General features: G+C 72.9%; 95 protein-coding genes, 1 tRNA gene and 1 pseudogene. 42 read left to right on the top strand and 55 right to left on the bottom strand.

Annotated features, from left to right (window positions below):
• Positions 1–13: 13 nt before the first annotated feature.
• Entirely contained in the window at positions 14–127 is a 114-nt protein-coding gene (locus ACI789_RS18595; RefSeq protein ID WP_457006925.1) for a sugar transferase, read from the top strand.
• A 557-nt stretch (positions 128–684) separates the two neighbouring features.
• Here ACI789_RS18595 and ACI789_RS18590 read toward each other — a convergent pair.
• The gene (locus ACI789_RS18590; protein ID WP_457010848.1) at positions 685–1,503 is read right to left on the bottom strand and encodes a hypothetical protein; all 819 of its coding nucleotides are present in this window, start codon (positions 1,501–1,503) and stop codon (positions 685–687) included.
• Positions 1,504–2,709: 1,206 nt separating this feature from the next.
• On the opposite strand from ACI789_RS18590, the gene ACI789_RS18585 reads away from it, so the two are divergent.
• Positions 2,710–2,889 carry a hypothetical protein gene (locus tag ACI789_RS18585; protein ID WP_457010847.1) on the top strand — a complete coding sequence of 60 codons (180 nt, stop codon included), beginning with the start codon at positions 2,710–2,712 and terminating at the stop codon, positions 2,887–2,889.
• A 246-nt stretch (positions 2,890–3,135) separates the two neighbouring features.
• Here the strand turns inward: ACI789_RS18585 and ACI789_RS18580 are convergent, their stop codons facing one another.
• From ACI789_RS18580 to ACI789_RS18570, 3 genes are read right to left on the bottom strand one after another with little or no spacing between them, the layout of a single operon-like run.
• Positions 3,136–3,879: a hypothetical protein gene (locus ACI789_RS18580; RefSeq protein ID WP_457010846.1), complete on the bottom strand. Its 744-nt coding sequence runs from the start codon at positions 3,877–3,879 to the stop codon at positions 3,136–3,138.
• Positions 3,880–3,909: 30 nt separating this feature from the next.
• Positions 3,910–5,424 (bottom strand): hypothetical protein, encoded by a 1,515-nt coding sequence (locus ACI789_RS18575; protein ID WP_457010845.1) that lies wholly within the window; start codon positions 5,422–5,424, stop codon positions 3,910–3,912.
• Between the two features lie 6 nt (positions 5,425–5,430).
• Entirely contained in the window at positions 5,431–5,616 is a 186-nt protein-coding gene (locus tag ACI789_RS18570; RefSeq protein WP_457010844.1) for a hypothetical protein, read from the bottom strand.
• Positions 5,617–6,091: 475 nt separating this feature from the next.
• On the opposite strand from ACI789_RS18570, the gene ACI789_RS18565 reads away from it, so the two are divergent.
• Genes ACI789_RS18565 through ACI789_RS18550 form a run of 4 tightly spaced genes read left to right on the top strand, consistent with a single transcriptional unit; the run spans position 6,092 to position 10,308 of the window.
• Positions 6,092–7,282 (top strand): Gfo/Idh/MocA family protein, encoded by a 1,191-nt coding sequence (locus tag ACI789_RS18565; protein ID WP_457010843.1) that lies wholly within the window; start codon positions 6,092–6,094, stop codon positions 7,280–7,282.
• A gap of 4 nt (positions 7,283–7,286) precedes the next feature.
• The gene (locus ACI789_RS18560) at positions 7,287–8,399 is read left to right on the top strand and encodes a DegT/DnrJ/EryC1/StrS family aminotransferase (RefSeq protein ID WP_457010842.1); all 1,113 of its coding nucleotides are present in this window, start codon (positions 7,287–7,289) and stop codon (positions 8,397–8,399) included.
• Positions 8,396–9,217: a sugar transferase gene (locus ACI789_RS18555; protein ID WP_457010841.1), complete on the top strand. Its 822-nt coding sequence runs from the start codon at positions 8,396–8,398 to the stop codon at positions 9,215–9,217. The genes ACI789_RS18560 and ACI789_RS18555 overlap by 4 nt, the downstream gene beginning before the upstream one ends.
• A gap of 50 nt (positions 9,218–9,267) precedes the next feature.
• A complete protein-coding gene (locus tag ACI789_RS18550; protein WP_457010840.1) occupies positions 9,268–10,308 on the top strand; it encodes a lipid II:glycine glycyltransferase FemX in 1,041 nt (346 codons plus the stop codon).
• 20 nt (positions 10,309–10,328) lie between these two features.
• Here the strand turns inward: ACI789_RS18550 and ACI789_RS18545 are convergent, their stop codons facing one another.
• Positions 10,329–11,648 (bottom strand): UDP-glucose dehydrogenase family protein, encoded by a 1,320-nt coding sequence (locus ACI789_RS18545; RefSeq protein ID WP_457010839.1) that lies wholly within the window; start codon positions 11,646–11,648, stop codon positions 10,329–10,331.
• Positions 11,649–12,075: 427 nt separating this feature from the next.
• On the opposite strand from ACI789_RS18545, the gene ACI789_RS18540 reads away from it, so the two are divergent.
• Positions 12,076–12,828, top strand: a complete 753-nt coding sequence (locus ACI789_RS18540) for a hypothetical protein (protein ID WP_457010838.1) — start codon at positions 12,076–12,078, stop codon at positions 12,826–12,828.
• A 129-nt stretch (positions 12,829–12,957) separates the two neighbouring features.
• Entirely contained in the window at positions 12,958–14,094 is a 1,137-nt protein-coding gene (locus tag ACI789_RS18535; RefSeq protein WP_457010837.1) for an LCP family protein, read from the top strand.
• Here ACI789_RS18535 and ACI789_RS18530 read toward each other — a convergent pair.
• The gene (locus ACI789_RS18530; RefSeq protein ID WP_457010836.1) at positions 14,067–14,786 is read right to left on the bottom strand and encodes an arsenate reductase/protein-tyrosine-phosphatase family protein; all 720 of its coding nucleotides are present in this window, start codon (positions 14,784–14,786) and stop codon (positions 14,067–14,069) included. The two genes, ACI789_RS18535 and ACI789_RS18530, sit on opposite strands and share 28 nt — an antisense overlap.
• Positions 14,787–15,029: 243 nt before the next feature.
• On the opposite strand from ACI789_RS18530, the gene ACI789_RS18525 reads away from it, so the two are divergent.
• The 4 genes from ACI789_RS18525 to ACI789_RS18510 all read left to right on the top strand — a co-directional run bounded on the left by ACI789_RS18525 (position 15,030) and on the right by ACI789_RS18510 (position 18,184).
• Positions 15,030–15,689, top strand: a complete 660-nt coding sequence (locus ACI789_RS18525) for an arsenate reductase/protein-tyrosine-phosphatase family protein (protein WP_457010835.1) — start codon at positions 15,030–15,032, stop codon at positions 15,687–15,689.
• A 114-nt stretch (positions 15,690–15,803) separates the two neighbouring features.
• A complete protein-coding gene (locus ACI789_RS18520; protein WP_457010834.1) occupies positions 15,804–16,559 on the top strand; it encodes an SGNH/GDSL hydrolase family protein in 756 nt (251 codons plus the stop codon).
• 188 nt (positions 16,560–16,747) lie between these two features.
• Positions 16,748–17,350: a hypothetical protein gene (locus tag ACI789_RS18515; RefSeq protein ID WP_457010833.1), complete on the top strand. Its 603-nt coding sequence runs from the start codon at positions 16,748–16,750 to the stop codon at positions 17,348–17,350.
• Positions 17,351–17,989: 639 nt separating this feature from the next.
• Positions 17,990–18,184, top strand: a complete 195-nt coding sequence (locus ACI789_RS18510) for a hypothetical protein (protein ID WP_457010832.1) — start codon at positions 17,990–17,992, stop codon at positions 18,182–18,184.
• 975 nt (positions 18,185–19,159) lie between these two features.
• Here ACI789_RS18510 and ACI789_RS18505 read toward each other — a convergent pair.
• From ACI789_RS18505 to ACI789_RS18475, 7 genes are all read right to left on the bottom strand, one after another.
• Positions 19,160–20,641, bottom strand: a complete 1,482-nt coding sequence (locus ACI789_RS18505; protein WP_457010831.1) for a polysaccharide biosynthesis tyrosine autokinase — start codon at positions 20,639–20,641, stop codon at positions 19,160–19,162.
• Positions 20,642–20,736: 95 nt separating this feature from the next.
• Positions 20,737–22,185, bottom strand: coding sequence for a sugar transferase (locus ACI789_RS18500; protein ID WP_457010830.1), 1,449 nt, complete (start codon positions 22,183–22,185; stop codon positions 20,737–20,739).
• A 1,337-nt stretch (positions 22,186–23,522) separates the two neighbouring features.
• Positions 23,523–24,293: a glycosyltransferase gene (locus ACI789_RS18495; protein WP_457010853.1), complete on the bottom strand. Its 771-nt coding sequence runs from the start codon at positions 24,291–24,293 to the stop codon at positions 23,523–23,525.
• 296 nt (positions 24,294–24,589) lie between these two features.
• The gene (locus ACI789_RS18490) at positions 24,590–25,747 is read right to left on the bottom strand and encodes a glycosyltransferase family 4 protein (protein ID WP_457010829.1); all 1,158 of its coding nucleotides are present in this window, start codon (positions 25,745–25,747) and stop codon (positions 24,590–24,592) included.
• Positions 25,737–26,618 carry a nitroreductase family protein gene (locus ACI789_RS18485; RefSeq protein ID WP_457010828.1) on the bottom strand — a complete coding sequence of 294 codons (882 nt, stop codon included), beginning with the start codon at positions 26,616–26,618 and terminating at the stop codon, positions 25,737–25,739. Before ACI789_RS18485 ends, ACI789_RS18490 begins: the two co-directional genes overlap by 11 nt.
• Positions 26,619–26,761: 143 nt before the next feature.
• Positions 26,762–28,120, bottom strand: coding sequence for a flippase (locus ACI789_RS18480; RefSeq protein ID WP_457010827.1), 1,359 nt, complete (start codon positions 28,118–28,120; stop codon positions 26,762–26,764).
• Positions 28,117–29,541 carry a polysaccharide pyruvyl transferase family protein gene (locus tag ACI789_RS18475; protein ID WP_457010826.1) on the bottom strand — a complete coding sequence of 475 codons (1,425 nt, stop codon included), beginning with the start codon at positions 29,539–29,541 and terminating at the stop codon, positions 28,117–28,119. The genes ACI789_RS18480 and ACI789_RS18475 overlap by 4 nt, the downstream gene beginning before the upstream one ends.
• 163 nt (positions 29,542–29,704) lie before the next feature.
• Here ACI789_RS18475 and ACI789_RS18470 point away from each other — a divergent pair, with 163 nt between their 5' ends.
• Complete coding sequence (locus ACI789_RS18470; RefSeq protein WP_457010825.1) at positions 29,705–31,171, top strand: O-antigen ligase family protein; 1,467 nt, start codon at positions 29,705–29,707, stop codon at positions 31,169–31,171.
• A gap of 174 nt (positions 31,172–31,345) precedes the next feature.
• On the opposite strand, the gene ACI789_RS18465 is transcribed toward ACI789_RS18470, so the two are convergent.
• From ACI789_RS18465 to ACI789_RS18455, 3 genes are all read right to left on the bottom strand, one after another.
• Positions 31,346–33,337, bottom strand: coding sequence for an acyltransferase family protein (locus ACI789_RS18465; protein WP_457010851.1), 1,992 nt, complete (start codon positions 33,335–33,337; stop codon positions 31,346–31,348).
• A gap of 175 nt (positions 33,338–33,512) precedes the next feature.
• Entirely contained in the window at positions 33,513–34,604 is a 1,092-nt protein-coding gene (locus ACI789_RS18460) for a glycosyltransferase (RefSeq protein WP_457010824.1), read from the bottom strand.
• A gap of 315 nt (positions 34,605–34,919) precedes the next feature.
• Positions 34,920–35,645, bottom strand: a complete 726-nt coding sequence (locus ACI789_RS18455) for a PP2C family protein-serine/threonine phosphatase (protein WP_457010823.1) — start codon at positions 35,643–35,645, stop codon at positions 34,920–34,922.
• A 134-nt stretch (positions 35,646–35,779) separates the two neighbouring features.
• Here ACI789_RS18455 and ACI789_RS18450 point away from each other — a divergent pair, with 134 nt between their 5' ends.
• Positions 35,780–36,973 (top strand): glycoside hydrolase family 3 N-terminal domain-containing protein, encoded by a 1,194-nt coding sequence (locus tag ACI789_RS18450; protein WP_457010822.1) that lies wholly within the window; start codon positions 35,780–35,782, stop codon positions 36,971–36,973.
• 10 nt (positions 36,974–36,983) lie between these two features.
• Here ACI789_RS18450 and ACI789_RS18445 read toward each other — a convergent pair whose 3' ends face one another.
• Positions 36,984–37,166 carry a hypothetical protein gene (locus ACI789_RS18445; RefSeq protein ID WP_457010821.1) on the bottom strand — a complete coding sequence of 61 codons (183 nt, stop codon included), beginning with the start codon at positions 37,164–37,166 and terminating at the stop codon, positions 36,984–36,986.
• Positions 37,167–37,243: 77 nt separating this feature from the next.
• On the opposite strand from ACI789_RS18445, the gene ACI789_RS18440 reads away from it, so the two are divergent.
• Together ACI789_RS18440 and ACI789_RS18435 are read left to right on the top strand one after the other, a co-directional pair.
• Positions 37,244–37,921 (top strand): TetR/AcrR family transcriptional regulator, encoded by a 678-nt coding sequence (locus ACI789_RS18440; RefSeq protein ID WP_457010820.1) that lies wholly within the window; start codon positions 37,244–37,246, stop codon positions 37,919–37,921.
• 85 nt (positions 37,922–38,006) lie between these two features.
• Entirely contained in the window at positions 38,007–38,222 is a 216-nt protein-coding gene (locus tag ACI789_RS18435; protein WP_457010819.1) for a hypothetical protein, read from the top strand.
• Between the two features lie 1,246 nt (positions 38,223–39,468).
• Here the strand turns inward: ACI789_RS18435 and ACI789_RS18430 are convergent.
• The 6 genes from ACI789_RS18430 to ACI789_RS18405 form a co-directional block, all read right to left on the bottom strand.
• Positions 39,469–39,810 carry a hypothetical protein gene (locus ACI789_RS18430; protein ID WP_457010818.1) on the bottom strand — a complete coding sequence of 114 codons (342 nt, stop codon included), beginning with the start codon at positions 39,808–39,810 and terminating at the stop codon, positions 39,469–39,471.
• Positions 39,811–40,158: 348 nt separating this feature from the next.
• A complete protein-coding gene (locus ACI789_RS18425; RefSeq protein WP_457010817.1) occupies positions 40,159–40,389 on the bottom strand; it encodes a hypothetical protein in 231 nt (76 codons plus the stop codon).
• 5 nt (positions 40,390–40,394) lie between these two features.
• Positions 40,395–41,417, bottom strand: a complete 1,023-nt coding sequence (locus tag ACI789_RS18420) for an LCP family protein (RefSeq protein WP_457010816.1) — start codon at positions 41,415–41,417, stop codon at positions 40,395–40,397.
• A gap of 44 nt (positions 41,418–41,461) precedes the next feature.
• The gene (locus tag ACI789_RS18415) at positions 41,462–41,656 is read right to left on the bottom strand and encodes a hypothetical protein (protein WP_457010815.1); all 195 of its coding nucleotides are present in this window, start codon (positions 41,654–41,656) and stop codon (positions 41,462–41,464) included.
• Between the two features lie 45 nt (positions 41,657–41,701).
• Complete coding sequence (locus ACI789_RS18410) at positions 41,702–42,778, bottom strand: NAD-dependent epimerase/dehydratase family protein (protein WP_457010814.1); 1,077 nt, start codon at positions 42,776–42,778, stop codon at positions 41,702–41,704.
• Between the two features lie 217 nt (positions 42,779–42,995).
• Positions 42,996–43,475 carry a hypothetical protein gene (locus tag ACI789_RS18405; protein WP_457010813.1) on the bottom strand — a complete coding sequence of 160 codons (480 nt, stop codon included), beginning with the start codon at positions 43,473–43,475 and terminating at the stop codon, positions 42,996–42,998.
• A 177-nt stretch (positions 43,476–43,652) separates the two neighbouring features.
• Between ACI789_RS18405 and ACI789_RS18400 the strand changes: the two genes are divergently transcribed.
• Positions 43,653–44,153 carry a hypothetical protein gene (locus tag ACI789_RS18400; RefSeq protein WP_457010812.1) on the top strand — a complete coding sequence of 167 codons (501 nt, stop codon included), beginning with the start codon at positions 43,653–43,655 and terminating at the stop codon, positions 44,151–44,153.
• 5 nt (positions 44,154–44,158) lie between these two features.
• On the opposite strand, the gene ACI789_RS18395 is transcribed toward ACI789_RS18400, so the two are convergent.
• Positions 44,159–44,347, bottom strand: a complete 189-nt coding sequence (locus ACI789_RS18395) for a hypothetical protein (protein WP_457010811.1) — start codon at positions 44,345–44,347, stop codon at positions 44,159–44,161.
• Between the two features lie 538 nt (positions 44,348–44,885).
• On the opposite strand from ACI789_RS18395, the gene ACI789_RS18390 reads away from it, so the two are divergent.
• The 3 genes from ACI789_RS18390 to ACI789_RS18380 all read left to right on the top strand — a co-directional run bounded on the left by ACI789_RS18390 (position 44,886) and on the right by ACI789_RS18380 (position 48,538).
• On the top strand, positions 44,886–46,499 hold the full coding sequence (locus ACI789_RS18390) for a lipid II flippase MurJ (RefSeq protein WP_457010810.1): 1,614 nt from the start codon (positions 44,886–44,888) through the stop codon (positions 46,497–46,499).
• Positions 46,496–47,761 carry a lipid II:glycine glycyltransferase FemX gene (locus ACI789_RS18385; protein ID WP_457010809.1) on the top strand — a complete coding sequence of 422 codons (1,266 nt, stop codon included), beginning with the start codon at positions 46,496–46,498 and terminating at the stop codon, positions 47,759–47,761. Before ACI789_RS18390 ends, ACI789_RS18385 begins: the two co-directional genes overlap by 4 nt.
• Positions 47,762–47,869: 108 nt before the next feature.
• A complete protein-coding gene (locus ACI789_RS18380; RefSeq protein WP_457010808.1) occupies positions 47,870–48,538 on the top strand; it encodes a methyltransferase domain-containing protein in 669 nt (222 codons plus the stop codon).
• Between the two features lie 25 nt (positions 48,539–48,563).
• Here ACI789_RS18380 and nrfD read toward each other — a convergent pair whose 3' ends face one another.
• Positions 48,564–49,604 carry an NrfD/PsrC family molybdoenzyme membrane anchor subunit gene (gene nrfD, locus ACI789_RS18375; protein ID WP_457010807.1) on the bottom strand — a complete coding sequence of 347 codons (1,041 nt, stop codon included), beginning with the start codon at positions 49,602–49,604 and terminating at the stop codon, positions 48,564–48,566.
• Between the two features lie 40 nt (positions 49,605–49,644).
• The gene (locus ACI789_RS18370) at positions 49,645–50,709 is read right to left on the bottom strand and encodes a 4Fe-4S dicluster domain-containing protein (protein WP_457010806.1); all 1,065 of its coding nucleotides are present in this window, start codon (positions 50,707–50,709) and stop codon (positions 49,645–49,647) included.
• A gap of 185 nt (positions 50,710–50,894) precedes the next feature.
• On the opposite strand from ACI789_RS18370, the gene ACI789_RS18365 reads away from it, so the two are divergent.
• Complete coding sequence (locus tag ACI789_RS18365) at positions 50,895–51,110, top strand: hypothetical protein (protein WP_457010805.1); 216 nt, start codon at positions 50,895–50,897, stop codon at positions 51,108–51,110.
• 47 nt (positions 51,111–51,157) lie between these two features.
• Here ACI789_RS18365 and fdh read toward each other — a convergent pair.
• Positions 51,158–54,448 (bottom strand): annotated as a pseudogene (gene fdh, locus ACI789_RS18360) (formate dehydrogenase).
• A gap of 688 nt (positions 54,449–55,136) precedes the next feature.
• Here fdh and ACI789_RS18355 point away from each other — a divergent pair.
• From ACI789_RS18355 to ACI789_RS18330, 6 genes are all read left to right on the top strand, one after another.
• A complete protein-coding gene (locus tag ACI789_RS18355; RefSeq protein ID WP_457010804.1) occupies positions 55,137–55,958 on the top strand; it encodes an MBL fold metallo-hydrolase in 822 nt (273 codons plus the stop codon).
• Positions 55,955–56,587 carry a DedA family protein gene (locus tag ACI789_RS18350; protein WP_457010803.1) on the top strand — a complete coding sequence of 211 codons (633 nt, stop codon included), beginning with the start codon at positions 55,955–55,957 and terminating at the stop codon, positions 56,585–56,587. Before ACI789_RS18355 ends, ACI789_RS18350 begins: the two co-directional genes overlap by 4 nt.
• On the top strand, positions 56,584–58,731 hold the full coding sequence (locus ACI789_RS18345; protein WP_457010802.1) for a phage holin family protein: 2,148 nt from the start codon (positions 56,584–56,586) through the stop codon (positions 58,729–58,731). The genes ACI789_RS18350 and ACI789_RS18345 overlap by 4 nt, the downstream gene beginning before the upstream one ends.
• Before the next feature lie 85 nt (positions 58,732–58,816).
• Positions 58,817–59,809: a glucosyl-3-phosphoglycerate synthase gene (locus tag ACI789_RS18340; RefSeq protein ID WP_457010801.1), complete on the top strand. Its 993-nt coding sequence runs from the start codon at positions 58,817–58,819 to the stop codon at positions 59,807–59,809.
• Between the two features lie 123 nt (positions 59,810–59,932).
• Positions 59,933–60,895: a glucosyl-3-phosphoglycerate synthase gene (locus tag ACI789_RS18335; protein WP_457010800.1), complete on the top strand. Its 963-nt coding sequence runs from the start codon at positions 59,933–59,935 to the stop codon at positions 60,893–60,895.
• Complete coding sequence (locus ACI789_RS18330) at positions 60,892–62,103, top strand: glycosyltransferase (protein WP_457010799.1); 1,212 nt, start codon at positions 60,892–60,894, stop codon at positions 62,101–62,103. The genes ACI789_RS18335 and ACI789_RS18330 overlap by 4 nt, the downstream gene beginning before the upstream one ends.
• Here ACI789_RS18330 and ACI789_RS18325 read toward each other — a convergent pair.
• Complete coding sequence (locus ACI789_RS18325) at positions 62,100–63,080, bottom strand: Gfo/Idh/MocA family protein (RefSeq protein WP_457010798.1); 981 nt, start codon at positions 63,078–63,080, stop codon at positions 62,100–62,102. The genes ACI789_RS18330 and ACI789_RS18325 overlap by 4 nt on opposite strands.
• A 41-nt stretch (positions 63,081–63,121) precedes the next feature.
• Here ACI789_RS18325 and ACI789_RS18320 point away from each other — a divergent pair, with 41 nt between their 5' ends.
• Complete coding sequence (locus ACI789_RS18320; RefSeq protein WP_457010797.1) at positions 63,122–63,568, top strand: DUF5946 family protein; 447 nt, start codon at positions 63,122–63,124, stop codon at positions 63,566–63,568.
• Between the two features lie 45 nt (positions 63,569–63,613).
• A complete protein-coding gene (locus ACI789_RS18315; RefSeq protein ID WP_457010796.1) occupies positions 63,614–64,258 on the top strand; it encodes a TetR/AcrR family transcriptional regulator in 645 nt (214 codons plus the stop codon).
• 15 nt (positions 64,259–64,273) lie between these two features.
• On the opposite strand, the gene ACI789_RS18310 is transcribed toward ACI789_RS18315, so the two are convergent.
• From ACI789_RS18310 to ACI789_RS18290, 5 genes are all read right to left on the bottom strand, one after another.
• Positions 64,274–64,810 carry a TetR-like C-terminal domain-containing protein gene (locus ACI789_RS18310; RefSeq protein WP_457010795.1) on the bottom strand — a complete coding sequence of 179 codons (537 nt, stop codon included), beginning with the start codon at positions 64,808–64,810 and terminating at the stop codon, positions 64,274–64,276.
• Between the two features lie 213 nt (positions 64,811–65,023).
• Complete coding sequence (locus ACI789_RS18305; protein WP_457010794.1) at positions 65,024–65,356, bottom strand: hypothetical protein; 333 nt, start codon at positions 65,354–65,356, stop codon at positions 65,024–65,026.
• Positions 65,357–65,442: 86 nt separating this feature from the next.
• Positions 65,443–66,333 carry a 1,4-dihydroxy-2-naphthoyl-CoA synthase gene (locus ACI789_RS18300; RefSeq protein WP_457010793.1) on the bottom strand — a complete coding sequence of 297 codons (891 nt, stop codon included), beginning with the start codon at positions 66,331–66,333 and terminating at the stop codon, positions 65,443–65,445.
• A gap of 34 nt (positions 66,334–66,367) precedes the next feature.
• On the bottom strand, positions 66,368–67,051 hold the full coding sequence (locus tag ACI789_RS18295) for a hypothetical protein (protein WP_457010792.1): 684 nt from the start codon (positions 67,049–67,051) through the stop codon (positions 66,368–66,370).
• Between the two features lie 157 nt (positions 67,052–67,208).
• Positions 67,209–68,078 carry a hypothetical protein gene (locus ACI789_RS18290; protein ID WP_457010791.1) on the bottom strand — a complete coding sequence of 290 codons (870 nt, stop codon included), beginning with the start codon at positions 68,076–68,078 and terminating at the stop codon, positions 67,209–67,211.
• Positions 68,079–68,211: 133 nt separating this feature from the next.
• Here ACI789_RS18290 and ACI789_RS18285 point away from each other — a divergent pair, with 133 nt between their 5' ends.
• Entirely contained in the window at positions 68,212–69,003 is a 792-nt protein-coding gene (locus tag ACI789_RS18285; RefSeq protein ID WP_457010790.1) for an endonuclease/exonuclease/phosphatase family protein, read from the top strand.
• 36 nt (positions 69,004–69,039) lie between these two features.
• Here ACI789_RS18285 and ACI789_RS18280 read toward each other — a convergent pair whose 3' ends face one another.
• Entirely contained in the window at positions 69,040–69,504 is a 465-nt protein-coding gene (locus tag ACI789_RS18280) for an NUDIX domain-containing protein (RefSeq protein WP_457010789.1), read from the bottom strand.
• Positions 69,505–69,591: 87 nt separating this feature from the next.
• On the opposite strand from ACI789_RS18280, the gene ACI789_RS18275 reads away from it, so the two are divergent.
• Positions 69,592–70,161, top strand: a complete 570-nt coding sequence (locus ACI789_RS18275; RefSeq protein WP_457010788.1) for an LOG family protein — start codon at positions 69,592–69,594, stop codon at positions 70,159–70,161.
• A gap of 60 nt (positions 70,162–70,221) precedes the next feature.
• Positions 70,222–71,334 carry an NAD(P)/FAD-dependent oxidoreductase gene (locus tag ACI789_RS18270; RefSeq protein WP_457010787.1) on the top strand — a complete coding sequence of 371 codons (1,113 nt, stop codon included), beginning with the start codon at positions 70,222–70,224 and terminating at the stop codon, positions 71,332–71,334.
• Positions 71,335–71,545: 211 nt separating this feature from the next.
• Here the strand turns inward: ACI789_RS18270 and ACI789_RS18265 are convergent, their stop codons facing one another.
• The 3 genes from ACI789_RS18265 to ACI789_RS18255 all read right to left on the bottom strand — a co-directional run bounded on the left by ACI789_RS18265 (position 71,546) and on the right by ACI789_RS18255 (position 74,320).
• Complete coding sequence (locus ACI789_RS18265) at positions 71,546–72,151, bottom strand: GerMN domain-containing protein (RefSeq protein ID WP_457010786.1); 606 nt, start codon at positions 72,149–72,151, stop codon at positions 71,546–71,548.
• Positions 72,148–73,521 (bottom strand): sensor histidine kinase, encoded by a 1,374-nt coding sequence (locus tag ACI789_RS18260; RefSeq protein ID WP_457010785.1) that lies wholly within the window; start codon positions 73,519–73,521, stop codon positions 72,148–72,150. The genes ACI789_RS18265 and ACI789_RS18260 overlap by 4 nt, the downstream gene beginning before the upstream one ends.
• Before the next feature lie 79 nt (positions 73,522–73,600).
• On the bottom strand, positions 73,601–74,320 hold the full coding sequence (locus ACI789_RS18255; protein ID WP_457010784.1) for a response regulator: 720 nt from the start codon (positions 74,318–74,320) through the stop codon (positions 73,601–73,603).
• A gap of 137 nt (positions 74,321–74,457) precedes the next feature.
• Between ACI789_RS18255 and ACI789_RS18250 the strand changes: the two genes are divergently transcribed.
• The 3 genes from ACI789_RS18250 (at position 74,458) to ACI789_RS18240 (ending at position 76,404) form a co-directional block, all read left to right on the top strand.
• Positions 74,458–74,802: an STAS domain-containing protein gene (locus ACI789_RS18250; protein ID WP_457010783.1), complete on the top strand. Its 345-nt coding sequence runs from the start codon at positions 74,458–74,460 to the stop codon at positions 74,800–74,802.
• Positions 74,799–75,047, top strand: a complete 249-nt coding sequence (locus tag ACI789_RS18245) for an STAS domain-containing protein (RefSeq protein ID WP_457010782.1) — start codon at positions 74,799–74,801, stop codon at positions 75,045–75,047. Before ACI789_RS18250 ends, ACI789_RS18245 begins: the two co-directional genes overlap by 4 nt.
• A 70-nt stretch (positions 75,048–75,117) precedes the next feature.
• A complete protein-coding gene (locus tag ACI789_RS18240; RefSeq protein ID WP_457010781.1) occupies positions 75,118–76,404 on the top strand; it encodes an Nramp family divalent metal transporter in 1,287 nt (428 codons plus the stop codon).
• A 9-nt stretch (positions 76,405–76,413) separates the two neighbouring features.
• On the opposite strand, the gene ACI789_RS18235 is transcribed toward ACI789_RS18240, so the two are convergent.
• Positions 76,414–76,647: a hypothetical protein gene (locus ACI789_RS18235; RefSeq protein WP_457010780.1), complete on the bottom strand. Its 234-nt coding sequence runs from the start codon at positions 76,645–76,647 to the stop codon at positions 76,414–76,416.
• Between the two features lie 165 nt (positions 76,648–76,812).
• On the opposite strand from ACI789_RS18235, the gene ACI789_RS18230 reads away from it, so the two are divergent.
• On the top strand, positions 76,813–77,520 hold the full coding sequence (locus ACI789_RS18230; RefSeq protein ID WP_457010779.1) for a hypothetical protein: 708 nt from the start codon (positions 76,813–76,815) through the stop codon (positions 77,518–77,520).
• Between the two features lie 53 nt (positions 77,521–77,573).
• On the opposite strand, the gene ACI789_RS18225 is transcribed toward ACI789_RS18230, so the two are convergent.
• The 3 genes from ACI789_RS18225 to ACI789_RS18215 all read right to left on the bottom strand — a co-directional run bounded on the left by ACI789_RS18225 (position 77,574) and on the right by ACI789_RS18215 (position 78,941).
• A tRNA-Ser gene (locus ACI789_RS18225) sits at positions 77,574–77,660 on the bottom strand.
• Positions 77,661–77,688: 28 nt separating this feature from the next.
• Complete coding sequence (locus ACI789_RS18220) at positions 77,689–78,198, bottom strand: hemerythrin domain-containing protein (RefSeq protein ID WP_457010778.1); 510 nt, start codon at positions 78,196–78,198, stop codon at positions 77,689–77,691.
• Between the two features lie 53 nt (positions 78,199–78,251).
• Positions 78,252–78,941, bottom strand: a complete 690-nt coding sequence (locus ACI789_RS18215; RefSeq protein WP_457010777.1) for a TetR/AcrR family transcriptional regulator — start codon at positions 78,939–78,941, stop codon at positions 78,252–78,254.
• 93 nt (positions 78,942–79,034) lie between these two features.
• Here ACI789_RS18215 and ACI789_RS18210 point away from each other — a divergent pair, with 93 nt between their 5' ends.
• On the top strand, positions 79,035–79,703 hold the full coding sequence (locus ACI789_RS18210; RefSeq protein ID WP_457010776.1) for a DUF2306 domain-containing protein: 669 nt from the start codon (positions 79,035–79,037) through the stop codon (positions 79,701–79,703).
• Between the two features lie 156 nt (positions 79,704–79,859).
• On the opposite strand, the gene ACI789_RS18205 is transcribed toward ACI789_RS18210, so the two are convergent.
• The 12 genes from ACI789_RS18205 to ACI789_RS18150 all read right to left on the bottom strand — a co-directional run bounded on the left by ACI789_RS18205 (position 79,860) and on the right by ACI789_RS18150 (position 93,112).
• Positions 79,860–80,567 carry a class I SAM-dependent methyltransferase gene (locus ACI789_RS18205; RefSeq protein ID WP_457010775.1) on the bottom strand — a complete coding sequence of 236 codons (708 nt, stop codon included), beginning with the start codon at positions 80,565–80,567 and terminating at the stop codon, positions 79,860–79,862.
• Positions 80,568–80,742: 175 nt separating this feature from the next.
• Positions 80,743–81,603, bottom strand: coding sequence for an LLM class flavin-dependent oxidoreductase (locus tag ACI789_RS18200; protein WP_457010774.1), 861 nt, complete (start codon positions 81,601–81,603; stop codon positions 80,743–80,745).
• A gap of 15 nt (positions 81,604–81,618) precedes the next feature.
• Positions 81,619–82,032, bottom strand: a complete 414-nt coding sequence (locus tag ACI789_RS18195; protein WP_457010773.1) for a TIGR03668 family PPOX class F420-dependent oxidoreductase — start codon at positions 82,030–82,032, stop codon at positions 81,619–81,621.
• 39 nt (positions 82,033–82,071) lie between these two features.
• Positions 82,072–83,094: an ABC transporter ATP-binding protein gene (locus tag ACI789_RS18190; protein ID WP_457010850.1), complete on the bottom strand. Its 1,023-nt coding sequence runs from the start codon at positions 83,092–83,094 to the stop codon at positions 82,072–82,074.
• Between the two features lies 1 nt (position 83,095).
• Entirely contained in the window at positions 83,096–84,193 is a 1,098-nt protein-coding gene (locus ACI789_RS18185) for an ABC transporter ATP-binding protein (protein WP_457010772.1), read from the bottom strand.
• On the bottom strand, positions 84,190–85,089 hold the full coding sequence (locus ACI789_RS18180) for an ABC transporter permease (protein ID WP_457010771.1): 900 nt from the start codon (positions 85,087–85,089) through the stop codon (positions 84,190–84,192). Before ACI789_RS18180 ends, ACI789_RS18185 begins: the two co-directional genes overlap by 4 nt.
• On the bottom strand, positions 85,086–86,015 hold the full coding sequence (locus ACI789_RS18175; RefSeq protein WP_457010849.1) for an ABC transporter permease: 930 nt from the start codon (positions 86,013–86,015) through the stop codon (positions 85,086–85,088). Before ACI789_RS18175 ends, ACI789_RS18180 begins: the two co-directional genes overlap by 4 nt.
• An 8-nt stretch (positions 86,016–86,023) precedes the next feature.
• A complete protein-coding gene (locus ACI789_RS18170; protein WP_457010770.1) occupies positions 86,024–87,550 on the bottom strand; it encodes an ABC transporter substrate-binding protein in 1,527 nt (508 codons plus the stop codon).
• Between the two features lie 217 nt (positions 87,551–87,767).
• Positions 87,768–89,516 carry a glycoside hydrolase family 2 protein gene (locus ACI789_RS18165; protein ID WP_457010769.1) on the bottom strand — a complete coding sequence of 583 codons (1,749 nt, stop codon included), beginning with the start codon at positions 89,514–89,516 and terminating at the stop codon, positions 87,768–87,770.
• 115 nt (positions 89,517–89,631) lie between these two features.
• Positions 89,632–90,480: a MaoC family dehydratase gene (locus tag ACI789_RS18160; protein WP_457010768.1), complete on the bottom strand. Its 849-nt coding sequence runs from the start codon at positions 90,478–90,480 to the stop codon at positions 89,632–89,634.
• A 2-nt stretch (positions 90,481–90,482) separates the two neighbouring features.
• On the bottom strand, positions 90,483–91,820 hold the full coding sequence (locus tag ACI789_RS18155) for a 3-oxoacyl-ACP reductase (RefSeq protein ID WP_457010767.1): 1,338 nt from the start codon (positions 91,818–91,820) through the stop codon (positions 90,483–90,485).
• 11 nt (positions 91,821–91,831) lie between these two features.
• The gene (locus ACI789_RS18150) at positions 91,832–93,112 is read right to left on the bottom strand and encodes an acetyl-CoA C-acetyltransferase (protein WP_457010766.1); all 1,281 of its coding nucleotides are present in this window, start codon (positions 93,110–93,112) and stop codon (positions 91,832–91,834) included.
• A gap of 82 nt (positions 93,113–93,194) precedes the next feature.
• Between ACI789_RS18150 and ACI789_RS18145 the strand changes: the two genes are divergently transcribed.
• Both ACI789_RS18145 and ACI789_RS18140 read left to right on the top strand, forming a co-directional pair.
• Positions 93,195–93,836, top strand: a complete 642-nt coding sequence (locus tag ACI789_RS18145; RefSeq protein ID WP_457010765.1) for a TetR/AcrR family transcriptional regulator — start codon at positions 93,195–93,197, stop codon at positions 93,834–93,836.
• Positions 93,833–95,860, top strand: a complete 2,028-nt coding sequence (locus tag ACI789_RS18140; RefSeq protein ID WP_457010764.1) for an acyl-CoA dehydrogenase family protein — start codon at positions 93,833–93,835, stop codon at positions 95,858–95,860. Before ACI789_RS18145 ends, ACI789_RS18140 begins: the two co-directional genes overlap by 4 nt.
• A gap of 144 nt (positions 95,861–96,004) precedes the next feature.
• On the opposite strand, the gene ACI789_RS18135 is transcribed toward ACI789_RS18140, so the two are convergent.
• Positions 96,005–97,540 (bottom strand): amidase, encoded by a 1,536-nt coding sequence (locus ACI789_RS18135; RefSeq protein ID WP_457010763.1) that lies wholly within the window; start codon positions 97,538–97,540, stop codon positions 96,005–96,007.
• Positions 97,541–97,640: 100 nt separating this feature from the next.
• On the opposite strand from ACI789_RS18135, the gene ACI789_RS18130 reads away from it, so the two are divergent.
• Positions 97,641–98,369, top strand: coding sequence for a trimeric intracellular cation channel family protein (locus tag ACI789_RS18130; protein WP_457010762.1), 729 nt, complete (start codon positions 97,641–97,643; stop codon positions 98,367–98,369).
• Here ACI789_RS18130 and ACI789_RS18125 read toward each other — a convergent pair.
• Positions 98,366–101,206 carry a SpoIIE family protein phosphatase gene (locus tag ACI789_RS18125; protein WP_457010761.1) on the bottom strand — a complete coding sequence of 947 codons (2,841 nt, stop codon included), beginning with the start codon at positions 101,204–101,206 and terminating at the stop codon, positions 98,366–98,368. The genes ACI789_RS18130 and ACI789_RS18125 overlap by 4 nt on opposite strands.
• 188 nt (positions 101,207–101,394) lie before the next feature.
• On the opposite strand from ACI789_RS18125, the gene ACI789_RS18120 reads away from it, so the two are divergent.
• Both ACI789_RS18120 and ACI789_RS18115 read left to right on the top strand, forming a co-directional pair.
• The gene (locus ACI789_RS18120) at positions 101,395–102,489 is read left to right on the top strand and encodes an EAL domain-containing protein (RefSeq protein ID WP_457010760.1); all 1,095 of its coding nucleotides are present in this window, start codon (positions 101,395–101,397) and stop codon (positions 102,487–102,489) included.
• Positions 102,490–102,542: 53 nt separating this feature from the next.
• Positions 102,543–102,716, top strand: coding sequence for a DUF1059 domain-containing protein (locus tag ACI789_RS18115; RefSeq protein ID WP_457010759.1), 174 nt, complete (start codon positions 102,543–102,545; stop codon positions 102,714–102,716).
• The last annotated feature ends 46 nt before the right edge of the window (positions 102,717–102,762 follow it).

The raw sequence follows: 102,762 nt of genomic DNA, 5'->3' as shown, positions 1-102,762 counted from the left end.
CGGGGACACCTCCATCGCCGACCGCGCCCGCTTCGACAACTACTACATCGAGAACTGGTCACTCTGGCTCGACGTCAAGATCGTCCTGCGCACCTTCAGCTCGATGCTCCGCGGAGCCGGCGGCTGAGTCGGCGCGATCCCCCCGGCAGGAGTCGCTCAACGCATCCCCGTCGGGACCGTTCCGTCACGGCCGCCCGGGCGTGTCGCGCCGGGACGGCACAGACTCCCGCGGGCCATCGGAATCCCGGCTCGTGTGAGGTCTACTCCCCCCGGCGGACGGGCGACTTCCGGAACTGCCGCGGCTGTCTCCGACAGCGGCGGCACCTCCCGGCGAGGCCCCATGGATGCGGCGTGGGTGGGGCCATGGACTGGGTGTGGATCGTGGCGACCGGCTGGTTGCTGCTGGCGGTCGCCGTGGCCCCCGTGGCCGTCGCACTGGTGCGGCTCGGCAGACGGGGCACCACGGACGTCGTCCACCCGGTCCGCGACCGGCCCCGCGCCTCCACGCGCCGGCGGCCACGCCGGGCTCCCGGCCGCCGGGTGCACGGGCGCCTGCGGGCGCCTCGCCTCGGACGTCTCCGGCCGCACGCGCAACGACTCCCACCCCGCGAGGATCCCGGGCACGGCCTCCGTTGAGCTCCTGCTGGTGCAGCGCCGTGAGCGCGGCCGAGGGCCCTCGTGCCGTCAGCCGCGGACCGTGCCCTCATCCCCCCTCCGCGGCTCGGGGACCTCGAGGCTGTGGGCGTCGACCTGCCGGCGCAGGGCCCACGCGGCGGGCAGCACGAGGCGAGGCGCCACGCCGACGAGGACGGCGACCAGGAACGCGACGCCGGCGAGCGCCTCGCCGGACTCCTCGACGAAGGTCGCCGCGATGGCCCACCGGCCGTCGAGCACGTCGGAGACCGCGGACAGCCCGACGGAGGCCGCAGCGTAGGCGGCGAGGCAGCCGAGCACGCGGCGCCGGTCACGGCGCTCCGCACGGCTGATGAAGGCGAGGACGGCGAGGACGCCGCCGACGATCAGCACGCTGACCACGACGGCGGCGGTCTGACCGACCGCCGCGTCGAGCCGCTCCACCGCCACCCGGTTCACGGGAGCGCCGGCCTCGACCACGGCGATAGCAGCAGCGACCAGACCGACGGCGAGCCACCAGCCGCGACGGGCGGGGATGCGCGCGGCGGCGGCAACGGCAGCGACCGCGGCGGCGGCGAACAGGACGGCGACGTACATCCGCGGCAGCGAGTACGGAGTGTCCATGGCCAGGGCGCGCGCCGCAGGCCCGGTCGCGCCGGTGAGCCGGCCGACGTAGCCGATCGTCTCCAGGGCGACCGCGCCCGCGGCGAGCCCGACGCCGACCGGCGGGAGCGGGATCCGCCGACGAGCGGGACGCGCGGCGCCGGCACGGCCGCCGGTCCGCTCCGCCCCCCCACGTGCTGGAGCCAGACCCGTCGAGGCCGAGCGGCCATCGGCGATCCGGATGCCGCGACCTATCACGAGGCCCATGAGAAAGGCGACGAGCAACCAGGCGATCAGTCCACCGAGGATCCAGGCCCACACAGAACTGTCATCGGCACGGGGAGGCCGAACCGTTAGCGGATGGTCATGTCGGGGGGATGACACTCCGGCGCACAGCCAGGTGGCGAAGGCCATCGGCTGGGACACGAGCATCCGGCCACACCTCCCCGCAGGAACAGCGCGTCGATACGCACTGTGACCGGAGGGGCACGTTAGATGGTCGTCATGGAATTCTTCGCCGCGTTGGGCATCTGGCTCGTAGCCGCCCTGCCGATCGGCCTCACGGCCGGGCAGGTCCTACGTCACGCGGGTGTGGCAGCCGGCGACCCGACGCCCGCGCCGGGGGTTGTCCCGTCTGCACCGAGCGCGGCCGGCGCAGGCCTGTAGGCCACCGCGGCCTGGGCCGTCTGATGCCGCTCACGGCGTGGGACCTCGTCCCGCGCCGTGAGCGAGGGGTCAGCCGGCGCGGCGGCCGAGGGCGCGGGTAGGTCCAGCCCGCGGCGGTCCAGGCCTCGCGCTCGAGAGCGTTGCGGCCGTCGAGAACCCGCTTCTGCGCGACGACCTTGCCGAACGCGACCGGGTCGAGCTCGCGGTAGGCGCGCCACTCTTTGAGCACCCGCACGGCGTCGGCGCCGGCCGGACGGGCGGGGTCGCCTGGACGGGGAACTCCAGCTCGGTGGCCACCGGGTCGGTGGTCGACGCGACCTTCCGGGACAGCCACTACGGCGCCTTCGCCTCCCAGGGTGAGGACCTCGAGTTCACCCGGACCTCGTTCGTCGACAACACCGTCGACGGCCTGTCCCTGCACCGCAGCACGGCGGAGACGACGATCCGGGCCTCGGCCGCCCCGGGCCAACGGCCGGCACGGCTTCTCCACCGACCACGCGCGACACCGGGCTGCGCAAGCCGCAGTTTCGACCAGGGGGTCTACGTGGGCAGTGCCGAGAGCAACTGGTGCCAGCTCACCGAGTGCGAGCCCGACCGCGGCGACCGCAACGTCGTCGAGGGCAACGACATCGCCGGGACGACGGCCGAGGCGGTCGACATCAAGGAGGGCACGACCGGCGGGGTCCTGCGGAACAACACCTTAGACGGCGCTGCGATGGTGGAGGCCGATTCCTGGGGGACGTCAAGGGCAACGGCTGGACGATCGAGGGCAACGTCGGGACGTCGGCGTCCGAGGACGGCTTCCAGGTGCACGAGGTCGTCGACGGCTGGGGCCGAGACACGGTGTTCGCCGGCGGCGTCCCCGGCTACGCGATCAACCTGGCCGGACCGCGGGCGATCCGGAACGCCACGACGGTGACCTGCGACAACCAGGCCGGGGATGCTGAGGCTGGCCTCAGCAACGTGGAGTGCCGTACCGATCGCTGACCGGGGACCAAGGTCACAGCATTGCGGCACGGCAGCGGCCCGATCCTTCACGCACGGTGAGACCTCGCCGGGGAGGGGTCAGTCAGGACCAACGGGGGGTTGCTGCTCCCCGAAACGACACGAAGGGTTTCCGGTCATCGCACAGCCACCGGGGCGCTCCAACTCAGGGTCACCCCGGGCCGCCGCTCTGTGACCGAGGGGAACGTTCGTGGTGGTCGACGGCGCCGTCGCGCGGTCGTCCGGCAATCAGATGCCGGCAACGACCGCGACGGGCGGCTGCCGGGAGTCCACCGGATGGGCCTGGCGCCGCCGTCTCCTGGTCGCCGCGCTCCTGATCGCCGGGGCATGGCTGCTGCTGGCCTCCCTCACCGGCGTGGCCCGGGCCGGTCCCCCGTCGGCCGGCGACGGATCCTCCGGGCAGGGGTCCTCCTCGAACAGGTCGCAGGACGACGGCGGGTCCCGTGGCGGCGACTCCGACGGGCAGTCCCGCAACGACAACTCCTCGCCAAACGGCGACTCCGACGGGCAGTCCCGCAACGACAACTCCTCGCCAAACGGCGACTCCGACGGGCAGTCCCGCAACGACAACTCCTCGCGAAACGGCGAATCTTCGAGCACGTCGTCGAACGACAGCTCCTCGCGGAACGGCGAATCTTCGAGCACGTCGTCGAACGACAGCTCCTCGCGGAACGGCGAATCTTCGAGCACGTCGTCGAACGACAGCTCCTCGCGGGACAACGCCTCCGACGGGCAGTCCCGCAACGACGACTCCTCACGGAACGGCGACTCCGACGGGCAGTCCCGCAACGACAGCTCCCACCGGGACAGCGACTCTTCGAGCACGTCGTCGAACGACAGCTCCTCGCGGGACAACGCCTCCGCCGGTGGATCCCGTAACGACAGCTCTTCAGGTGACAGCGACTCCGTAGACCAGTCCCGCAACGACAACTCCGCGCGAGACGGCGACACCTCCAGCACGTCGTCGGACAACGACCCCGGCCGGAACGACGACGCCGCGGGTCAGTCCTCGTCGAGCAACAGCTCCGCAAACGACAGCAACCCCGACTCCGCCGACAGCAGCACCGCGCGGGACAACGGCAGTTCCGATCGCAGCACCGCGCCGGGACGGCCCACCGACACCGGCAGTCCCGACACCAGCCCAGCCGGTGAACCGGCCGATCCCGGCAACGCCAGTCCGGCCGACCACCGCGGCCCGCCGGAACGACCCGCCGACGCCGGCAGCACCGACACGACGCCAGCTGGTCGGCCCACCGACCCGGACAACGCCGACACAGACAACGGCAATCCGACCGACCACAGCGCCTCGCGGGGACGCCCCACCGACCCCGGCAACAGCAGCGACAACTCGCCGGGAAACGCCCCCGCCACCCCGCCCGGCCGGCCCACCGATCCGGGCAACGGCAACGGCAACGGCAACGGCAACGGCAACGCCGACACCCCACCGGGCCGGCCCACCGACCCCGGCAACAGCAGCGACAACTCGCCGGGAAACGCCCCCGCCACCCCGCCCGGGCGCCCCACCGATCCGGGCAACGGCAACGGCAACGGCAACGGCAACGGCAACGCCGACACCCCACCCGGACGTCCCACCGACCCCGGCAACAGCAGCGACAACTCGCCGGGAAACGCCCCCGCCACCCCGCCCGGGCGCCCCACCGATCCGGGCAACGGCAACGGCAACGGCAACGGCAACGGCAACGGCAACGGCAACGGCAACGGCAACGGCAACGGCAACGGCAACGCCGACACCCCACCCGGACGTCCCACCGACCCCGGCAACAGCAGCGACAACTCGCCGGGAAACGCCCCCGCCACCCCGCCCGGGCGGCCCACCGATCCGGGCAACGGCAACGGCAACGGCAACGCCGACACCGGCACCCCACCCGGACGTCCCACCGACCCTGGCAACGCCGACACCGGCAACGGCACCCCACCTGGCCGCCCTGCCGACACCACGTCGCCGGGGCAGCCAGCGGAGCCGCCGGGCCGCCCTGCGGACACAGGCACCCCACAGGACCGTGGCCCTGCCACCACCCCGCCCGGACGCCCGGTCGGCACCGGTGACACGCCCGAGACGACCCCACCGTCTACCCGCACCGACGCGCCGGACACCGGAGCCACCGCGAGCCCGGATCGCGAGACCGGGTCCTCCGTCGGGACCACGGGCGAGGCGCCGTCCGGCCGTCCCTCCACCGAGCCGTCGCAGTCCCAGCCGTCGCAGTCCCAGCCGTCGCAATCCGCACCGTCGCAGTCCCAGCCGTCGCAGACCCAGCCGTCGCAGACCGAGCCGTCGCAGACCGACCGGTCACCGGCCACGACGACGCCGGCGCCCCGTACCTCGCCGGAGAGCGGGTCCTCCGCGGATGACCGGTCGCGGAGCACCACGACCGACGCCACCACGACCCACGCCACCACGACCCACGCCACCGCGACCGACGCCACTGGCGCCGGCGGGCGAGAGACCACTCCCACCACGACGAGCGGGGTCGAGGACGTCCAGTCGAGCGACATCACGGCAGCTCAGCCGCCGGTGGAGCCCCGGATCGAGACCCAGGCCGACACGTCCGTCGCCCCGCGGGTGACGCCGGCGTCCACCGAGGCGCCCGCCCCGGCTCCGGTGGGTCCAGCAGCGCCCACGACGCCGGTGCTCGCGATCGGCTCCTGCGGCACCGAGGGGCTGTCGCCCGCGAGCGGTCGCCGAGCCACCGCGACCGCCCTCCTCGTCGTCGACGACCTGCCGGCAGCGGGTGCCACGATCGCGATTGCGTCCGAGGACTGGCCGGCCGACCCGTCGGCTCCGGTCTCCCGCCTGCCGTTCCGAACCCCCGTCCCCCTCGCACCCCCGGCCCCCGCAGGACCGGCCTCCGGCTCGGCCAGCACCGCGTCCGCCTGCGGGTCCGGGCACGGCTCCCACTCCAAGATCGGCCTGGCGGTCCTCCCGACCGATCCCGAGGTCGTCCAGGCACAGGCGCTGGCCCTCGTCGGCTCTCCTGCCGCCGACCGGGCCACCACCAGGGCGTACGACCCGGCTTCCCGCCCGGGTTGAGTCCGGTGCACGGGCGCTGCGCGCCCTGACGCCCTGACGTCCCGCACCGCGACCTGCACCCGGCCGAGCACGCCGCCGGGCACGCCCTCATCTCCCTCCTGTGCGCGAGCGCAGATGTGTTCAAGGACGAACGCCATGCAGCACGACCTGCACCGATCGACCCAGCACGCCAGCCACACCGGATACGTCCCGTCCCCCCAGGGCCCCGCGGTGGAGGACGCCCGTCCCCACCGTGATCGCGTCGCCGTCGTCGGCTACGGCTACTGGGGCTCCAAGCACGTCCGCGTGCTCAGCAGCACGCCGGGCGTCGACGTCACCATCGTCGACGGCCAGCCCGCCCGGCTGGCCGAAGCGGCGATGCACTACCCCTCAGCGCACCTCGCCACCCACCTGGCCGACGTGCTCGACCACGTCGACGCCGTCGTCATCGCGACGCCGCCGAGGACCCACGCGCCGATCGCGCAGCAGGCTCTCGACGCCGGCAAGCACGTCCTCGTCGAGAAGCCGCTCACCACGTCCGTGGAGGACGCGGAACTCCTCGTCAAGACCGCGGCCCGCCAGGGCGTCCACCTGATGGTCGGCCACACGTTCGAGTACAACGCGGCCGTCCGGAAGCTGCGGGAGCTCGTCCGCTCCGGGGCCCTCGGCCGGATCCTCTACGTCGACACGGCCCGGCTCAGCCTGGGGCGCTACCAGAGCGACGTGAACGTGATCTGGGACCTCGCCCCCCACGACATCTCGATCGTGTCCTACGTCCTCGACGAGATGCCCGCGTGCGCGACGGTGTGGGCGCACAGCCACATCAGCAGACAGCACGCCGACGTGGCCTACCTCCGCTTCGACTTCCCCCGGTCGCAGACCCGGGCCTACGTCCACGTCAGCTGGCTGACACCGAACAAGGTGCGCCAGGTCACCGTCGTCGGCGAGAAGAAGATGGCGGTGTACGACGACATGTCGGACACCGATCGGATCCGCGTCTACGACATCGGCGTCGACGTCCAGGACATCGACGACCCCGCAGAGGCCCACGCCCTGCCAGTGAGCTACCGCACCGGCGACATCGTCTCGCCCTACATCCCGTTCTCCGAGCCGCTCCTCCTCCAGGACCAGCACTTCATCGAGTGCATCCGCACAGGAACCCGGCCCGACACCCCGGGGGAACGCGGACTCGAGGTGGTGCGCGTGCTCGCCGCGACCGACCAGTTGGCGGACGTCGCGGGAGAAGACGTGGCGGCGGGGGCGAGCGCGTCCACGGATGCGCCGGATCGTCCATCGATCCCTCTCCCGTCGCCGATGTCGCGGCACCGGCTCTCCCCCACGCGGTGACCCGATGCTGACCACCACGCCTTCCATCCCGTTCCTCGACGTCCGGGGGATCACCGAGGACCTCCGCGCCGGTCTGGACCGGTGCTGGGACAGCGTCGTCGACCAGGGGCGGTTCGTCGGCGGTCCGGAGGTGGAGACCTTCGAGGCCCGGTTCGCGGACTACTGCGGGACCGCCGAGTGCGTCGGCGTCGGCAACGGGACCGACGCGCTCGAACTCATCCTCGCCGGGCTCGGCGTCGGCCGGGGCGACGAGGTGATCATCCCGGCCAACACGTTCGTGGCCAGCGTCGAGGCCGTCTGCGCGGTGGGCGCGCGGCCGCGCTTCGTCGACGTCCTCCCGGACACGCTGGAGATCGACCCCGACGCCGTCGCCGCGGCGATCGGCCCGCGGACGGCAGCGGTCATGGCCGTGCACCTCTTCGGGCAGATGGTGGACGTCGACCGGCTCGTCCCGCTGGTCCGGCGGCACGGGATCGCGCTCATCGAGGACGCCGCCCAGGCGCACGGCGCCCGGTTCGGCGGCCGCCGGGCCGGCAGCGTGGGCGTCGCCGCCGCCTTCAGCTTCTACCCGGGCAAGAACCTGGGCGCGCTGGGGGACGGCGGGGCGGTCGTCTCGGACGACGCGGCCCTGGTGGCCCGGATCCGGCAGATGGCCGACCACGGCCGGGCCAGCAGCCGGTACCTGCACACCGTGCGCGGTCGCAACAGCCGGCTCGACACCCTCCAGGCGGCACTGCTCACCACCAAGTTGAGCCGGCTGGACGAGGACAACGCCCGCCGACGGGCGCTGATGCAGCGATACCGGGAGCGCCTCCCCCGCTGGTGCGTCCCGCTCGCCCGGCACCCGCTGTCCGAGCCGGTGCACCACCTCGCCGTCGTCCAGGTGCCCGACCGGCTCGCGGCCACCTCCGCACTGGACGCCGCCGGCATCGGCTGGGGGCTGCACTACCCGGTGCCCTGCCACCGCCAGCCGGCCTTCGCAGAGTTCGCCGCCGGCCGGCTGCCGGTGACCGAGCGCGCCGCCGGTCGGATCTTGTCGCTGCCGATGTCACCGACGCTGACCGTCGAGCAGGTCGACCGCGTCAGCGCCGTCCTGTCCGCACTGGAGGGCGCATGACCACCATCCGCACGCTCCGCACGGCGTCGTCCCAACGCCTCGTGGCTCCCCCACCCGCGAGCACGCGCCCGTCCGGTGCCGGGACGTCGCCGGAGGCAGACACGGACCGGATCCCGTCTCAGGTGTGTGCTGGCGGCCGGGGGGACCCCTGTGGCCCCGGAACGGTCGCCGCTGCCGGCTCCCCACGCCGGGAACCGGTCGGCGAGCGGATCACCCGCCGGCTCCTGGACGTCGTCGTGTCCGCACTGGTGCTGGGGGTGCTCATGCCGGTGTGGGTCGCGATCGGTCTGTGGGTCAGGCGCGACAGTCCCGGGCCGGCGCTGCTCCGGCAGGAGCGGGTCGGGCTCGGCCGCCGTCCGTTCACCTTCTACAAGTTCCGCACCATGCGCATCGGAGGGGACGATCTCGCCCACCGGCTCCTGATCGAAGCGGAGCTGCGCGGTGAGGACACGGTCCGGAGCGGCAGCACCAAGCTCGACGCTGACGCACGGATCACGCCGTCGGGACGATTCCTGCGCCGGACGAGCCTCGATGAGATCCCGCAGCTCATCAACGTGCTCCGCGGCGACATGTCCCTGGTCGGTCCGCGCCCGTGTCTCCCCTGGGAGGCGGAGATGTTCGGCGTCGAGCACGCCGAACGGTTCACCGTGCGGCCGGGGATCACGGGGCTGTGGCAGGTGAACGGGCGCAGCACCGTCGGGACCCTGGACATGCTGCGGTGGGACGTGGAGTACGTCCGGACCCGAAGCATCGGGCTGGACGTGCGCATCCTCCTCCGCACCGTTCCCACCCTGGTGCGCGGGGACGGTGCCCGGTGACCACGCCCCCCGTCGACGCCCTGCCCCGACGTCCTCGATCCGGTCCGGCGGTGGGCACCGTCCTCCGGGTCGACCCTCGCACCGACCCGCGGTGGGCCGAACTGGTCCGCGGTGCGGCGAGCAACCTGTTCACCTCACCGCCGTGGATCACCGCCGTCAGCGCTGCCTACGGCCTCGAGCCGACCGCACGGGTGGCGCTGCAGTCGGACGGGCGGCCCGTGGGAGGACTGGCCTGGGCCGACGTCCGGGACCTGCGCGGCCAGCGGCGGCTGGCGCTGCCCTTCAGCGACCGGGCCGACCCGCACCTGCCGGACGCGGCTGCGTGGCCGGCGGTGTCGGCCGACGCGCTGGCGGGCGACCTGCCGTTCACGCTGCGGTGCCTCGACACCTCCGTCGCCGCGGGGGATCCGCGGCTCACGACGGTCGCCGAAGCAGCCTGGCACCTGACGCCGCTCGACCGGCCGCTCGAGGACCTGCTCCAGGCGTTCCGGTCGCAGACGCGACGGAACATCGGGACGGCGGAGCGGGCCGGGGTCGAGGTGGTGCTGCGCGCGGACGAGGAGGCGGTGGCCGAGTACCACCGGCTGCACGTGGGGCTCCGCAAGCGCAAGTACCGGCTGCTCGCCCAGCCGCTGGACTTCTTCGAGCGCATCTGGGAGGTCTTCGCACCCCAGGACGGGATCCGGACGGCGCTGGCACTGGTCGACGGGCGGCCGATCGCCGGCGCCGTGTACCTGGTCTGGCAGGACACCGTGTACTACAAGTTCGGCGCGTCAGAGGCCGAGTTCCTGCCCCTGCGCCCGAACGACGCGCTCCACTGGAGCCTCATCCGGTGGGCCCACGAGCGCGGCCTGAAGGCGCTGGACTGGGGCTTGTCCGAACTCGACCAGCCCGGGCTGTGCTCCTACAAGCGCAAGTGGGCCAGCGTCGAGCGACGAATACGCACCCTCAACGCAGGTGGACCGCCGATCGGCAGATCCGCGGACGTCGAGGACACCCTGCGCGCCGCCACCGAACTGCTGACCGACCCGTCCGTGCCCGACCCCGTCACGGCACGAGCAGGGGCGCACCTGTACCGGTTCTTCTGCTGAGCCGCAGGGCCGCCGCCGCGTCAGCCGGCGCGGCGGCCCAGTGCGCGGTAGGTCCAGCCGGCGGCGGTCCAGGCCTCGCGGTCGAGGGCGTTGCGGCCATCCAGCACCCGCTTCTGCTTCACGACCTTGCCGAAGGCCACCGGGTCGAGCTCGCGGTAGGCGCGCCACTCGGTGAGCACCAGCACGGCGTCGGCGCGCTCGGCGGCCTCCTCGGCGGTGGCCGCGTAGTCCAGCTGCGGCCACTGCCGCATGGAGTTCTCCACCGCCGCGGGGTCGGTCACCCGCACCACCGCACCCTGCAGCTGCAGCTGCGCGGCGACATTCAGCGCCGGGGAGTCGCGGATGTCATCGGAGTCGGGCTTGAACGCCGCCCCCAGCACCGCCACCCGCTTGCCCAGCAGCGATCCGTCGCAGACCTCCCGGGCCAGCTCCACCATCCGGATCCGCCGGCGCATGTTGATGTTGTCCACCTCGCGCAGGAACGTCAGCGCCTGATCGGCGCCCAGCTCCCCGGCGCGGGCCATGAACGCCCGGATGTCCTTGGGCAGACACCCCCCGCCAAAACCCAGCCCGGCGTTGAGGAACTTCCGTCCGATCCGGTCGTCGTAACCGATCGCGTCGGCCAGCAGCTTCACGTCCGCGCCGGTGGCCTCGCACAGCTCGGCCATCGCGTTGATGAAACTGATCTTGGTGGCCAGGAAGCTGTTGGCCGCGGTCTTCACCATCTCCGCGGTCGCGTAGTCGGTGGTCACCTTCGGCGTGCCCCGCGCCACGATCGGCGCATACACCTCATCCAGCATCCGCTCGGCGACCGCGCCGTCGGTCCCGTCGGGCAGCCCGTAGACCAACCGGTCCGGATGCAGCGTGTCCTGCACCGCGAACCCCTCGCGGAGGAACTCCGGGTTCCACGCCAGCAACGCACCGGGCACCTTGCCCGCCACCAGCTCGGCGAGGCGGGCCGCGGTGCCGACCGGCACGGTGGACTTGCCCACGACGAGCTCGCCGTCGGCCAGGACGTCGACCAGTGACTCGGCCGCCGCCTCCACGTAGCGCAGGTCCGCGGCGTACTCACCGCGCTTCTGCGGCGTCCCCACGCACACGAAGTGCACCGCACAGCCCGCGGCATCGGCGACGTCGGTGCTGAACCGCAGCCGGCCGGTCGCCAGCGTCTTCGCCAGCAGCTCCTCGAACCCCGGCTCGTAGAACGGCGCCCGCGCCTCACGCAGCGCCGCGATCTTCGGCTCGTCGACGTCGATGCCGACGACCTCGTGACCCAGCTCCGCCATCGACGCGGCGTGCACCGCGCCCAGGTAGCCGCAACCGATCACCGAGATCTTCATGAGCACTCCACACCGGAACGAGTCGCCGACCGGGATCGTCGACGCTTACGAGAACGAAACCGTACGGGGCCGCGTCAAGCACCGGCCCACCCCGCGTGGCCCCTCCCCACGAAGGGGCAGCGGTCAGATTGCGGGACGGATGACGCCGCAGCGGCACGCGTAGAGACTGGAGCCGCTGAACGGATCCGCGCCGGTCCAGCGGAAACGGTGCCGGTGACCGAGGAGGGTGCGGCGGGAACCCCGGGCCGGACGCAGAACGGGCCGGAGCAGTGCGAGCACGGAGCCGAGTCTGCCCTGCGGCACAGCGGACGGAGAAGACGCCGGCCTCCTGTGCATCACAGGTCACATCCTCCCCTGCCCCACCTCTGGGTGAGGCATTCATGACGGAGAGTGTCGGCAGGTGTGCGGCATCGGATAGACAACACAGGTGCCAGCCGTCGAGACCGGAGCCCGCGAGGCCAGGAGACGCATCCCGGTGCCACCGCTGGCCGTCGTCCTGATGGGCTTCGGGCTGGCGCTGGAGGTGGTCGGTTTCGCGGTGCGCGTGGGTGACGTGCCGCGGGCGATCGCCCGACCCCTGTCCATGGAACTGCCCTTCTCCGTACCGCGGTTGTTCATCGCCGCGCTCTTCGCCGCCGCCGCCCTCGCGGCTGCTGCGGGAGCTGGCCGCATCCCCGGACGCCGCACGTGGTGGTCGGTCGTCGCGGTCGTGGCGGCGGGGCTGGCCGCGATCAAGGCCGGCAGCACCGTCCACAAGGCCGTGATGGAGGCGCTGGACGGGTACGCGTACCCCGTCCGGGCTCTCCTGCTCACCGCACCCGTCGCGGTGGCCGGGCTCGGCTGGATCTGGTGGCTGAGTCGGCACGAGCGACGTGACAGGACCCGGACGCTGGCCTCGCTCGGCCTCTACGCCGTCGCGGCCCTGGGCCTGTCCACGATCTCGACGGTGGTCGAGGAGGCACTGGGCCACTCCAGCCCCTGGACGGCGGCGGCGACGCTGGTCGAGGAGACCGGCGAGATGCTGGCCGCGGTCGCCTTCCTCGTGGCCGTGCTCATCGGTGTCGCGCCGCGGGTGGTCCTGCCGGCCGCCTGGGTGCTCCGCCGGACCGCGGACGAGCACACCCTGGACGTCCAGGACGGCGCCGTTCGTCCGGGCGTCGCAATCACACCTCGCGGCTGACGAGCCGCCCCAGTCGACCCTCGAACCCCATCCGCCCCGGATCGGCCAGACCCCCGGCGTGGCACCGGTCGGGGGCGCTCCCGGCCCGGATGGTCGTAACCTCAAGTGGACTGCGACGACGGGGATGCGATGAGCGACGACACGCAGCGGCTCGGCGACGGGTACGTCGACCACGCGGATCTCAGGACTGCGGTCGAGACGCCGTGGGACGACGACGCTCTCTCCCAGGAGGACGACCTCATGCCGACCGAGCAGCCACGTCGTCGTCGCGGACTCCGACGCACGCTGATCGCGCTGGGCGTGCTCGTCGGCGTGCTCGTCCTGGTGGTCGCCGGTGGGGCCTGGTACCTCACGAACCGATACGGCGGGAACATCGACCGGGTCGGGGACGTCTTCGCCGATCTCGACGAGACCTCCCGACCGGCACCGGCCACCCCGGTCGAGGGCGGCGACGCGCCGGTGACGTTCCTGCTGATGGGCTCGGACACCCGCGCCACTGCGGACGAGGGCATCGCGGCCGGCGGCCGCTCGGACGCCATCATGATCGCCCGGTTCACCGGCGACCGGCAGCACGCCCAGGTCATCTCCATCCCGCGCGACAGCTGGGTCGACATCCCCGACCACGGGAAGAGCAAGATCAACGCGGCCTACGCCTACGGCGGTCCCACCCTGCTCATCCAGACCGTCGAGCAGCTGACCGGCATCCGGATCGACCACTTCGCCGCCATCGACTTCGAGGGCCTCGTCCAGGTCACCGACGACCTCGGCGGCGTGGACGTCGTGGTCGCGCAGACCACGAGCAACGGTCCGTACACCTTCACCGCCGGGATCAACCACCTCGACGGGGACCAGGCGCGCTGGTACCTCGGGCAGCGCTACGGTCTGCAGGGTGGGGACTTCGACCGCGTCCGCCGCCAGCAGCAGTACCTGCAGGCGATGTTCGGCAAGCTCTTCAGCTCCGGCACGTTCAGCGACCCCGGGAAGCTGGACTCCGCGCTCCTGACCGTCACCGACGCGGTCGCGGTCGACGACAGCCTGGGCAACGGCACCCTGCTGACCCTGGCCTACTCGCTGCGGGGGGTGACGCCAGAGACGGTCGACTTCTTCACCGCGCCCGTCCTGGGCACGGGGATGGAGGGCGCGGCGAGCGTCGTCTACCTCAACGACGTGGCCTGCGACCGGATGTGGCAGTACCTCCGGTCGGACTCGCTGGGCGCGAACGCCGCCGAGTTCGGCGATCAGGCGCTGCCCGAGATCCCGCGCTGACCCGGGGCTGAGCCCGAGGACGCCGCGTCGGCGGGAGCGGCGGACTCGGGGCCGTCCCGCAGCGCACAGATCCTCGCCAGCAGCGGTACGAGGGCTCCGGCGATCGTCTCGCCGACCTCCTGCTGCACCTCGAGCGGTCGGCCGATGGGGTCGGGGACGTCGTCACCGCTTCCCCGCCGCCGGCGCCCCCGCGCGGCCGCCATGGCGGCAACGAGCGCTCGTGCTCGGTCCGCGAACCCGTCGCCGGGGAGTGGACGGCCCTCCGCGGCGACCTGCTGTTCGAGAGCCGCGGCCTCGAGCAGCGTGAAGGTCCGGTTGAGCGCGCCCGGCGCCTGGTACAGGACGACGTCGCGGTGTCGCCGAGTCATGACCAGCACCAGGTCTGCCTCCGCGGCGAACGACGCCTCGAACTGACGGGCGCGGAAGCCCCCGGGGTCACCGCCGAGACCGGTGAGGACCAGGGCGCTGTCGGGGTGGACGCCGGACCCGACGACGGCGCCCGTTCCCGCGCTGGCGAGCACGACGGCGTCGGAGTCCGTGCCGAGCACTTCGTTGAGGTACGCCCTGGAGAGGCGCTCGGCCAGCGCGGAGCGGCAGACGTTGCCGGTGCAGACGAAGAGGATGCGGAAGGTCGGCGCCGAGCCCCGGCCCACCGGCCTCCGCCTCCCCTGGCCCGGCTCCGCGTCGCCCATGTGCCTCCGCTCCTCACCGCACGTCGCCGGACCGTTCCTGGCACCCTTGCGCGAGCGCCGACCCACGATGACGATCCCTGTCCGGTGCGCAGGCTACGTCCGTGTCACCAGGCCTGACCTGCTGTGGAGTCCACGAACTCGCCCAGGACGCTTCCGTCCCACTCGTCACGATCCGTCACTCCGGTGCGCGACGCGCCGGGCGCTTACTCATGCAGAGGGCGTTGTGTACTTACGGTCACCGACATGCGCCTGCTCTTCGTCTGCACCGGCAACATCTGCCGATCCCCGCTCGCCGAGCGGCTCGCTGTTAGTTGGGCGGAACAGTCGATGGGGGCCGGGGCGGCAACTGTGCACATCCGCAGCGCCGGCACCGACGGCCTGGACGGCAAGCCCATGGACAAGCGAAGCGCGGCGGCGCTGACCGAGCTCGGCGGCGACCCGACGGGGTTCACGGCGCAGACCGTCCACCCGCGGATGGTGGACGAGGCCGACCTGGTGCTCACCATGACACGACGGCACCGGCGGGTCCTGCTGGCCGATGCGCCCCGGGCCATGCGGCGCACCTTCACCCTGCCCGAGGCGGCCGACCTGCTGCGGACGGCGGATCTGCGCGGCCTCGTCGAGCTCCCGCTGCACCTGCGGGCGCGCGAGCTCGCCGCCCGGCTCAACGACGGGCGGGCCCGGCGGCGTGGCCACGAGTCCGACGACGTCTTCGACCCGATCGGCGAGTCCTCGGCCGTGCACAAGCAGGTGGCCGACCGCATCGCCCGCAAGCTGCGCCCCCTGGCGGACGTCCTCTTCGTCGAGGACCGCTCCAGCGGCGGGCCGATGCCGCTGCCGCCGAAGCCGGCGCTGTACACGCGCCCGCCGGTCCGGGAACTCGTCACTCCCCGACCGCGCTAGGTCACAGCACGGGCGCGGCGCCCCGTCGCTGCCCGTGATCACGCCGTCACCGCGGTTACAGTCGACGGCGTGCTCGGCCTGGCGCGCCCCCCGCGATGGGGCATCGTGACGCTCGTGACGCTCGTGATCGTCAACGGCGTCCTCTTGACCTACCTGGCGCTGCGACCTGCCCCGCCCGACCCACTCGCCGGCCGCTCCGCCCTGCCCGCGGCACAGACGGCCGACGCGCCCGCCCCGGCCGAGCCCACGGTCCAGGAGACCGCGGCTGAGGAGGAGCCCACCACGCCGCCGGTCCTCGCCGTCTACGGCGACGGCTACTCGGCCGGATCAGCGCTCGGCGGGCAGGGCGAGACGGGCTGGCCCGCCCTCGTCGCCCGGCAGCTGGGCGCCGACCTGCGGCTCAACGCCGTGGCACGCGCCGGCTACGCCGCCGTGGGCGCGAACGGCCAGGACTTCGCGGGGCTCGTGTCGGCTACCCCTGTACCGGACGCCACGGTGACCGTGGTCTTCGGCAGCCGCAACGACCTGGGCAGCCCGGTCAGCGCCGTCGCCGGGAACGCGACCGAGACCCTGCAACTGATCCGTCGAAGCGCCCCGAACACCGAGCTGGTCGTCGTCGGCCCGGCGTGGAGCACCGCGGATGCACCTGCGGACCTCCTCCCCCTGCGCAACGCGGTCGCGGACGCCGCCCGAGCGGCCGACGCGACCTTCGTTGACCCGCTCGCGGAGGGCTGGTTCGCCCAGCCCGGCGTGCTCATCGCACCCGACGAGGTCTCCCCCACCGATGCCGGGCACGAGTTCCTCGCCTCCCGCATCGCACCGGTCGTCCAGGAGGCCCTGTCGGCAGCAGGGAACCCGACGGAGAACTGAGGGGCCCCGCCGCGCCGGCTCCTGAGGGCCTGTGGAGGCCCTCAGGAGCTCCCTGGGTGGCTTCCCGGTCGGACCCTCGAGGGATCCTTGCGGGTTCCCCGGTGGGAACCCTGCGGCGGGGGCCGCAGAGTCGTCGGCGTCGGCGGGAGCACTCGCCGGTCAACGGCCCGACTCGGAGACGCCCCCTCATGTCCACCACCGCTCGCCGGAACACCGCGAAGAAGATCGTCGGCACCATCAGCGTCGTGGGCGCCACCGCCGCCGTCGCCGGCCTCGGCACCTTCGGCACCTTCACCGACAGCACCACGCCGGTCGACACGAGCGTGGCGACCGGCGTCGTGTCGATCGCGCTGTCGCCCGCGCGTGAGGCCACCGTCCCCGTCGTCTCGGGTGGGTGGGTACCCAGCGACACCTACGCGCGACCGATGGACCTCGTCAACGACGGGACGACGGCGTACGGCTCGGTGAGCCTCCGGTCGGTCGCCACGGCATCGAGCGCGCTGGACACGGACCGGGCCAGTGGCCTCCAGCTGACCGTGCGCTCCTGCTCGCAGGCCTGGGACGTCGCAGGCTCCGGCTACTCCTGCGCCGGCGACGTGACCGACTTCTACTCGGGCCCGATCGTCCTGGACCAGGCCCTGGACGGCGCGGCCAGCCTGGCACCGGGTGGGGTCGACCACCTGCTGGTGACGGCACACCTGCCCGCCGGCGCCGACGACCGCTTCCAGGGCGCCTCGAGCGAGCTGAGCTTCGTCTTCACCGCGGTCCAGCGGGGTGGCACCGCCCGCTGATCCCACCGCCGGAGGCGGCCACAGACTGCCGGGCCTCGCCCGCAGCGGCAACGGGGGACGCCGCCGGGCGGGGTCCGGTCCCTCACCGCCCATCCGGGTTTCGGGGGCCGCGCTGTTCGACCCGGTGAACGCCGAGCCCGCCGGCCAGGCGGCCGCCCGGACGGCAGTCGCTTTCCTGCTGCGCGTCTGGCTCTTCGGCGGCTGAGGCCGTGGACGTCGCCGGCCTTGCCACATCGACGCACCTGACGCCCCTGCCAGAGACGGTCACGGCGCGCCCTCTCGTCACCTGGCGCCATCTCCGGGAGGCTCCGCTGTCAACGTGACGGGAAGGTGCCGATCCCGCTCTCGGCCTGGCGGGTGCGCTCCTGCTGAAGCTGCGTGTGCTCCTCAGTGGGGGTGCAGACGCGTCGGGCGACGCCGGACGAACAGGACTGAGCCCGCCGCGGCCGGCCTGACCGACGTCTCCTGTGGCGTTCCGAGTAGGCGCTGGGAGTACCTCGGCGCCTCACGTGCGCCTCAGTTGCAACACTGCGGCGTGGCGTCTTTCCGGAACTCGTCCTTCCCTCAGGATCGGCGGCGGATCGGGGAAGTCAGCGCCGTCACCGGAGGCGCGAGCCCGACGCGGCGTTGGAGGGTGTCGTGTCCTGGTGGCACTGGTTGCTGATCGTCTGGCTCACCCCGGGCTTCCTCACCCTCGTCGTGCTTGCGATCGGGACGCTGACCCAGCCCCTCCGTGACGTCATCCAGCACAGGCGTGGTCGGCTTGCGGCGCCGATCGCACTCCCCGCCAAGCCGATCGCTGGCGCGAAGTTCAGCCGCGAACTCGCAGCCTGACCGCCCGCGCTGGCGGGGCCTGGTCGCAGGCGCAGAGGGGCGGCACATAGACACGCTGTCTGGCCACGATCTAGCCGAGCGGCAATCGCGGCGAACTGAACGATGCTCGGCTTGAGGATCACCGGGGTCCGCCCCACGTCTTCACTCCCCGAGGCATCACCAGGATCACCATCTACCACGCCGAGCAGCCGGTCGGGACGACGCTCAGGTTCGTCCTTCCCCGCACCTACCGCCGGCCACGAACGCCTCGGAGTGACGTGAGGCCTGTCCGTGGCGTCGCCGCGGGGCATCTATGTTGGCGGCGCGGCGACCACATGTCGGCCGACCAGCCGCCGGTGCGAGAGGTGGTGACGAGTTGGAGCTCGGCGCCGGTGGCCCCGGAACAGGTGGCCACACGGATCAGTTGAGCCAGGCGATGGGCTGCCGATGCGCCGGGGCTCAGGCGGTGTGGTCCTCCGGGTAGGCGGTGACCGGGTCGACGGTGATCCCTGCGGCTCGGGCCCGCCGGATCATCTACACCCCCTTGGCGCGGACAGTAGCGGCCATGCCGAGGGCGGTGTCGTTGTGCGTCCAAGGACACCAGCAGCTCGTCGAGCTCCTAGGAGAGGACGTCACGGTCGAAGCGGACCACCTTCGGCGGTGGTGTGGCTGCTGAGGCCGGCGTTGTGGACCCGGGTTGAGTCGCCCGTCGGAGGCCGGCGCGCCCCAGGTGGCCCGGGACAGTGTGCCGGCCCGCTCCTCGCTGATGACCGGCGCAGGCAAGGACCAGTTGCTGGTCGTGATCACCACAGGGTCGGCCCAGTCGAGAGGCCGCCGGCGAAGGTGGAGTCACCGGGAGTCACGCCTCGGAGCCGAGTGGTAGCCCCTCGAACGGGCTCTGAGGCCGCCCTGTGGAGGCCTCAGAGCCCTGAAGTAATGCACCTCGCGTCAGCCGGTGCGCGGGGTGCGACGGGTCGCTGGTGAACGCGGTGGAGGTCAGCGACCGGCCGCCCGCGGCGAGGGGCGCTCGTCGCGGACGGGCGGGATGGGGGCGGTGTGGTGCGGGAGAACCTTCCGGCCCTGCTTGTTCGTCGGGACGCCGTCCACGCCCTCGGTCTGGGGAACGGCGTCGTACGCATAGCTGTAGCCGTACCCGTACCCCTCCGCCGCCCGCGGCGGGATGCGGTTCAGCACGATCCCCAGGAGTTTCGCGTCGATGCGGTGCAGGTTGAGCGCCGCCTGCTCGAGCTGCGCCCGCGTCGTCTCGCCGTGGCGGGCAATGAGGATGGCTCCGTCCGCGATCTTGGAGAGGACGGCACCGTCGGTGACCGGGAGGAGCGGCGGGGCGTCGATGACCACGTAGTCGCTGTCTTCCCGCGCCTCCGCGAGCAGGGTCTGCATCTGCTTCGAACCGAGCATCTCGCTGGGGTTCGGCGGCATCGGCCCGGCCGCGAGCACGACGAGGCTCCCGTCCCCGTAGGGCTGGGTGAGCTCGTCGAGTCGCGCCGTGCCGGCAAGCACGTTGGAGAGGCCAGCACCGCTGATCATGCTGAGGTAACGGGTGACCCGCGGACGGCGCAGGTCGGCCTCGATCAGGGTGACCCGCGCGCCGGACTGGGCCAGGACGACAGCCAGGTTGACGGCCACCGTGGTCTTACCTTCACCCGGGAGCGAGCTGGTGATGACGATGGTGCGGGCCGGGTGGTCGACGTCGAGGAACTGCAGGTTCGTTCGGATCTGCCGGTAGGCCTCAGCCGTCTCCGAGTAGCCGTCCTCGTCGTCGATGACGTGCTGCTCGTGGAGCGCCGGGTCCTCCATCAGGGCGCCGACCACACCGACGCCGGCCAGCTTGGCCACGTCGTCGGGGGTCTTGACGGTGTTGTCCATCCGCTCGCGCAGGACGGCCGCGCCGGCACCCACGAGCAGTCCCGCCAGGGCACCCAGGGCCAGGTTCCGCACCGGCTGTGGCGTCGTCGGGCTCTCGGCGACCTCGGGCGTCTCAGTGACGGTGACCTTGACCGTGGAACTCGCCGCGCCGTCCGGCGTCTCCAGCTCGGTGACCATGTCGGTGAACTGGTCACCGATCGCGGCGGCGATGTCCCGAGCCTCGGTGGCGGAGGGTCGGGTGACGGTCACCTCCAGCAGGACCGTGTCGGGGATGGCGCTGGCCGATATGTCCTGAGTCAGCTCGCTGGGGTCGTCGGTGAGCTCCAACTGCTCGACGACGCGGCCGGCGAGCCGCTCCCCGGTGAGGAGCTGCACGTAGGAAGTGACGCGCTGCTGGGAGAAGAGGTTTCCCTGGTAGGCGGTCGACGTGTCGTCGGTGCCGGTGGTGGAGACGAACAGCTGGGTGCTCGACGTGTGCTGCGGCGTTGTTTGCCAGGTCACCACCCCTGCGGCCACGAGACCCACGAGGAGACCGACGGCGAGCAGCCACCAGCCGCTGCGGAGCGCCTGGATGACGTCCTTCAATTCCACGGACGGGCCTCACAATCGAGCAGGTCTTGGGGAAGAGCGCCGTCCATGGCCGAACCGAGCGTCCCCGCTTTCTCACCGAGGGTACAGGGCAGAGCTCAGTAGGCCCCGGAACCGCCACGGACGGCGCCGACGGTCTTCCACAGGATGAACAGGTCCATCCAGAACGACCAGTTCTCGACGTAGCGGACGTCCATGCGCACCGAGTCGTCCCAGCTCAGGTCCGACCGCCCACTGATCTGCCACAGCCCGGTCATGCCCGGCTTGACCAGGAAGCGGCGGTGCATGTCGAAGCCGTAGCGCTCGGTCTCGTGCGGCAGCGGCGGGCGCGGGCCGACGAGGGACATGTGCCCGAGGAGGACGTTGAACAGCTGGGGGAGCTCGTCGAGGGAGTACCGGCGCAGCACTCGGCCGACTGCCGTGACGCGAGGGTCGTTCCGCATCTTGAAGAGAACTCCGTTGCCCTCGCTGCGCGCCGCCAGGTCCGCGAGCCGCTTGTCGGCGTCGACATTCATCGAGCGGAACTTGAGCATGGGGAACGTCTTGCCGTCGCGCCCGACGCGATACTGCTTGTAGAAGACAGGGCCCCGGCTACTGAGACCGACCGCGAGAGCGATCGCCAGCAACACCGGCGACAGGAGGAGCACCCCCAAGCAGGCGGCGACGACATCGAAACCGGCCTTCGCCGCCCGCCGCGCACCGGTCAGCTCGGGTCGCTCCATGTGCAGTAGCGGCAGGCCGGCCACCGGACGGATCGCCACACGCGGCCCAGCGATCTCGGTGACCGCGGGGGCGAGCAGCAGGTCGGCGGAGGTCCGCTCAAGCTCCCAGCCGAGCCGCCGCAGGGCCGGGCCCTCCAGTTCGGGGCTGGGCAGAACGGCGACGACGTCGACCTCGTGCTTCCGGACGACGTCGATGACCTCCTCGAGCGACCCGAGCACGGGCAACCCGTCGAAGGCCCCGCCATTGCCGCCTTCCGAGCGAGGCAGGCAACAGCCGATGACGTTGAGTCCCTGGTAGCGAGTGCGGTCGATCTGGCGGTGCAGGGCGGCGACACCGCTGCGATGCCCGACAATGAGAGTCGTCTCCTGACAGCGGCCGCGACCGCGCTGGCGGTGCAGCCGTTGCCGTCGAGCGTAGCGCTGCAGAAGCGTGAAGAGGGTCGCCAGCGGCAGGGCGATGACCACGAAGCCGCGCGCGATGTCCCACTTCAAGGCCCAGCTCGTTGTGCCGAAAGCGGCGAGCACCCAGATGCTCGCGGCGAGCACACGTCGGAACTCCTCGGCGCCGACCCAAAGGAAGCGGTGCTCGTAGGTGCGGGCCATGTACATCGCCGCGGTCCACGCGAATGGCATCGCCGCTGCAACGGCCGCTGCCTGCGCAGGGCCAGACTCGTTGAGCGGGTTGTGGCCGAAGCGAGCGCCGACGCCAATTAGGCCGGCTACCAACGCACACAGCGCGTCCCCAGCGGCGATAGAGGCGACGTACCGCGTCCGCCACTCCAGACGTGCGAAGGTTGCTCCACCGCGGAGCCGCTTGGACGCCACGGGGATGGAGTGGACCGTTTCCACTCCGGCTGCGTACTCATCCACGCTGCCGGCAACCGCCACTGCAAGTCCCCCGCGTGTCGTCCCCATGCTTGTCACAGCCCCCAATCGGAGAACGGCCGCATCAATGCAACCGGCCTCGTGCTCCGGAGCGTCCGGGACCCGCGGCAACGGTACCGATCGGTTCCCCACCGCGGCGTGTGACATCGATCCCTCTCGAGCTATGGGCAGAACGGCGCAAGCCTCCTGCGGGAAGCGCCCGTTCCGAAACTAGGTGCACACCGCATCGAGCCGGCAGTCTTTGATGTCTACGAAATAACTAGCGGCCACTGGCAAGCTCTGCAGCGGACCTGGTGCTGCTGTGACGCGGGAGATATGAGCGTCGCCTGAGGCAGGGCTCGGCGGGACGCTCACTCGTGGGCGTGTCCGCAGCGCTTCGAACAGCCGATGTGAAGTCCTCACGCTGACGTAGTAGTCAAACGGCCCGGGGCACGCCGGACGGCGAGCCGATGACAACTGCGGGGCCTCTGCCTCAACGGTCCAGCCGCCCGCACACCAGCCCGAGCCGAACCGCCGCTGAGGTGGAGGACCGCATCGCCGAGCTACGCCGCCGGGGAGCGTCCGGGCCCAGCCTGAATCGGGCGCCAAGCTGGGGGTCGGCCCGCACCGTATCTCGGGTGCTGATACGTCGCGGGCAGCCTCGGCTGTGCGTTTGAACCGGATGACCGGTGTGGTGACCCCGTCCACGAAGCAAACCGCGGACCCGCTACAAGCGGGTCCGGCCCGGCGAACTGGTGCCCATGGACGTCAAGAAGCTCGGCCCCATCCCGACGGCGGAGGCTGGCGACCACGGCCGCGCCGTCGGAAGCACCAGCCGCACACCGGGCCTCCGGAGTCGGCTACTACTACGTCAACTCCCGCTCAATTGCCTCACCCCGCCTGGCCTACTCCGGAATGCCGCCCGATGACAGGGGCGCCATCTGCCCTGGCTTCCTGGCCCACGAGCCGGGGCCTGCTTCGCCGCCCAGAGCATCTACCGCATCGAGCGAGTGATGGCCGACAACGCCTGGGCCTTCAACTACTCCTCCGCGCGCGCCTCGCTCGGAGCCCTGCCCAAGTTCATCAAGCCGCACTGCCCCTCGCGGAAGGGCAAGGTCGAACGCCTTAACCGCACCTTGGTCACCGAGTCGGCCTACCCCGCGGTCCCCACTAGCAACGACGAGCGCCCCCGCCCGCGTCCCCTGCATCGAGCACTACAACACTCAACGCCACCCACAGCCCGATCGGCGAAATGCCACCGATTAGCCGCCTGACACCGGCCTGATGGCTCGACACACCTAGTGGGTGTGCCCGGGCAGATCCGTACGAATCGCGATGGCGTCGACCGAGGCGGCGATCGTGAGGGCGCGAGCATTGGCTGCGACGTGATCAGAGACGCGTTTCCACAGGGCAGGGTCCCCCAGCAGGGCCTCGACCGCCAGACGCCACACCGCGGGGTCGCGGGTGGGCATGACGAACCGACGGAAGAGTTCGCCATCGCGGTACAGCAGTGGAGCTACACCGAATTGTGCGCTCACGACTACGGGCAAGCCGTTCATGGCCGCCTCTACCGCACTGCGCCCGAAAGCCTCCCGATGGGACGTCCCCACGTAGACGTCCGCGTCCTCCCATAACGAAGACGGGGCCGACCAGCCGGGCAGCGCCACGCCGGCGCGGGCGCGAGCCATGACGTCAGTCCTAAGCGGACCATCCCCGTGCATCACTACGCGCGCATCCACGCCCGCCATGGCATCAACGAAGAGAAAGGGGTCCTTATCTTGGGACATCCGCGCGGCCCAGGCCACCGTAGGGGCAGCGCGCAGTTCGAAATGACTCCGCGGCTGCTCTCTCACGCCAGCGGGTACCAGCGTCGGCGCCGCCAAGCCCGTGTGCTCCGCTAGCACTGGCGTGGTGACCCAGCATCCGTCGGCCCGGCTCCAAGCCGATCGCTCGAACGCCCTCCACAGAAGGCGCTTGGCTGCGCCTGCCTCTGTTCGGTCCGGCCACGGAAGCCCTCGGAGGAACACATACCAGCGGGGTCGTCTCACGCCAGGTGGCCATAAAGCCATGGCCTGGTCACTCTGTGGCAACAGCGTCACCACAGCGTCACTCGCGCGGACGAGTGGGTGGGCCCTCAGGACCCTCGCGAGCCGTGCAACCGCCCGGGGACCTTGCGGCAGATCCGGCAGTTGATGGATCCCGGGCGGGAGTTGACCGTCGTGTGGCGTCACCTGCCCTCGTCTGAACCCCACGAGAGCGTTCCAGTCCCAGCCGCGGCCACGCGCCTCCTCGACGGTCTCCACCGTTGATCGATAGACGCCCCCTCTCGTCATCAATGGGGCGGCCACGAGAAGCAGTCGTTTCGTCATTGCAACCGCCTGAGGAACTCGTTGACCGCGTCCGACACCGCTGGAGCTCGGTACACTTCTGCATCACGGCGCGCAGCCCTCGCCATGGCCCGCGCAGCGCCGGGGTCCGCAATCACCCTCGCTATTGCGCCAGCTATATCCGCGGCCTCTGCAGCGTCCACGAGAAGACCCGTCACGCCATGCCGGACCACCTCTGCGGGGCCGCCGGCGTCGGCCGCGACCACTGGACGAGCGGCTGCCATTGCCTGCACCACCACCTGACCGAAAGGCTCAGGGATTTGACTGCAGTGCACTACTACGTCTGCGTCACTCATCAGACCTGGCACGTCGACCACGTGGCCAGCGAAGTGGACCCGATCGTCGATACGCAACTCCCGAGCCAGACGTTTCAGGGACGCCTCGTAGTCGTGCTCCCCGAACAGGGCTCCACCAGCCACGGTCGCTCGCCAGTCAGTCGTGACCTCATTAAGAAGCGAAAGCGCTTCCAGGAAGCGGTGCTGCCCCTTCCATTGCGCGAGGCGGCCGACCATGACGACGTGAGCGGGGACTCGCGGCGCTGCGAGGGCAGGGACCTCGAAGAAGGCATCCGCCACTGGCGAGGGGATGACGGCGTGGGGAGTGCTCAGAGCGCCGATCGAGGCGAGCGTTGACGAGGAGTTTGCTATCCAGGCGTCGACTCGGCGTCGGAGAAGGGCGCGGATGATCTTGGCTCGCACGCAACCGAGGTACGCCTCCGACAGCTGGTCTCTGACGTGGAACACGAACAGTCGGCCCGAACGCCGCGGAAGCGTCGCGGCCACGAGTGCGCTACGGAGAGTATTCGCATACACAGTGTCCGGACGTTCGTCGTCCAGGACGTCGGCGTACTCCCTTCGCACGAACCAGGCGCGACGAATGAGACTAATCAACCGCCCGCGTCGTCCAATTCTTGGCGATCTCGCCGCCGAGACGCTCACGGACACGTCTGGCAGTTCACGGAGGGCAGCGGTGAAGTCGCCCTCCTCGTCGGAAACGACCCTCGCGCCCGGGAGGGCCCCGCACCTCATTGCCTCCAACAACGCGATTTCACCGCCGGAGAGCACGGCCGTGTGGCTCAGGACGACCACCCGGCCTGGCACCGCGACCTCCACAGAACCCCGCAGGTCAGGTCTCACCGTGGCGACTCCTCAACACCTCGAGGCTCCGCTTGTGCGAACTGGGTATGAGGCCCTCCTGATCCGCATACCCGATCGCGATAAGCATGATTACCTGCTCGTCCCGGCCCAGCGGGACGTACCGCTGGAGATCCCGGTATCGACTACTCTGGTCCGGCCAGTTGATGCAGCATGACGACAACCCTTGCGATTCGAGGGCGAGTAGTAGGCCCATGGACGCCAGGCCCCCGTCGACGAAGATCGCGTGCCTGTCGAAGGCGTGCCTGTAGCCGGCCAGACTCCCGATGACGACAGCTACACACGGCACCTGGTGACTGAATCCCCTGGTTCCACCGGCGGTGGCCAGCACGGGCTCCGTGGCATCGCAGCCGTAGATGAGGTGGAAACGGACGTTCTGTCTATTGCAGGCACTTGGAGCCTCCCGCGCGACATCAAGAGCGGCATCGACCACCGCAGGCTCGACCAGCTGAGGGGAAAACCACCTGACCGACCGACGTCGACGCGCCAGTCCGCGCAACTCGTCCAGCGTCACCGAACTTCTTGCGTAGCTGGATCGTGGGGCCGGGGCCAACTGCACCTGCCCCGTCTGGTCATCGCCGACACGGAAGCACGAGCGGGCCGCGTGGAGCCACGGTTCGTCAACTTCCGCATGGACCTTGAAGTACTCAACCAGAACCCCTATGGCCCACGCCCGGTCCTCTACGGGCAAGACGCCTCCAGCGTCCAGACGGCGGAGCCGGTCGACAACCTCAGGTACGATAGCGCGCCCGAAGGGGATACGACGGGGCTGCATAATGAGCCCCTTCTCGATTCTGTGAATCCCACGACGCAGCTCCGTGACCTGCGCGTGCGCGGCTCCTTCCATCGTCATCGCGCGCCCCCACGCTACGGCCGCCGCCTCCCTCCAGTGGGAGACCATCTGCAGCAGTACAGCAAGCCGATGCCACCCGGGCAGTCGCACGCGACGGATGGCCATGTGCTCGATTGCGTTGAATACCGCTGATATACGGGCTCTCACGCGTCTACCTGCCTTCTAGAGGTGGCCATCTCGTGCGCTAGTCGGCCAGCCAGACCGCCCGACAGTTGCTTCGGCACGCAGGAAATCAGAATCATTTGAAACATCGGTCGGGAGCGCTTCGTGAGGACGAGGAATCCGACCCCGCTCACCGCGTAAGAGAGCACAGACGCCCAGGCGGCCCCGATGATGCCGATCGCGGGTACCAAGGCCAGATTCAGCGCGATGTTCATGAGCGCGCCGGCCCCGTGCGACACGAGCGACAGCTTGTAGAGGCCCTCGACTATGAGCCAACGGGACACCGCCGTACGGACGAAGAGAAATACGCCGCCGAACACGTGCCACCGAAGCACGTCAGCCGCCCGGTCAAATCCACTTCCATATACGAGCCCGACGACGTACGGCGCCACCATTGAAATAAGGACGGCTCCGCAGACGGCGGTCCAGATGAGCCTACGCAACAGACCGGACAGCGCTGCACCATAGGCAACGGCGTCGCCCTTGGACATGCGCACCAGCGTCGGGAATCGCGCCGTGACTATCGCCATGGCGAGAACAGACCACGCCTCTGACAATCGCGTCGCGGCAGAATAGGCGCCCACGCTGCTGACCGATGCCAGCCCTGCAATCAGTAGGGCATCCGCCTTGAGATTCAATTGGGCGAGTCCGCCCGACACCAGAATTGGCCAACTCTTACGCAGCAACCCGTGCAAGAGTCCCATATCAACGCGAATTACCTCATCCGTGCCGCGCCATCCCTCAGCCTGCCGCACTGCGAAGTCGACTACTGGCAAGAGATACAGAAGGCAGTAGTCGAGCGCATATCCAATAGCCACCCAGATGAGCGGCGCGCCGGACACTGCTACGGAGATCTTGAGTCCAGCGGACAAGCATAGTCCGACCAGTCGTAGCACAACGAGGCGATGGAATTCGTTTCTGGCCTGATAGAGAGCGTCTACTGGGTCAAGTGCTGAGAACAAGAAGCCAGTTGCGATGACCATGGCGAGCGAGACCACACCTGGATGCGTGGAGAGGATGGTGAGGCTCGTCATGAGCCCTGCCAGCAACACGGTTCCAGCGATTAGCTTGGCGGTGGCGACAGTCGACACGAGCCGCAGGCCCTCGACACCCGAATCCACCAGCTCACGAACGAGTACGCCGCTCAGCCCAAGCGCGGAAAACCCCATTACGATCGTGACTGCAGCAACGGCCGTCGTGACCAGTCCCAGGCCCTCAGGGCCATAGGTTCTAGCGACCAGGACGGCCACCACGAAGCCGCTGCCCATTCGGAGAATACTCTCTAAGAGCAGCAGCGCCGAGCTACCTCGCCTCTCCGCTCGCGGTGTCTCCCCGCTCACCGGCGCCACTGGTGCTGATCGAGGCGCTCGAGAACGTCTCGCCAGAGAAGATCCTGACCCTTTTCCAGATCCGCTTGCGCGGCTTTGAGCCCTGCGCGCGTGGCCGTTGGGTCAAGCGCATCGACCAAGGCGAGCGTATCTTCGGACTCGTATGGGTCAGCGAGCCCCCGATCCACCTGATAATCAGCCATGAGTGCGGCGTACTTGTGCGACCAGCTGTGTCCAATTGCCGGAACTCCGGCCGAGAAGGAACTGACCAGGGCATGGTACCTGCCCGCGATGACCAGATCGGCACCGGCGATGAAACCTTTGGCCTCGAGCCCGGAATTCGGCGACACGACTTGCAAACCCCCGACTTGTTCGGACACTGCTCGAAGGATCTCGGCATCACGAGGTCCCTCGTGGCACAAGCCGACGACGTGCCGTCGCCGATCGCGTAGCCCCCGCACCTGCTCTACCAGTGAACGGATGTATCGGGCGCGTCCATCGGTTCCGCCCCGAGCGGCCAGGTTCCAGTTCGGAACCAGGACGACGGCGTTGGCGAGGTCCCGTCGAGGTTCAACGTGGAGTGTCACCGTGATGTCGGGAACCCGCGAAACCTGCAGACCTGGGAGGATTGCGTGCGCATAATCAGCCGACCTCTCGTCGCGTGCGTAGACGAACTCCGCTGCTGACAGCACCTGCCGCGCGCCCGAAGCCACGTCCGGCCGGTTGAACGGACCGAGAGCCTGTGGCAGTAGACCCATACCCACGCCGCGACGAGTCCACCTTGATATGCGCCTGAGGCGAGCGACAACAGGCGCCATTCCCCATGAGTCCGTCAGGCTGTAGCCCGACGCATCGAGTACATAGTCGTAATGATCATCCGGCGCGTACCGCAGACCACTGGTGGACCAAGGGGGCAGCAGGTTCAGGCCACCACTCCTAAATTTACCCAGCCTGTCCATGGCCACGAGGCCTACGAGTCCTAGTTCATCCCGCGTGCCCCGGTCAACGTCACGGGCATTGACAACAACGCGGTGCCCGGCCGCCGCCAGTCGTTGACTCGCAGCGGCCAGGAGCAACTGAGCGCCCTTATTGGTCGAGTTCACACCGTAGAGCAATACGCGCAAGATCAGCACCTTCGACGATGGCGGATCGCCCGCCTGGCCAACCCAAGCGCGCCAACACGGCATGATAGGCGGACGCCACCACCGACAGACTTCACTCGTCACAGCCAGCACGGGCATCACATCGGTCACATCAACCGTAGAGCTGCCAACTAGCAGCAGGCGCGAATGTGCGTCGATGGCGCGTCTGCCGGCCAAGGCGCTAGAGGCCAATCCTACGACCGTCGACACGGCGGCGGTGTCCGAACGAGTCGCGCGAAGGCGCAGGAGATGCCCGGGTCCTTCGAGGTTGTCAACCGTCGAGACGCGCACCGGGCCTCCTCGGGCGTGGTCCCTCTGCGGTTCGGATGGACGCCGCAACACCCGCGTTGGGCCGCACCCTGCAGGAGAAGCCACTCGTACTTACGTACGCTGTGGCGAGCCGAGATACGCTACTGGGTCGAGGGGGGCACTGTCGGTGAGGGACTCCCGGATCGTGGTGTGCACCATCGCCTGCGCCACGCTGGCAGCGCTGGCTACAGCGTCTCTCAGCGCCACCGCAGTCGGGGCGGCCTTCGCGGCCCTTGCAGCGCTGTCCGCGGGCTGCTGGGCCGTTCTACGTATCGGCATGGCTGCAACGGCCGCCGTCTCATCACTCCTCCTGACCAGTTTTTCCGGTTTCCTGGAGCGAATAACTCCAGCCGCCGGCGTGGCGGGACAGGTGGGCGTGGTGACCCTGACAGCAACAGCGCTCACCGTCGGCACCCGTCTACGTCTCCCGCGATCCGTCGTTATCCCCGGCGCACTATTCATGCTGCTCAGCACCATCTGGGCGGCGGCCACGGTACTGGTTTCGCCTCAGTTCACGATGCGCGGCTGGCTCGCGCTGGTGTTTCCTGTCGTAGCGACTTTGGCTTTTGCGGGGGTGGTGACTCCACGTAGCCAAGAGGACGTGCCGAGGGCAGACCGCGCGACGCGAGCCATACTCATGAGCCTTGGATTGGTCATTGCTGCAGCAATCGCCTGGGCCGTCCGGCAATCGCTGACCGGACTGACGCCTGCCGAGGTCGCACAAGCGGTGGCCAGCCAGTCGACCTACGAGGCAGGGGAGTTCATCCGCCTCCCGAGCATTTTCGCCACCAACCAGGATTTTGGCCTCTTCTTGGCCGGAACGTCGCCTGCGGCGCTTGCCTTGGGACTCATGTCCACTGGTCGTGCACGTACGGCGTGCTTGGCCGTCTCAGGGACGCTCTACCTCGTCACGTTGTTGACCTTCACTCGCACCGCGTTGATCGCGGGGACGGTTGCTGGCCTGGGGGCGCTGTTGTGGTGGGGGGGACGGAGCGTCATCAGGCGCGTCGGAACGCTCGTCCTCATAGTCAGCTCAACGCTCGCGGCGGTGTTCGGTCTCCTGAGCGTGACACACATCCCGCGTCTCGAGGCAGCGCTGGAGCGCGCCGCGACTCTTGCGAATTTGGCTACTGACGAGTCGTACAACGCCCGCCTCGACGCAACACTCCCTCGGTCCATCGAAGCAGCCGTGCAGCATCCACTCGGCGCGGGATTGGGCGCCAGCGGTCCCATCAGCCAGCAGTTCCCGGCTGAAGCACCACTCGGTGTGCTTACCACCGACAATGGCTACCTGATGGTCGCTGTGCAAATCGGTTTTCTGGGCGCGGCCTTCTTCATTGGCATGCTTCTCGCAACGGTCCTCTTCCTTGGGCGCAGCGCGGATCGAACCAGCAAGGCTGGCGCAGCATGCCTTCTGAGTCTCTTGGTTGCAATGCTGACGGCGCAGTACTGGTCCTTGTCGGCACCGATGACGACTGTTGCAGCGATCGTTGGAGTCGCTGCGAGTCGTCACGCCAAGGCCGCCTTCGGGCATACGAATGAGGCACCCTCACGACTGGAGGCTGATAGCTGCCCCCGGGCGCACGAGAACACACAGGCGTCGCTCCCCTGAGGCAGCGACGTTATCGTTCTGGTAGCGAGCCACACCCTCGATGCGGTTGCCCCCGGGCTCTACGACATCGGTCCAGGCGCACTGTCGTCTTGAGATCGCCTACTCCTCGATGACGTCCGCTGCCCCGGTCGACGTATGTGCGCGCCCAGCTCTTACAGGTACGACCGGATCCGATCAGTGCATGACGCCGACGGCGGTACGCAGGCGCTGCACGAGGAGCTCGGCGATGGTCGCGGTCACGTGGTGCCGATCCCGGTACACCACCACGTCTGCCGCGAGGGGACTGCACACATCACCGCATAGCCACGGAGCGGTCGGCTCGAAGACCGTGCGTGCCCCTGCCGTCGCAGCCACCGCCGATCGCTCTGCTTCGTACATGTGCTCAGAAACAAGCAGCCGGACATCTTGGGAGCAGCGCTGCGCGTCCATTAGGTTGGCAGACAGGCAGTTGACGGGCGGAGCAGGCCAACTGGGAGTGTCGCCGAGTATCACGACTTTCGTACTCTGCGGGAGCTGGTCGACAAACCTGCGAAGGCCGTCAGCCCAATTCCGCAGGAAGGCCCCTCCCGAGACCACGAGGTCTTGGTAGCCCATCGAGTAGTTGCTCAATACAACGAGGTCCGGCTGGTCGCGGGCTATGCGTTGCACGACCGCATCCCGCCACTGTGAACACTCGCTGTACAGGCGGCCCAGGTGGGCACTCTCAACTGGCACCTCCGCCGCTGGGCAGGACGACTTCGTGAGGCTGGTCAAGGCCCAGTGATCTGATCGCGCCAATTCATCCATCGCCGGGAACCACTGAGCTGCGTGAGAGTCACCCACAAGGAACATCGACCGGTCAGCAGACTGGTCCCCGAAGCGACAGTCTGGCGGAACCACCGCCAGGAAGTCGGCATGGCAGCCGTTTGCGTAGGGCAGCGGGAGGTCGTCCAGGACGGCGGGCAGTGACGGGCGGACGTTCGCAGGGACGACGGTCGAGACGGGTAGCGTGGTCGCTGCTACACCAGAGGTGAGTGGTGTTACACGCACGTCTGTGGCGAGCCTTGGGAGAACCCCGACGAGGATGGCGGCAGTCACCCCCGCCGCAGTAAGGATGGCGCCGAGGCTGAAGTTGCGCACGGCGGACGCCTGCAGCGGACGAGCGCGCCGGATCGGGTTCTCCACCAGGCGATACGTCACCCATGCGACAAGCACGGTAAGAGCGACCACGACGGTCCGCTCGCCCGGTTCCAGTTCACCGACGCCAGCTGCCGCCAGGACGAGCAGCGGCCAGTGCCACAGATAAAGCGAGTAGGACAATCTGCCGACCAATTGCACCGGCCGCAAGGTGAGCACCACATCGGCAGATCCGTTGATGCGCCGTCCGCCACCCAGGATGGCGGCCACGGCTCCCATCACGGGGACGATGGCCATCCACCCCGGGAAGGCGAAGTCCTCCGTGAACGTTGCGGCCGCGGTCAAAATGATCGCGAGCCCGAACCAGGACAGAACGCGACCCACGGTATTCGAGAACCGAAGCCCACTGGTCGACAGTAGAGCCACCAAGCCCCCAGCCGCCAACTCCCAGGCCCGCGTCGGCAAGCTGAAGAACGCCCACGGTTGGCTCACTTGCGTGAGGTGCACGCACATGGCCAGAGATGCCAGCACGACGAGACCCACGACCAGACCGAACGCTTTCCTACTTCCCCTGCCTACGCGGTGCACGAACAAGAGCACTACCGGCCAAATCACATAAAACTGCTCCTCGACCGCGAGCGACCAGTAGTGCTGCAATACAGACGGTGCGTCACTGGCCAAGTAGTCGGTTCCAGCGAACGCAAACCACAAGTTTGACGCATAGAGGGCGGTCGCCACAGAGGCATGAGAGAGCTCAGTGAGCTCTAACGGAGCAAGCACCAGCTTTGCCAGCAGGATGGTTGCCAGCAGAACCAGCACGGCGGCTGGCAGGAGTCGCCGGATACGGCGCGCGTAGAAGGATCGCAGATCCACGCGGCCGGTCTGCGTCAGCTCTCTCAGGATGAGCGACGTCATGAGAAAGCCAGAGACTACGAAGAACACGTCTACCCCGACGTAGCCGCCGGAGAGCCAGGGAACACCAGCGTGATAGAGAACGACCAAGCTGACCGCGACAGCCCGCAGCCCTTCGATGTCTGGCCGAAATCGCACGCGCCTGGAGACCGCAGTCTCCGAATAGGCCCCAGCCACTCCCACCCGCTCCGTTCGTGATTTTGACTGGATTAGTGTCCGTCTAGACCCGCCATCGTGCTCGGGGCAATCCGCCTCGCCACTGAGCGAAGGCGTCGCTTACAGACGATCAATAAAGCCTCGACCATGCACGCGTCTAAGCTAGAGCTTGTGCCATCAGGTGAGTGAGACGCTTCATGTGCGACTGCGGACTGAAGGACGCTGCATGCTGCCGCAGAGCGTCCTCATCCCAGCGCATCCTCACAGCACGAGCGATCGTCGCCGCGAGGACGCTTGGGTCCTCGCTACGGAAGTGCAGTCCAGTCTCCCCGTCGACGACCGTCTCAAGAGCGCCGCCATGTCCAAGCGCCACTACGGGCGTCCCCAACCCGTTGGCCTCGATGGGGGTCAACCCAAAGTCTTCGCGTCCAGCCGATACGAACACGGAGGCATTGGCATACAACCACCTCAGCTGCTCGTCGTTGACCCTGTCGAGGTCTGTGAACATGCCACGGCTATTGGCGGTGCGTCGTCGGCCGCCGACGATCACCAACGGCATCCCCAACTGCGCGACCGCCTCCGTGATGAGTTCCACGTTCTTGTAGCCCCGACTGCGAGCAATGGCCAAGACATATCCTGGCGAAACGTGGGGCACGGCCGCGAGGGGCCCGTTCGGCGTCAGACCCACCGGCGGATGTACGACTTCAGCGTCGATTCCGTACGCGCGGTGGATCCTGTCCCGGATGAATCTTGAATTAGCTATGTAGGTGGTGGCACGCGCGGCCGCTCGCTTGTCCCAACCTCGCTGCACCGCCCGTACGGAACTGATCGCCAGACGGGCGCCTCGTCCGGCTCCCTTGGCATAGTCCTCGTGCGCCCACAGCCACCGAGCCGGGCTGTGACAGTACACGACCACAGGCTGCTCTGCTCGGATTCCGTGCGCAAACCCAGAGGAACTGACGAGGACGATGTCCGTGCTGGAGTCGACGGTTAGCGAAGAGAAGGCTGCAGGCATCGCCAGCACCGCCCTTCGGGGATCTCTCCTCGCGGGCGTCCAGTGCTGCAGGAAGCTGGTCGCGGTCACCCGCTCGGCCAAGGCTCGATATGTTTTGGCTGGTTCGACGACGGAAGTCAGGAGCGGAGCATCGGGAAACGCTTCGAGCCACGAGCAGACAACCCTCTCTGCACCCCCCATCTGTGTGGCGTAGTCATGGACGAGCGTTACCCGCACTACAGCGCCTTTCTCCATGCGCCCACGTTCGTCGTGTGCGCTCGAATGTTGACAGACCTAGGTGGTGCGGCGGCCGGCATACTCCGTGCGGGCAGTCAGCCGCGCCACCCGCGGCCCCACCTTCGCCCGGGGGACTGCTTGCCGGTCGCTACCGTGTTCCGGCGCCATCCGCGCGCCACTCCGGCCGCAGACTGGAGAGTCGAGCACTGTCCGCGGGTCCTTGCACCGTTCCATTGTGAGCCCTGAGTCGGTCATTGCGTGGTCCTGCCACCGCAGGAGCCCCGAGGGTCACAGGGGACCCGTCCGTTCGCCTCGGAGAACGGGATCCAGGTCCTATCCCTGCACAGTCACAGCGATAGCCACGACGGTGGCGTTGTCTCGGGCGCCCGTTGCATCTGCGGCCCCGACGAGCGTTGCTGCGAGGTCTGCGGCCAGGTGACTGCTGGCTGACAGTTCAGCGAGACGATCGTCGTCGAGCTCGCCTGTCAGGCCGTCTGAACAGCAGATGAATCGCTCCGCCGGCACAACGGGCAGCAGAGCGATGTCAGGTTCGTTGCGAGGACCAACACCCAAAGCCCGGGTGATGATGTGGCGCTGCGGGTGCGTGGCAGCGCTTTCGTCAGAGATGTAACCGGCATCGATCAGCTCCTGCACCACTGAGTGGTCCGTGGTGAGCAACTCCAGTTCTCCGTTGTGCCAGCGGTAGACGCGGGAGTCGCCGACGTGGAAAACCGCCCACTGCGGGCCGTCCCCCTCATTGACGAGGGCTACGCCGGCGACCGTCGTCCCGGCGCCTTGCTTGTCCGGCCCGCGGAAGGCGCGGATCTCGCCGTCCGCCCGCTGCAGCGCCAGTCGGATCTTCTCGACCGTCGTCGTCTCACTGACGCAGAGCGCGCGGAGCGCCTCGATGACGGCCTCCGCAGCCGCGGCGCCGCCCACGTGGCCGCCCATGCCGTCGGCGACGGCGAAGATCGGCGGCTCGGCGATGTAGCGATCCTGGTTGTCCTCGCGCTGACCGACCGCGGTGACCGCTCCCCAGCTCAACTCGACCGGCGGCATCCACACTCCACGGCTCACATCGACGACAACGACCCGCGGGAAGGCGGGTGCGCTGAGAGTAGAAGGTGTAAACCGAACCGGCAGGTCGCACCGCGGCAACGATCGACCGAGGGGCGGACGCGACAATGGGCCCGATGCGGTCGCCCACCTCCCGCTGCTCCGTCCTGGCCACCCTCGCCACGTTGGTGAGCCTCGTCCTCACCGCCTGCTCCGGCGGCTCGCCGACAAGCAGCACCGACAGCCCGACGAGGGAGGCCACGGTGAGCGCCCCTCCGACACCTGACGCCGCTCAGCATGAGGTCGAGGCCGCGCTGGCCAAGCTGGACCGCCGGCAGCAGGTCGCCCAGCTCCTCGTCATCGGCGTCCCGCTGGGCGACCTCTCCCCCGCCGACGCGCTCGTCGCCGAGACCGGCGTCGGCGGGGTCTTCCTCCAGGGCCGCAGCACCGCCTCCGCCGAGGCCCTCGCCGCCACGACGTCCCGCTGGGCCGAGAGCACCGCGGACGTCGACCCCTGGGTCGCCGCCGACCAGGAGGGCGGTTCCGTACAGACTCTCTCCGGCCCTGGCTTCGCCGCCTTGCCCCCAGCCGTCGAGCAGGGCTGCCTGCCGGCCGACGAGATGAAGAGCCTCGCCGACGGGCTCGGCGCCTCCCTGGCCGCCGCCGGGATCAACCTCGACCTCGCCCCGGTCGTCGACGTCGTCCCTGAGGGCACCGAGGACAGCAACGCACCGATCGGCGCCTACGGCCGCCAGTACGGCAGCACCCCTGAGGCAGTCCAAGCTGCGGCCGGCGCCGTCGTCGACGGCCTGGCCTCCCACGGCGTCACCGCCACGCTCAAGCACTTCCCCGGCCTCGGCCGAGCGCAGGAGAACACCGACCACAGCGCCAACGTCACCGACGACGTCACCACGCGGGACGACGAACAGGTCGCCCTCTTCGGCGAACTGGCCGACTCCGACGCCGCACCGTTCGTGATGATGTCGTCGGCCACCTATCCGCAGCTGGACCCGACTGAGCCGGCCATGTTCTCCCCCACCGTTGTCACCGACGTCCTGCGAGACCAGCTCGGCTTCGACGGGGTGGTCATCTCCGACGACGTCGGCGCGGCGAAGGCCGTCCAGGACGTGCCGGTCGGCGAGCGCGCCGTTCGCTTCCTCGCCGCCGGGGGCACGCTCGTCCTCACCGTGGACGCCGGTCAGGTGCCGGAGATGATCGACGCCGTTCTGGCCCGCGCCGACAGCGACCCGGCCTTCGGCGACCAGGTCGACGCCGCCGTCCGTACCGCACTTTCTGCCAAGGCCCGCGCGGGGTTGCTGGGCTCCGACTGAGCCGCTCGGGTCAGACGCCGGACGCCGGGTCGGGCGGACCCGAGAACGCCTGGACCGACACGAGCTCGCGCTCCCCGCCGAAGTGGCGGTTGTGGTCCTCGTACTCCCCGGACCGGCAGACCCGCAGGAAAGCCTTGGTGGCGAGGAGCGAGAGCACGCCCCACCCCGCGATGATCAGCGTCACGATGAGCACCCTCGCCTCCTCACTGCCGGTTCCCGACGGGGGCCATCAGACCACGGTGAGTAGCGCACAACCGTCTCCGAGACGGCGTGTCCAACAGACGGATCGGTGTCGTTTCGTACAGTCGCGGCGCGCCCGCCCAAGAGGCGCACCACGAGGAGCCGCTGATGACTCCCCCGCTCACCACCTGGGGGGACCCGACCCAACCGTCCCGCCGGGTCGAGAAGGACGACCCGCGCGTGACGCGCACCCGTCAACGCGTTCTCGAGGTGGCCCGCACCCTGCTGGTGGAGCACGGCCCCGCCGGCTTGACCCACAGCGCGATCGCGACCACCGCAGGCGTGTCACGGCAGACCCTGTACCGCTACTGGCCCACGCCCGTCGACCTCGTGGCCGAGATGGTCCGCGGCCGCGTCGGCCGGCCGGGCACTCCGGCGTCCGATGCCAGCAGCGCGCTGCGTGACCACCTCGAGGCACTACGGGCCAGCTACGAGGACCTTGCTGCGCAGGCGGCGTACGCGCTGCTCATCGCCGCCGCGGCGAGCGAACCGGCCGCCGAGGCCGTCCTCCAGGACGTGGTCGAGGACCGTCGCCGCATGCTGAACGGGAGTCTCGAGGGGATCTGCCGACCGGTGACCGCCGGGGAGTACGCCGTCCTCGTCGGGCCGATCACCTACCTCGTCCACATCGCTCGGGCCCCCGTCACGGACACCGTGATCGACGCCATCGTGTGGGGCGCCCTGCACGTCATACGCTCGGAGTCGTGACGCGTCAGGCCGCAGCGTGACCCGAACGGAGGGCATGGACAACGCAGGTGACTGCCGGGCTCACCACGCCCCGTACCGTGGCCCGGTGCTCCGCTGGGTATTCGCCCTCGTCGTGGCAGGAATTCTGTCGGCGTTCGCGTTCCTGCTCCTCACCGGCCGCTACCTCAACGACGGCCCGGTGCTGCTGGCGTTCAGCGAGGACCATGGCATACACCGCGGCGACGTCTTTGTCGTCTGCGGTTGGGCGGCCGCGCTGATTTCGGAAGTCGGCCTGCTCCTGACCGCCGGACGACGCGAGTAGCGTTTGGTTGGTGCCTTTTGCTTCGCCCCCACGTCCCTGAGGGCGACCCTCGGGCTAGCGACCAAGACGGACGACGTCGGGCTCGACATCATTCCGCTGGTATGCCAAGTGAACATGCTCGACCGCGGGCAGGGAGTCAACCTCGACTACCCTCGACGGCAGGACGCGCGGTTGCTGCAGTTCGCCAACCTGTCCAGCCCCTACCCCGTTCAGGTTATGGCCGCCCGCGAGTCGCTCTGTCACCCGAGCGGCTCGGGCCGACCGTTGAGCACGCGCTGACCTTCGCCAAGCTGTACGAGTCCACCATCCCGACGAACCGCCGCGTACTGCTAGTGCCCTGCCCGCACGGCGACACCGCGTTGGGCTCCACCGGCAGCTACACGGCCCGTTGGCCAGACCGGCCCGATCAACCTCTACGCCCTGGCCGTCGCCCAGATCGACAAGGCCCTCGCGCTCCCCGGCAAGAACCAGGTGGTCGCCGCGCCGTGGCGCCAGGGCGAGGCTAATAACACCAGCAACCGAGCCAGCTACGCCACGGACCTCGACGCGCCAATCGTCGCCCTCTGGGGCCGCTACGGCGCCATCCTGCCGTTCGTCCTCGGCCAGACGCGCCCGGCGCGATCGCCGCCGATGCCGGGTACACGGCCATCGACGCCGTCCACCGCGCCACCCCAGCCACAAGACACACGTCGGCATGCGGCTGGCCGTGCCGTACTACGACAACGGCGACGCCACGCCCTCTCCGCTGAGGGTCAGCGGTACAACAACCGCAACACCTGGCCGCCTTCCATCTCGCCCTCAAGTGGCCGGTGTCATCGCCCCGGCCCCGGTCTGTGCGCTCGTCCCATCATCGGGTCCGCCAACGACTTCCAGCGCGCTGACGGGCCGCACCAACGCCGCCGGGCAGGCGTGGCAGGTCACCGTCCACGGGTGGGGGAGCATCACCCTGGTGTGGACCGTCGAGTCCGGCCGGGCACGCGCCGTCGCTGGGTAGGCCACCCTGGACGTTGGCAACGCGGACGGCGTGCTCACCGAGGCCATCGGCTCGGTGGGCGCCGGCCATGTCGGCGGCCTCATTCCGCGATTCCGGGACAACGCCAATTGGCTGGCACTGCTGTGGCGGGCTTCCTCCAGTGGCTACAGCATTCGCTGGTCAAGCGGGACGCCGGCACGTAGAGCGCCATCGCCGCCGCCACCGACTTCGTTGCGGGCACCCGCCACGGGATATACACGGCCAACGCTGGTGTCACCGGCACGGTCCAGCTTCACCGGCACGATTGAGTCCATCAGCTTCGTGTCGGCGCAACGACTCGTCCAGGACGCGCGCCGGGGCGCTGACGACCACTGCTCCCTTGGGGACGTCCTTGGTCACGGTCGTGTTCGCGCCAATCGTTGCCCCCGCACCGATCCGCAGTGTCCGGCCCCGCCTGTTCACTAGCACAGCTCCAGCCCCGATTTCAACATCATCCTCGATGATGACCTTGTCGGCTGTGCCCAGATGCGCGCTGCTGGCGATCGTCACCCCGTGCCAGATCCGCACGTTGCGCCCGATGCTGGTGTTCGGGTGGATGACGACGCCGAGCGCCATGTGAGGCAGTCGAACATCGGCTGCGACGTCGGCCTGCGGAGGAAGAACAGCGCGGAATAGGACAAGGTTTAGAGCCTTGAGCAGCCGAGCAGGCAGTCGCAATCCTCGCCGATGAAGCCTGCAGGACAACAGCCACAGCTCCTTGGGGCCGAACTGCCTGGCGGGTCCGTATGCACGCACAGTTGTGACACTACGAGCCCCCTTAGACCAGATGGCCGAGGGCGTCCCAATCCACGTCGGCTCGCGGGGTCGCTACGAGGGAACGGACGACCCATTTCCTCCGTGGAGCGGGGCCGTTGCGGTGGTTGAGGTCAGTGAGCACGGTGCGCAGGACAGGCCCTGTCCCGGTCAGTCCTCCGGATCCCGCGCCAGCAGCACCTGCCGCCGCATGTCGAAGCCGAGCAGCAGCAGCGCCAGCAGCGCGATGCACCCCGCCGCCCACGCGATCGGCATGCCGAGCGAACCGCCCACCCGGGCCCAGAAGACGACGGCCCGCACGTCGAGGACCACCACCAGCAGCAGCACCGCGTAGACGGGCACGGTGGCCCACAGCGACCGGGGACCGAACGCGCGGGCCACGGCGGTCAGCGGAACTCGCCGAGGTGGCCGGCCAGCGAGTCCTCGCGCAGGTATCCCCACAGGGCCGCCGCGCGGGCCTCGTCGAGGTACTGCACCGGCGTCCCGCCCTCGACGCCCGGCCCGCCCACCGGAGCGGCCACGAACTCGGGGTCCCCGACGCCGCGGAACTCCCAGGCGGTCGCCACGAGGTCCTCGGAAGCCAGCGAGTCGTCGACCTGCAGCGCGCCCGTCACCGAGTCCAGCAGCTCGCCCAGCCGCCCCAGGTCGGAGAAGGCGCCCCGCTCGCCCAGGCGGGCGAACAGCGCCTGCACGACCCGCTGCTGGCGGGCCGGCGCCCCGGCCCGCGTCGCGGCGCTCGCGTCGCGCACGTAGGCCACCGCCGCGGCGCCGTCCATCTGCTGCGGACCGGCCGCGAACGCGTACCCCCGGTTGGCGTAGGGCTCCGGGACGTCGACGGTGATCCCGCCCAGCGCGTCGGTCACCGTGGCGAAGCCGGAGTAGTCCAGCTCGGCGTAGTGGTTGACCCGGACGTCGGTCAGCGTCTCCACCGCCCGCACGGCCCCCTGCGGACCGTCCGCACCGAACGCGCCCTCGAGCGTGCTGCCCGTGCCGGCCACCCAGGTGTCCAGCGGGAAGGTCACCACCTGCGCGTGCTGCCGGTCGCCGGTCAGCCGCACCAGCAGCGCCGCCTCCGCGCGGGTCTCGCGAGTGGCGACGTCGGAGGGGTCCACGCCCACGACGAGGAAGGTCAGCGCGTCCTGCCCGGTCGACGGGTCCGCCTCCGCCGGTGCGGGCCGGTCACCGCTGGGGAAGGCGTCCTCGACGCGGTCGACGTCCGACGCCACGTCGTCCACCTGCCACGTGCCCAGGCCGATTGCCAGCCCGGCGACGACGACCAGCGCGCCGAGCAGGGCCAGCAGGACCTTCTGCAGCCGGGAGCGGCGCGCTCGGTGCCGGGCCCGGTTGCGCGCCATGCGCGACTCGACGACCTCGGGCGAGGAGCCGGCCGGCGCCCCCTCCGACTCCACGGCCCCATCGTCGGCCGAGGCGGCGTCCCCTGCCACCGGCTGCGTCAGGCGACGAGGTCGACGACGTGCTTGGCGCCGCAGCCCTCGCACAGCTCGTACAGGCGCACGTCGCCGTCGAACCGCGGGTGCAGCCGGGACAGCCCCCGGCGCGGCAGGCGCGACTCGGTCAGGACCAGACCCTGGCGACCGCAGAGACTGCAGGCGGTGCCGGTGTGCCCGATGGCCCGTCGCTCTCTCACACCGTCAGTGTCTCATCACTCTCCGGAGTGAGGGCGACAGGTCCGTCACACCGTCGTGTCGACGGCGAGGTCCCGCCAGAGCTCCGGACGCGCGGCGAACCACTCGATCTCCCCGACCAGCCCCTCGTCGAGGTCCACCAGCGGCGCGAAGCCCAGCTGCTCGCGCGCCCGGTCGGTTCGGGTCAGGACGTCGGCCACGTACGGGCCCTCGATGTGCCGCGGCTCGGGCGCCTCGACCCCGCGGACGGCGAGCAGCCGGCGCACCCGCTGCGCGAGGGCGACCGTCCGCTCCGCTGTCCCGCTGCCGCCGTGCACCAGCCGGAAGGCCGACCCGCCCCGGGGCGGCTGGGCCACCGCGCGCATCACCAGCCGCGCCGCGTCGGTGACGTGCAGGTAGTCGCGCCGCTCGAGCCCGTCCCCGGCGATCGTCGCCGGCAGGCCCGCCAGCCCGGCCCGCATGAACCGGGGCACCGCCCGCGGCACCGTCTCCCCCGGCCCGTAGACCGTGCTCATCCGCAGCACCGTCGCCTCGGGCCCGCCCGTCGCGGCGGAGATCCGCAGCTGGTCCTCCAGGGCCAGCTTGGCCGCCCCGTAGGCGTCGGCCGGCTCCGGCCGGACGTCCTCGTCCACCGGGCAGGGCGGCGTCCCGCCGTAGATCTCCAGCGAGCTGGTCAGGACGACGTGCCCGACCTGGTCGCCCAGCGCCAGCAGCAGCTCGAGCGGCCCGCAGACGTTGACCCCGAGCTCGTGCTCCGCCCGCCGCACCGGCGTCCCCTGCCCGGGCGGCACCGGCGCGTAGGCCAGGTGCACCAGGTGCTCGGTCCCGACCGCGCCGCGGGCCACCCGCGCCGCCGCCTCCGGCCGCCACCACTCCGCCTCGGGCAGCAGCCGCACCACGCCGTCCCGCACCGCCTGCCGGACCGGTTCCCGCCAGCCCGGGTCCGGCGCCACGATCGTCACCCGGCAGCCGGCCGCGACCAGCCGTGGGACGACGTACGAGCCCAGGAAGCCGGTGCCGCCGGTGACAAGGACCGGCGTGCCGAACAGGTCGACACCGGGTTCGAGCTGCTCCGAGACCAACCGTTCCTGAACGGTGTTGGTGCCGCGCGCAGCCGGGCTCATGCAGTCACGTCGCGACGGTCTGGACGGCGCTGAGCACGGTGGCCTCCCCCTCTGCCGCGGGCCAAGCGGCCTCGGCGCGATCCGGAACACCCCCGTCCGTGGCGCAGGACGCTATGTGGCGCCTCTCACACCCGAGCAGGGACGTTGTGCCCGGGCACAGCCGACGGACGGCGCGCCATCACGTTACGTGCGACCGGGGCGCCGGGACGGGCGAGTCCTACCGCTCGGTCGGGATGCTGGGGGCCGGCGTGCGGTGCGGCGCGGGGAGCTGGGCCGTCCGGCGCGGCTCGGGCACCGCCTCGACCGACCCGTGCGGCGCGGGCTCGGTCAGCGCCGCCCGCAGGGCGTCGGCGAACCGGCGCGCGGACGGCAGCGCCGGCACCGTCGTCCGGCCGAGCGAGATGCCCAGGAATCGCGGCCGCTCGATCAGGTGGTCGCCGACGGTCAGGTGCACCCGTCGCAGGCCCGGACCGGCGTCCTCCCAGCGGACCTGCAACGCCATCTGTCGGACGAACCCGCCCGGGCCGTGTGCCACGTACCGCACCACCGAGCCCGTCGCCTGCGTCTCGGTGATCGTCGTCTGCATGTACGCGCGGCCGGCCTCCGCGGCCCGCCGTCCGGCCTCGCGGATCTGTGCCGGACCCAGCCTCGTCTCGACCGTGAACGCCACGGCCGCGACGTCGTCCTCGACTGCCACGAGCTCCCCCGTCGCCCCCGCCAGGGCATCCCACCGTGCCCCCGCGGCGCAGCCTACGGGCTGGGAAGGACGGAACCGGGCCGTCTCGTCTCGAAGCGCCTCCCGTGTCGTCACCTGACCGGGTGGTTCCCTCGTTCCCGGCTGCACCCCGGGTCCGGACCGGCCGATCTCCGGGTCATGTCCTTCGCGACCGCCCCGCACGGCGTCCCGCTGCCGGATTCCCTCTGCCTCCCGCCGGAGGACGACGTCACGAGCCTGCTGCCGGGCCCCGGCTCGGTGACCGCGCAGCTCACCGAGCGGCTCGCCACCGGGGCGAAGGTCCCCGGCGCCCTCGTCCTCGTCGGTCTGCTGCGCGCGGACGGCACGGAGGCCGTCACCGCCGGCAGCCTGGCCGCCGCCACGGTGGTCCTGGCCCGCTGCGTGCGTGGAGACGACTGGCTGGGCCGGACCGGGCCGGCGCAGTACGCGCTGCTGCTCGGCGGAGGCCTGCCGGGCGCGATGACCGCCGCGGCCCGCGTCGTCCGCGCCATCAGCGCCCTCCGCACCCCCGGGCTCGGCGTGTGCGCCGGCGTCGCGCTGCTGGAGGCGGGGATGACGCCTCAAGAGGTGCTGCGCCGGGCCGCGGCCGGGCTCGCGTCCGCCACCGCGGTCGGGCCGGGGGCGGTCTGCTCCACCTGACGCGCTCAGCGCCGCTTCCGGCGCCACCGTGACAGCAGCGCCCAGGTCACACCGGCGAGCAGCCCGATCCCGGTGACCCAGCCGGCCACCTCCGGGTTGCCGCCGAGTCCGGCCCCCTCCCACACCGCGTAGCCCACGACGTAGCCCAGGACGACGACCAGCAGCGCGGGCACCGCGACGACGAAGAGGGACACACCCGTCCTTCAACGGCCGCGCCCCGCCCGGACGCACCCCTCACGGGGAACGGCCGACGCGTGACCGTTCTGCGGCGACTGCTCCCCGAGGAGCGAAGCCGACGGCCCCTCGCTGAGCGGGTCGACGAGACCGCTGTGCCGGTCACCCCCTGTGACCACCTCCGGACCGCATGGCCACTTCCGCCACGGAGCCGTTCCGATGGACCGCCCAAGGGCTTGACGCTCCGGCGTCCACGGGACAACGTTCCCTGCGCCGCGGGTGCGGGGGACGGCAGGTGAGCCGAGTCGCCACGCCTCCACGCACCCTGGCCGGACGCAGGACCCGAGCCGAGGGGAACGCATGCCAGGTAGCCGGTTCCTGCGGTCCGACGCCGTGTGACGGGCGGCGATGACCACCACCGCCCGCGAGCCACGAGCAGCCGGAGACGACCGACCACGCCGTCGACGGCGGGGGCGGGCTGCCCGCGCCTCGACCGCGCACCGCTCGGCGACCGTGGCGGTGTGGACCCTCGTCAGCCGCGTCACCGGTCTGTTCCGGGTGGTCGTCGTCGGTGCGGTGCTCGGTCCCACGTTCCTCGCCAACACGTTCATCGCGACGAACAACGTCCCCTACATCACCTACGCAGCCGTCGCGGGGCAGGTGCTCTCCTCCGTCGTCGTGCCAGGCATCGTGCGGACCACGTTGCAGGGCACTCCCGACGCCACCGCGCTCTACGTCCGTCGACTCAGCGGACTGCTGCTCGCCGTCTCCAGCGCGGTCGCTCTCCTGCTGGCACTGCTCTCACCACTGCTGGCCTGGACGCTCGTTGTCGGCGTCCCGATCGAGGACCGCGGCAGGGCCCGCTCCATCGCCGTGGTGCTCCTGCTGGTGGTCGCCATCCAGGTCGTGCTCTACGCGCTGGCGAGTCTGGGGGCTGCGGCACAGCAGGCCCGGGAGCGATACGCGTTGGCGGCGGCCGCTCCGGCGATCGAGAACATCGGGCTGCTCATCACGATGGGGGTCTTCGCCCTGCTCCGGCAGGGTCGTCCCGATGTCGGCACCGTCCCCATGGCGCTGGTGCTGTTGCTGGGCGTCGGCGCCACCCTGTCGGTCGGGCTGCACGCCGGGGTCCAGGCGTACGGCGCGCACCGCGTCGGGCTGTCGATCCGTCCGGACTGGCACTGGCGGACCGACCCGGACGTGCGAGCCACCGCACGCCACATGCGGCGTTCGGTCGTGGTCGCGGCGGTCCCGGGCGGCAGCTTCTACCTGCTGCTCGCTGCGGCGGCGACCGTGCCCGGAGGGACGCTCGTACTCCAGATGGCGTACCTCGTGCACATGGTCCCCGTTGCACTCGGGGCACGGGCCGTGGCCACGGCGGCTCTCCCCAGCATGTCTGCAGACGCCACCGACACCGACCGCGCCCGTTACGCAGCTGCCTGGCGGCAGGCGCTGCTGTTCACGGTGGTCACCGGACTCCCCGCACTCTGCGTTCTGACCGTCCTGGCCGAACCCATCGCCGTCGTGCTGGCGGTGGGTGAACTGCAGGACCAGACGCTCGTCAGCTGGCTCGCCACGTGTCTGGCCGTGCTCGGCATCGCGCAGTTGGCCCGTGGCGTGCAGGAGACCGGCCAGCAGGCCCTCTTCGCGCGACTGGACCTGCGTGGGCCCCGACTGGCCTGCTGGCTGGCTCTCGGCGTGACCCTCGCCGGTGTGGCGACGGCTCTGTTGTTGCCGTCCGGCTCACCGCGCCTGTTCGCGCTGGCAGCGACGGTCCTCCTCGCCGACGTCTCCGCCGCCGCGACGCTGGTGGTCATCGTGCGGCGCGGCATCCGTCCCGAACCCGCCTTCGACCCGCGCGCGCTGGGGTGTGCGTCACTGGCAGCGCTCACCATGGTGCCGGTCCTGTGGGCGGGCACCTTGCTGAGCAATGGGCGGCAGATCCACGACTCCGCCGTCGTGGCTCTCACGGCGCTGCTGGCCATGGCCCCCTTCGCCGCCACCCTCATCGCACTCCAGCGGCACCCGAGGCCCGGTGCGCCGGTCGTTGGGCCGCCACCAGCCGCCGTGGTGGGCGCCGCACCGGCCCAGGGCGCACTCCGACGCGACGAGGCGCTCAACCCCGGCGACGGCGACGCTTCGGGCGCAGGGCGCCGAGAGGAGACCTCGTGACCGCTAACAGGAAGTCGCCCCCGCTGGTGGACGGATCCGACCGCGCCGGAGCGAACCTCGAGACAGGGCGGAGGAGACGCCCGCCGCGCAAGCAGCACCCAATGCCGGGTGCAGGACCGATCGCCACGGTCTCCGCGGAGTCGCCGGATCCGGAGCAGTTGCGTGCATGGGACCGGCTGGTGCGCTCCGTTCCACTGGCCGACGTGGTGCAGCTCTCCGCCTGGGCGCGCCTGCGTGCACGTGCCGGATACCGCCCGACGTACGTGTTCGCGACACAGGAGGACCGTCTGGTGGGCGGGGCGCAGATCCTCGAGCGCCGCATCCCTGGCTTCGGTCGTGTCGGGTACCTGTCGAACGGTCCTCTCGTGTCGCAGGACACCGAAGCCCCGGATGCGGTCAGGCGAGCACTCACGGACGCCGTCACGAGCCTGGGCCGCACCCGCCTGCGGGCCGTCTTCGTGCAACCCCCCGAGGGCGCTCCGCCTGCCTCCACCGAGTGGCTGGACCGTGGCTTCCGGCGCTCAGACGCGGGCATCGCGCCGGTGGCTTCCCTGCGCATCGACCTCTCCGTGGACGTGGAGCAGTTGCGCCGGAACCTGAGCAAGGACGTCCGCAAGGCGGCGAACAGATGGGGCCCCCGCGGGGTGACGGTCCGGTGCAGCACCGTCGAGGACGCCGACGTGCTCGCAGAGCTGCTGGCCTCGACGACCCGGCGTCAGAGTGGGTCGGTCCTCTTCGGCAGCTCGTACCTGGCCGCCATGTACGAGGAACTGAGCGGGGACGGGGAGTTCGTCGGCTTCTTGGGGGAGGTGGCCGGTTCTCCTGTCGCGATGAAGCTCCTCACCGGCTGCGGCGGCGTCCTGAGGAGTCGAATGAAGGGCTTTCGGCCGACCGAGGGTGTGCGCCAGTTCAACGTGCCGGCTGCCGTGGAGTGGGCCGCCATCACGTGGGCCAAGGAGCAGGGCTACCGCTGGTACGACTTCGGCGGCGTGCTACCCGAGTCCCTGCCTGCCCTGGCCGACGGCGAGTACGACGTTGACGCGCTGCCGGGGCCGGACCGGTACAAGGTCCGCTTCGGTGCGCACCTGTGCCGGTATCCCACCCCGGTCGAGTTCATCCGACCGGCAGTGGTGCGCTGGACATACGACCTGAGCCGCCGTACGGGTGCGGGCCGGAAAGCCGTCAACCGGCTGAAGCACATGGCCCAGTCCGGCGCCACGGGCTGGTCGCGGAGAGCGGCCGGACCGCCTCGACGACCGTGACCACCGGTCCGGCCGGCGGTCGCCGATGAGCGGGAGCCCTCGCCTCACCGAGGCGGCGACGCCACCCCCGGTCCTCTCGTCGGCTCGATGCCACAACCAGGAGGCCACGTGATCCGCGTCCTGTTCGACCGGGCGATCCGGCCGCCCTACGTCTGGGCCCGGGAATCGGTCACGAGAGCAGTCTTCGAGCGGCACTACCAGGTCGACACAGCCGGTGTCGTGAACGGACAGGAGCTCGGGCTGCCGGACCCTCGGTTCATCCGGTACAAGCCGTCGGCGCTGCTCACACTGCGCCGGATCCTGCCTCCGCGCGAGGTCAGCCGGGACGACGTCTTCGCGGACTTCGGTTCTGGCAAGGGTCGGGTGGTTCTCCAGGCGGCGATGCGCTACCCGTTCCGGACGGTGTACGGCATCGAGTTCGCCGAGCAACTGCACCGAACGGCCCAACGGAACGTCGAAGCCAACCGTGACAGGTTGGGAGACACCGACGTCCGACTCGTGCACGCGGACGCGCGGTCGTTCGACATCCCCGACGACCTGTCGGTGGCCTACTTCAACAACCCCTTCGTCGGCGAGGTGTTCACCGCCGTCATCGATCGGCTCCTGGCGTCGGTGGACCGCTGCCCACGTCGGATGAGGATCGTGTACAGCAACCCGGTCATGGAGCCCGCCCTCCTCGCCACCGGCCGGGTACGCCTTCAGCGCACACTGCGCGGCCGACGGCCGACGCCCGACTGGTCTCGCTCCGCGTCCACCCGGCTGTACGAGGTCGTGTGACGGCGGCAGCCCCACATCGAGGACGTCAGCGGGTGACGGTCGACGCGTGGCCGTTCTGCCCGGCGTTGAGCCGCTCCCGCTGCGGGACCACGACGTACTTCGGGTCCCGGGTGCTCTCCAGGCCCGCCTCGAACACCCCGAACCGGGTCAGCAGCGACCCCGCGGCCAGCAGCACGCCCGACGCCACCGCGCCCGCCCGCCGCCGTCCGGCGACGACGGTCAGCGCCGCTCCCGCCGCGGTGCACGCCTTCGCCGCGCGCAGCAGGATTCCGGGCCGGCCCTCGTGGTAGGGCTCGCTGACGATCCCGTGGCCGGTCTCCACCCGCTGGGTCACCGCCAGCTCGATCGCCGCACCGGCCACCGCCATCTTGCGGGCGGGCCCGGCCTCGGCGACCGGGGTCAGCGCCATCGCGATCCCGCCGCCGGCGGCCATCCCCGAGGCCCCGAAGAGGTACGGCAGCTGCTTGTACGCCGCGTGCCACGACGGGACGGCGGTGTTGGCCAGCAGCACCCCGGTGTAGCTGGCCAGCGGACCGCCGAACAGCGCCGCCACCGCCCCGCCGAAGCGCTTGAGCCCCGGGAACCAGCCCAGCAGCTCCACCGCCGCCGTCGCCCCGGCCGCCGCGCTGAACGGTGACAGGATGTAGGTGCCGACCGACAGCGGCGACGTCGGCTTGAGCACCCGCAGCATGTGCAGGAACCGCTCCGGCCGGCCGAGGTCGTGGACGAGGAACACCACCGAGGCGATCGCCCCGCCGCCGGAGACCAGCCGGGTGACCCGCGTCAGGTGCGGCCGGTCGGTGAGGTCGGCGATCGCCCCGAGGATGGACGACGACCCGGCCGCGCCCCCGAGGAATAGGTACAGCGGGACGTCCGGGCTCTTCCAGATCGGTGTCTTGACGATCTGCCGGCCGTAGTACGAGGTGAACTCGGCCTCCTCGACCATCGGCACCTCGCCGCCGGGCCGGCCACCGCCCCGACGACGGCGCCGCTTCCCGTTCGCCGTGACGTCCGAGCCCCCGGCCCGGCGCCAGCCCGCACCCGGCGTCGCGACCCCCTCGGTCATGCCGCCACCTTCGAGGGCGGGAATGGCCGTCTCTGCCCCATCAGCGAGGCCTCCTCGAGCCGAGCACGGCCGACAGCGCCACGCCGACGATCATCGCGGCGGCGGCTCCGGCCGCCCTCCACATGGCGGGCAGGTCGCGCGTGGTCACCACCGGGTCCGGCGGCAGGCCGTAGACCTCCGGCTCGTCGAGCAGCAGGAAGAACGCACCGTTGCCGCCGACGCCGTCGTCCTCGTCCCGCCCGTAGAGCCGGGCGGTCTCGACGCCCTGCGACTTCAGCGTGGCCAGCCGCGCGTCGGCCCGGGCCTGCAGCTCGTCGAGGTTGCCGAACTGGATCGACTGGGTGGGGCAGGCGGTGGCGCACGCGGGCTGCAGGCCGTCGGTCAGCCGGTCGTAGCAGAGGGTGCACTTGAACACCCGGCCGTCGCCCTTGCGCTGGTTGATGACGCCGTACGGGCACGATGCGACGCAGTAGCCGCAGCCGTTGCAGATGTCGCCCTGGACGACCACCGTGCCGAACTCGGTGCGGAACAGCGCCCCGGTCGGGCAGACGTCCAGGCAGCCGGCGTGCGTGCAGTGCTTGCAGACGTCGGAGCTCATCAGCCAGCGGATCTGCTTGTCGGTGCCCGACTGCCCGGTCTGCGGGTCGTACTCGCTCAGCGCCTCTGCGTTGAGCACGCTGGCCTGCGCGTCGGCGAGGCTGTCGCCGGTCGCGTTGGACGGCGAGGGCCCGGTGCCCTGCCGGTCGTCCCCGGGCCGGCCGAAGGTCGGCATCGGCAGGTCCACCGGGCGGCTCTGCTCGATGAACGCCACGTGCCGCCAGCTGTTGGCGCCCAGCTGGCCGGTGTTGTCGTAGGACATGCCGGACAGCCCGATGACGTCCCGCGTGCCGTGCGAGTCGTCCATCGGCAGCGTGTTCCACTCCTTGCACGCCACCTCGCAGGCCTTGCAGCCGATGCACACCGAGGTGTCGGTGAAGAAGCCCACCCGCGCGGGGTGGTCGGCGTCGTAGCCGGCCTCCCCCTGGACGTCGGGCAGCGGCCCGAACAGCCGGTTCTCCGGGTCGCGCCCGGTGAAGGCCGGGCTCGCCGAGCTGATCGAGGTCATCCCTGCTCCTCTCGCAGCGATCGCCCGGACGTTCGGGGGGAGCCGCCCGCAGCCTGCGACACTCGACTGGACGCGAGCAGTCGATGACGGACAGTGATGCAAGCACGCGTCGTGGCCGCTCGATCGGTGGAACGAGTCCCCGACCGCCTTGCCGCTCCGGTGACGCATCGTGACGATCCGGAGTCATGACCCGACGCACGCGGATCGTCCTCGGCCTGGCCGACCACTCCTGCACGCTGTGCGGCAAGGGTGTACCGGAGCTGGTCGAGTCGCGGAACGTCCGTCGGCTGCGCGACCGCCTCAACCCCGCCTGGGATCCCGCGGTGCGCCACACCGAGGTCTGCCGGGTCTGCGGTGCCCGCGCACGCATCGAGGCGGAGGAAGCCCTCCTCACCGGATGAGTCGACGGGCCTGACCCGGGCTCCCCCGCGAGATCGCTCCGTCGCGATCACAGCGTCGAGCCTTCCCCAGCGGACGCCTCGACCGGGTCGCGACCGTTGCGCCCGACCCGCCCCGACGCCACCCCGGCCCGCCGCCGGTACTCCTCCACGAACTCCACCAGCTCCGGCCCGCGCGGCCGCCGTCCGGGCCGGATGTCTGCGGTGCTGACCTTGTCCTCCTGGATGTGGGTGTTCGGGTCGAGCACGATGCCCAGCAGGTCGTTGGCGGAGTCCCCGGTGGAGATGCCGCTGTAGGACCAGTGGTACGGCATGCCGATCTGGTGCACCACCGTGCCGTCGCGCAGCCGGATGGGCCGCATCCGCTCGGTGACCAGCACCTTCGCCTCGATCGCGCTCCGCGTGCTGACCAGCGTGGCGTACTCGCCGTTGCTCAGCCCGCGCAGCTCGGCCAGCTCCGGGCTCACCTCGACGAAGAACTCCGGCTGGAGCTCGGCCAGGTACGGCAGCGTGCGGCTCATCCCACCCGCGGTGTGGTGCTCGGTGAGCCGGTAGGTGGTCACCTGGAACGGGAAGACCTCGCTGCGCGGTGGGTTCTCCCGGTTCCACGGCCCCTCGATCCGCTCGATCGTCGGGTTGGCCTGCTGCTTGTAGAACGCGTTCTCCACGACCGACTCGGCCGCTTCGTAGTGCGTCGGCAGCGGGCCGTCGACCAGCCCCGCGGGCGCGTACAGCCAGGCCTTGCCGTCGCCCTGCATGACGAACGGGTCGTTGCCGGCGAGCGCGTCCTGCGCCTTCGCCCCCTCGGGCGGCACGTAGGACGGCGACTTGGTCGCCTCGAAGTCGGGGACGTCCTCACCGACCCAGCGACCGGCGTCGGCGTCCCACCAGACGTACTTCTTCCGCTCGCTCCACGGCCGGCCCTCGGGGTCGGCCGAGGCCCGGTTGTAGAGCACACGCCGGTTGTACGGCCACGCCCAGCCCCACTCGGAGGCGACCGGGCCCTGCTCGCGGCCGGGCTTGCGGCGGGCGGCCTGGTTGACCTCGTCGGCGTAGACGCCGGAGTAGATCCAGCAGCCGCAGGACGTCGACCCGTCGTCCTCGAGGTCCATGTACCCGGAGACGGCGCGGCCGTCCGGGCCCACCCCGTTGATCTCGCGCAGCACGGCCTCGGCGCTGGGCTCGCCCTCGGGCCCGTGCGTCGGGTAGTCCCAGGTGAGGTCGAGCAGCGCGCGGTCGCGCGGGTCGGTGGAGTCCTCCAGCCGCTCCCGCAGGATGCGGCCCAGGTGGAAGTAGAACCACAGGTCGCTGCGGGCGTCGCCCGGCGGGTCGACCGCCTTGTGCCGCCACTGCAGCACCCGCTCGGTCTGGGTGAACGTCCCCTCCTTCTCCGCGTGCGTGGCCGCGGGCATGAAGAAGACCTCGGTCGCGATCGACTCGGGTGCGAGCTCCCCGGTCTCGATCTCCGGGGACTCGTTCCAGAAGGTCGCCGACTCGATCAGCTGCAGGTCGCGGACGACCAGCCAGTCGAGGTTGGCCAGGCCGAAGCGGTTCATCCGGCCGTTCGGGTGCCCGACCGAGGGGTTCTCCCCGACGAGGAAGTAGCCGGAGACCTTCCCCTGGATCATGTCGGCGATCGTCCGGTAGGAGCTGTGGTCGCCGTCGATCTTGGGCAGGTGGTCGAAGCAGAAGTCGTTCTCCGGCTGCGCGGCGTCGCCGAACCAGGCCTTGAGCAGGTTGACCATGTAGGTCCGCTTGTTGCCCCAGAAGCCGGCCTTGCCGGCCGCGTCGGCGACGTAGTCCTCCAGCGTCTGGTGCTGGAGGGCGTGCGGCATGGGCAGGTAGCCCGGCAGCAGGTTGAACAGCGTCGGGACGTCGGTCGAGCCCTGGATGCTGGCGTGCCCGCGCAGCGCCATGATCCCGCCGCCGGGCCGGCCGATGTTGCCCAGCAGCAGCTGCAGGATCGACGCCGTCCGGATGTACTGCGCGCCGACGCTGTGCTGCGTCCAGCCCACCGAGTACACCCACGCCGTCGTCCGGTCGCGGTTGCTGTTCTCGGTGACCCAGCGGGCGACCTGGGCGAACACCTCCGGCTCGATGCCGCAGACCTCGGCGACCATCTCGGGGGTGTAGCGGGCGAAGTGCCGCTTGAGCACCTGGAAGACGCAGCGGGGGTGCTGCAGCGTCTCGTCCCGCTTCGGCTTGCTGGCGATCGGCGGGCCACCGCTGCCGGCGGCCTGCGCCCGGTCGGCCTTCTTGACGTCGGGGTGCTGCTCGATGGCCTTCTGCTCGGCGGCGCCGGCCGGGGAGTCGGAGGAGGAGTGCGGCGGCTCCTCCGGCTCGTACTGCCAGCTGGACTCGTCGTAGGTGCGGGTCTGCGGGTCGAACCCGGAGAAGACGCCCTCGAGGTCCTCGGCGTCGACGAAGTCCTCGCCCACCAGCGCCGCGGCGTTGGTGTAGGCGACCACGTACTCCTTGAAGTACAGGTCGTTGTCGAGGACGTACTTGATCAGCCCGCCGAGGAACGCGATGTCGGTGCCGACGCGGATGGGCACGTGCAGGTCGGCGATCGCGCTGGTCCGGGTGAACCGCGGGTCGATGTGCACGATCTTCGCGCCGCGCGCCTTGGCCTCCGACACCCACTGGAAGCCCACCGGGTGGCACTCGGCCATGTTCGAGCCCTCGATGACGATGCAGTCGGCGTTCGCCAGGTCCTCGAGGGTGTTGGTGGCACCGCCACGTCCGAACGAGGTCCCCAGACCGGGGACCGTGGCGGAGTGCTATATGCGCGCCTGGTTCTCGATCTGGATCGCGCCCAGGGCGCTGTAGAGCTTCTTCATGAGGTAGTTCTCCTCGTTGTCGAGGGTCGCCCCTCCGAGGCTCGCTACTCCCATGGTCCGGTTGACGCGCTTGCCGTCGTTCTCGTCCTGCCAGCCCTTGCGGCGGGCCTCCAGGACGCGGTCGGCGATCATCTCCATCGCCGTGTCGAGGTCGAGGTCCTCCCACTCCGTCCCGTACGGACGGCGGTACCGGACCTTCGTGACCCGGGTCGGGCTGGTCACCAGCTGCTTGCTCGCGCTGCCCTTGGGGCACAGCCGGCCGCGGCTGATCGGCGAGTCCGGGTCGCCCTCGATCTGGACGATCTGCTCGTCCTTCACGAGGATCCGCTGCCCGCAGCCGACGGCGCAGTAGGGGCAGACGCTCTGCACCACGCGGTCGGCCGTGGCGGTACGGCTGACCAGGTTCTCGGTCGCCTTGCTGCGGGCGGCCCTGCCGCGTCCCAGCGGGTCGGGGCCGGTCAGCTGCCGGAACACCGGCCACGCATCGAGCCAGGTCTTCACCCGCTCGACTCTGCCACCTGCGCGGAATCTCGGCGCGTTGACCTGCGTGCCGCGTGACCGGAGCGAGAGACCTACACGACCTCGGGGTACCGGGTCCTCGGTTCGCGCCGTCGCTCAGGCCGCCCCTGACGCGCCCACTCCAGCTGATCGCTCGTCTTCATGGCCAGCCCGGCGACACACGCGACCGCGAGAGCGACGAGCGGCCACGCGATGAGCAACCAACCCCACCACGTCATAGATGCGCCTTCTATCCATCCCCGTGCGTCGCCCACGATCCCGGAGTGACCGGTGGTGCACAAGGTGCGATGTGCATCAGCCTTCGATCAACCGGAGCGACCGGATGGGCGGTCCGGCAGCGTCCGGCGATCTGCCCGACTCGTAACCCCGGCTCTCGTCCTCCCATCGCCCGGCCCGGCCGATGGCGCTGAACGCCACGAGGGCCAGACTCGCCAGGACGAACCACCCCGTGGCGACGCAGATGAGGACCATGTGACTGATGGTGCTCACTGTGCCGCCTGTGCAAACAGTCCCCAAGCTGTGGGGAAGCCCGTGCGGATGACCCCACCTCACCCCTCTGGGACCACGTCGTCGAGCCCCGTCACCCACCGTCATCCGCGGCGTGGTCAGGGCCTCCCCGTAAGGGTCAAACCGGTGCCGGACCGTCGCCGGGCAGGTCGATACTGGGCGCGTGGGGGACCTGGAGATGCACTTCCTCGGCCACTCGACGGTGCGCGTCGAGCTGGCCGGGCACACCGTGCTGACCGATCCCCTGCTCACCGGCCGCGTCGGGCCGCTGCGACGGGTGGTCCCCCCGCCGGGCCCCGAGGCCTGGGCCGGCGTCGACCTGGTGGTCGTCAGCCACCTGCACGGCGACCACCTGCACCTGCCCTCGCTGCGCCTGCTCGGGCCCGACGTCCGCGTCGTCGTCCCCCGCGGCGCGGGCGCGTGGCTGCGCGCGAAGGGCTTCCGGCACGTCGTCGAGGTGCTGCCCGGCGAGGCCTTCACCCACGGCGCCCTGCGGGTGACCGCCGTCCCCGCCGACCACACCGGCCACCGCTGGGGCCCGCGGCTCACCCACGGCCCCGACACCACCGCGGTCGGCCACCTGGTCGAGGGCGGCGGTCGCACCGTCTACGTCAGCGGCGACACCGACCTGTTCGACGAGATGCATCTGCTGGGCGACCGCGGGGTCGACGTCGCGCTGCTGCCCGTGTGGGGCTGGGGCCCCACGCTCGGCCCCGGCCACCTCGACCCGGACTCCGCGGCCGAGGCCACCGCCCGGCTGCGCCCGCGGGTCGCCGTCCCGGTGCACTGGGGCACCCTCGCCGTTCCCGGCGGCACCGTGCTCCCGGGCCTGCGCGGCCGGGTGCGCCCCCTGCTGGTCGAGCCGCCGCGCACCTTCGCCGCCGCCGTCGCCGCACGCGGACTCGACACCCACGTGGCGGTCACCGAGCCCGGGCAGCCGGTGCTCCTGCCCCCGCCGCCGGACGTCGGGGAGGTGGCGGCGTGAGCACGGGCGCGCTCGCGGCGGGCTGGACCGACGGGTCGATCGGCTACCCCGTCCTGTTCGGCGGCGTGCTGCTCGGCTCGATCGTGCCCGTGGTCCCCACCGGCGCGGTCGTGGGCGCCGGCGCGGCCTTCGCGATGACCGCCCACGAGCTCAACCTGCCGGTGGTCGTCCTCGTCGCCACCCTCGCGGCGTGGACCGGCGACGTGGTCACCTTCGCCATCTGCCGGTTCGGCGGCCCCGCCGCGGTGCGCTGGGTGGCCCGTGGCCAGCACGCCGAGCGGATCGAGGAGGTCCGCGAGCAGTTCCGCCGGCACGGCTGGCAGATCATCGTCGTCGGCCGGCTGCTGCCCGCCGGACGGATCCCGGTGCTGCTCGCCGCCGGTGCGCTGGCCTACCCGTGGCGGCGGCTGCTGCCCGCGTCCCTGCTGGCCGCGGCCCTGTGGGCGCTGGCCTACGCGCTGCTGGGCGTGGTCAGCGGCGGCATCTTCGACTCGCCCTTGACCGCGGTCCTGCTGGCCACCGTGCTCGTGCTCGTCGTCGGCGCGGTGCTCAACCTGGTGAGCGCGCGGCGCCGGAAGACCCCCGAACCCGACCGCGAGCCCGATCCCTCGCCCTGCGGACCGGCATGAGCCCACCCGCTGCGCCCGGCCGGGTCCTGCAGCGCGGCCGGACGCCGGCCCGTGTGCTGCTCACCTGGGCGGCGAGCACCGCCGCGCTGGTGGCCCTGGACGCCTGGCTCGAGGACTTCGCGATGGCCGGCCCGTGGCAGCCGCCGGTGATCGCGCTGCTGCTGGGCGCGCTGACCGCCCTGGCGTGGCCGCTGGTCATGCGCGTGGCCCTGCCGCTGGCCTTCTTCACCTTCGGCCTGGGCAGCTTCCTGCTGCTCGGCGCGGCGGTGCTGGGCCTGTCCTTCGTCATCCCCGGCGTGGTGATCGAGAACCTGCGCACCGGCGTCGCCGTCGGCGTGGGCATGGCCGCCGTCTCCGGCCTGGTCAGCAGCGTGCTGGCCATCGACGAGGACGAGCTGTTCTTCCGCCGCGCGCGCCGCCGGGCCCGGGCGAGCGCGGACGGCGAACGGCGGCCGCCGGGCGTGCTGTTCCTGCAGATCGACGCGCTGTCCTACGACACCGCCCGCCGCGCGGTCCGGGACGGCTCGATGCCGCACCTCGCCGCCTGGCTGCGCTCGGGCAGCCACACGCTGACCTCCTGGCACACCGACTGGAGCTCGCAGACCGGCGCGTCGGTGATGGGCATCCTGCACGGCTCCAACCACGACATCCCCGGGTTCCGCTGGTTCGACAAGGACCGCGGCCGGATCGTCCGCGTCTCCTCCCCGGTCGACGCCGCCGAGCTCGAGCGCGCGCACTCCGACGGCCGCGGCCTGCTCTCCGGCGGGGGCGCCAGCCGGGGCAACCTGTTCACCGGGGACGCGACGCACGTCAGCCTCACCATGAGCTCGCTGGCCCACGTCGTCCCGGCGTCGAGCCGGCGCGCGCGGCTGGCCCGGGAGCGGGTCGGCTCCGGGTACTACGCCTACTTCGCCAACCCGGTGAACGCGCTGCGCACCATCGCCGTCTCGGCCGTCGACGTCTACCGCGAGCTGGTCGCGGCGGCCCGGGAGCGGCGCGCCGACGTGCGACCGCGGGTGTCGCGCGGGGGCTTCTACCCGCTGGCCCGGCCGGGGACGACGGTCATCGCACGCGACGTCGTCGTCTTCGCCCTGCTCGAGGACGTGATGGCCGGCCGGCCCGTCGCCTACGCGGACTTCCTCGGCTACGACGAGGCCGCCCACCACGCCGGGCTGGAGCGCGCCGACAGCCTGGCGGTGCTGCGCAGCATCGACCAGCAGATCGGCCGGCTGCACCGCGCCACCCAGCTGGCGCCGCGGGAGTACCACCTGGTGTGCCTCTCCGACCACGGGCAGACGCAGGGCGAGTCGTTCGCCGGCCGGTTCGGGGAGTCGGTCGAGGAGCTCGTCGGCCGGCTCTGCGGCGGCGGGGAGCTGCCCGAGCCGCACCTCACCGGCCCGCGGGACAGCCGCCGGCTGACCGAGGGCTGGCAGGTCGGCGCTGCGCTGGCCGAGGGCGGCGTGATCGCCCGCCGGCTGCGCGAGCGGGTGGAGCGCGCCGAGGCCGTGCCGCACTCCCACGAGCTGCCGCAGGACCGCGAGGAGCACGGGCCGCGGGTGGCGCCCGGCGTGGTCGTCGCCGTCTCCGGCCACACCGCGATGGTGTCCTTCGCCGACCTCCCGGGCCGGGTCTCGCTGGAGGAGATCGAGCGGCACTGGCCCGAGCTGCTGCCGGGCCTGGTCGACCACGACGGCGTCGGGTTCGTGCTGGTGCACTCCGAGGAGTACGGGCCGGTGGTGCTCGGCCGCGACGGGGTGCACCGGCTGGCCGCGGGGCTGGTGATCGGCGAGGACCCCCTGGCGCCGTACGGGGAGCACGCGGCGGCGCTGGTGGCCCGCGCGTCGACGTTCCCGCACTGCGCCGACGTCGTCATCAACAGCCGTTACGACCCCGACACCGACGAGGCCTCGGCCTTCGAGCCGCACGTCGGGTCGCACGGCGGACTGGGCGGGCCGCAGCAGCACGGTTTCCTGCTGTACCCGCGCTCCTTCCGGCCGCCCGGCGAGGTGGTCGGCGCCGAGCAGCTGCACCGGGTCCTCCGCGGCTGGCTCACCGACCTCGGCCACCCCGAGCCGACCGGCGCGGGCGCCGTCGTCGGCCCGCTGAGCGCGACGGCGCTGCGGGAGTCCGGCGTGGCGGTGTGACGGCCGGCGAGACGCCTGGTGACGGTCACGTGAACTCGGTCGCGCCCGCTGGCCTCGGGATCGGGTCCTCCCGGAAGGTGGGCCGATGCGACCCGATGCCCGCGCCTGGTTCGAGGACCGCACCACCTCCGCACCCTCGCTCGACGCCCTGGACCTCGACGCCCTGCTGAGAGCCAAGCGCCGCGGGCAGCACCGGGTCAGCGTCGTCCTGCCGGCCCGCAACGAGGAGGCGACGGTCGGCGGGATGGTCGCCAGGCTCCGCGAGCACTGGGTGCTCCGCACGCCGCTGGTCGACGAGCTGCTCGTCGTCGACTCCGACTCCACCGACGCCACCGCCGAGGTGGCCCGCGCCGCCGGCGCCGACGTCGTCTCCACCACCGAGGTGCTGCCCGGTCACGGCACCCGCCCCGGCAAGGGCGAGGCGCTGTGGAAGTCGCTGGCCGCCACCACCGGCGACCTGGTCGTCTTCCTCGACGCCGACCTGCTCGGCGACGTCACCCACTACGTCCCCGGCCTGCTCGCGCCACTGCTCACCGAGCCGCAGGTCGACTACGTGAAGGGCTGCTACACGCGGCCGCTGCAGGTGGACGGCGCGAGTCAGCCAGCCGGCGGCGGCCGGGTCACCGAGCTGACCGCGCGGCCGCTGCTCAACGCGCTGTGGCCGGAGCTGGCCGGGTTCGTGCAGCCGCTCGGCGGGGAGTACGCCGGGCGGCGGGCGGTGCTCGAGCAGGTGCCGTTCGTCTCCGGGTACGGGGTCGAGGTCGGCCTGCTCGTGGACCTGCTGCGGCTGACCGGGCTCGGCGGCCTGGCCCAGGTCGACCTCGGCGTCCGCCGGCACACCTCGCAGAGCCAGGAGGCGCTGGGCCGGATGGCCGGGCAGGTGGTGTCGACCGTGCTGTCCCGGGCCGGGGCGGCGCTGCAGGCAGAGGCCGGCGGGCTGCTCACCCAGTTCCGGCACGACGGGCTGGGGTTCGTGCCGCACAGCACGCCGGTCACCGTCGACGAGCGCCCCCCGATGGTCACCGTGCCGGAGTACCGCGCCCTCCGCGTGTCCTCGTCGGCCGACGCGGCCGGCTAGCGGGACACGCCCGGCCGACGATCGGGCGCGGCCGCCCCCTGTGCGAGAAGCCGATCACCCGGCATCCTGGCGCGACGGGGTCCCGTGCCGACAACGAGGTCGGCACCCGACAAGGGGAGACGCGTGCGCCCTGACGTCCGGCGCTGGCTGCGCCACCGCACCTTCACCGCTGACACCTGGCAGGCCGAGGAACTGGCCGCCGAGAAGTACGAGTGGGGGACGACGGTCAGCGTCGTGCTGCCCGCCCTCGACGAGGAACGCACCGTCGGCCAGATCGTCGGTGCCATCCGCGAGGCGCTGGTCGAGCGATGTCCGCTGGTGGACGAGCTCGTGGTCGTCGACAGCTGCTCCACCGACCGGACGGCGGAGGTCGCGGCGGCCGCCGGTGCCCGCGTCGTCCACGTCGACACGATCCTGCCCGCCCACGGCAGCCGCCCGGGCAAGGGCGAGGCGCTGTGGAAGTCGCTGCACGCGACCACCGGCGACCTCGTGGTGTTCGTCGACGCCGACCTCATCGGCTTCGACCCGCGGTTCGTCGTGGGCCTGCTCGGCCCGCTGCTCACCGACCCCACCATCGGCTACGTCAAGGCGCTCTACGACCGGCCGCTGACCACGACCGACGGGATCGTGCCCTCCGGCGGCGGCCGGGTCACCGAGCTGGTCGCCAGGCCGCTGCTCAACGCGTTCTGGCCCGAGCTGTCCGGCTTCGTGCAACCGCTCTCCGGCGAGTACGCCGGCCGCCGGGCGCTGCTGGAGGAGGTGCCGTTCGTCTCCGGCTACGGCGTGGAGTTCGGCCTGCTGGTCGACCTCGTCCGGCTGGCCGGCCTCGACGCCCTGGCCCAGGTCGACCTCGGCACCCGACAGCACACCCACCAGGCCGACGCCGCGCTGGGCCGGATGGCCGGGCAGATCCTGCAGACGGCCTTCGCGCGGCGGCCCGGCGCCGGGCGGCCCAGCCGGGACCTGCTGCAGTTCATGCGCACCGCGGACGGCCTCGAGGGGGTCAGCTGGGACGTCGGCGTCCTCGAGCGGCCACCGATGCGGTCGGTGCGGGCCACGGACGGCAGCGCGGAGCCGGGCGCATGAAGATCCTCATGGACGCCGGGCCCTGGCTGCCCGTGCCGCCGCCGGGTTACGGGGGCCTGGAGAACGTCGTCGCCACGCTGACCGCCGAGCTGCGCGCCCGCGGGCACACCGTCGTCCTGGCCTCGGTCGGTGACTCGACGCTGCCGGTGGACGGGCTGGTCAGTGCCTTCCCGAGCGGCCGGTTCGAGCTGCTGGGCGGGCCGTACCCGCAGGTGGTGGGGACGGCGCACGCCCACGAGCACGTGGTGCAGGCGACGATCGCCGAGCACGCGCTCGCCGGCGAGCCCTTCGACCTGGTGCACACCCACGTCGAGGTGGTCGGCCCGGCGCTGCTGGGCAGCCTGGGCGACGCCGCTCCCCCGGTGCTGGCCACCCTGCACTGGGACCTGCACCGCAACGCCGAGTTCTACGCGGGCTTCGACGGCCGCGGCCGGGTCTTCTTCGCCGGCGTCTCCGACAGTCAGGTGGCGCGGGCGCCGGAGCGGCTGCGGGGGCAGGTCCTGGGCGCGGTGCCGCTCGCCGTCCCGGTGGACGACGTCCCCCCGGTGCCCCGCGCGGAGCGGACCGACTCGGTGCTGGTGCTCGCCCGGCTGTGCGAGTCCAAGGGGATCGACACCGCGCTGCGGGCCTGCCGGGCGGCGGGGGTGCCGCTGGTGCTCGCCGGTCCGGTCGGCGGGCTGCCCGACCGGAACGCGCTGGCCGCGGCCCTGGCCACCCCCGGCCACCCGGCCCGCGCGCACCCCGACGTGGCCTGGTTCCTCGAGCACGTCGACCCGCACCTGGACGGCGTCGCCGCGCGCTGGATCGGCAGCGTGGGCGGGGAGCAGAAGGCCGACCTGTTGCGCACCTCCCGCGCCGTGCTGTTCCCGATCCGGTGGGAGGAGCCCGGCGGCACCGCGGTCTGCGAGGCGCTGGCCGCCGGCACCCCGGTCGTCGCGATGGCCCGCGGCTGCCTGCCCTCGCTGGTGGAGGAGGGCCGCACCGGGTTCCTCGCCACCGACGAGGAGGGCTTCACCGCCGCGCTGGGCCGGCTCGACGAGATCGACCCGGAGGTCTGCGCCGCGGAGGCCCGCCGGCGGTTCGCCCCGGCGGTGATGGCCGCCGGCTACGAGCGGCTCTACGCCGAGGCGCTGCGGCGGGCGCGCTCGACGATGCCCGCACCGCGCATCCCGCCGGCCGGGCAGGACGCCGTCGTCGGCCGGAGCTAGACCCCGGTCACCCGCACGGCGCCGCCGCTGCGCGCGGAGTCGGCGATCGCCACCGCCACCCGGTGGGTGCGCAGCGCCTCGGCGTAGTCGACGAGCTCCGCCGACGGCGCCGCGCCGGCGAGCAGGTCGACGAAGGCGCGGTCCACGGCGGTGCGCGCGTCGACGGCCGGCTCGGTGCGCTCGGTGCCGGCGGCCGTGGTGACGGTCAGCGCGGTCTCGGTGAGCTCGACGGCCGCCCCGTCGCAGACGACGTCCAGGCCGGCGCGGACCTTGGCCGGCAGCGAGCAGGCGGCGGTCACGGTGCCCACCGCGCCCGAGGCGAAGGTGAGCAGCGCGGCGGTCGCGTCGTCGACGTCCCGTCCGGCGGCGCTGGACGGCGCCGCGGCCGCCCGCACCTCGACGACCTCCCCGGCCAGCAGCCGGGCCAGGTCGAGCACGTGGGTCAGCTGCTCGACCACCTGCCCGCCGGAGGACTCCGCCCGGGCCCACCACGCCGGCGGCGGCACCTTGTCCAGCCACGTGGCGTCGACCAGCCGCGGCCGGTGGGCGGCGCACACGGCGCGGGCCGCGGCCACCGTGTCCAGGTGCCGCCAGTGGTAGCCGGTCGCGGTGGGCAGCCCGGCGGCGGCGACCGCGGCGGCCACCTCCTCGGCCACCGCCAGCCCGGTGGCCAGGGGCTTCTCGACGAGGAACGGGATCCCGGCACGGACGGCGGTCAGCTCCAGCTCCCCGTGGGCGAACGGCGGCACGCACAGCCAGATCCCGTCGAGGTCTTGCCGCAGCAGGGTCGGGACGTCGTCGACGACCGGGACGCCGAGGCCCCCCGCGAGCGCCGCGGCGGCTCCGGGGACGACGTCGGTGACGCCGACGAACTCGACGTCGGGGAACCCCGCCAGCGTGCGGGCGTGCCGCGCCCCCACGCCCCCGGCTCCGACCAGACCGACCCGCACCGTCCCCATGACCAGCCTGTTGCCCACGCGGTCCTGCCGGGAACCGCCCGGTGCGGCACGATCGGCGGGTGTCCTCCCCCCGGCCTGCGACGCCTCCCCCGCCGCCCGCCGCGGTGCCCGCCACCGTCCGCTGTCCCGGCTGCGGGTCGGTGCTGGCACCGGCTCCCGGGGACGACGCCTCCCCCACCGCGGCCTGCGCCCGGCTGTTCGAGGAGACGCTGCGCGGGCTGCGTGAGGAGGCAGCCGCCGACCCGCGGGCGGCGACCGCGGTCGCCCTCGCCGACGACGCCTACGCGGTGCAGCACGCCGACGGGAGCGCGCCGCGACTGGCCGGCCTGGCCGCCCGGCTCGGCCAGCCGGCACCCGCCGGCGTCCACGCGGCCCCGCCCCCGGCGTGGCGCACCACGATCGCCGACGTCGCCGCCGACCTCGACGTCATCGACCTGCCCGTGCTGGTCGAGACGTGGGCCCGCACCGTGCTGGCCGACCGCACCGGGACGGGGACGGGCGCGTGAGCCGCGCACCGCGCCGCTTCTACGCTGCGTTGTTATCCTGACACGGTGAGTCATCTCGGTGACCGGAGGGCGCGGAAGAAGGCGCAGACCCGGGCACTGATCCGGGACACCGCGCGACGGCTGTTCGCCGAGCGGGGCTTCGAGGCGGTCACCACCGCCGACGTCGCCGCCGCCGCGGACGTCGCCGTCCAGACGGTGTTCAACCACTTCTCCGGCAAGGAGGACCTCTTCTTCGACGGCCGCACGCCGTGGGTCGACGGGCCGGCGGAGGCCGTGCGCTGCCGTCCCGCGGGGGTGACCCCGCTGGACGCGCTGCACGAGTACCTCACCTCACGGGTGGCCCTGCAGGTCCGCCGGCTGGTCACGCCGGCCGGCCGTGAGTACATCGCCACCGTCGAGGCCTCGCCGACCCTGTCGGCGTACGAGCGTGAACTGCACCACCGCTCGATCGCCCTGCTGACCGACGCCCTGGTGGAGGCGTGGGCCGAGGACGGCTCCGCGCCGTCGGTCCCGAGCGACCCCCGGACGGCGGCCTCGGTGACCGCGGCGGTCTGGCTGGCCGCCGTCCGGACGCTCATCTGCGAGCAGCGCCGGAAGCAGGACGCCGCCACCGGCGACCCGGAGCTGGGCGCCGAGGTCGCGTGCACGGTGGCCGACCACGTCCTGTCCGGCCTGCGCCGCACCGGCTGACCGGCGCCGCGCCGGCTAGACGGCGGCGCCCTCGCGGGCCGGCTGGAGGATCGGCAGCAGCACCTCGTCGACGACGTGCCGCAACTGCTCCTGCGTCAGGACGCCGTTGGCCGCGGTGAGCCGCTGCCACCAGAAGGCCTCGAGCACCGAGCCGAGCAGCGCCAGCCGTGCCTCGGGCACCTCCTGCGCGCGGTCGGCCTGGCGGGCGCCGATCTCTGCGACCGCCGCGGCCAGCGGCTGCACCAGGGCGGCGTCGAGGCCCGCGCGCAGGTCCTCGTCGTGCCGTGCGGCGCCGACCAGGCTGGCGGTGGCCCGCTCCTCACGGTCGAGGGGACGGCGCCAGCGGTCCACCAGCGCGGCGAGGTCGTCCCGGAGGGAACCCGTGTCCGGCGGGACGCGCACCAGCGTGAACCTGCCGACCGCCGAGCGGGCCATCGCGGCCATCGTCGGCCACCGCCGGTAGATCCCGGCCTTCCCGGCCCGGGCACGCGCGGCGACACGATCGCTGTTGAGCCGCCCCCAACCCTCCTCCGCGAGGATGTCGACTGCCACCGAGAGCAGCTGGTCGGAGAGCTCGGCGCTCAGGGGGCGACCCGGCGTTCCCGTCACGCCGACGCCCGGACAAAGGTGGACCTCACCGCGTCATCGTGGCCGTTGACTGGAGTCACCACAATGACCGCACCCCAAAACCACCCGAAGTTTCTTTAGGGACTCAACCCAATCGGGCAGCGCGATCGGGACGGCCGCCACCCGATCGTGTGGACGTCAGGCGCCGGCGGCGCTCTCCACGAGGACCTGCATGCTCGCCCCGTCGTCGGTCAGCCAGCCTTTGCCGCGGGCGTACTCGACCATCCCGTCCCACTGCCGCGCCCAGTCGTCGGCGCCGGCCTGCGGCTCCGCGGCGGCCCGCAGCGCGGCGACGTCGAGGAACCCGGTCTCGGCGTCCTGCAACCGGCCGAGCCCCGCCTCCCGCAGCGCGCTGTCGGCCTCCTCGTCGGTCACCGCCCCGAGGGCCAGGTGCAGCCGCGTCAGGTCGTCGACGTCCACGACCTTCACCTCGGGCACCTCGTCGGTGCCGCCCACCACCTCGACGATCATCCTGTCCTCCTCGTGGATCTCGATCCGTGGCCCCGTCCCGGGTCCCACCCTGAGCCTGCGAAGGGTGGGGAGGACGGGGTCCTTTCTCACACGTGCCATGGGAAACGGGAGAAGTCGGGGTCGCGCTTCTCCAGGAACGCGTCGCGACCCTCGACGGCCTCCTCGGCCATGTAGGCCAGCCGGGTGGTCTCGCCGGCGAACAGCTGCTGGCCGACCAGCCCGTCGTCGATCAGGTTGAACGAGTACTTGAGCATCCGCTGCGCGGTGGGGCTCTTGGCCACGATCCGGCGTCCCCAGTCCAGCGCGGTGGTCTCCAGCTCGGCGTGCGGCACGACCCGGTTGACCATGCCCATGCGGTGCGCGTCCTCGGCGGAGTACTCGTCGCCGAGGAAGAAGATCTCGCGGGCGAACTTCTGCCCCACCTGGCGGGCGAGGTAGGCCGAGCCGAAGCCGCCGTCGAAGCTGCCGACGTCGGCGTCGGTCTGCTTGAACCGGGCGTGCTCGGCGGAGGCGAGGGTCAGGTCGGAGACGACGTGCAGGCTGTGCCCGCCGCCGGCCGCCCAGCCGGGGACGACGCAGACGACCACCTTGGGCATGAAGCGGATCAGCCGCTGCGCCTCGAGCACGTGCAGCCGGCCGCTGCTGCGTCCCTTGTCGTGCTCGTAGCCGTACCGGCCGCGCACGCGCTGGTCGCCGCCGGAGCAGAACGCCCAGCCGCCGTCCTTCGGGCTGGGGCCGTTGCCGGTGAGGAGGACGCAACCGACGTCGGTCGACAGCCGGGCGTGCTCCAGCGCGGTGATCAGCTCGTCGACGGTCTGCGGGCGGAAGGCGTTGCGCACCTCCGGCCGGTCGAACGCGATGCGCACCACGCCCGCGTCGACGGCGCGGTGGTAGGTGATGTCGGCGAAGTCGAAGCCCTCCACCGGCTGCCACGCCGCGCTGTCGAAGATCTCGGAGACGTCGTCGCGGGCGGTCATGCGCTCGAACCTAGTGGCCCGCTGCGCCGGTCACTCAGGGGACGACGGCGTCGAGCACCTCGGTCTCGGGGGCGGCGGGGGCGCCGGTGAGGCCGCGGCCTCCCTCTCGCTCCTCGTCAGCAGAGCGGTCCCGGTCGCGCCGGTGCTCGTGGTCGCGCTCGCGGGGGGCCCGGGACTCCGCGGTCGCGCTCGGCGCGGACGGGGCCGCCTCGCGGTCGGACGGCGCGGCGGTGGACGGCGCGGCCGTGGACGGCGCGGCGGCCGGGGTGGGCGTCCTCCGGTCGACCTGCGGCGCGGGCGTCGTCGGCGCGGTGCCGGTCCCGCCGGCGGTGCGAGGGGCGGGGGTCCCGGCGGCGGTGCGAGGCGCGGACGTCGCGCCGGGCGACGTCGCGGGCACGGCCGTCTGCGGCAGGGTGCCCGGAGCGGCCGACGTGCTGCCCGGAGCGGCCGCCGGGGCGTCCTCGCCGGCGTCGGGCGTCGGGCCGGCGTCGGGCGTCGAGCCGGCCCCCGGAGCCGTGCCGGGCTCGGCCTGCGCGGTGCCCTCGGCACCTGCGGGGTCCGTCGGGGTGCTGCTGGCGCGGACCGCCGTCCCGATGCCGTCGGCCGCACTCCGGATGCGAGCGGACCCGCTCCCGGACGCCGCGGTGGCCCCGCCGGCGTCCTGGCTCACCACGAGGACGGCGGCGGCACCGACGAACCCGACGAGGAACACCAGCACGAGCCGTACCCGCGCACGGGATCCGCGACCGCTGTCGGCTGCGCGGTGGCGAGGGCGAACGGACAGGGCGGGCTCCTCGGATCGGTGACGACGTGGACCTCAAAGTAACGGTTTGGTCACGCTGAGGACACCCCCTACCGGCGGAGTGCGCTCCAGGTCACGGCAGCAGGCCGCCGACCACGTCACCCGCACCTTCGGTCACGTCGCCGACGACCCCGCCCGCGCCGTCGGTGACGCCGTCGAGCAGGTCGCCGACGTCCTCGCACAGGCAGCCACCGTCCTCGGCAGGGCTCCCCGCGTTGCCGCCGGGCGTGCTCCCCGAGCCGCCGGTCGACCCGCCGGTCGACCCGCCACCGGAGCCGCCGGTCGACCCGCCGCCACCGGACCCGCCGGTCGAGCCGCCGGCACCCGACGGCCCGCTCCCGGTCGTGCTCCCACCCCGGTCCCGCTCGGGCCGGCTCGCCGGCGCGGAGCCGGACCCCTCGGAGCCGGAGCCCCCGGACGACCCCCCGGAGGCGGTCCCGCCGGACGACCCACCGGAGGACGACCCCTCGGAGGCCGACCCCCCGGAGGCCGACCCGCCGGAGGACGACCCGCCCGCCGACGTGCGCTGCGGCGCGGGCGCACCGGCCGCCACCGTCGCGTCCCCGCCGGCGGACGCCGCGGCCCCGGGACTCCCCGGCACGGGCGGGACCCCAGCGACGGTCGGCGCACCCGGCACCGCCGCGACCTCGGCCGCGACGTCACCCTCCGCCGACCGTCGCGCACCGGCCGAGGTCGAATCCGGCGCCGCGGCCGAGGTCTCCGGAGCACGGGCCGCGGTGCCGACGCCCGCCCGGGGGACGTCGGTGGGGTCCTCGGAGCCGCCGAGCGTGCCGCTCCCGGCAGAGCCCGCCGGGGACGGCGCGACCGCGATCATGACCAGGGCCGCCGCGCAGAGGAACCCGGCGAGGAGGAGCAGCGCCAGCGAGCCGCGGCCGCCGTCGCGGTGGCGCAGGTGCCGCGCGCCCGTGCGGCCCAGGCGCACTCCCGCGGCGGTCAGGTGACGCGGTCTGCGGGAGATGGCCGCCTCCTCCGTGGCGCGACGGGACGGCGCTCACGGTAAGCGCGACCGCACGCAGCGGCACCTCGAGCGCGGGACCTGCGGGTAGCGTCGACTCGTGCCCGAGCCGCCCGCCGTGCGGATCGGCACCGCGAACATCGCCTCGGGGCGCGGCGTCACCGGAGCGGTCCTCTCCCCGGCCGAGCTCCGCGCGGCAGCCGGCGGGCTCGACGTCGACGTGCTCGCCGTGCAGGAGGTCGACGCCGGCCAGCCGCGCTCGCACCGCACCGACCAGGCCGCCGTCCTGGCCGAGGGGCTCGGCGCGGCGCACTGGCGGAGCGCCGTCACCCTCACCGGCACGCCCGACCCGTTCCGCAGCTGGACGCCGGCCGACCCCGCGGTGCGCGGGCCGCACCCGGACGGCGCCGGGCCGGTCTACGGGATCGCGCTGCTCAGCCGGCTGCCGGTGGTGGAGTGGTCGGTGCTGGGGCTGGGGACCGGCCGGGCCCGGCTGCCGGTGCGCGACCGTGAGGGCCGGCGGCGGTGGGTCCCCGACGAGCCGCGGATCGCGCTGGCCGCGCGGCTGGCGCACCTCACCGTCGTCACCACGCACCTGTCGTTCGCGCCGCACACCGCCGTCCGGCAGCTGCTGCGGCTGCGCCGGTGGGTGGCCGGGCTGCCCGGCCCGGTGGTGCTGGCCGGCGACCTCAACCTGCCCGGCACCGTGCCCGCGCGGCTGGTCCGGGCCGCTCCGCTGGTGCGGGCGCCGAGCTTCCCCGCCGTCCGGCCGCGGGTCCAGCTGGACCACGTGCTGGCGCTCGGCGACGGCCTGCGGGCCCGGCACGGCGGGTCGCAGGTGCTCCCGGTCGGCGACCACCGCGCGCTGACGGTGACGGTCGCCCGCGCCTGAGCCGTCGGTTTCCCCGGAAACCGACGGGGAGTGGGGTCAGAACAGCAGGTCGTGCAGCCGGGTGAGGGACGCCTCGAAGCCCGGGTGCAGGGGCACCGAGGCGAGGTCGGCCAGCGCGATCCAGGCCACCCCGTCGCTCTCGCCGTCCAGCCGCAGGTCGGCCGGCTCGATGCGGCGCAGCGGCCGGGCCAGCACCGTCGTGTACGACCAGCCGCCGTGGTCGTCGACCGAGGAGGCGCCGAGCTCGAGGTCGTCCGGCAGGAGGCCCAGCTCCTCGCGGACCTCTCGCAGCGCGCCGTGCTGCGGCGTCTCGCCGGCGTGCAGCGCGCCGCCGGGCGTCCCCCACGTCCCGCCGTGGTGCGACCAGGTGGCCCGGTGCTGCAGCAGCAGCTCGGTGCCCTCGGCGCCGTCGCGGTGCACGAGCAGCCCGGCCGCACCGAGCAGTCCCCAGTGCCGGTGGCCGAACGAGCACGTCACCCAGCCGTCGGTGGAGGAGAACACGCCCCCAGTGAACCCCGAGCGGAGTGGCAGGGCGCGGAAAACGCGCCCCTGCCACTCCGCTCCCGCGTGCGTGACAGGCTCGAGGGCGTGCGCGTCGCCGTCTTCACCGGGTCCCAGAGCGGGCCGTCCTCCCACCAGCAGGCCGCCGCCGACCTCGCCGCGGGCCTGGCCCGGGCCGGTGTCGGCATCGTCTACGGCGGCGGGCACGTCGGCCTGATGGGCGTCGTCGCCGACGCCGCGCTGGCCGCCGGTGGCGAGGTGGTCGGCGTCATCCCCCAGCACCTGGTCGACGACGAGCTCGCCCACCCCGGCCTGCCGGAGCTGGAGGTCGTCGGCTCGATGCACGAGCGCAAGGCGCGGATGGCCGAGCTCGCCGACGCCTTCGTCGCCCTGCCCGGTGCGGCCGGCACCCTCGAGGAGCTGTTCGAGGCCTGGACCTGGGGGATGCTCGGGCTGCACGCCAAGCCCACCGTCCTGGTGGACGTCGACGGGTTCTGGCAGCCGCTGCTGACCCAGCTGCGCCGCATGGTGGACGACGGCTACCTCGACGGCCGCCGGCTCGACGCGCTGGGCGTGGTGACCGACGCCGAGGGCCTGCTGGCGTTCGTCGCCGGCTACGAGCACCCCGCCCGGAAGTGGACGCCGACCCCGCCGTGACACCGCCGACGTGACCGCACGCCGGGCCCTCGGCGCGCCGACCCCCTAGCGTCGGCGCTCGTGGAGCGCTGGGACGTCGTCGTGGTCGGCGGTGGCCCGGCCGGCTCGGCGGCCGCGCTGGCCGCCCTGCGCACCGGCGCGTCGGTGCTGGTCGTGGATCGGGCCGAGTTCCCGCGCGACAAGGTCTGCGGCGACGGCGTCGCCCCCGAGGCGCTCGACGTCCTCGCCGCGCTGGGCGTCGACCCCGCGCGCCTGGTCGCCGGGTCCCCGCCGGTGCCGCGGCTGGCGCTGAGCTCGCCGGGCGGCGCGACGGCGGACCGGGCGCCGGCCCGCCCGTCGCACGTGGTCCCGCGCGCGGTGCTCGACGGGCGGCTGCTCGCGGAGGCCCGCGCCCGCGGGGCGGCGTTCCGGCGGCACGTCGTCCGGACCCTGCGGCCCGACCCCGACGGCGTCACCGTCGACGGGGCCATCCGCGCGTCGGTGGTGGTCGGGGCGGACGGCGCGGAGTCCGTCGTCCGCCGGGCGCTGGGGCTGCGCACCCACCGGCCCGACCGGCTGGCCGTGGCGATCCGCGGCTACGCCCCGGAGCTGCCGGGCCAGGCCGGCACCCTGCTGCTGGTCACCACCGAGCAGCGGTGGCCGGCCTACGCGTGGTCGTTCCCGCTCGGCGACGGGCGGGCCAACGTCGGCTACGGCGAGCTGGTCTCCGGCGGGGCCACCCGGGCCGCGCTGGTCGACGGGCTGCACCGGCTGCTGCCCGGCGTGGCCCCGGGGCCGCTGCGGGCGCACCGGCTGCCGCTGTCGACCGGCCGGCCGCGGCTGCCCGACGGCCGGGTGCTGCTCGCCGGCGACGCGGCCGGTCTGGTCAACCCGCTGACCGGCGAGGGGATCTTCTACGCAGTGCTGTCCGGGGCACTCGCCGGCATCGCGGCCGCGGCCGGGCCGGGCGCGGGTGCGCGGCACCGGGCGCTGCTGGACCGCAGGCTGGCCGCGCACCTGCGGTCGTCCGCGGTGGCGTCCTCGCTGAGCCGCTGGCCCGCGGTGATGGACGCCGCCGTCCGCGCGGCCGGCGCCGACCAGCGGGTGTTCGACGACGTGGTGGCGCTGGGCCTGGCCGACGGCCGGCTGCGTGCCCGCACGCTGGCCGCGGTGGCCCGCCGGCTGCTGACCTGAGCGCCACACCCCTCCGCCCGCGCCACCCTTCGGCCCCCGCCCGCCCCTCCCGCACCTCCCTCGCCCCTCCGCCGACCCTCCGCCCCGTTGATCATGGGGTTGTTGCCGGCGACACGGGCGGACACGCCGCAGCGGCCGGCAACAAGCCCATGATCAACGGGAAGTCGGTCGGGAGTAGCTGGGGCGGGAGGCGTGAGGCCGGGGGCGGCCGTCAGGACGGCGGTGCGGCCGGGGAGAGCAGCGCGGCGTAGTCGTCGGCCGACAGCGGCGCCGCGGTGAGCTCCCCGGACGGCAGCGGCGCCTCGACCCGCTCCCCGTCGATGGTGAGCACGACCGCGTCCACGCCCGGCACGGTGGTGGCCGACAGCACCACCTGGGCCACCGCGCGCCGACCGGCCAGCCCGGTCGGCGCGTCCACCGGGCCGGTCAGGTCGATGGTGGCGGTGCCCTCCGCGACGTCGGTGACGGCCAGCCGGACGTCCGGGGGCAGGGCGGTCGACAGCTCCAGCTCGCGCTCGTCGGCCGTCGGCCCGGCGGCGAGCTCCCCGAGCAGGTCGCCGAGCCGGTCCCGCAGTGACGGGCCGGTCACCTCCCGCGGCCGCGGGACGAGGGTGTCGTCGCGGGCCACGAGGTGGATCCGCGACGCCTCGGCCATCGGCTCGGGCTCGGCCGGCGCCGTCGCGGTCGGGCTCGGCGAGGACAGCCCCCGCGGGACCTCGGACTCCGGGATGGTCTCCACCGGCCCGCCGGTCGGGACGCCGCACCCGGCCAGGACGGCGACCAGCGCGCCGGCGACCAGCCCGCACCGGACTTTCACCGCGAGCCCCCGGGCACCGACAGGCTGAACCTCGCCCCGCCCTCGGGCGCGGTGCTGCACCAGGCGGCGCCCCCGTGCCGGGCGGCGGTCTCGGCGACGATGGCCAGCCCGAGGCCGGCGCCGGGCAGCGAGCGGCGGGCCGCCCGCGGTCCCCGCGCGAACCGCTCGAACACCCGCTCGCGCTCCTCCGGCGGCACGCCGGGCCCGGCGTCGTCCACGCTCACCACCACGGTGTCCTCGCACCGGCGCACGTACACCGCGCACGGGCCCCCGGCGTGCCGGTCGGCGTTGTCCAGCAGGTTGCGCACGGCCCGCTCCAGGCCGGTCTTGTCCCCGACCACGGTCGTCTCCTCGTCGGGATCGGCGGCCAGCAGGCCCGCGTCCCGCCCGCTCGCGGCCAGCACCTCGCGGACCAGGGTGGTCATCGACACCGGCGCGGACCGCTCGCAGGGCGGGGCGCCGTCGAGCCGGGCCAGCTCCAGCAGGTCGTCGAGCATCTGCCGGAACCGGGCCAGCTCGCCCTCGACCAGCGCCAGCGCCTGCTCGGCCCGCGGCGAGAGCTCCGACCGGCGGGCGGCGAGCACCTCCACCGCCGTCACGACGCCGGTCAGCGGGCTGCGCAGCTCGTGGCTGACGTCGGCGACGAACCGGGCGTCCCGCTCGATCCGCGCGGCCAGCGCGTCGACCATGCTGTTGAAGCTGGCCACGATCGCCACCAGGTCGGGGTCGTCGGTCGGCGGCAGCCGGGTGGCCAGCTCCCCGCCGGCGATCCGGGTCGCGGCGGCGGCGACCTGCTCCAGCGGCGCGACCGCCCGCCGGCTGGCCCACACGCCGAACGCCGCGCCCGCGGCGGTGGCGGCGAGGGCCCCAGCCCCCAGGACGGCGGCCAGCGTGCGCAGCACCTGCTGCAGCTCGGTCAGCGGCGAGAGCTCGTAGAACTCCACCCCGGCGGCCGGGACGGGGGCGCCCACCAGCAGGGCCGGGCCGGACGCGGTGTCCACGCGGACGGTGCCCGCGGACCCGTCCGCGACGATGGCGCGCAGCTCGGCCGGGACGTCGCGCGCACCGACGTCCAGGCTGGACGAGTACCAGGCGTCCTCGCTGCGGACGACGACGTCGGCGCCGCCCGAGGGCACCAGCTCGGCCACCGCCTCGCCGACGTCGGTGCCCGCGGTGGCCAGCCGGCTGCTGAGCACGTTGGCGTCGGCGAGGGCCTGCCGGGTCAGGGACCGCTCCCGCTGGTCGATCAGGTATCCGCGGGCCAGCAGCCAGGTCGTCGTCACGAGCACGGCCGAGACGAGCAGCGCGCCGGCGGCGAAGCCCAGCACGATCCGCGCCCGCAGCCCCCGCCCCCCGAGGGGTCGCCTCACCGTGCCCTCGGTTCGCTTCCGCGGGGCGCTCCGCTCCTCGCTCGCTGGCGCTCGCTGCGGTGCTCGCGTCCCTGTCCGCTCACTGCGGGTCCAGCCGGTACCCCAGCCCCCGGACGGTGACCACGATCCGCGGGGCGCCGGGGTCGAGCTCGACCTTGGTGCGCAACCGCCGGATGTGGACGTCGACGATCCGCTCGTCGCCGAAGAAGCCGTGCGACCACACCCGCTCCAGCAGCGCCTGCCGGCTGAACACCCGGCCGGGCGCGCTGGCGAGCTCGCACAGCAACCGGAACTCGGTGAGGGTGAGCGGCACCTGCTCGTCCCCGCGGTGCACCGTCCCCCGCATCTCGCGCAGCACCAGCGGCGCGGCCGGGTGCCGGTCGAGGACGACCTCGGGCGGGGAGGCGTTGTCGTGGGCGCTGCCGCTCCCCGCCCGGCGGCGCAGGGCGCGCAGCCGCGCGGTGATCTCCTTGACCTGGAACGGCTTGGTCACGTAGTCGTCGGCGCCGGCCTCCAGCGCGGCGACGATGTCGAGGGTGTCGGCGCGGGCGCTGACGACGATGATCGGCAGGTCGTGGTCGCGGCGGACCTCGCGGATGACCTCGAAGCCGTCCATCGGGCCGAGCATCAGGTCGACCACCATGAGGTCCGGCGCGGCGGTCGCCACGACCGCGACCGCCTCCTCCCCGCTCACGGCCTCCGCGACGTCGTAGCCCTCGTCCTCCAGCGCCCAGCGCAGGGCAGTGCGGATCGGGTCGTCGTCCTCGACGACCAGGAGTCGCGGTGCCACTCGGGCCATGCTGCCACCGGCCACCCGGGGTTCGGCCGGTCGTCACCGGATCGCAAACCAACTCCCGGCGGGATCGCAATCTCCTCCCACGACTCTGTCAGGAGGCGCACGCAGGATCGCGCCCACTGCACGGAGGAGGACTGCACATGACCCTGGCCCCGGCGAGAGCTCTCCCCCGTCCGGACGTCGACGCACGAACGGACGTGGTGACCATCCACCTCGACGACGCCCTGCTCGCCGACGGGCTGGCCGACGTCCGCTGGCTGCTGCACGACGCGCTGCTGGCCGGCGCGCGGCGCGTGGTGGTCGACCTCTCCGACGTGACGCACCTGTCCAGCCCCGCGGTCGCGAGCTTCCTGTGGGCGCACCGCACCTGCCGGGCCCGCGGCGGGGCGGTGGTGCTGCGCGGGGCCAACCGGCGCACCGAGGACCTGCTGCGCCGCACCGGCCTGTGGCACGTGATGGCGGTCGAGCCGGCGGCGGTCGCATGAGCGCGCCCTCCCTCACCGAGGTCGTCGACCGGCGGGCCGGGCTGATCCGGGCCAGCGGGACGCTCACCTCGCTGGGCGCCGACCTCCTGCGCGGGACCGCTGACGGGTTGCGCGGCAGCGGGCACGCCCGCGTGGTGCTCGACCTGCGGGGCGTGCGGGCCGCGGACGCCGACGGGCTGGACATCCTGCGCGAGATGCGCCGCGACTTCGCCGCCGACGGGGGTGAGCTGCTGATCCGGGCCTGACCTGCGGTTGCCGCCCGGCCCGCCCTCCGCTGCACTGAGGGGTGGCCGTCGACACCCTGGAGGCCCAGCCGTGCCGGAGAACGAGCGCCTCAGCCAGGACGTACCCGCCTCCCCCGAGGCGCAGCAGCAGCGGACCCGACGGTGGAGCGTCGTCGGTCCCGGCATCGTCGTCGCCGCGACCGGCGTGGGGGCCGGGGACCTCGTCGCCACCCTCATCGCCGGCTCGCGGTTCGGCTACGTGCTCATGTGGGCGGTGGTCCTCGGCGTCGTCGTGAAGATCGCGCTGGCCGAGGCGACCGGGCGCTGGCACCTGGCCACCGGGTCGACGATCTTCGCCGGCTGGCGGTCGCTCGGCGCGTGGACGTCGGTCTACTTCGTCGTCTACGTGGTGGTCTGGGGCTACGTCTACGGCGCCACCGCGATGACGTCGTCCGCCCTGCCGCTGGCCGCGCTGTTCCCGGCGCTGGGCATCCCCGGGTGGGGGATCATCTGCGGCCTGGTCGGGCTGGCCTTCGTCTGGTTCGGCAACTACCGCCTCTTCGAGAAGGCGATGACCGTCCTCATCGGGGTCATGTTCGTCGTGGTCGTGGGGCTGGCCGTCCTCGTCGTCCCGGACGTCGGCGCGGCGGTCAGCGGCCTGGTCCCCCGGCTGCCGGAGGGCTCGGCGGTCTACACGCTGGGCCTGGTGGGCGGCGTCGGCGGGACGATCACGATGGCCGCCTACGGCTACTGGGTCAACGCCAAGGGCTGGCGGGACGCCTCGTGGATGAAGGTCATGCGGCTGGACAACCGGGTCGCCTACATCACCACCGGCGTCTTCGTGGTGGCGATGCTGATCGTCGGCGCGGAGCTGCTCCACGCGAGCGGGATCGCGCTCACCGAGGGCGACCGCGGCCTGCTCGACCTCGACGAGATCCTGCGCGACCGGTTCGGCGACGTCGTCGGCACGCTGTTCCTGGTCGGTTTCTTCGCGACGTCGTTCTCCTCGCTGCTCGGCGTCTGGCAGGGCGTCAGCCTGCTGTTCACCGACTTCGTCCGGACGTCGAAGCGGGCGTCGGGGCAGCTGGCGGAGGGGCCGGCCGAGCGCAGCTGGCCCTACCGCGGGTACCTGCTGTGGCTGACCTTCCCGCCGATGCTGCTGCTCTTCCTGGGCCAGCCGTTCGCCCTGGTCGTCGCATACGGCGCGCTGGGCGCGTTCTTCATGCCGTTCCTGGCGCTGACCCTGCTGTGGCTGCTCAACAGCCGGCGGACGCCGGAGCGGTGGCGCAACGGCTGGCTGTCGAACACGCTGCTCGCCGGGGCCGGGCTGCTGTTCGTCGTCCTGTGCGTGAACGAGCTGACGAACCTGGGCTCCTGAGCGGACGGGTCAGTCGCCCGGCTCGGCCGGCTCGTCGGCGTCCTGCTGCCGGCGGAAGCGCAGGGACTCCAGCAGCACGTAGCCGAACAGCACGCTCCAGGCGAAGCTGAGGAAGGCCTCGCCCCACTCCGCGTCCACCACGTGCAGCACGAGCTGGACCAGGCTGTACGCGAGCGCGACTGCCGCGAGGAGTTGCACGCCCCGGTTGCCGAACCAGGGTGGGCGGAGCGGAGCGGTGGCCACGGCGCCACGCTAGTCCGGTGCGCCGGGAGGACCCGAGTGCCGCGGTCCCGACCCGCCCGACGACCGGCACGGGCCGGCAGGCAGGCGGCGCGGGAACGCCCCCGCGGCGCGGCGTCCCGCCGATACGATCCCCCGGCGGCCCGCCGTTCGGCGGAAGAGGTGGCCATGACGTCGGCACCGGACACCCTGGGCAACCGGCAGCTCCTGCGCTCCAGCGGTGCGCTGCTCGTGGGCGGGTTCCTCTTCACCACCGTCGTCACCGTGCTGTTCCACCCCGGGGGGAACGAGGACGTCCACGAGGACGTCTTCGCCAGGTACGCGGCGAGCGCCGCGTGGGAGTGGGTCCACTTCGCCCAGTTCGTCGGCGTGCTGGCGGCCCTCGGCGGGCTCATCGTCCTGCACCAGGTGCTGCGCCCGCAGGCCCGGCGACTGTCGACCTTCGCCGCCGGGACGACGGTGGCCACGGTCGCGGTGTGGGCCGTGCTGCAGGCCGTCGACGGGGTGACGCTGAAGCAGGCCGTGGACGCCTGGGTCGCCGCCGACGGACCAGAGCGCGCCGTCCGCCTCGGGGACGCCGAGGTGGTGCGCTGGACCGAGTGGGGGCTGCAGAGCTACTTCCGCGTGACGCTGGGCGTGGCCCTGCTGCTGTCCGGCGCGACGATCCTGACCACCCGCGCCCTGGTGGCCTGGACCGGCTGGCTGGCCCTGCTGGCCGGGCTCGTCTCGGTCGTGGTCGGGGTCGACGTCGCCTACAGCGGCCTGCAGAGCGCCTTCCAGACGCTGGCCGTGCCGGCGTTCCAGCTGCTCGTGCTGGCCTTCGCCGTCGGCGTCCTGGTCTCCGCCCGCAGAGAACCTCAGCCGGCCGCGGCGTGAGCGCCGGCGGTCACCGGCCCCCCGGACGTGGATCGAGGGTGAGCCCTCGGGAGCGGAGGGCGTGGGATTCGAACCCACGATGGGTTTGACCCCATAGCGGTTTTCAAGACCGCCGCCATCGGCCACTAGGCGAGCCCTCCTGGCGCCGTCGAGGCTAACCCGACGCGCTCAGCGGTTCTCGTCGATGTACCGCTCGGGGTCCTTGTCGCGGATCGGGATGCCCGCGTAGTGCTGCGCCTCGAAGGTGAGGAACTGCACCGCGATGTCGTGGCGGGTCTGCAGGTCGGCGTGCCGCCGGAAGTCGAGCAGGTCCTCCCGCTCCTCCTCGCCCATGTGGTCGTCGTTGGCCTTGCGGGCCTCCCAGACCGCCGTCCACCACTCCTCGGTGCCCACCTCGTGCTCGCCGGCCTTGCGGACGGCGTCGCGGATCTCGTTGTGGTCCTTGATCGCGTCCTCGACCTCGTCGTCGACGTCGCCGTCGGGGTTGCCCTTCCCGAGCCGGAGCAGCCGCGGGTAGAAGAACCGCTCCTCCGCCTCGGCGTGCACCTCCAGCAGCACCCCGAGCCGGGCCCACACCGCGCCCAGTGCCGCGGTGTCGCCGCGGGGCATCTCGTCCAGCAGCGCGAACGCGCGCCGCTGCTCGTGGTGCTGCTCGAGGATCACCTCGGTGATGTCCATGCGCCGACCCTCCCCGGCCCGGCCGACCGGGGCAATGCCGCCGACCCCGGCGGTCAGCGCTCCCGGGAGCTCCAACCGCCCCGCTGCAGCCGTTCGGCGCCGTCCAGCAGCAGGTCGAGGGCGAACTCGAACTCGAACTGCTCGTCGCAGCCCCCGCCGACGGCGGACAGGTCGCCTCCGGTCGCGGCCGTGGCGATCGCCAGGATGTGCGGGTAGCGCTGCGCCATCGCCGCCAGCTCCTCCGGGGCGGGGCCGGGCCCGTCCGGGTCCTGCGGCTCCTCGAACAGCTCGGGGCTGAACCCCCAGATGCGGTTGCCCAGGGCGTGCATCACGTGGTGGGTCAGGTCCGCCGACAGGCCACCGGCGAGGAACTCCCCCGCCACGGCGTCCATGTGGCCCAGCACGACCGGCGTCCGGTGGGTGCGCGACTCGATCGCCTGCCGCGCCCACGGGTGCCGCAGCACCGTGCGGCGGGCGGCGAGGACCCGCTGCCGGACGGCGCCCTTCCAGTCCAGCGCCGGGTCCGGCGGCGCGATCTCCCCGAGGACGACGTCGACCATGCCGTCGAGCAGCTCCTCCTTGTCCGCGACGTGCTTGTAGAGCGCCATCGGGACGACGCCGAGCTGCTGGGCCAGCCGGCGCATGCTCACCGCGGCGAGGCCCACCTCGTCGGCCAGGGCGACCGCGGCGTGCAGCACGCGGTCCCGGTTGAGGGGTTCCCGGCGGCGGGCCTCGGGCGGCATCGACGTCCTCCAGGGTCTTGACGCGTGTACACCGTACACCTATGGTCCTCGCCAGTCGGTGTACGCCGTACACCGCGAACGAAGGGACCCGCCGTGAGCTCCTCCCGCCAGTGGCCGACCCCCGCGGCGCTGCTGCTGCTCAGCGCCGTCCCGGTGCTGGCCGGCGCCGCCCGGGTCGGCGAGATCACCGGTGGGGCCGAGGCGACGGCGGACAACGCCCGGTTCCTCGCCTCGCCGGCCCCTCTCCTCGTGCACGTCGTCGGCGCGACCGTCTACTGCCTGCTGGGGGCGCTGCAGTTCGCCCCCGCCCTCCGCCGGCGCCGGCCGCGGTGGCACCGCGTCGCCGGGCGGGTGCTGGTCCCGTGCGGGCTGGCGGCGGCGCTGTCGGGCGCGTGGATGGCCCTGTTCTACGAGCGACCGCCGGCCGACGACGTGCTGCTCACGCCGATGCGGCTCATCTTCGGGGCGGCGATGGCCGGCTGCCTCGTCCTGGGCGTCGCCGCGATCCGCCGCCGGGACGTCGCCGGCCACCGCGCCTGGATGGCCCGCGGCTACGCGATCGGCCTCGGGGCGGGCACCCAGGTCCTCACCCACCTGCCGTGGGCGCTGCTGGTCGGCCCGCCGAGCGGGACCCCGCGGGTGCTGATGATGCTGGCAGGCTGGCTGGTCAACCTGGCCGTGGTCGAGTGGGCGCTGCGCCGCTCGCGGGTCCGGCCGCCCCGGGTCGCCGGGCCCGCGACCGCCGCCGTCCCCGTCGCCTGACCCCGCCCGACGCAGCCCCACGTCGTGTTGATCATGGGCTCGTTGCCGCGGGACACGCCGCCGCCCGGCGTGTCGCGGCGCAACAACCCCATGATCAACGCCCGGAGCGGCCGGGGAGAGACCGCCGGGAGGGGCAGGCGGCGACCTCGGACGGTGTCAGGCGGCGACGGCGGTGACGAACGTGCAGACGCCGTCCCCTCGCGCGGCCCGCGCCCGCAGGCCGAACAGCCGGAGCACCGCCATCTCGACCCGGTACGCCAGGCGGGTCAGCCCGCTGTAGAAGGTGTCGCCGGCGTTGGTCACCTCGATCCGGTCGAACCCGGCGAGACGGACGTGCTCGGTGAGCATCCAGTCCGGGAGGATCGTGATGTGCCCGGGCGAGTGGTAGAACTCCGGCCCGAAGATGTACGGCGAGCCCACCAGGAAGTTCTTCAGCCGCGAGTGCGGGTGGGTGATGTTCGGCGTGCTGACCAGCAGCCGGTCGCCGGCCCGCAGCAGTGACCTGATCTGGCGCAGCACCTGTCGCGGGTTCTCCACGTGCTCGAGCGTCTCGACGCAGAGCACCATGTCGAACGGGCCGCGGGTCTCGTCGGTCCACTCGGGGGCGTCCAGGTCGAGCCGGGCGATCCAGTCGTGCGGCGGGTCCAGGTCGGTCGGGACGACGTCGAAGCCCGCGTCGCGCAGCCGCAGCGCCAGCGCGCCGCACCCCGAGCCGACCTCGAGGATGCGTCCGCCGTCCGGCAGCGCCTGCCGCACCAGTTCCACGGCGTACTCGTGCACCCCCGGGGCGGCGTGCACCCCGTGCCCCTTGTAGGACCGGACGGCCTCGGTGCGCCCGCCGCTCCTCTGCTCCGCGACTGCCATCGCGCCAGCCTGGCACACCTCCCCGCCGCCCACCCGCGAGCACGCGCCGGGGCGGGCGCCCCCTCTCCCCGATGATCATGGAGTTGTTGCATCACGACACGCCGTCCACCGGAGTGTCCAGGGCAACAACCCCATGATCGACACCGGGTGAGGCACCCGGACGGGGAGAGCCCGCTCAGAGGGCCACCTCGGCGAGCAGGTCGACCTGCGCCGGGTCGGGCACGGTCGGGTCGAGGATCAGCTCGTCGATCCCGACCTCGGCGAACGCGGTGATGACGTCCTTGATCGCCTGCGGCGACCGGTGCGCGCTCCCGGCGATGAACGCGGCGGTCTCCCCGCCCATCGGCTGGTAGTAGTCCAGGAGGTAGGCGCGGGACTGCTCCTCGGTGTCGCCGAGGGAGAAGTAGTTGAGCGCCACGATCCGGGGGGAACCCTCTCGGCCGGCGTCCCGCCACGCCGCGCGCACCTTCTCGACGAACGGTGCGGTCGCCTCCGGCGGCAGCCCGCCCGCCGTCCAGCCGATGCCGTGCCGGACCGCCCGACGGACCGCGGCGTCGGTGTTGCCGCCGATGAGCAGCGGCACCCCGGCGTGCCCGGTCTCCGGGGTCGCCGACCGGGTGCCCTCCGCGATCGGCTCCCCCGCCCACGCCCGGCGCAGGTCGGCCAACTGCTGGTCGAACAGGCGTCCGCGCCCGGCGAAGTCGCGGCCGGTGAGCGTGTAGTCGGCCGCCCGCCAGCCCACCCCCAGGCCCAGGGTCAGCCGTCCTCCCGTGAGCTCCTGCACGGTGGCCGCCTGCTTGGCCAGCTCCGCGGTGCTGCGCGCCGGCGCGATGAGCACGTTGGGGAGGAACCGGATCCGCTCGGTCACCGCCCCCACGGCGGCGAACACGGTCAGCTCCTCGTAGCTGGGATAGGAGACCGCACCGATCGAGGCCAGCGTGGAGAACCCCGCCGCCTCGGCTCGCCTCCCCCACTCGAGGAGCTGGGTGCCCGTGGTGCCGCGGACGCTGTTCGGGATGCCGATGCCGATCTCCACGCTGGACTCCTCCTGTCAGGACGTGCCCGACCAGCCACTCCACCGCTGGACGGTGACGACGAGGAGCGGCCCGGCCGGGGGCTCCTCGCGGTACTGCGGGTGTCGGTCGGCCAGCGCGGCCAGCCCAGGGTGGGCGGCGGCGGGCTCGTCGACGACCTCGGCCGTACCGTCCGCCCGGACCCACCACAGCCGCGACCAGTCGTCCTCGTAGTGGTCGACCAGCAGGGCGCAGCGCGGCTCGGCCCGCACGTTGGCCAGGCGCTGCAGCCGCGGCGAGCGCTTCCGCTTGGCGTCGACGGCCGAGTAGACGACCCCGTCGACCAGGGCGAACACGACGGGGACCAGGTGCGGGGCGCCGTCCGGCCGCACGGTGGCCAGGCGGGCCACCGGGCTGGAGGCGAACCGGTTGCGCAGTTCCGCCGTCTGCACGCGGCAGTCCTACCAGGGACGCTGCCGGACGACCACCGCTCACTCGGCCGCGGCCGCGACCTCCTCGCGCTCGACCGGCGTCCCGACCACGCCGTGCAGGTGGCAGGCGGCCAACTGCCCGGCCGCGCCGACGGGCTGGAGCGCGGGGTCGACGTCGGGGCACGGCTCGAACGCGTACGGGCAGCGGGTGCGGAACCGGCAGCCGCTGGGCACGTTCGCCGGTGAGGGGACGTCGCCGCGCAGCACGATCCGCTTCCGGGAGCGCTCCAGCTCGGGGTGCGGCACCGGGACGGCGGACAGCAGCGCCTGCGTGTAGGGCATCTGCGGGTCGGCACCGACCGCCGACGCCGGCCCCACCTCGACGATCCGGCCGAGGTACATCACCGCGATGCGGTCGGAGACGTGCCGGACGGCGGACAGGTCGTGCGAGATGAACAGCAGGGTCAGCCCCAGCTGCCGCTGCAGCCGGCGCAGCAGGTTGAGCACCTGCGCCTGCACGCTGACGTCGAGGGAGGCGATCGCCTCGTCGCACACGAGGAAGTCCGGCTCCCCGGCCAGGGCGCGGGCGATGCCGACGCGCTGCCGCTGCCCGCCGGAGAACTCGTGCGGGTAGCGGCCGGCGACGGCGGGGTCCAGGCCCACCAGCTCCAGCAGCTCGGCCACCCGCTGCGCCCGTTCCCGCCGGCCGCCGTGCAGGCCGTGCACCTCCAGCGGCTCGGCCACCGTCTGCGCGACCGTCCGGCGGGGGTCGAGCGAGGCGAACGGGTCCTGGAACACCATCCCGGCCCGGCGGCGCAGGTCGCGCAGCCCGCGCTTGCCCAGCGCGGTCACGTCCGTGCCGTCGAAGGTGACCGTCCCCCCGGTGGGCGGCACCAGCCGGAGCAGCGCGTTGCCGAGGGTGGACTTCCCGCAGCCGGACTCCCCCACCAGCCCCAGCGTCTCGCCGCGGTAGACGTCGAGGTCCACCCCGTCGACCGCCCGCAGCACCCCGGTGGGACGCCGCAGCGCGCCGCCGGAGCGGATCGGGAAGTGCACCTCCAGTCCCCGCGCGGAGACCAGCACGTCAGACAACGGGACCCTCCTCGCACCACGTCGCCGCCCGGTGCGGCAGTCCCCCGGACACCGACCGCTGGCTCCCAGGACGGCGGACATGGCCGTTCCTGCCCCCACCGACGAGGGTGAGGGGTGGCTGCTCGGTCTCGCACCGCGGGTCCGCGCGCACCGGGCAGCGCGGCCAGAACACGCAGCCGGGCGGCAGGTCGGTCGGCGCGGGCGGCACCCCGGGCACGGTGGCCAGCTCACCGCCGTCCGCCGTCGTGAGGTCGGGCAGCGCGCCGAGCAGGCCGCGCGTGTAGGGGTGGGCGGGGCGCTCGAGGACGTCGTCCACCGTGCCGTCCTCCACGCAGCGGCCGCCGTACATGACCAGCACCCGGTCGGCGATCCCCGCGACGACGCCGAGGTCGTGGGTGATCCACACGACGCCGGTGCCGTGCTCGGCCTGCAGCTTCTCGACCAGGTCGAGGATCTGCGCCTGCACGGTGACGTCGAGGGCGGTGGTGGCCTCGTCGGCGATGAGCAGCGACGGGTTGTTCGACAGTGCGATCGCGATGACCACCCGCTGCCGCATGCCGCCGGAGAGCTCGTGCGGATAGCGGTCCAGCGCGCCGCGCGGATCGGGGAGCCCCACCTCGGCCAGCAGCTCCGCGGCCCGGTCGCGGGCGGCAGTCCTGGACACCTCGCCGTGGGCGCGGATCCCCTCCACCAGCTGCCGGCCGACGGTCAGCACGGGGTTGAGCGAGGTCATCGGGTCCTGGAACACCATGCCCACCCCCGGGCCGCGCACCTCGCGGAGCCGCTCGGGCCGCATGGTGAGCAGGTCCTCCCCGTGCAGCAGCGCCCGCCCGGTGACCGTGGCGACCCGCGGCGGCAGCAGCCCGAGCAGGGCCAGCACCGAGACGCTCTTGCCGCTGCCCGACTCCCCCACCACGGCGACGGTCTCGCCCGCCCCGACCGTGTACCTGAGCCCGTTGACCACGTGCGCCGTCCCGCGCGGCGTCCGCAGGTCCACGCGCAGGTCCTCGACCTCCAGCACCGGCGCGGTCACCGGCTGCACTGGTTCGCTCCCGCCCGGCGGAGCCGGCCAGACGGCAGAGTCGCTCACCGCCCCCCTCCCGCCATGAGCGTGCGCTGCCGCGGGTCCAGGACGTCGCGCAGCCCGTCGCCGAGCAGGTTGAAGCACAGCACCGTCACGAAGATGGCCATGCCCGGGAAGAAGGCCAGCCACCACGCGATGTCGATGAAGCCGCGCCCCTCGGCCAGCATCAGCCCCCACGAGGGGTTGGGCGGCTGGGTGCCCAGACCCAGGAAGGACAGCGCCGCCTCGGCCAGGACGGCGAAGGCCAGGCTGATCGAGGTCTGCACGATGATCGGCGGCGCGGCGTTGGGCAGCACGTGCCGGGTGAGCAGCCGGAAGTCCGACGCGCCCACCGACCGCGAGGCCCGCACGTACACCTCCTCCCGGACGCCGAGCACGCTGGCGCGGGTGACCCGGGCGAAGATCGGCACGTAGACGATCCCGATGGCCAGCGCCGTGTTCCCCGACCCCGGGCCGCGGACGGCGAGCACCGCGATCGCCAGCAGCACCGCGGGGAACGCGAACAGCACGTCCATGAACCGCATCAGGACGTCGTCCACCCACCGGCCGTAGAAGCCGGCCAGCAGCCCGATGACGCTGCCGACCAGCAATGCGATCGCCACCGCGAGGAACCCGACCCGCAGGGACACCGCGGCCCCCAGGATCACCCGGCTGAGGATGTCCCGGCCCAGGTCGTCGGTGCCGAACGGGTGCTCGGGGCTGGGCGGCTGGAGGCGGTCGGCGACGTCGATCTCGTTGGCCCCGCTGGGCGCCAGGGTCTCGTCGAAGACCGCCATGAGCACGATGAGCAGCAGCACCGTCGCCGCGATCGCCGCGGTCGGGTTGCGGGCGAGCAGGCCCAGCGTCTCCCGCCACCGCGGGCGGGCCGGGCGCAGGGTGAGGGGAGCCGACTGCGTGCTCATCGGCGGATCCGCGGGTCGATCGCGGTGTAGAGCAGGTCCACCACCAGGTTGATCACGAGGAACACCAGCGCGAACAGCAGGATCGCGCCCTGCAGCACCGGGTAGTCGCGGGCCTGCACCGCCTGCAGCGCCAGCTGCCCCAGGCCCGGCCAGGAGAAGACGATCTCCACCACGACCACGCCGGAGAGCAGGTAGGCCAGCTGGACGCCGGTGACGGTGACCAGCGGGAGCAGCGCGTTGCGCAGCACGTGCCAGCCGAAGACCTGCCGGGTGGGCAGCCCCTTGGCCTGCGCCGTCCGGACGTGGTCGGCGCCCAGGGCCTCCAGCACGCTGGAGCGCACGAAGCGGGTGATGACCGAGCCGGAGACCACCCCCACGACCAGCGCCGGCATCACCAGCCGCTCCAGCCAGCCCAGCGGGTCCTCGCTGAGCGGGACGTAGCCGCCCGAGGGCAGCCAGCCCAGCGTCCCGGCGAAGACCAGGATGAGCACGATGGCCATCCAGAAGTCCGGCACCGAGATGCCGATCTGGCTGAGCACCGTGGCGATCCGGTCGACGACCGACCGGGGGTGCAGCGCCGACAGCGTCCCCAGCGGGACGGCGATCAGCAGCGCGACCAGGATCGAGGCGAACGCCAGGGTCAGCGTCGCCGGCAGCCGCTCGGCGATCAGCGAGGTCACCGTGTCCCCGCTGCGGAAGCTCACCCCCAGGTCACCGGTGAGCGCGCGGCCGGACCAGCCGGCGAACTGCTCGACCAGCGGCTGGTCCAGGCCGGCCCGGGCGCGCAGCGCGTCGTAGGTGTCCTGGTCGAACCGGGTGCCCAGCGCGAGCCGGACCGGGTCGCCCGGGACCAGGTGGACCAGGGCGAACACGATCACGCTCACCCCCGCCAGCACCACCACCGACTGGCCGGTGCGGCGGAGCAGGTAGCCGGTCAGGGCAGCTCCACGGTCTCGAAGTTGATCGCCTTGTCCGCCCGGATCTGGTACCCGGCCAGGCCCGGTGCCCAGGCCTGCACCACGTCGGGGTTGTAGAGGTACAGGTAGGAGACGTCGTCGACGATGAGCTGGGCGGCCTGGTCGTAGGCCTGCTTGCGCGCCGCGTCGTCGGTGGCCGTGGCCCCCTGCTGCAGCAGCTGGTCGACCTGCGGGTTGCTGTAGCCCTGGTAGTTGTTCGACCCGCCGGTGACGTGCTGCTCCTGGTAGTACGCGGCCGGGTCGAGGTTGCCGAGCCAGCCGAGGAGGAAGGCGTCGAAGTCGCCCTGGCCCTGCCGGTCGAGCCAGGTGGCGAAGTCCAGCGTCTCGATCTCGACGGTGATGCCGACCTCCTCGAGCTGGCTGGCGATCACCTGCGCCGCGGTGACGGTCTCGGGGAACTCGTCGGTGACCATCAGGCCCATCGTCAGCGGGGTCTGCACGCCCGCCTGCGCCAGCAGCTGCCGGGCCTGGTCGGGGTCGCGCTGGAACGGGGCGTAGTCGTAGTAGAAGAAGCTGTCCTGCGGGATGGCGGTCTGGTTGGGCTGCGCCGCGCCGAACCACGCCGCCTCCGCGACCGCCTCCCGGTCGATCGCGAAGGAGATCGCGCGCCGGACGTCGCGGTTGTCGAACGGCGGACGGTCGTAGTTCATGGACACGTACCAGTAGTCGACGCTCGGCGTCGTCTGCAGCTCGATCGAGTCGTCGCCCTCCAGCGACTCGATCTGCTGCGGCGGGATGTTGTCGGTCCACTGCACCTCGCCGTTCTGCAGCGCGGTGAGCGCGGCGGCCGGCTCGGTGATGTAGCGGAACTCGACGCCGTCGACGCTCGGCGCGCCGCCCCAGTAGTCCTCGTAGGCGGTGAGCACGGTGCTGCTCGCGTCGGAGCTCTCCAGCCGGAACGGCCCCGTCCCGACCGCCTCGGTGGTCAGGTCGACCTGGTCGGCCGCGCCCTCGGGCAGGATCGCCATCCCCTTGAACGAGCCGATCCGCTCCAGCAGGTTCGGCGTCGGCTGGCTGAGCCGGAGGACGACGGTCTGCGGGTCGGGTGCCTCGACGGCGGTGACGTTGGCGAACCGGTAGGCGTTGCTCAGCTCCTCGTCGATGATCCGCCGGTAGGAGTAGACGACGTCGGCGGAGTCGAACTCGCTGCCGTCGTGGAAGGTGACCCCGTCGCGCAGGGTGAACGTCCAGGTCAGCCCGTCCTCGCTGGTCTCCCACTCCGTCGCCAGGCTCGGCTCCATCGTGAGGTCCTCGGGGTCGGGGACGACGAGGGTGTCGTAGACGTTCTCCAGTACCTGGAAGCTGGGGTAGGCCGTGGTGACGTGCGGGTCGAACTGGTCGGGCTGGGCCGCCACCGCCGCCACGAGGACGTTGTCGCCCCCGCCTCCTCCGCCTCCCCCGGTGTCCACGCTCTCGCCGCCACCGCAGGCGCTGAGCACGAGCGCGGCGGCGGCGAGCAGGGGCAGGAGTCGGTTGCTGCGCACGGGGACCTCCGGGCGGCTCGGGGGCGGCGTCCTGTACCCGACCCTGGACCCGTCCGCCCGACCTCGCAGGTCGGAAGCGTGATCGTCACCTGCCCGTGACGCGACGCACCCCGCCGTTGATCATGGGGTCGTTGCCGCGGGACACGCCGTGGACCCGCGTGTCGCCGAGCAACGACCCCATGATCAACGCGGAGAAGGGGCGCGGAGAGGGCCGCGGTCAGGGCTCGCCGAGGGTGGCCCGGCGCAGGTCGTCCGGGTCGCACTTGGGCACCCGGTCCATCGTCAGGAGCCCGTTGACCTCCTGGTAGGTGTCGGTGAGCTGGGTCCAGCAGGCACCGGCCAGCGCCTCGCTCCCGTGCACCGCCGCCCACTGCGCGCGGTAGCGGGTGAGCAGGTCCTCCGGCGAGCGGGCCTCGGCGTAGCCCCACCCCCGGTCGTCGTGGGCGTCGGTCCGCAGGGCCACCCCGCCGAACTCCGACAGGACGACGGCGCGGCCTCCCGCCCCGGCGCGGTCGAGGTCGGCCAGGCGCCCGTCGGGACGGCGGCCGGTCGCGGCGCGCTCGAGGTCGTCGCGGGTGCGGTAGCGCGCGGCGAGCACCGCCGGGTCCTGCTCGTAGTCGTGCACGCCCAGGACGTCCCCGCCGACGGTCTCCCAGCCGTCGTTCGCCGAGACCGGCCGGCTGCCGTCGAGGGCGCCCGCCGCGGCCGCCAGCGCCTCGATCAGCGCCCGCTGCCGGGGGTCGACCGACGCCTCCTGCACGCCCCAGGACTCGTTGAGCGGCACCCACGAGACGACGCTCGGGTGCCCGCGGTGCGCGGCGACGACCTCCGGCCACTCCCGCAGCAGGCGGGCCGCGGCGGTCGGCCCGGGCCGGTGCGCCGAGGGCATCTCCGCCCAGACCAGCAGGCCCATCCGGTCGGCGAGGGCGAGGTGGCGGGGGTCCTCGGTCTTCTGGTGCCCCCGCACCCCGGTGAAGCCCAGCGCCCGGGTCAGCTCCAGGTCGCGCCGCAGCGCCACGACGTCCGGCGGGGTGGCGCCGGTGTCGGGCCAGTACCCCTGGTCGAGGACCAGCCGCAGCCGCGTCGGCCGGCCGTTGACCAGGAAGTGCCCGTCCTCGACCCCGACCGACCGCAGCGCCGTGTAGCTCTCCACCTCGTCGAGCACCTCGCCGTCGTCGGCGACGAGCGCGACCTCGGCGTCGAGCAGCCGGCCGTTGCCGGGTTCCCACAGCAGGCCCCAGCGGTCGTCGAAGCCGCCGTCCCCGACCTGCAGGGTCCGCTCGACGACGGCGCCGTCGACCCGGACGGCGTCCTCGGCCAGCAGCCGGTCCCCGGACCGCAGCCGCAGGTGCAGCCGGGCGCCGGTCACCGGGACGGCGAACTCCACCCGGACGTCGACGCGGAGGGTCAGCGGGTCCCCGCGCCACTGCACGTCGGCGACGTGTCGCGGCGAGACGTGCTCCAGCCACGGGGTGCGCCAGATGCCGGTGGTGCGGGGGTACCAGATGCCGTGCGGCTCGTCCCGCCAGTCCTGCTTGCCCCGCGGGGCCTCGAGGTCGGCCGGGTCGTCGTCGGCGCGGACGACGAGGTCCGCGCCGTCCCCCAGGGCGTCGGTGACGTCGACGGCGAACGGGGAGTACCCGCCCTCGTGGTGCGCGACGTGCGCGCCGCCGACCCAGACGTCGCACACCCGGTCGACCGCGCCGAGGTGCAGCACGGTGCGCCGGCCCCCGCCCGGCGCCGGCAGCGGACGGCGGTACCAGACCCGGCGCAGCGGACCCTGCCAGTGCACGCCGGACGCCGGGGTCTCCGGCGCGTAGGGCACCCGGATCGTGCGGTCGAAGGCCACGCTGCCCGGCGCCGCGGTCCGGTCGGGGTCGGCGGCGAACTGCCAGTCCCCCTCCAGCGAGGTCCACGGCCGGCGCAGCAGAGGGCGGGGGTGCTCGGTCGGGTCGGTCGCGCCCATGTCCCCAGCTCAGCGGAGCCGCCGCCCGCCCGCATCCGGTCGGCGATCACGGCGCCGGGACCACGCCGGGAGCTCCGGCTGTGGGCACGGCGCCGTGATCGGCGAGGGAAGCCCGTCAGAGCGGGCGGACGGTCCCCAGCAGGTGGTCGGAGCCGGACGTCGCGTTGCGGACGGCGAGGTCCCAGCCGCCGTCGACGGGCGCGGCGGACAGCGTGACCGTCGACGGCAGGAACAGCGGCTTCTTGAAGACGACGTCGGCCACCAGCGTGTCGGGCAGCCGGCCCGACAGCGCCGCGATCGCCCGAGCCTGCACCCACATGCCGTGGGCGATCGCCCGCTTGAAACCGAACGCCTTGGCGGTCAGCGCCGACAGGTGGATGGGGTTCACGTCCCCGGAGACCCTGGCGTAGCGGCGCCCGGTGTCCTCGGGCACCCGCCAGCGGATGGTGCCCTCGGGCAGGGTCCCGACGGTCACGTCGACCTCGGCGTCGGGAGCGCCGTCGGGAGCCGTCGCCCCGCGCGCCAGGTAGGTCGAGCGCCCTCGCCACACCTCCGCGCCGTCCACGCGGACCGACGCGCACAGGTCGACGGTGGCGCCGCTGCGGTGCCGGGCGAACCGCTCGGCCCAGACCTCGAGGTCGAGGACCTCCCCCGGCGTGATCGGCCGGAGCACCTCGATCCGGTTGCGGACGTGCACCAGACCCGGCAGCGCCAGCGGGAACGCGCGGTCGGCCATCAGCTCGACCTGCAGCGGGAAGGTCAGCACGTGCGGGTACGTGGCCGGCAGCGCGTCGGCCAGCGGGAAGTCGCAGACCCGGCCGTAGGCGGCGACGGCGGCCGGGTCCACGGCCACGCCGGTGCGGGTCAGCCGGGTGTCGGGCAGGTCGCCGCCCCGGCCGCGCGCGCTCAGCGCGGCCCGGGCGAACAGCGCGGGCAGCCTCGGCGGCCGGGCCGGTTCGCTCATCGTCAGGCCCCCAGCAGCGACTGGCCGCACACGCGCACCACCTGGCCGTTGACCCCGGCGCTGGCCGGCTGGGCCAACCACGCGATGGTCTCGGCGACGTCGACCGGCAGGCCGCCCTGCTGCAGCGAGTTGAGCCGCGCCCCGACCTCGCGGGTGCCGAACGGCATCCGCGCGGTCATCTCGGTGACGATGAAGCCGGGGGCGACGGCGTTGATCGTCGCCCCGCGCTCGGCGAACCCCGGCGCCCAGGCCCGCACCATGCCGATGACTCCGGCCTTGGACGCCGCGTAGTTGGTCTGCCCGCGGTTGCCGGCGATGCCCGACTGCGAGCTGACCGCGACCACCCGCGCGCCGGGCCGCAGCACCCCCTCGGCGTCCAGCAGCGCCTGCGTGAGGTCGAGCTGGGCCTGCAGGTTCACCGCCATCACCGCGTTCCAGCGGTCGGCGTCCATGTTGACCAGCAGCTTGTCGCGGGTGATGCCGGCGTTGTGCACGACGACGTCGACCCCGCCGTGGCGCTCGCGCAGGTGCGCGATCAGCCGGTCCGCCGCGTCCGGGGCGGTGATGTCGAGCTGCAGCGCCGTCCCGCCGACCTCGTTGGCGACCTCGGCGAGCGCCTGCCCGGCGGCCGGGACGTCGACGGCGACCACGTGCGCGCCGTCCCGCGCCAGGACCCGCGCGATCGCCGCACCGATGCCACGGGCCGCGCCGGTGACGATCGCGACCTCGTCGGCCAGCGGCCGCTCCTCGCCGGTCCCGGCGGGGACGTCGGCGGCGCTCAGCGTGACGACCTGCCCGTCGACGTAGGCCGACCGGCCGGACAGGAAGAACCGGACCGGGCTCTCGATCGACGCCTCGGCGCCCTCGGGCACGTACAGCAGGTTCGCCGTCGCACCGTTGCGCAGCTCCTTGGCCACCGACCGGACCAGCCCCTCCAGCGCCTGCCGCGCGGCGGCGGGAGCGGGGGCGGCCGCCGAGGCCGGCGGGTCGCCCAGCACCAGCACCCGGCCGGACGGCCCCAGCCGCTTGACCGCGGGCGCGAGGACGGCGTGCGCGGCGGCGAGGTCGGCCGGACCGGCGAGGCCGGTCGCGTCGAGCAGCACCGCGCCGAGCCGCCGGTCGTCGGCCTCCTGGAGCACGGGGACGCCGGCGTCCTCGAGCAGCCCGGTCAGGGCCTTCTCCAGCCGGCCGGCCCCGGCCGAGCCGACCACCGCGGGCCCGGGCAGCAGCGGCGCGCCGGGCTCGTACCGGCGCAGCACGGCCGGACGGGGCAGCCCGAGCTGCCGGGTGACCGCCGTCCCGACACCGGAGTTGGCGAAGTCGCGGTACCAGTCGCTCACGGGGTGCTCCTTCAGGACTCGAGGATCGCGACGACGCCCTGGCCGCCGGCGGCGCAGATGGAGATCAGGCCGCGCCTGCCGGGACCGGCCTCGTGCAGCAGCTTGGCCAGCGTCGCGACGATGCGGCCGCCGGTGGCGGCGAAGGGGTGACCGGCCGCCAGCGAGGAACCGGCGACGTTGAGCTTCGACCGGTCGATCGGGCCGAGCGGGGCGTCCAGGCCCAGCTTCTCCTTGCAGAACGCCGGGTCCTCCCACGCCTTGAGCGTCGCGAGGACCGTGGACGCGAACGCCTCGTGGACCTCGTAGAAGTCGAAGTCCTGCAGGGTCAGGCCGTTGCGGGCCAGCAGCACCGGAACGGCGTAGGCGGGCGCCATCAGCAGCCCCTCGCCGCCGTGCACGTGGTCGACCGCGGCGGTCTGCGCGTCGACGAGGTGGGCGAGCACCGGCAGCCCGCGGGCCGCGGCCCACTCGTCGGAGGCCAGCAGCACCGCGGAGGCGCCGTCGGTGAGCGGCGTGGAGTTGCCGGCGGTCATCGTGCCGTGCTCCCCGCCGAAGACCGGCTTGAGCGTCGCGAGCTTCTCCAGCGTGCTGTCCGGCCGCAGGTTCTGGTCGCGGGTCAGCCCGAGGTAGGGGGTGACCAGGTCGTCGAAGAAGCCGCGGTCGTAGGCGGCGGCGAGGTTGCGGTGCGAGCGGACGGCGAGCTCGTCCTGCTCCTCCCGGCCGATCTCCCACTGCGCCGCGGTGATCGCCGCGTGGTCGCCCATCGCCAGGCCGGTGCGCGGCTCGGCGTTGCGCGGGGCCTCGGGCACGAGCATCCCCGGGCGGACGCCGGCGAGGGCCTTGAGCCGCTGCTGCACCGTCTTCGCGCTGCTGAGCGCGATCAGCAGCCGGCGCATCTCGTCGTGGATGGCCAGCGGGGCGTCCGACGTGGTGTCCACGCCGCCGGCGATGCCCGACTCGACCTGCCCGAGGGCGATCTTGTTGGCGACCAGGATCGCCGCCTCCAGCCCGGTGCCGCAGGCCTGCTGGACGTCGTAGGCCGGGGTGGTGGCCGACAGCCGGGAGCCGAGCACCGACTCCCGGGTGAGGTTGAAGTCCCGCGCGTGCTTGAGGACGGCGCCGGCGACGACCTCCCCCACCCGGACGCCCTGCAGGCCGAACCGCGCGACCAGCCCGTCGAGGGTGGCGGTGAGCATGTCCTGGTTCGAGGCCTGCGCGTAGGCGGAGTTGGACCGCGCGAACGGGATGCGGTTGCCGCCGACGATCGCGGCCTTCCGGGTCTGCGGAGCCATCGGTGACCTCCGGGTCGCTGAGGAGGGGCGTCTCCGCCCTTCGCGGTGTGCGGGACCGACGGTATCAGGTACCTTCCGTACCGTGAAAACGTCCGCGCCTCGCCGTGACCGGCGCGACTCGCGCTGGGACGAGCACCGCCGGGCCCGGCGCGAGCAGCTGGTCGACGCCACGCTGGCCGCGGTCGGCCGGCACGGCGCCGGCGTCGGCATGGACGAGATCGCCGCCGAGGCGGGCACCAGCAAGACCGTCGTCTACCGGCACTTCGCCGACCGCACCGAGCTGCACGTCGCCGTCTGCGCCCGCGTGGCCGGGCACCTCACCGCCAAGCTGCGGGAGGCCATCACCGGCACCGACGACCCGCGGCAGATGGTCGCCGCCGCCGTCGAGACCTACCTGGCCTTCCTGGAGGCCGACCCCGAGGTCTACCGGTTCGTCGTCGCGCACCCGCTGGTCGACCGGCCGGTCGACGACCCGATCAGCACCCTCTCCCACCTGGTGGGCGACCAGGCCGCGGCGCTGATGGCGCTCGCCCTGGAGCGCGCCGGCCGCGACCCGTCGGCGGCCCCGCCCTGGGGTCACGGCCTGGTGGGCCTGGTCCGCTCCGCCGCGGACTGGTGGCTGCAGGCCGACCGGCCCATGCCCCGCGCCGACCTCGCCGCCCACCTCACCGACCTCGCCTGGGCCGGACTCTCCGGCGTGGTGACCCGCAAGGAGGAACCGTGACCACCGCTCTGCCGACCGGCGTCGACCCGAGGGCGCTCACCGAGGCGCTCGACGGCCGCTGGGCGCACGTGCGCCGCGACGCCCGCGAGCACCTGCACCACCCCGACTTCCTGCCGGTCTACGGCGAGGACGTGCGCGCGGCCCGGGAGCGGGTCACCCGGGCGGCCCGCACGCTGGCCGCCTCCGGCCGGGTCAGCCGGGGCTTCCCCAAGGAGTACGGCGGCGAGGACGACGCCGGCGGCTCGGTGGTCTCGGTCGAGATGCTGGCCTTCCTCGACCTGTCGCTCATGGTGAAGGCCGGCGTCCAGTGGGGGCTGTTCGGCGGCGCCGTCCAGCTGCTCGGCACGCAGCGGCACCACGACGCCCACCTGCGCGACATCATGGCCTTCGACCTGCCCGGCTGCTTCGCGATGACCGAGACCGGGCACGGCTCCGACGTCCAGCAGCTGCGGACGACGTGCACCTACGACCCCGCCACGCAGACCTTCGACCTGCACACCCCGCACCCGGCCGCCCGCAAGGACTACATCGGCAACGCGGCGCAGGACGGCCGGATGGCGGTCGTCTTCGCGCAGCTGGTCACGCAGGGCCGGCGGCACGGTGTGCACGCCTGGCTGGTGCCGATCCGCGACGCGCAGGGCAACCCGATGCCCGGGGTCACCATCTCCGACGCCGGCCCCAAGGCGGGCCTCAACGGCGTGGACAACGGCCGGCTGACCTTCGACCACGTGACCGTGCCCCGGGAGATGCTGCTCGACCGCTACGGCCAGGTCGCCGAGGACGGCACCTACACCAGCTCGATCGAGAACGAGACCCGCCGCTTCTTCACCATGCTGGGCACGCTGGTGCGCGGCCGGGTCAGCGTCGGCGGCTCGGCGTCCTCGGCGACCCGGCTGGCCCTCGACATCGCCGTCCGGTACGGCGACGTGCGCCGGCAGTTCTCCGCCCCGGGCGCCGACCGCGAGGTGGTCGTCAACGACTACCTCGTGCACCAGCGCAAGCTGCTGCCGGCGCTGGCCGCCACCTACGCGTACGCCTTCGCGCAGGAGGAGCTGCTGGGCACGATGCACGACGTCCAGGCCGCGGACGAGGTCGACGAGCGGGCGCAGCGGGAGCTGGAGTCGCGCGCGGCGGGCCTCAAGGCGGCGCAGACCTGGCACGCCACCCGCACCATCCAGCTCTGCCGGGAGGCCTGCGGCGGGGCGGGCTACCTGCAGGAGAACCGGCTGCCGCACCTGAAGGCCGACACCGACGTCTTCACCACGTTCGAGGGCGACAACACCGTCCTGATGCAGCTGGTCGCCAAGGGCCTGCTCACCGGCTACCGCGAGGCCTTCGGCTCGCTCGACGGCTGGGGCCGGGTCGGGTTCATCGCCGACATGGTCCGCGAGACCGTGCTGGAGCGGACGGCGGCCCGCGGGCTGATCGCCCGGCTGGTCGACGCCGTCCCCGGCCGGGACGACGAGGTGCCGCTGCTGGACCGCGGCTGGCAGCTCAAGGTGTTCGAGGACCGCGAGAAGCACCTGCTGGAGAGCGCCATCCGGCGGCTGCGCAGGAACGCCGCGGCCGACGGGATGGCGCCCTTCGACGTCTTCAACGACGTCCAGGACCACGTGCTCGAGGCGGCGCGGGCGCACGTCGACCGGATCGTGCTGGAGGCCTTCGTGGCCGGCATCGAGCGGACGACGGACGACGGCGCCCGGGCCCTGCTCGACCGCCTCTGCGACCTCCACGCGCTGTCGACGATCGAGGCCGAGAAGGGCTGGTTCCTCGAGCACGGCCGGCTCACCCCGGCCCGGGCCAAGGCGCTGACCGCCACGGTGAACGCGCTGCTGGCGGACCTGCGCCCGCACATGGCCACGCTGGTCGACGGCTTCGCCATCCCGGAGGACTGGAAGGCGGCGGCGATCCTCACCGAGGAGCCGGCGCGGCAGGACGCGATGCACCGCCACGACCTGGCCAGCCCCGACGGCATGCCGCGCCGGGGGACGGCGACCTCGGTCGAGGTGCCGCCCGCTCAGTAGGACGAGGACCCCCTGCAGGGGGCCACCCTCCCTCCGCGTTGATCATGGGGCTGTTGTCGGCCGCCGCGGCGTGTCCGGCCGTGTCGGCTGCGACAACCCCATGATCAACGCGAGAAGGGAGGGCGGCGGAGACGGAGCTGGTCGTCAGCGGGCCGGTGGGCGGGGGAAGCCGCCGACCAGCTGCTCGAAGGCGTGCGCCACCTTCAGGCAGGTGGTGTCCTCGAACCGGCGTCCGACCAGCATCATCCCGACCGGCAGCCCCTGGGACATCCCGGCCGGGACGCTGGTCGCCGGGTGCCCGCTGACGTCGAACGGTGCGCAGTTGACGATCATCTCCAGGGCGCGGGCGACCCGGACCTCGATCGGGTCGTCGGGCTCCGGGATCTCCGGGGCGACCATCGGCACGGTGGGCATCACCAGCAGGTCGACGTCGGCCAGCGCGGCGTCGTACTGCCGGCGCACCTCGACCGCCAGGTTCTGCGCCATCGCGTAGTGCCGGGTCTGCTCCCGCTCCAGCGACCAGCGCCCGGCCAGGGCCACCGCGGTGACCGTCGGCGACCACCGGTCGACCACCTCGCGCCGCGTGCGGCCGTAGTGGGCGATCAACTCGGGGTCGTAGCGGCCCTCGTAGTTCCACCCGTAGCCGTTGCCCTCGATCATCTGCACCGTCGCGCCGTCGGTGGCGATGACGTTCCAGACGTGCAGGGCGTGCCGGTGCCAGGGCAGGTCGAGGTCGACCACCTCGACGCCCAGCTCGCGCAGCCGGCCGGCGGCGGCGCGCACGGTGTCGTCCACGCCGGGCTCGGAGAGCTCCTCCCAGCCGAACCCCTGGGCGACGACGCCGACGCGCAGGCCGGACACGTCCCCGCCGAGGGCGGCCGCGTACTGCTCGGGGGCCAGGTCGGCCGGCTGGCGCGGGTCGTTCCCGTCGCGGCCGGCGAGGACGTCGAGCACCAGCGCGGCGTCGGCGACGGTGCGGGTCATCGGGCCGAGGTGGTCGAGGGTCAGCTCGATCGGGAAGGCGCCGGTGTAGGGCACCAGGCCGTGGGTCGGCTTGTGGCCGACGATGCCGGAGAACGCGGCGGGCATGCGGATCGACCCGCCCTGGTCCCCGCCGAGGGCGAGGTCGACCTCCCCGGACGCGACCAGCGCGGCGCTGCCGCTGGAGCTGCCGCCGGTCGTGCGGGAGGGGTCCCAGGGGTTGCGCACCGGGCCGGTGACCGAGGTGTGGCTGCCGCCGGAGAAGCACAGGTCCTCGCAGACGGCCTTGCCCGCGACCGTGGCCCCGGCCTCGAGCAGGCGGGTGACGACGGTGGCGTCCTCGGCGGGCACGTAGCCCTCGACGGTGTACGAGCCGTTCATCATCGGGACGCCGGCGACGGCCACGTTGTCCTTGACCGCCACGGTGCGCCCGGCCAGCGGGCCCTCGGCCGCGCCGCGGATCTCGGTGGTCACGTACCAGGCGCCGAGCGGGTTGTCGGCGTCCGCCGGACGGGTGCTGGGCCGGTCGGTGGGTGCTCGCGGGGCGAGCTCGGCGTAGAGCTCCTCGACCGCGTCGTAGGAGCTGAGGAAGGCCGCGACGATCGGCGTGTAGGCGGCCACCTCCTCGGCGGTGGGCTTCATGCCGTAGCTGGCCGCGAGGGCGGCCACCTCGTTCTCGTCCGGCGGGCGTACGGGCACGGCGACCTCCCGGGATTCGGAGTGTGCTGCGCAAGCTAGTGACGCCGGGCACCCCTGTCACCGTCGGCCGTGCCGATCGGCCCGGGGAGAATGCCGGGCCGTGGAGATCCTCGCTGCGGCGGCCGAGACGCTGCGCGTGCCGGCACCGTTCGACCTCGCCGCCATCGTCGTCGGGGCGCTGACCGGCGGGCTGCTGGCGGCGCGCGAGGGCTTCGCGGTCTCCGGTGTGCTGCTGCTGGCGGTCAGCGGCGGGCTCGGCGGCGGGCTCATCCGCGACGTCCTGCTCGGCGAGGGCCCGGTGCTGGCGCTGACCAACCCCGCGTACCTGCCGACCGTGGCCATCGCCGCGATGGTGACCTTCTACTTCTCCGGCTGGCTGTCGCGGCTGACCGGGCTGCTCGTCGTCCTGGACGCCGTCACGCTCGGCTTCTTCACGGTGATCGGCGCGCAGAAGGCGCAGCTCGCCGGCCTGCCCAGTGCGTCGGTGGTCTTCGTCGGCACGGTGACCGCGGTCGGCGGCGCGGTGATCCGCGACGTCCTGCTCGCCCAGCGGGCCGAGATCGTCCAGCCGGGGCCCTACAACGCCGTGGCCGCGCTGCTCGGCGCCGCCGTCCTCACGGTGCTGGCCGGCCCGGTCGGCCTGGGGCCCCTCCCGGTGGCGGCGGTGGTGATCCCACTGGTCACCGCGCTGCGGGTGCTGTCGGTGTGGCGGGGGTGGGAGGCGCCGGTCGCCGTCGACCTGCCGGGACGGGCCCGCAGCCGGCTGGTCCGGGCCCGCGCCGCGCGACCGCTGCGGCGCACCAAGCTGCGCCGCCGCGACCGCGGCTAGCTGTCCCGGTCGGCGCCTGCCTCCGCGTGCACCTCCGGCGCGGGCGGGACGCTCTCGGGCACCACCTGCGGGCCGGCCTCGGGCGGGCGCGGCTCTCCCTGCGGGTGCAGCCGGACGGCGAGCAGCGCGACGTCGTCCTCGGCGTCGGGGAGGAACAGCCGCTCCAGCACCCGGTCGCACAGCTCGACGAGCGGCAGCCCGGGGGACTCGCGCAGCACGGCCACCAGCGCGGCCGTCCCGGTGTCGAGGTCGCGGTCGCGGCGCTCGACCAGCCCGTCGGTGTAGAGCAGCAGCGTGCTGCCGGCGGGCAGGTCGGCCACGCGGTCGGCACGCGGCGCGGAGGGCTTGACCCCCAGCAGCAGGTCGGCCGGCGCGCCGCCGAGCACGCGCACCCCGCCGTCGGGGTCGATGACCACGGGCGGCGGGTGCCCCGCGCTCGACCAGCGCAGCCGGGTGCGGTCGGCCCGCAGGTCGGCGCGGTCCTGCTCCAGCCGGGCGACCAGGGCGGTGGCCATCGTGTCCAGCGCCAGCCCGCGGATGGCGGCGTCCAGCTGGGTCAGCACCTGCGCCGGCGGGGCGCCGCTGGCGTAGCTGATGCCGCGCAGCAGGCCGCGCAGCTGCCCCATCTCGGCGGCGGCGCGGCTGTCGTGGCCGACCACGTCGCCGATCGCCAGCACCGTGGCGCCACCGGCCTCGAGGAAGGCGTCGTACCAGTCACCGCCGATCTCCGCCCCCGCGGCGGCCGGCACGTAGCGGACGACGATCTCGCAGTGGTCCGGCTCGGGCGGCGCGGTGAGCATGCTGTGCTGGAGGGCCTGGGCCAGGGCGCGCTGCTGGCCGTACAGGCGGGCGTGGTGCAGGGTGAGCCCGGCCCGGCGGCCCACCTCGACCGCGGTCTCGGCCTCGGCCGGGGAGTGCGGCCCGCGGTCGGGGCCGTTGAACAGCCCGAGCGCCCCGAGGGTCTGCCCGCGGGCGACCAGCGGCACGACCACCCCGGAGTCAAGGCCCAGCCGCACCAGCAGCTCCCGGGTCGCCGGCTCGGGGATGGCCCGCTCCACCCGCTCCCGGTCGATGTGCGGCAGGACCATCGGGCGCCCGGACCGGGTGACCACGTGCGCGGCCGCGTGCTCGGTCATCACCGCGACCATCGAGTGCACGTACAGCTCGAGCTCGGCGCGCAGGGCCGGCTCGCGGTGTGCCGAGGCCAGCTGGTGCAGCCGGCCCTGCTCGTCGGTGACCACCAGCCAGCACCAGTCCGCCAGCGTGGGGACGACGAGGTCGGCCAGCTGCTCGACCTGCTGGGTGATGTCCAGGCTGCCCGACAGCACCCGGCCCGCGTCGGCCAGCAGCTGCAGCCGGGCGGTGGCCTCGGTCATCGCGGCGACGGCGTCGGCCCGGACCGCGTCGGCCTGCAGCCGGGAGGCGGTCAGCGCGATCTGCGCGGTCAGCCCCTCCAGCAGCTCCAGGTCGGGCTCGGTGAAGACGTGGTCGGTGGTCCAGACGACGATGAAGCTGCCGAGCAGCCGCCCCTCCACCCGCAGCGGCAGCGCGGCCAGGGCCCGGGTGCCCAGCACCGCGTTGACGGCGGCCATCCGCGGGAAGCGCGCCTCGGCCGTGGCGGCGTCGGTGAACAGCAGCCGCTCGCCGTGCCGCGCCACGTACTGGGTGGGCAGCTCGTCGTCCAGGGGCGTCTCCACGCCGCCGGCGGGCAGCTCGACGTCGGCCTCGCTGGCGACCGTGTCGACGATCCGGCGGGTCAGGTGCAGGTAGAGCTTCTCGTCTTGAGGGTCGAACACGGCCAGTCCGATGGACTCCGCGCCGAGCACCCCGGCACCCCGCAGCGCGATCTCGGCCAGCTGGGTGATCCGGGTGGCGTTGGCCAGCTCCGCGGCGACCTCGGCGATCGCCGCCGCGCGCTGCACCGCGGCGATCCGGCGCTCGGACTGCTCGCGCGCCGCGGTGACGTCGACCGCCGTCCCGAGCACGCGCACCGGCCGGCCCACCGGGTCGGTCAGGACCCGGCCGCGCGACACCGTCCACCGCACGCTGCCGTCGACCCGGACCACCCGGGCCTCCACCAGGTACTCCCCCGTGCCGGCCAGCGCGTCCCGCATGGCCTGGACGACCGCCTCGCGGTCGTCGGGGTGGATCCGCTCGGTCATCATGTCCTCGACCGAGTCCAGCTCGACGGCCCCCTCCAGGCCGAAGATCGCCGCGCAGCGCTCGTCCCAGTGCACGAGACCGGTGCGCATGTCGCGTTCCCAGATGCCGATGGAGGCCGCCTCCAGGACGACGTCCAGCCGGGCCGCGGAGGCGCCGGCGGCCGACCGGACGGCCGACAGCTCCAGCTCGGCCACCACCGAGGCGGCCAGCTGCTGCAGCAGCGCGGCGTCGTCGTCCGACCACACCCGCGGCACCGGGTCGTACACCGCCAGGACGCCGACGACGTGGCCCGAGGCGGCGAGCAGGGGCGCCCCGAGGTAGGCACCGACCTGGCCGGTGGTGACCGCGGGCAGCTCGGCGACCTGCGGGCACGCCCGGGCGTCGGGGACCACCAGCGGCGCCCCCTGGCGGATGGCCAGCGCGGACAGCGCCCCGGTGAGCAGGGCGGGCCCGCCGACGACCCCCGCGGGCAGGCCGTGGCCCCCGATGACGGTGTCCTGGTCGGTGAAGAGGGTGACCTTGGCGTGCCCGGTGTCCAGCAGTCGCGCCGCGAGACCGGAGAGCCGGTCGAAGGCGGCCGGGCCCGAGACCTCGACCGCCAGCCGGCGGGCGGCGGCGATGCGGTGCGGGTCGGCGAGCGCGTCGGGCACCGGACCCGGGGATGCGGCGTCCATCGCGACGAGGACCCCCGTTCCCTCCTGCAGTGGACTCACCGGCGAGCCGCAACGCACCATGCTGACACGACCGCCCGCCGTGGAGCGGCACGGTCCCTCGTTCGCGTGCCACGCGCGTTGCTCCCTCCGCAGGGGTAGACCCGCGTCCCACCGGTCAAGCGGCCGGTCAGGCGGACCGATGGGACGGCATGTCGGCCACCCGCACGAGCGCCCTGCCGGACTGCCGGCCGCTGCTCGCCGACCCCGACGACCTGACGATGGCGTTCCAGCCGATCGTCGACATCGCCGCCGCGCGGATCGCCGGCTACGAGGCCCTCTCCCGCTTCCCCGGCACCGCCGGCCCCGACGTGTGGTTCGCGGCCGCCGCCGAGTGCGGGCTGGCCGCCGAGCTCGAGGCGCTGGCCATCACCAAGGCGCTGGACGCCGTCCCGCTGCTGCCCGACGACACGTTCCTGACCGTCAACGTCAGCCCGCACCTGCTCGGCGCGGCGCCGGTGCGGGACGCGCTCGCCGGCTGCCACGACCTGCGGCGGGTGGTCGTCGAGCTGACCGAGCACACGCCGGTCCACGACCTGGCCGCGCTGCGCCACCAGGCCGAGGAGCTCCGCGCCCGCGGCGCCCTGATCGCCCTGGACGACGCCGGCTCGGGCTACTCGGGCCTGCAGCAGATGGCCGTGGTGCGGCCGCAGTTGGTGAAGCTCGACCGCGCCCTGGTCACCGACGTCGACACCGACCCGGTCCGGGCCGCGCTGACCGAGATGGTGGGGGAGTTCGCCGGCCGGATCGACGCCTGGCTGCTGGCCGAGGGCGTCGAGACCGCCGGGGAGCTGGCCGCGCTGGCCCGGCTCGGCGTCCCGCTGGCCCAGGGCTGGCTGCTGGGCCGCCCGGCGCCGGCGTTCGCCCCGCTGGCCCCCGAGGTGGTCCGGCTGGTGCGCGCGCAGGTGGCCCGGGCGCGGGTGACCGAGAGCGTGAGCAGCCTGCTGCGCCCGGTGCGCCAGTGCGAGGTCGGGACGACGCACCCCGGCGTCCCGCCCGCGGTGCTCGTCGGCGAGCTCGGCGAGCCGGTGGGCCTGCTGCTGGCCGACCCGCGCACCACGGAGGTCCACACCGCCCCGGTGTCGCTGCGCGTGCACCCCACGGCCGACGTCACCCAGACCCTGCAGCGCGCGCTCACCCGGCCGCCGGTGCACCGCTTCGACCCGGTCCTGTGCACCGACCCGGCCGGCACCGTCCTCGGCCTGCTGCGGGTCGAGGACCTCGCCTCGGCCGCCGCCGCCCGCTGACCCCGGGCGCCCACCCGGGCGGCCCGGCCCGAACGACGAACCAGGAGGCCACGATGAAGACCTTCGCCTGCGGCGACGTCATCCCCGGGTGCAGCGCGCGCTTCACCGCTGCCGACGAGGGCGGCATCCTCGCCCAGGTCGCCGGCCACGCGGCCCACGACCACGGCGTGACCGACGTCACGCCGGAGCTGGTCGCCGCCGTCCGCCAGCACGTCCACAGCATCTGAGCTGTCGGAGTGGGGGGGGGGGGGGGGGGGGGGGCGCGCGGGCCCC

The sequence above is a fragment of the Geodermatophilus sp. SYSU D00965 genome (genome assembly GCF_054050075.1).
Note: the sequence above shows the minus strand (reverse complement) of the source record. Positions and strands in the feature narration are given on the sequence as shown.

Bases quoted from the DNA above. Each gene is read 5' to 3' on its own strand.
- ACI789_RS18590 (WP_457010848.1), bottom strand. From the start codon at position 1,503: ATGGGCCTCGTGATAGGTCGCGGCATCCGGATCGCCGATGGCCGCTCG.
- ACI789_RS18565 (WP_457010843.1), top strand. From the start codon at position 6,092: ATGCAGCACGACCTGCACCGATCGACCCAGCACGCCAGCCACACCGGA.
- ACI789_RS18560 (WP_457010842.1), top strand. From the start codon at position 7,287: ATGCTGACCACCACGCCTTCCATCCCGTTCCTCGACGTCCGGGGGATC.
- ACI789_RS18555 (WP_457010841.1), top strand. From the start codon at position 8,396: ATGACCACCATCCGCACGCTCCGCACGGCGTCGTCCCAACGCCTCGTG.
- ACI789_RS18545 (WP_457010839.1), bottom strand. From the start codon at position 11,648: ATGAAGATCTCGGTGATCGGTTGCGGCTACCTGGGCGCGGTGCACGCC.
- ACI789_RS18535 (WP_457010837.1), top strand. From the start codon at position 12,958: ATGAGCGACGACACGCAGCGGCTCGGCGACGGGTACGTCGACCACGCG.
- ACI789_RS18530 (WP_457010836.1), bottom strand. From the start codon at position 14,786: ATGGGCGACGCGGAGCCGGGCCAGGGGAGGCGGAGGCCGGTGGGCCGG.
- ACI789_RS18525 (WP_457010835.1), top strand. From the start codon at position 15,030: ATGCGCCTGCTCTTCGTCTGCACCGGCAACATCTGCCGATCCCCGCTC.
- ACI789_RS18515 (WP_457010833.1), top strand. From the start codon at position 16,748: ATGTCCACCACCGCTCGCCGGAACACCGCGAAGAAGATCGTCGGCACC.
- ACI789_RS18495 (WP_457010853.1), bottom strand. From the start codon at position 24,293: ATGGCTTTATGGCCACCTGGCGTGAGACGACCCCGCTGGTATGTGTTC.
- ACI789_RS18485 (WP_457010828.1), bottom strand. From the start codon at position 26,618: ATGACGATGGAAGGAGCCGCGCACGCGCAGGTCACGGAGCTGCGTCGT.
- ACI789_RS18460 (WP_457010824.1), bottom strand. From the start codon at position 34,604: ATGGAGAAAGGCGCTGTAGTGCGGGTAACGCTCGTCCATGACTACGCC.
- ACI789_RS18455 (WP_457010823.1), bottom strand. From the start codon at position 35,645: ATGCCGCCGGTCGAGTTGAGCTGGGGAGCGGTCACCGCGGTCGGTCAG.
- ACI789_RS18450 (WP_457010822.1), top strand. From the start codon at position 35,780: ATGCGGTCGCCCACCTCCCGCTGCTCCGTCCTGGCCACCCTCGCCACG.
- ACI789_RS18430 (WP_457010818.1), bottom strand. From the start codon at position 39,810: ATGGCGCTCGGCGTCGTCATCCACCCGAACACCAGCATCGGGCGCAAC.
- ACI789_RS18410 (WP_457010814.1), bottom strand. From the start codon at position 42,778: ATGAGCCCGGCTGCGCGCGGCACCAACACCGTTCAGGAACGGTTGGTC.
- ACI789_RS18400 (WP_457010812.1), top strand. From the start codon at position 43,653: ATGTCCTTCGCGACCGCCCCGCACGGCGTCCCGCTGCCGGATTCCCTC.
- nrfD (WP_457010807.1), bottom strand. From the start codon at position 49,604: ATGACCGAGGGGGTCGCGACGCCGGGTGCGGGCTGGCGCCGGGCCGGG.
- ACI789_RS18370 (WP_457010806.1), bottom strand. From the start codon at position 50,709: ATGACCTCGATCAGCTCGGCGAGCCCGGCCTTCACCGGGCGCGACCCG.
- ACI789_RS18365 (WP_457010805.1), top strand. From the start codon at position 50,895: ATGACCCGACGCACGCGGATCGTCCTCGGCCTGGCCGACCACTCCTGC.
- ACI789_RS18345 (WP_457010802.1), top strand. From the start codon at position 56,584: ATGAGCCCACCCGCTGCGCCCGGCCGGGTCCTGCAGCGCGGCCGGACG.
- ACI789_RS18340 (WP_457010801.1), top strand. From the start codon at position 58,817: ATGCGACCCGATGCCCGCGCCTGGTTCGAGGACCGCACCACCTCCGCA.
- ACI789_RS18330 (WP_457010799.1), top strand. From the start codon at position 60,892: ATGAAGATCCTCATGGACGCCGGGCCCTGGCTGCCCGTGCCGCCGCCG.
- ACI789_RS18305 (WP_457010794.1), bottom strand. From the start codon at position 65,356: ATGATCGTCGAGGTGGTGGGCGGCACCGACGAGGTGCCCGAGGTGAAG.
- ACI789_RS18300 (WP_457010793.1), bottom strand. From the start codon at position 66,333: ATGACCGCCCGCGACGACGTCTCCGAGATCTTCGACAGCGCGGCGTGG.
- ACI789_RS18255 (WP_457010784.1), bottom strand. From the start codon at position 74,320: ATGGCCCGAGTGGCACCGCGACTCCTGGTCGTCGAGGACGACGACCCG.
- ACI789_RS18250 (WP_457010783.1), top strand. From the start codon at position 74,458: ATGACCCTGGCCCCGGCGAGAGCTCTCCCCCGTCCGGACGTCGACGCA.
- ACI789_RS18245 (WP_457010782.1), top strand. From the start codon at position 74,799: ATGAGCGCGCCCTCCCTCACCGAGGTCGTCGACCGGCGGGCCGGGCTG.
- ACI789_RS18230 (WP_457010779.1), top strand. From the start codon at position 76,813: ATGACGTCGGCACCGGACACCCTGGGCAACCGGCAGCTCCTGCGCTCC.
- ACI789_RS18220 (WP_457010778.1), bottom strand. From the start codon at position 78,198: ATGGACATCACCGAGGTGATCCTCGAGCAGCACCACGAGCAGCGGCGC.
- ACI789_RS18215 (WP_457010777.1), bottom strand. From the start codon at position 78,941: ATGCCGCCCGAGGCCCGCCGCCGGGAACCCCTCAACCGGGACCGCGTG.
- ACI789_RS18205 (WP_457010775.1), bottom strand. From the start codon at position 80,567: ATGGCAGTCGCGGAGCAGAGGAGCGGCGGGCGCACCGAGGCCGTCCGG.
- ACI789_RS18180 (WP_457010771.1), bottom strand. From the start codon at position 85,089: ATGAGCACGCAGTCGGCTCCCCTCACCCTGCGCCCGGCCCGCCCGCGG.
- ACI789_RS18165 (WP_457010769.1), bottom strand. From the start codon at position 89,516: ATGGGCGCGACCGACCCGACCGAGCACCCCCGCCCTCTGCTGCGCCGG.
- ACI789_RS18160 (WP_457010768.1), bottom strand. From the start codon at position 90,480: ATGAGCGAACCGGCCCGGCCGCCGAGGCTGCCCGCGCTGTTCGCCCGG.
- ACI789_RS18150 (WP_457010766.1), bottom strand. From the start codon at position 93,112: ATGGCTCCGCAGACCCGGAAGGCCGCGATCGTCGGCGGCAACCGCATC.
- ACI789_RS18125 (WP_457010761.1), bottom strand. From the start codon at position 101,206: ATGGACGCCGCATCCCCGGGTCCGGTGCCCGACGCGCTCGCCGACCCG.
- ACI789_RS18120 (WP_457010760.1), top strand. From the start codon at position 101,395: ATGTCGGCCACCCGCACGAGCGCCCTGCCGGACTGCCGGCCGCTGCTC.
- ACI789_RS18115 (WP_457010759.1), top strand. From the start codon at position 102,543: ATGAAGACCTTCGCCTGCGGCGACGTCATCCCCGGGTGCAGCGCGCGC.